Annotated in this window: 93 protein-coding genes and 1 pseudogene (2 of these 94 only partly in view); 36 read left to right on the top strand and 58 right to left on the bottom strand. The window is 70.8% G+C overall.

From position 1 onward, the window contains the following. The 3 genes in view from CW359_RS17505 to rpmG are tightly spaced (at most 16 nt apart) and all read right to left on the bottom strand, a layout consistent with a single transcriptional unit that may run on beyond the window. On the bottom strand, positions 1 to 273 hold the start of the coding sequence (locus tag CW359_RS17505) for a CobW family GTP-binding protein (RefSeq protein WP_105970990.1). Its footprint begins 1041 nt before the window's first position; only the first 273 of its 1314 coding nucleotides appear in the window; the start codon lies at positions 271 to 273; its stop codon lies off the left edge, out of view. A 16-nt stretch (positions 274 to 289) separates the two neighbouring features. After that, positions 290 to 538, bottom strand: coding sequence for a type B 50S ribosomal protein L31 (locus tag CW359_RS17510; protein ID WP_105970889.1), 249 nt, complete (start codon positions 536 to 538; stop codon positions 290 to 292). A 9-nt stretch (positions 539 to 547) separates the two neighbouring features. Continuing rightward, positions 548 to 712 (bottom strand): 50S ribosomal protein L33, encoded by a 165-nt coding sequence (gene rpmG, locus CW359_RS17515; RefSeq protein WP_046260352.1) that lies wholly within the window; start codon positions 710 to 712, stop codon positions 548 to 550. A gap of 61 nt (positions 713 to 773) precedes the next feature. Here rpmG and rpmB point away from each other — a divergent pair, with 61 nt between their 5' ends. The 3 genes from rpmB to CW359_RS17530 are packed head-to-tail and all read left to right on the top strand — an operon-like array spanning position 774 to position 1967. Beyond that, on the top strand, positions 774 to 1010 hold the full coding sequence (gene rpmB, locus CW359_RS17520) for a 50S ribosomal protein L28 (protein ID WP_105970890.1): 237 nt from the start codon (positions 774 to 776) through the stop codon (positions 1008 to 1010). A gap of 60 nt (positions 1011 to 1070) precedes the next feature. After that, positions 1071 to 1376 carry a 30S ribosomal protein S14 gene (gene rpsN / locus CW359_RS17525; RefSeq protein WP_105970891.1) on the top strand — a complete coding sequence of 102 codons (306 nt, stop codon included), beginning with the start codon at positions 1071 to 1073 and terminating at the stop codon, positions 1374 to 1376. 57 nt (positions 1377 to 1433) lie between these two features. Beyond that, complete coding sequence (locus tag CW359_RS17530; RefSeq protein WP_105970991.1) at positions 1434 to 1967, top strand: hypothetical protein; 534 nt, start codon at positions 1434 to 1436, stop codon at positions 1965 to 1967. A gap of 75 nt (positions 1968 to 2042) precedes the next feature. Here CW359_RS17530 and CW359_RS17535 read toward each other — a convergent pair whose 3' ends face one another. Further along, positions 2043 to 3233 (bottom strand): DUF2786 domain-containing protein, encoded by a 1191-nt coding sequence (locus CW359_RS17535; RefSeq protein ID WP_105970892.1) that lies wholly within the window; start codon positions 3231 to 3233, stop codon positions 2043 to 2045. Between the two features lie 92 nt (positions 3234 to 3325). On the opposite strand from CW359_RS17535, the gene CW359_RS17540 reads away from it, so the two are divergent. Both CW359_RS17540 and CW359_RS17545 read left to right on the top strand, forming a co-directional pair. After that, a complete protein-coding gene (locus tag CW359_RS17540; protein WP_105970893.1) occupies positions 3326 to 4072 on the top strand; it encodes a Clp protease N-terminal domain-containing protein in 747 nt (248 codons plus the stop codon). A gap of 48 nt (positions 4073 to 4120) precedes the next feature. Beyond that, positions 4121 to 5860, top strand: a complete 1740-nt coding sequence (locus CW359_RS17545; RefSeq protein WP_105970894.1) for a bifunctional 3'-5' exonuclease/DNA polymerase — start codon at positions 4121 to 4123, stop codon at positions 5858 to 5860. 6 nt (positions 5861 to 5866) lie between these two features. On the opposite strand, the gene CW359_RS17550 is transcribed toward CW359_RS17545, so the two are convergent. The 3 genes from CW359_RS17550 to CW359_RS17560 all read right to left on the bottom strand — a co-directional run bounded on the left by CW359_RS17550 (position 5867) and on the right by CW359_RS17560 (position 10602). After that, the gene (locus tag CW359_RS17550) at positions 5867 to 7981 is read right to left on the bottom strand and encodes an AfsR/SARP family transcriptional regulator (protein WP_105970895.1); all 2115 of its coding nucleotides are present in this window, start codon (positions 7979 to 7981) and stop codon (positions 5867 to 5869) included. Positions 7982 to 8213: 232 nt separating this feature from the next. Beyond that, on the bottom strand, positions 8214 to 9146 hold the full coding sequence (locus tag CW359_RS17555) for a glycosyltransferase family 2 protein (protein WP_198655254.1): 933 nt from the start codon (positions 9144 to 9146) through the stop codon (positions 8214 to 8216). Positions 9147 to 9261: 115 nt separating this feature from the next. Further along, positions 9262 to 10602, bottom strand: a complete 1341-nt coding sequence (locus CW359_RS17560) for a helix-turn-helix domain-containing protein (RefSeq protein ID WP_105970896.1) — start codon at positions 10600 to 10602, stop codon at positions 9262 to 9264. Positions 10603 to 10866: 264 nt separating this feature from the next. Between CW359_RS17560 and CW359_RS17565 the strand changes: the two genes are divergently transcribed. Then, the gene (locus CW359_RS17565; protein WP_105970897.1) at positions 10867 to 12642 is read left to right on the top strand and encodes an FAD-binding dehydrogenase; all 1776 of its coding nucleotides are present in this window, start codon (positions 10867 to 10869) and stop codon (positions 12640 to 12642) included. A 541-nt stretch (positions 12643 to 13183) separates the two neighbouring features. Here the strand turns inward: CW359_RS17565 and CW359_RS17570 are convergent. Further along, entirely contained in the window at positions 13184 to 14326 is a 1143-nt protein-coding gene (locus CW359_RS17570; protein WP_105970898.1) for a ScbA/BarX family gamma-butyrolactone biosynthesis protein, read from the bottom strand. Between the two features lie 396 nt (positions 14327 to 14722). Here CW359_RS17570 and CW359_RS17575 point away from each other — a divergent pair, with 396 nt between their 5' ends. Then, complete coding sequence (locus CW359_RS17575) at positions 14723 to 15454, top strand: response regulator transcription factor (protein WP_105970899.1); 732 nt, start codon at positions 14723 to 14725, stop codon at positions 15452 to 15454. Between the two features lie 155 nt (positions 15455 to 15609). Further along, positions 15610 to 16278: a ScbR family autoregulator-binding transcription factor gene (locus CW359_RS17580; protein ID WP_105970900.1), complete on the top strand. Its 669-nt coding sequence runs from the start codon at positions 15610 to 15612 to the stop codon at positions 16276 to 16278. On the opposite strand, the gene CW359_RS17585 is transcribed toward CW359_RS17580, so the two are convergent. Next, the gene (locus CW359_RS17585; RefSeq protein ID WP_105970901.1) at positions 16275 to 16676 is read right to left on the bottom strand and encodes an ArsR/SmtB family transcription factor; all 402 of its coding nucleotides are present in this window, start codon (positions 16674 to 16676) and stop codon (positions 16275 to 16277) included. The two genes, CW359_RS17580 and CW359_RS17585, sit on opposite strands and share 4 nt — an antisense overlap. A gap of 316 nt (positions 16677 to 16992) precedes the next feature. On the opposite strand from CW359_RS17585, the gene CW359_RS17590 reads away from it, so the two are divergent. The 3 genes from CW359_RS17590 to CW359_RS17600 all read left to right on the top strand — a co-directional run bounded on the left by CW359_RS17590 (position 16993) and on the right by CW359_RS17600 (position 24126). Beyond that, positions 16993 to 18201 (top strand): MFS transporter, encoded by a 1209-nt coding sequence (locus CW359_RS17590; protein ID WP_105970902.1) that lies wholly within the window; start codon positions 16993 to 16995, stop codon positions 18199 to 18201. Positions 18202 to 18517: 316 nt separating this feature from the next. Continuing rightward, positions 18518 to 22477, top strand: a complete 3960-nt coding sequence (locus CW359_RS45845) for an ACP S-malonyltransferase (protein WP_198655255.1) — start codon at positions 18518 to 18520, stop codon at positions 22475 to 22477. Between the two features lie 44 nt (positions 22478 to 22521). Next, complete coding sequence (locus CW359_RS17600) at positions 22522 to 24126, top strand: hypothetical protein (protein ID WP_105970903.1); 1605 nt, start codon at positions 22522 to 22524, stop codon at positions 24124 to 24126. Positions 24127 to 24315: 189 nt separating this feature from the next. On the opposite strand, the gene CW359_RS17605 is transcribed toward CW359_RS17600, so the two are convergent. The 4 genes from CW359_RS17605 to CW359_RS17620 form a co-directional block, all read right to left on the bottom strand. After that, positions 24316 to 25764: a YyaL domain-containing protein gene (locus CW359_RS17605; RefSeq protein WP_105970904.1), complete on the bottom strand. Its 1449-nt coding sequence runs from the start codon at positions 25762 to 25764 to the stop codon at positions 24316 to 24318. 195 nt (positions 25765 to 25959) lie between these two features. Next, positions 25960 to 27261 (bottom strand): acyltransferase family protein, encoded by a 1302-nt coding sequence (locus tag CW359_RS17610; RefSeq protein WP_332874981.1) that lies wholly within the window; start codon positions 27259 to 27261, stop codon positions 25960 to 25962. A gap of 251 nt (positions 27262 to 27512) precedes the next feature. Then, entirely contained in the window at positions 27513 to 27854 is a 342-nt protein-coding gene (locus CW359_RS17615; RefSeq protein WP_105970905.1) for a hypothetical protein, read from the bottom strand. A 133-nt stretch (positions 27855 to 27987) separates the two neighbouring features. Then, complete coding sequence (locus CW359_RS17620; protein ID WP_232838427.1) at positions 27988 to 29469, bottom strand: MFS transporter; 1482 nt, start codon at positions 29467 to 29469, stop codon at positions 27988 to 27990. 80 nt (positions 29470 to 29549) lie between these two features. On the opposite strand from CW359_RS17620, the gene CW359_RS17625 reads away from it, so the two are divergent. Further along, positions 29550 to 29960 (top strand): winged helix-turn-helix transcriptional regulator, encoded by a 411-nt coding sequence (locus CW359_RS17625; RefSeq protein WP_105970906.1) that lies wholly within the window; start codon positions 29550 to 29552, stop codon positions 29958 to 29960. A 48-nt stretch (positions 29961 to 30008) separates the two neighbouring features. On the opposite strand, the gene CW359_RS17630 is transcribed toward CW359_RS17625, so the two are convergent. Then, positions 30009 to 30329 carry a hypothetical protein gene (locus CW359_RS17630; protein ID WP_105970907.1) on the bottom strand — a complete coding sequence of 107 codons (321 nt, stop codon included), beginning with the start codon at positions 30327 to 30329 and terminating at the stop codon, positions 30009 to 30011. Then, complete coding sequence (locus tag CW359_RS17635) at positions 30317 to 30757, bottom strand: ATP-binding protein (RefSeq protein ID WP_232838428.1); 441 nt, start codon at positions 30755 to 30757, stop codon at positions 30317 to 30319. Before CW359_RS17635 ends, CW359_RS17630 begins: the two co-directional genes overlap by 13 nt. Positions 30758 to 30921: 164 nt before the next feature. Here CW359_RS17635 and CW359_RS17640 point away from each other — a divergent pair, with 164 nt between their 5' ends. From CW359_RS17640 to CW359_RS17655, 4 genes are read left to right on the top strand one after another with little or no spacing between them, the layout of a single operon-like run. Further along, entirely contained in the window at positions 30922 to 31776 is an 855-nt protein-coding gene (locus tag CW359_RS17640; protein ID WP_105970908.1) for a helix-turn-helix domain-containing protein, read from the top strand. An 11-nt stretch (positions 31777 to 31787) separates the two neighbouring features. Then, on the top strand, positions 31788 to 31982 hold the full coding sequence (locus CW359_RS17645) for a DUF397 domain-containing protein (protein WP_105970909.1): 195 nt from the start codon (positions 31788 to 31790) through the stop codon (positions 31980 to 31982). Beyond that, positions 31979 to 32173 (top strand): DUF397 domain-containing protein, encoded by a 195-nt coding sequence (locus CW359_RS17650; protein WP_105970910.1) that lies wholly within the window; start codon positions 31979 to 31981, stop codon positions 32171 to 32173. Before CW359_RS17645 ends, CW359_RS17650 begins: the two co-directional genes overlap by 4 nt. Beyond that, positions 32170 to 32550: a DUF7674 family protein gene (locus tag CW359_RS17655; RefSeq protein ID WP_105970911.1), complete on the top strand. Its 381-nt coding sequence runs from the start codon at positions 32170 to 32172 to the stop codon at positions 32548 to 32550. The genes CW359_RS17650 and CW359_RS17655 overlap by 4 nt, the downstream gene beginning before the upstream one ends. A 145-nt stretch (positions 32551 to 32695) precedes the next feature. Here the strand turns inward: CW359_RS17655 and CW359_RS46475 are convergent, their stop codons facing one another. Continuing rightward, positions 32696 to 34126 (bottom strand): fibronectin type III domain-containing protein, encoded by a 1431-nt coding sequence (locus tag CW359_RS46475; RefSeq protein ID WP_232838429.1) that lies wholly within the window; start codon positions 34124 to 34126, stop codon positions 32696 to 32698. A 122-nt stretch (positions 34127 to 34248) separates the two neighbouring features. Continuing rightward, positions 34249 to 35757 carry an ATPase gene (locus CW359_RS17670; protein WP_105970912.1) on the bottom strand — a complete coding sequence of 503 codons (1509 nt, stop codon included), beginning with the start codon at positions 35755 to 35757 and terminating at the stop codon, positions 34249 to 34251. A 79-nt stretch (positions 35758 to 35836) separates the two neighbouring features. Here CW359_RS17670 and CW359_RS17675 point away from each other — a divergent pair, with 79 nt between their 5' ends. Further along, positions 35837 to 36040, top strand: a complete 204-nt coding sequence (locus tag CW359_RS17675; protein ID WP_105970913.1) for a hypothetical protein — start codon at positions 35837 to 35839, stop codon at positions 36038 to 36040. A 67-nt stretch (positions 36041 to 36107) separates the two neighbouring features. On the opposite strand, the gene CW359_RS46480 is transcribed toward CW359_RS17675, so the two are convergent. From CW359_RS46480 to CW359_RS17695, 4 genes are all read right to left on the bottom strand, one after another. Continuing rightward, the gene (locus tag CW359_RS46480; protein WP_232838430.1) at positions 36108 to 36512 is read right to left on the bottom strand and encodes a DUF6083 domain-containing protein; all 405 of its coding nucleotides are present in this window, start codon (positions 36510 to 36512) and stop codon (positions 36108 to 36110) included. A 126-nt stretch (positions 36513 to 36638) separates the two neighbouring features. Further along, positions 36639 to 37052 (bottom strand): DUF7919 family protein, encoded by a 414-nt coding sequence (locus CW359_RS17685; protein WP_105970914.1) that lies wholly within the window; start codon positions 37050 to 37052, stop codon positions 36639 to 36641. 105 nt (positions 37053 to 37157) lie between these two features. Next, positions 37158 to 44198: a ricin-type beta-trefoil lectin domain protein gene (locus CW359_RS17690; RefSeq protein ID WP_105970915.1), complete on the bottom strand. Its 7041-nt coding sequence runs from the start codon at positions 44196 to 44198 to the stop codon at positions 37158 to 37160. A 131-nt stretch (positions 44199 to 44329) separates the two neighbouring features. Beyond that, positions 44330 to 47227 carry a LamG domain-containing protein gene (locus CW359_RS17695; RefSeq protein ID WP_157968560.1) on the bottom strand — a complete coding sequence of 966 codons (2898 nt, stop codon included), beginning with the start codon at positions 47225 to 47227 and terminating at the stop codon, positions 44330 to 44332. 304 nt (positions 47228 to 47531) lie between these two features. Between CW359_RS17695 and CW359_RS17700 the strand changes: the two genes are divergently transcribed. The 5 genes from CW359_RS17700 to CW359_RS17720 all read left to right on the top strand — a co-directional run bounded on the left by CW359_RS17700 (position 47532) and on the right by CW359_RS17720 (position 54838). Then, positions 47532 to 49304 carry a SpoIIE family protein phosphatase gene (locus CW359_RS17700; RefSeq protein ID WP_105970917.1) on the top strand — a complete coding sequence of 591 codons (1773 nt, stop codon included), beginning with the start codon at positions 47532 to 47534 and terminating at the stop codon, positions 49302 to 49304. Positions 49305 to 49352: 48 nt separating this feature from the next. Continuing rightward, positions 49353 to 49877, top strand: coding sequence for an SRPBCC family protein (locus tag CW359_RS17705; RefSeq protein WP_232838431.1), 525 nt, complete (start codon positions 49353 to 49355; stop codon positions 49875 to 49877). Positions 49878 to 49970: 93 nt separating this feature from the next. After that, positions 49971 to 53045 (top strand): FG-GAP repeat domain-containing protein, encoded by a 3075-nt coding sequence (locus tag CW359_RS17710; protein WP_105970918.1) that lies wholly within the window; start codon positions 49971 to 49973, stop codon positions 53043 to 53045. Between the two features lie 117 nt (positions 53046 to 53162). Continuing rightward, positions 53163 to 54026 (top strand): NAD(P)-dependent oxidoreductase, encoded by an 864-nt coding sequence (locus CW359_RS17715; protein ID WP_105970919.1) that lies wholly within the window; start codon positions 53163 to 53165, stop codon positions 54024 to 54026. Continuing rightward, on the top strand, positions 54023 to 54838 hold the full coding sequence (locus CW359_RS17720; RefSeq protein WP_105970920.1) for an NAD(P)-dependent oxidoreductase: 816 nt from the start codon (positions 54023 to 54025) through the stop codon (positions 54836 to 54838). Before CW359_RS17715 ends, CW359_RS17720 begins: the two co-directional genes overlap by 4 nt. Before the next feature lie 321 nt (positions 54839 to 55159). Here the strand turns inward: CW359_RS17720 and CW359_RS17725 are convergent, their stop codons facing one another. The 11 genes from CW359_RS17725 to CW359_RS17770 form a co-directional block, all read right to left on the bottom strand. Then, positions 55160 to 56461 (bottom strand): ammonium transporter, encoded by a 1302-nt coding sequence (locus CW359_RS17725; RefSeq protein WP_105970921.1) that lies wholly within the window; start codon positions 56459 to 56461, stop codon positions 55160 to 55162. Between the two features lie 115 nt (positions 56462 to 56576). Next, complete coding sequence (locus tag CW359_RS17730; protein WP_105970922.1) at positions 56577 to 57209, bottom strand: helix-turn-helix domain-containing protein; 633 nt, start codon at positions 57207 to 57209, stop codon at positions 56577 to 56579. Between the two features lie 9 nt (positions 57210 to 57218). After that, positions 57219 to 58307 carry an FAD-dependent oxidoreductase gene (locus CW359_RS17735; RefSeq protein WP_105970923.1) on the bottom strand — a complete coding sequence of 363 codons (1089 nt, stop codon included), beginning with the start codon at positions 58305 to 58307 and terminating at the stop codon, positions 57219 to 57221. Continuing rightward, positions 58304 to 59623 (bottom strand): FMN-binding glutamate synthase family protein, encoded by a 1320-nt coding sequence (locus tag CW359_RS17740; protein WP_198655256.1) that lies wholly within the window; start codon positions 59621 to 59623, stop codon positions 58304 to 58306. Before CW359_RS17740 ends, CW359_RS17735 begins: the two co-directional genes overlap by 4 nt. A gap of 93 nt (positions 59624 to 59716) precedes the next feature. Then, the gene (locus tag CW359_RS17745) at positions 59717 to 60397 is read right to left on the bottom strand and encodes a GltB/FmdC/FwdC-like GXGXG domain-containing protein (RefSeq protein ID WP_105970925.1); all 681 of its coding nucleotides are present in this window, start codon (positions 60395 to 60397) and stop codon (positions 59717 to 59719) included. Next, positions 60382 to 61230, bottom strand: a complete 849-nt coding sequence (locus tag CW359_RS17750) for a class II glutamine amidotransferase domain-containing protein (protein WP_232838432.1) — start codon at positions 61228 to 61230, stop codon at positions 60382 to 60384. Before CW359_RS17750 ends, CW359_RS17745 begins: the two co-directional genes overlap by 16 nt. Positions 61231 to 61278: 48 nt before the next feature. Then, positions 61279 to 62622 carry a type III glutamate--ammonia ligase gene (gene glnT / locus CW359_RS17755; protein ID WP_105970927.1) on the bottom strand — a complete coding sequence of 448 codons (1344 nt, stop codon included), beginning with the start codon at positions 62620 to 62622 and terminating at the stop codon, positions 61279 to 61281. A gap of 64 nt (positions 62623 to 62686) precedes the next feature. Then, positions 62687 to 63073: a hypothetical protein gene (locus CW359_RS45300; RefSeq protein WP_157968561.1), complete on the bottom strand. Its 387-nt coding sequence runs from the start codon at positions 63071 to 63073 to the stop codon at positions 62687 to 62689. A gap of 95 nt (positions 63074 to 63168) precedes the next feature. Continuing rightward, entirely contained in the window at positions 63169 to 63564 is a 396-nt protein-coding gene (locus tag CW359_RS45305; protein ID WP_157968562.1) for a hypothetical protein, read from the bottom strand. Between the two features lie 148 nt (positions 63565 to 63712). Next, the gene (locus CW359_RS17765; protein ID WP_105970928.1) at positions 63713 to 64180 is read right to left on the bottom strand and encodes a hypothetical protein; all 468 of its coding nucleotides are present in this window, start codon (positions 64178 to 64180) and stop codon (positions 63713 to 63715) included. After that, on the bottom strand, positions 64174 to 64791 hold the full coding sequence (locus CW359_RS17770; RefSeq protein ID WP_232838433.1) for a hypothetical protein: 618 nt from the start codon (positions 64789 to 64791) through the stop codon (positions 64174 to 64176). The genes CW359_RS17765 and CW359_RS17770 overlap by 7 nt, the downstream gene beginning before the upstream one ends. Positions 64792 to 64964: 173 nt before the next feature. Here CW359_RS17770 and CW359_RS17775 point away from each other — a divergent pair, with 173 nt between their 5' ends. Beyond that, on the top strand, positions 64965 to 65699 hold the full coding sequence (locus CW359_RS17775) for a hypothetical protein (RefSeq protein WP_157968563.1): 735 nt from the start codon (positions 64965 to 64967) through the stop codon (positions 65697 to 65699). Here CW359_RS17775 and CW359_RS17780 read toward each other — a convergent pair. The 8 genes from CW359_RS17780 to CW359_RS17815 form a co-directional block, all read right to left on the bottom strand. Further along, positions 65641 to 67848, bottom strand: a complete 2208-nt coding sequence (locus CW359_RS17780; RefSeq protein WP_105970999.1) for a hypothetical protein — start codon at positions 67846 to 67848, stop codon at positions 65641 to 65643. The genes CW359_RS17775 and CW359_RS17780 overlap by 59 nt on opposite strands. A gap of 32 nt (positions 67849 to 67880) precedes the next feature. Continuing rightward, positions 67881 to 71915 (bottom strand): DUF5682 family protein, encoded by a 4035-nt coding sequence (locus CW359_RS17785; RefSeq protein ID WP_198655262.1) that lies wholly within the window; start codon positions 71913 to 71915, stop codon positions 67881 to 67883. A gap of 53 nt (positions 71916 to 71968) precedes the next feature. Then, positions 71969 to 73162 carry an ATP-binding protein gene (locus CW359_RS17790; RefSeq protein WP_105970930.1) on the bottom strand — a complete coding sequence of 398 codons (1194 nt, stop codon included), beginning with the start codon at positions 73160 to 73162 and terminating at the stop codon, positions 71969 to 71971. Between the two features lie 103 nt (positions 73163 to 73265). Beyond that, entirely contained in the window at positions 73266 to 78389 is a 5124-nt protein-coding gene (locus tag CW359_RS46485; protein ID WP_232838434.1) for a DNA-binding protein, read from the bottom strand. Continuing rightward, positions 78386 to 79240 (bottom strand): DUF4132 domain-containing protein, encoded by an 855-nt coding sequence (locus CW359_RS17800; protein WP_105970931.1) that lies wholly within the window; start codon positions 79238 to 79240, stop codon positions 78386 to 78388. Before CW359_RS17800 ends, CW359_RS46485 begins: the two co-directional genes overlap by 4 nt. A 262-nt stretch (positions 79241 to 79502) precedes the next feature. Continuing rightward, the gene (locus CW359_RS17805; protein ID WP_198655257.1) at positions 79503 to 81629 is read right to left on the bottom strand and encodes a glycoside hydrolase family 97 protein; all 2127 of its coding nucleotides are present in this window, start codon (positions 81627 to 81629) and stop codon (positions 79503 to 79505) included. A gap of 176 nt (positions 81630 to 81805) precedes the next feature. Then, a complete protein-coding gene (locus CW359_RS17810; protein WP_232838435.1) occupies positions 81806 to 83800 on the bottom strand; it encodes a family 2A encapsulin nanocompartment cargo protein cysteine desulfurase in 1995 nt (664 codons plus the stop codon). Further along, the gene (locus CW359_RS17815; RefSeq protein ID WP_105970933.1) at positions 83775 to 84713 is read right to left on the bottom strand and encodes a family 2A encapsulin nanocompartment shell protein; all 939 of its coding nucleotides are present in this window, start codon (positions 84711 to 84713) and stop codon (positions 83775 to 83777) included. The genes CW359_RS17810 and CW359_RS17815 overlap by 26 nt, the downstream gene beginning before the upstream one ends. A 167-nt stretch (positions 84714 to 84880) precedes the next feature. On the opposite strand from CW359_RS17815, the gene CW359_RS17820 reads away from it, so the two are divergent. Then, the gene (locus tag CW359_RS17820) at positions 84881 to 85783 is read left to right on the top strand and encodes a LysR family transcriptional regulator (RefSeq protein WP_105970934.1); all 903 of its coding nucleotides are present in this window, start codon (positions 84881 to 84883) and stop codon (positions 85781 to 85783) included. Here the strand turns inward: CW359_RS17820 and CW359_RS17825 are convergent. After that, positions 85746 to 86138 (bottom strand): annotated as a pseudogene (locus tag CW359_RS17825) (LysR substrate-binding domain-containing protein); the annotation flags it as partial. The gene CW359_RS17820 and the pseudogene CW359_RS17825 sit on opposite strands and share 38 nt — an antisense overlap. Between CW359_RS17825 and CW359_RS17830 the strand changes: the two are divergent. The 3 genes from CW359_RS17830 to CW359_RS17840 all read left to right on the top strand — a co-directional run bounded on the left by CW359_RS17830 (position 86106) and on the right by CW359_RS17840 (position 87261). After that, positions 86106 to 86480 (top strand): M20/M25/M40 family metallo-hydrolase, encoded by a 375-nt coding sequence (locus CW359_RS17830; RefSeq protein WP_232838437.1) that lies wholly within the window; start codon positions 86106 to 86108, stop codon positions 86478 to 86480. The pseudogene CW359_RS17825 and the gene CW359_RS17830 sit on opposite strands and share 33 nt — an antisense overlap. A 171-nt stretch (positions 86481 to 86651) precedes the next feature. Further along, a complete protein-coding gene (locus CW359_RS17835; protein ID WP_232838438.1) occupies positions 86652 to 87008 on the top strand; it encodes a hypothetical protein in 357 nt (118 codons plus the stop codon). Between the two features lie 7 nt (positions 87009 to 87015). After that, a complete protein-coding gene (locus tag CW359_RS17840) occupies positions 87016 to 87261 on the top strand; it encodes a hypothetical protein (RefSeq protein WP_105971003.1) in 246 nt (81 codons plus the stop codon). Between the two features lie 68 nt (positions 87262 to 87329). Here CW359_RS17840 and CW359_RS17845 read toward each other — a convergent pair whose 3' ends face one another. The 14 genes from CW359_RS17845 to CW359_RS17910 all read right to left on the bottom strand — a co-directional run bounded on the left by CW359_RS17845 (position 87330) and on the right by CW359_RS17910 (position 105031). Beyond that, the gene (locus CW359_RS17845; protein WP_105970935.1) at positions 87330 to 88187 is read right to left on the bottom strand and encodes an endo alpha-1,4 polygalactosaminidase; all 858 of its coding nucleotides are present in this window, start codon (positions 88185 to 88187) and stop codon (positions 87330 to 87332) included. Positions 88188 to 88200: 13 nt separating this feature from the next. Continuing rightward, entirely contained in the window at positions 88201 to 88869 is a 669-nt protein-coding gene (locus tag CW359_RS17850; RefSeq protein ID WP_105971004.1) for a spherulation-specific family 4 protein, read from the bottom strand. Further along, on the bottom strand, positions 88866 to 89786 hold the full coding sequence (locus CW359_RS17855) for an NAD-dependent epimerase/dehydratase family protein (protein WP_105971005.1): 921 nt from the start codon (positions 89784 to 89786) through the stop codon (positions 88866 to 88868). The genes CW359_RS17850 and CW359_RS17855 overlap by 4 nt, the downstream gene beginning before the upstream one ends. 4 nt (positions 89787 to 89790) lie before the next feature. Next, positions 89791 to 90504, bottom strand: a complete 714-nt coding sequence (locus CW359_RS17860) for a nucleotidyltransferase family protein (protein WP_105970936.1) — start codon at positions 90502 to 90504, stop codon at positions 89791 to 89793. Between the two features lie 106 nt (positions 90505 to 90610). After that, on the bottom strand, positions 90611 to 91618 hold the full coding sequence (locus CW359_RS17865; RefSeq protein WP_105970937.1) for an SDR family NAD(P)-dependent oxidoreductase: 1008 nt from the start codon (positions 91616 to 91618) through the stop codon (positions 90611 to 90613). Between the two features lie 116 nt (positions 91619 to 91734). After that, complete coding sequence (locus CW359_RS17870) at positions 91735 to 93138, bottom strand: hypothetical protein (RefSeq protein WP_232838439.1); 1404 nt, start codon at positions 93136 to 93138, stop codon at positions 91735 to 91737. After that, positions 93135 to 94682, bottom strand: a complete 1548-nt coding sequence (pelF, locus tag CW359_RS17875; protein WP_105971006.1) for a GT4 family glycosyltransferase PelF — start codon at positions 94680 to 94682, stop codon at positions 93135 to 93137. Before pelF ends, CW359_RS17870 begins: the two co-directional genes overlap by 4 nt. Before the next feature lie 149 nt (positions 94683 to 94831). Further along, positions 94832 to 97009 (bottom strand): hypothetical protein, encoded by a 2178-nt coding sequence (locus CW359_RS17880; protein ID WP_105970939.1) that lies wholly within the window; start codon positions 97007 to 97009, stop codon positions 94832 to 94834. Between the two features lie 1512 nt (positions 97010 to 98521). Then, positions 98522 to 100111 (bottom strand): Na+/H+ antiporter, encoded by a 1590-nt coding sequence (locus CW359_RS17885; RefSeq protein WP_105970940.1) that lies wholly within the window; start codon positions 100109 to 100111, stop codon positions 98522 to 98524. Between the two features lie 50 nt (positions 100112 to 100161). Then, positions 100162 to 101160 carry a quinone oxidoreductase family protein gene (locus tag CW359_RS17890; RefSeq protein WP_198655258.1) on the bottom strand — a complete coding sequence of 333 codons (999 nt, stop codon included), beginning with the start codon at positions 101158 to 101160 and terminating at the stop codon, positions 100162 to 100164. 103 nt (positions 101161 to 101263) lie between these two features. Then, on the bottom strand, positions 101264 to 101803 hold the full coding sequence (locus tag CW359_RS17895) for a YbhB/YbcL family Raf kinase inhibitor-like protein (RefSeq protein WP_105970941.1): 540 nt from the start codon (positions 101801 to 101803) through the stop codon (positions 101264 to 101266). Positions 101804 to 101988: 185 nt separating this feature from the next. Continuing rightward, a complete protein-coding gene (locus tag CW359_RS17900; protein WP_105970942.1) occupies positions 101989 to 102924 on the bottom strand; it encodes an alpha/beta hydrolase in 936 nt (311 codons plus the stop codon). Between the two features lie 123 nt (positions 102925 to 103047). Beyond that, positions 103048 to 103932 carry an NADP-dependent oxidoreductase gene (locus CW359_RS17905; protein WP_105970943.1) on the bottom strand — a complete coding sequence of 295 codons (885 nt, stop codon included), beginning with the start codon at positions 103930 to 103932 and terminating at the stop codon, positions 103048 to 103050. Between the two features lie 196 nt (positions 103933 to 104128). Continuing rightward, positions 104129 to 105031, bottom strand: a complete 903-nt coding sequence (locus CW359_RS17910; RefSeq protein ID WP_107503111.1) for an alpha/beta hydrolase — start codon at positions 105029 to 105031, stop codon at positions 104129 to 104131. A 212-nt stretch (positions 105032 to 105243) separates the two neighbouring features. Here CW359_RS17910 and CW359_RS17915 point away from each other — a divergent pair, with 212 nt between their 5' ends. After that, complete coding sequence (locus CW359_RS17915; RefSeq protein WP_105970944.1) at positions 105244 to 106125, top strand: helix-turn-helix transcriptional regulator; 882 nt, start codon at positions 105244 to 105246, stop codon at positions 106123 to 106125. A gap of 61 nt (positions 106126 to 106186) precedes the next feature. On the opposite strand, the gene CW359_RS17920 is transcribed toward CW359_RS17915, so the two are convergent. Continuing rightward, positions 106187 to 106411: a ubiquitin family protein gene (locus CW359_RS17920; RefSeq protein WP_157968565.1), complete on the bottom strand. Its 225-nt coding sequence runs from the start codon at positions 106409 to 106411 to the stop codon at positions 106187 to 106189. A gap of 740 nt (positions 106412 to 107151) precedes the next feature. On the opposite strand from CW359_RS17920, the gene CW359_RS45310 reads away from it, so the two are divergent. Beyond that, positions 107152 to 108504 (top strand): hypothetical protein, encoded by a 1353-nt coding sequence (locus tag CW359_RS45310; protein ID WP_157968566.1) that lies wholly within the window; start codon positions 107152 to 107154, stop codon positions 108502 to 108504. A gap of 142 nt (positions 108505 to 108646) precedes the next feature. Here CW359_RS45310 and CW359_RS17925 read toward each other — a convergent pair whose 3' ends face one another. Both CW359_RS17925 and CW359_RS17930 read right to left on the bottom strand, forming a co-directional pair. Continuing rightward, a complete protein-coding gene (locus CW359_RS17925; protein ID WP_105970946.1) occupies positions 108647 to 109195 on the bottom strand; it encodes a UTRA domain-containing protein in 549 nt (182 codons plus the stop codon). 14 nt (positions 109196 to 109209) lie between these two features. Continuing rightward, the gene (locus CW359_RS17930; RefSeq protein ID WP_105970947.1) at positions 109210 to 109977 is read right to left on the bottom strand and encodes a GntR family transcriptional regulator; all 768 of its coding nucleotides are present in this window, start codon (positions 109975 to 109977) and stop codon (positions 109210 to 109212) included. A gap of 830 nt (positions 109978 to 110807) precedes the next feature. Between CW359_RS17930 and CW359_RS17935 the strand changes: the two genes are divergently transcribed. The 7 genes in view from CW359_RS17935 to traB are tightly spaced (at most 58 nt apart) and all read left to right on the top strand, a layout consistent with a single transcriptional unit that may run on beyond the window. Beyond that, entirely contained in the window at positions 110808 to 111071 is a 264-nt protein-coding gene (locus tag CW359_RS17935; protein WP_105970948.1) for a DUF6284 family protein, read from the top strand. Beyond that, a complete protein-coding gene (locus CW359_RS17940; protein ID WP_105970949.1) occupies positions 111071 to 111358 on the top strand; it encodes a DUF6303 family protein in 288 nt (95 codons plus the stop codon). The genes CW359_RS17935 and CW359_RS17940 overlap by 1 nt, the downstream gene beginning before the upstream one ends. Continuing rightward, on the top strand, positions 111355 to 112374 hold the full coding sequence (locus tag CW359_RS17945; RefSeq protein WP_105971009.1) for a DUF2637 domain-containing protein: 1020 nt from the start codon (positions 111355 to 111357) through the stop codon (positions 112372 to 112374). Before CW359_RS17940 ends, CW359_RS17945 begins: the two co-directional genes overlap by 4 nt. Next, positions 112374 to 112754 (top strand): RRQRL motif-containing zinc-binding protein, encoded by a 381-nt coding sequence (locus tag CW359_RS17950; protein ID WP_105970950.1) that lies wholly within the window; start codon positions 112374 to 112376, stop codon positions 112752 to 112754. Before CW359_RS17945 ends, CW359_RS17950 begins: the two co-directional genes overlap by 1 nt. 38 nt (positions 112755 to 112792) lie before the next feature. Further along, positions 112793 to 113293 carry a hypothetical protein gene (locus CW359_RS17955; protein ID WP_105970951.1) on the top strand — a complete coding sequence of 167 codons (501 nt, stop codon included), beginning with the start codon at positions 112793 to 112795 and terminating at the stop codon, positions 113291 to 113293. Positions 113294 to 113310: 17 nt separating this feature from the next. Continuing rightward, positions 113311 to 113907: a plasmid transfer protein TraA gene (gene traA / locus CW359_RS17960; RefSeq protein ID WP_105970952.1), complete on the top strand. Its 597-nt coding sequence runs from the start codon at positions 113311 to 113313 to the stop codon at positions 113905 to 113907. Positions 113908 to 113965: 58 nt separating this feature from the next. After that, a protein-coding gene (gene traB / locus CW359_RS17965) for a plasmid transfer protein TraB (protein ID WP_105971010.1) crosses the window boundary here: on the top strand, positions 113966 to 115343 show its 5' portion. It continues 629 nt past the right edge of the window; 1378 of the gene's 2007 nt are visible here — the first part of the coding sequence; its start codon is at positions 113966 to 113968; its stop codon lies off the right edge, out of view.

Genomic DNA, 115343 nt, shown 5'->3' on the forward strand with positions numbered 1-115343 from the left:
GACGAGATCCTCGCGCAGGGCACAGCACGCGCAGTCGTTGACCAGCGGCGCCTCTCCCGCCGAGAGGATGCCGGTGGCGTCGCTGACCGTCCGCACGACCGTGCCGGCCACGGCCGTGGCGAGGTCGTGGTGGAGTACGACGCTGCCTGGCACGTCGGCGAGCAGCTGGGCGACGGCTGCCTTACGGGCATCGGCGTGGAGTCCGCCGACGATCGCCACGGAGAGTTCGCGGGCCCCGGAGGGCCCTTCTTGCCCATGCTCATGCTTGTGCACCTGCACGTTCGGTCCCTCAGCCCTTCTTGCCGTACCGGCGCTCGAAGCGCTCCACGCGGCCGGCCGTGTCCAGGACGCGGGCCGTGCCGGTGTAGAAGGGGTGGCTGATGTTCGAGATCTCGACGTCGACGACGGGGTAGGTGTTGCCGTCCTCCCAGTCGACCGTCTTCTCGCTGGTCATCGTGGACTGGGTGAGGAAGGCGTGGTTCGCGGCCCGGTCGCGGAAGACGACGGGTCCGTACGCGGGGTGGATTCCCTTACGCATGGCGGCTGATCAGCGCTCCTCTCGGAAGTCGACGTGACGGCGGGCGACCGGGTCGTACTTGCGCAGGGTCATACGGTCCGGGTCGTTGCGGCGGTTCTTGCGGGTGACGTAGGTGAAGCCGGTCCCGGCCGTGGACCGGAGCTTGATGACCGGCCGGAGTTCGTTGCGAGCCATGCTGGTATCTTACTGAAAACGACTTCCATTTGCATAACCTGACCGAGAGAGGTGCGTCACCTTGTCCGCCCACTGCATGCTGTCCGGCGCCCAGCCGGGCTTCGGCAACAACATCAGCCACTCCCACCGGCGTACGTCGCGTCGTTTCAACCCGAACATCCAGTCGAAGCGGTACTGGCTGCCGAGCGAGGGCAGGCATGTGCGGCTGCGGCTGAGCACGAAGGGGATCAAGACCGTCGACACGATCGGGGTGGAGGCGGCGGTGGCCCGGATCCGGGCGCGTGGGGTCAGGGTCTGAGAGGCAAGGGCCGAGGGCCCAAGAGGGACAAGGGGCGAGAGCCCAGGAGGGATTGACGTCATGGCGAAGAAGAGCAAGATCGCGAAGAACGACAAGCGGCAGGAGATCGTCGCGCGGTACGCGGTACGGCGAGCCGAGCTGAAGGAGATCATCCGGCGGCCGGGGTCTACGGAGGCGGAGCGGGCGTCCGCGCGGCGCGAGCTGGAACGGCAGCCCCGGGACGCGAGCGCCACGCGCGTGCGCAACCGGGATCAGGTGGACGGGCGGCCCCGTGGGTACTTCCGGACGTTCGGGCTGTCGCGGGTGAGCCTGCGGTCACAGGCGCATGCGGGGTTCCTGCCAGGTGTTCGAAAGTCGTCCTGGTAGCTTGCTGCGGTCTTAGGGTCGTAGCGGCTACTGGTTGGGAGCTTCCCGGTGACTTCGGTGACTTCGGCGTCGTACACGCGCGTGCTGGTGCGCAGGGTTGGTGCGGCCTCGGTGGCCGGGGTGGCCGGGGTGGTGCTGCTGGCCGGGTGCAGTGGTGACGGGGGATCCGACGAGGGGTCGAAGACTCCGGGCACGGGCTCCTCGACCGCGCCGTCGTCCACATCCTCGCCCTCGTCGGGTACGGACTCCGGGAACGGGGGGACCACGGAGGTGGACAGTGCGCTGGTGGGCAGTTGGCTGACCACCAGCAAGGGCAAGGCCGTGGCGCTGGTGATCAACGGGACCAAGGCCGGGTTGTTCGCCACCGGGGGGACCGTGTGCAGTGGTACGGCGGGCAAGCAGGCGGGGATGGAGATGATCTACCTCAAGTGCTCGGACGGCAACGGCGACCGGGCCACGGGGATGGTCGGCTCCGTCGACGGGACGTCGATGAAGGTGACGTGGTCGAGCAGCCTCGGCACGGAGACGTACACGAAGGCGGAGGGCGGACAGCTTCCGTCGGGGTTGCCCACGGCGGGGCTGGGCTCCTGAGGGTCGGGCAGTGCCTTTAGGGGCGCGAGGAACTGCGCGACCAGCCCCCACCGGGCCCGCAGCCGAACCCCGTGCCTACACCCCCGGCAACCGAGGCCCCCGGTGCACCCTCGCTCGGGTTGCCGCCGCTGTGCCCTCCTCCCAGCCCGCCTCGTCCGTTATCGCGCGCAGGCGGGTTGTCGTTGTCGTGGGGAACAGGTGGGTCAGGTGGGCCGTCACCGCCACGTCCCGGGTTGCCAGGATCGGGAGCAGGGACTCCGAATCGCCCGGCGTCGGCGTCTGCGCTGCCGCCGTTGCCGTCAGGCGCTCCCCCATGTTGTGGGCGTAGGCCGCCATGAAGGACTGGCGGAAGGTCTTCGTGCGTTTGCGGCCGGCCGCCCGTTGCACCGCCTCCGCCTTTGTCATCGCCGTCGTCGCCTGCACCAGCAGCGAGGTGTACAGCAGCTCCACCGTCTCCAGGTCCGGGTCGAAGCCCACCACCGTCGAGAAGCCCAGCGCCTCGTTCCACACCGCCCTGCAGCGGTTCGCCTCCGCCACCGCGTGCAGCAGCGCCGCCTTCGACTCCTCGTAGGGCGCGTCCACGCCCAGGCGGCACGCGCGCGGGGCGTCGGGGGACGGGGCTCCCGCCGCGAGGAGGGCCTCGTCGATGCTGTGCCTGGCCATCAACTCCTGGGCCTTCGCGCTCAGCGCCTCCGCCTCCTCCGGGAACCCGGTCGCCTCCGCCTTCGCCAGCAGCGCGCGGATGCGCGGCAGTACGCGTGACTCCGGGCGGGCGTCCGATTTCGACCCCGCCTTCGATCCCGCCTTCGCCTTCGGCGGTCGCTGGTCGTCCACGGGGTCCAGGGGTTCCAGCGTCGGCAGCCTCAGCAGCAGGCGGTACAGCTCCAGGGTCGTCGTCGCGTGTGTGAAGCGGTCCCCGCGCGCGGGGGGTGCTTCCGCCGCGCTCAGGTCCGTCAGTTGGGCCGTCCAGCGGGCGCCCCTGGCGCGGTCGTTCGGTGCCTGGGTGAGGATCAGCGCCGACACCACGCGCACGTGTGCCTCGTCCAGTTCGCGCCGTACCAGGCGTACGACGTCGGCCGGCTGCCAGCCCCGGCGCCAGGCCGAGGCCACGAACTCCTCGCCTCGCCGGGCGAGTTCGGTGTCCGCCGTCGGGTCGGCGGCGAGCAGGGACGCGCCCGTGTCGAGGGCCGTGTCCGTGTCGGCGTACAGGGCCGCCTTGAAGGCTTCCTCGACGGTGCCGGGCGGGTGGGGCGTGCTGCTGGTCACCCTTCGATCGTTTCATGGCCGCCGCACCCGCCGTCGCCCTCACTGTCAACTACGGGTTGACACCCCCTCGACTGCCAACCTAGGGTTGACACATGACGACGAACGAGCCCGTCCGGGCCTCCGTACGCCTCGACGACCTCATCGAGGCCATCAAGAAAGTCCACACCGACGCACTCGACCAGCTCCAGGACGCGGTGCTCGCCGCCGATCACCTCGGGGAGGTGGCGGATCATCTGATCGGGCACTTCGTCGACCAGGCCCGGCGTTCCGGGGCCTCCTGGACCGACATCGGCCGGAGCATGGGCGTCACCCGGCAGGCCGCGCAGAAGCGGTTCGTGCCGAAGGGCGAGTCGGACCTCGACCCGAGCCAGGGCTTCAGCCGCTTCACACCACGGGCCAGGAACGTGGTGGTCCAGTCCCAGGAAGGGGCCAAGGCGGCCGGCAACGACCAGATCCGCACCGAGCACCTGGTCCTCGGCCTCCTCGCCGACCCGGAGAGCGTCGGGGCGAAGGCGATCACCGCGCAGGGCGTCTCCCTGGACAGCGTGCGCGAGGCCGCGAGCGCCGGTCTCCCGCCGCGTGGTGAGAACGACCCCGCCCTCATCCCCTTCGACGCCAACGCGAAGAAATCCCTCGAACTCACCTTCCGCGAGGCCCTGCGCCTGGGCCACAACTACGTCGGAACCGAGCACATCCTGCTCGCCCTGCTGGAGTTCGAGAACGGCGAAGGCGTCCTCTCCGGCCTCGGGCTCACCAAGGCCGCGACGGAGGAGTACGTCGTCGCGGCCCTCGCCAAGATCAAGGTGGAGTTCGAGAGCAAGGGCGAGCAGACGGGCTGAACGCGCTGGTCACAGGCGTTGTCAGACCCTGCTGCCACACTCTCGGACATGGCAGGGACGGCGGACGGCACCGAGCGGTGGGCTCTCGCTCCGGCCGAGGACGGCGGCGTGGAGATCGCCCCCCTCGGTCCGGACGGGCTGCCCGCCGGGCCGGTGCGGCGGGAGCCGGATCTCGGCGCCGCCGTCCGTGACCGGCCGGAGGTCGGCCGGTGGGTGTGGCGGTCCACCGCCGAGGTCTATCCGCGACTGCTCGCCACGGGGGTGCGAGTCGAGCGGTGCTACGACATCGAGGACGCCGAGACGCTGCTGCTCGGCCACGAGGGCCGGCTCGGCGAGCCCCGGTCCGCGGCGGCGGCCCTGGCCCGGCTGCGCGGCGGTCCCGTACCGCCGGATCCGCCGCAGCGGGCCGCCGAGCCCGGCGCGCAGTCGCCGCTCTTCGAACCGCAGAGTGTCCGCCTGCCGCTCGCGGACCTGCTGGAGGTGTACGCCGACCAGTTGCGGCGGCACGACGCGACCGCGCACCCGGAGCGGATGCGGCTGCTGACGGCCGCCGAGTCGGCCGGGATGCTGGTGGCCGCCGAGATGAACGCGGCGGGACTGCCGTGGCGCGCGGACGTCCACCGGGACCTGCTCCACGAACTGCTCGGCGAGCGGTACGCGGGCGGGGGCGAGCCCCGGCGGCTCGCCGAGCTGGCGGACGAGGTGTCGGCGGCGTTCGGGCGGCGGGTGCGGCCCGATCTGCCCGCCGATGTCGTCAAGGCCTTCGCGCAGGCCGGGATCAAGGTGCGGTCCACCCGGAGATGGGAGATCGAGGGGATTGATCATCCTGCGGTGAAGCCTCTTGTCGAGTACAAGAAGCTGTACCGGATCTGGGTCGCCCATGGGTGGTCCTGGCTGCAGGACTGGGTGCGGGACGGGCGGTTCCGGCCCGAGTTCCTCGCGGGCGGGACGGTCACCGGGCGCTGGGTCACCAACGGCGGGGGCGGGCTGCAGATCCCCAAGGTGATCCGGCGGGCCGTGGTCGCCGACCCGGGATGGCGGCTCGTGGTCGCCGACGCCGACCAGATGGAGCCGCGGGTGCTGGCCGCCATCTCGCGCGACCCCGGGCTGATGGAGGTCGCCGGGCGGGAGACGGACCTGTACCAGTCGGTCTCCGAGCGGGCCTTCTCCGGCAACCGCGAGCAGGCCAAGCTCGCGGTGCTGGGCGCGGTGTACGGCCAGACCTCCGGGGACGGCCTCAAGAACCTCGCCGCGCTCCGGCGCCGGTTCCCGAAGGCGGTGGCGTACGTCGACGAGGCCGCCCGCGCGGGAGAGGAGGGGCGGCTCGTGCGGACGTGGCTGGGGCGTACGTGTCCCCCGGCCGTCCGGGTCGGCGACGACTCGGTGGAGGAGGCCGGCATCCCGCTCTCCGAGGACGAGGGCACCGACCAGGGCGGGACGGGCGCTGGGGCGGGGTCGGGGACACAGGAGTGGGTGCCGGGGTACGCCTCCTCCAACTCCCGTGCCCGGGGGCGCTTCGCGCGCAACTTCGTCGTCCAGGGGAGCGCCGCCGACTGGACGCTGCTGCTGCTCGCCGCGCTGCGCCGGACCTGCGCCGGGATGGCGGCCGAGCTGGTCTTCTTCCAGCACGACGAGGTGATCGTGCACTGCCCGGAGGAGGAGGCGGAGACGGTCGTGGCGGCGATCCGGGAGGCGGCGGAGCTGGCGGGACGGCTGACGTTCGGCCGGACGCCGGTGCGGTTTCCGTTCAGTACGGCGGTGGTGGAGTGCTATGCCGACGCCAAGTGACGCGCGTCAACCCTGGCGGGCGCCGGTGCCCGCGCTCGACGCCTCGGCCGCCGCCAGTTCGCGGGCGAGGTCGCGGACCAGGTCGTGGGGCGCGTAGTGGCCGTACGCCGCCTCCTCCAGGAGGGCCGCCGAGACGAGACGGTTCAGGGCCGCCTCCGCGCGGTGTTCGTCGGTCGCGGTGAGACGGGCGAGGAGCGGGATGTCGTACGTGGGGAGGTCGAGGGTGCCGATACGGCGCAGGGCGAGAGCGGCGTCGCGGTCGGTCTCGTGGGCGGAGGTGCGCAGGGCGTCGTGGGCGCCGGCCAGGGAGCGGCGGACGCTGAGGTCGTCGTGCTCCAGATACGGCAACCTGCTCTCCCCTGCGGCCAGTTGAGCGGCGAGCACGTCCGGGGTGAGGGCCCGCCGGGCGGCGAGCCGGGCGGCGACCACGCGCAGGGCGAGCGGGAGGCGGGCGGTGAGTTCGACGAGAGGGTGGCCGGCGTCGAGACCGTCCCGTCCGGAGACCGCCCGCAGCAGCTCGGCGCTCTCGGCGCCGGTCAGGGGGGTGAGGGGGAAGCGGCGGGCGCCGTCGAGGGCGGTCAGCGGGGAGCGGCCGGTGACGATCACGGCGCAGCCGGGGCCCGCCGGGAGCAACGGCCGTACCTGCGCGGCGCGTTCGGCGTCGTCCAGGACCAGCAGTGTGCGGGTCGGGGCGAGGAGGGAGCGGAGTAACGCGGCTGCGGCGTCGGGGTGTTCGGGGATGCGGGGTGGCTCGACGCCGAGGTCGCGGAGGAGGGCGGTGAGGGCCTGGGTGGGGGTGAGCGGGGGTGTGGCGGCGGTCGCGGAGGCGGTGCCGGGTGAAGTGGGGGTGCCGGGCGAAGTCGGGGTGCCGTGCAGGTCGACGTAGAGCTGGCCGTCCGGGAAGCGGTGCCGGAGGGTGTGGGCGACGTGCAGTGCGAGGGCGCTCTTGCCGATGCCGGGCATGCCGTGGATCACGGCCACGGGGGTGACGGGTGGGGTCGCCTCGGGCGCGGGTCCTTCCGGGAGGAGGGTGCGGCTGAGGGTTTTGGCGACCTGGGCTCGGCCGGTGAAGTGCGGTGGGGGTGGGGGGAGTTGGGCCGGGCGGGGGACGGGGGGTGCGGGTGGCACCGGTATGGGTGCAGACGCCGGTGCGGGTGTTCGTGGTGGCCGGGTGGGCGTCGGCCTCGGGGTGGAGCCCGACGTCGGTTGTGCGGGGACGTAAGGAGCCGGGAGGTCGGCGGCGGGCGTCGTGGCGGCGCCCTGAAGTCCTGGCGCGTCCGGTGCCTGCGGTACCTCGCTCACCTCTGGTACCTGCGAACCCCCTGTCCCCCGCAGCACCTCCATATGTGCCGCCCGTACCGCCTCCCCCGGTTCCACGCCCAGTTCGTCCAGGAGGCGGTTGCGGAGGTCTCGGTGGACGGCGAGGGATTCGGCTCGGCGGTCCGTGCGGTGGAGGGCGAGCATGAGTTGGCGGTGGTAGGACTCGCGCAGGGGGTGTTCGGCCGTCAGGGCCGTCAGCTCGGGGATCAGGGCCGCCAGGCGGGGGCCGCCCGCGTGCAGTTCGGCGTCGTACTTCCATTCCAGGAGGAGGCGGTGAGCCTCCGTCAGGCGTTCGGTGAACGCGTAGCCGACGGTCTCGGGCGGGAGGCCCGTCAGGGGTGTGCCGCGCCACAGGGCGAGGGCCGACGCGCACTCGTCCAGGAGCCGGCGCCAGTCCTGGTTGGCGTGCGCCGCGCGGGCCCGTTCGACGTGGGCCTGGAAGACGTGGACGTCCAACTCGCCCGGGCCCACCCGCAGTAGATAGCCGGGCGATACCGCGCGCAGGCGGGACGGGTCGTCGAGGAGGCGGCGCAGGCGGGCGACGTGGTTGTGCAGCGAGGCCTGGGCCGAAGCCGGCGGTGCCCCGCCCCACAGCGCGTCCTTCAGGGTCTCGACCGGGACGACCCTGCCGGGCTCCAGAAGCAGGGCTGCGAGCAGGGTCCGTACCTTGCCGCTGCCTATCCGCTGAACGGGTGGAGTGGCCGGGTTCGGCCGGATTCCGTTGCCCGTACGGGCGTTGGGGATCTCGGCGTCGTAAAGGACGGGCACGCCCAGCAGTCCGAACCGCAGACCGCACCGCATGTTCTCGCCCCACCGCCATCTCGTCCGCTCACCGAACTTACATGTTAGCGATTTGTTGGCGTGGCCTGATGTGATCACCTCAACGGAGCCGGTCCGAGGGTGCGCGCGTGGAACGCGCAGCTCGGGGGAGTGTCGCCGTCGCGACCGGGTCCGGGTACGCGAGAGGGCCCCGGTCGCCAGAGGTGACGGGCGGGGCCCTCTTATCGCGCAAGCCTTCGCCGACGGGCTGTGTTCAGAGAATCGGGGGGCGGCCCAGTCGGGTCAGCTTCCATACCGTGCGCCAGCTCATCGGGCGGCGCTCGCCCGCCGGTTCGCGCAGGCCCTCCGCGAAGCCGCCGAACCAGGCGCGCAGCGCGGCCGTCGAGCGGGCACGGAGCACGGTGATCGCGATCCATACGGCGAGGTGCACCGGGATCAGCGGCAGCGGCAGCCTGCGGCGGACCAGCCAGACCCGGTTGCGGGCGGTGACCCGGTGGTAGATGGCGTGCCGGGCGGGCGAGGTGCTGGGGTGACGCAGCAGGAGACGCGGCTCGTAGAGGATCTTCCAGTCGGCGTCGACGGCCCGCCAGGCGAGGTCGGTCTCCTCGTGGGCGAAGAAGAAGGCGGCCGGCCAGTCGCCGGTCTCGTCGAGCATCTCCATGCGCAGGGCGTGGCCGCCGCCGAGGAACTGGGTGACGTAGCCGCCGAGCATCGGGTCGCCCGCGCCGGGGCGGGGGACGTGCCGGCGCTGGGTCACGCCGTTCTCGTCGGCGATGCGGAAGCCGACGATGCCGAGGCGGGGGTCGCCGGCGTAAAGGTCCCGTACGCGGCTGAGGACGTCGGGGTCGACGAGGAGGCCGTCGTCGTCGAGGTCGACCACGACGTCGATGTCGCCGAACTCACGCAGCCGGGCCAGTGCCACATTGCGGCCACCCGGACAGCCGAGGTTCTCGTCGAGTTCGATGGTGGTGACCTCGCCGGAGAGACCGGGGAGTTCGGGAAGCGGACAGCCGTTGCCGACGAGCACGATGCGGGCGGGGGCCAGGTCCTGCTTGGCGATCGACTCCAGCAGCGCGTTCAGCGCGGCGGGCCGGTTTCCCATGGTCACCACGGCCACCGCGATGCGCGGCTCCACCGTCATGCCACCCACCAGACCCACCTCGTTCCGGCCGCCGACGTACACCATCGCGGTCGGATGCTATCTGTTTACAGTAAGGATGTATTAAGTACGCATTAAGTACGTCTCTTCTGCATAACACCCTTGCACAACACCCTAACGGGGCTCAGCACCCACACGGCCGTCAGCCGGTGCCCGACTCCAGCCAGGTCCGCAGCGCCCACCACCAGTGCAACGTACCCAGTGGTCCGGAAGAGATGCCTGACAGATCGTCCGTGAGGGATTCACCGGTGAGCTGCTGGAGGCGGGAGAGGCGGTAGCGGACGGTGTTGGGGTGGGTGAACAGGGTAGCCGCCGTCCGGTCGAGGCGGCGACCATGGTCGAGGAACGTCAGTGCGGTGAACGCGATCTGACGGTGGAAGTCGTCCCGGGGGTCGAGGTCGGCGAGCAGCCGGGCGCTGAGCCAGGAGCCGAGGAGGGGCTGGTCGGCGAGGGCGATCTCGGCGGCCAGCTCGGTGAGTTCGTACACGCCGTGGCGTCCGTATCCGTACGATCCGTCGAGGTCGAGGGCGCGGACGCAGAGGCCGTACGCGGACCGCAGGTCGTCCAGCGGGACGGCCGGTGATACGACGACGAACGCGCCGCCGACGCCACCGTCCCCGGTGCCGCTCCCCTCCCCCGCCCACTCGCCCCCGCCGTCGCCGTCGTCGATGCGCTCGCCCGCCGGGAGCCGTGGGTACAGGCCGACGAGGCGGCCGTCGAGCATGCCGAAGAGGCAGCCGCGCAGGGCGGCGAGCCGGTGGGCCAGGCGCCGGGTGCGGGCGGGGTCGCCGCCCGGGTCGGCGACCAGGAGGTGGCGTACGGCATCCTGGCGCAGCCCGGCCCGCGCCAACTCCTCGGCGGCGGGGGGCGGTTCGCCCTCGACGAGGAGCCGGCGCAGCAGCCGGGCCCGGGTCTCGCCGAGCACCCGGGGGTTGTCCCACTCGGCGGCGCGGTACCCGTGCACGACATGCCGCTGCAGGGCGTCGCCGTACTCCTTGAGCCGCAGTACGGCGTCGAGCAGCACGCGGTCGGGGACCCCGGCGGAGCGACATCGGTCGACGGTGATCTCGACGGCGCGGGTGTGCGCGGCCTGAACTCCGCGCAGTACGGCGGTCATCGGCACGCCCTGGGTGGCCCGGTCGGCACCGAGCAGCAGGGCAGCGCCGAAGTTCTGGGCGTCGATGCCGTGTTCGGCGGTGTCCTCTATATGGGGTGCCGGGGCGTGGGGAGTTGTCGGGTGGGCGGCGGCGACCGTACCGAAGTCGGCGTTGCCCAGCCAGGCTCCGGCCGCGTGGATCATGGCGGTCACGTGCCAGTGGGTCTCCGCCTCGGCCAGGCGGGCCACCTCCGGGGAGTGGGTCCGGGCCGCCTGTACCAGTTCGCCCTGGACCTCCGCGTCGGCCGCCATCGCCCGCAGTACGTCGGTGACCGTCTCGTGTTCAGGGCGTTCGGGGTGTTCGGTGGCGTCGGTGAGGACCGTCATGGGCCTTCCCCTTCCGCTTCGGTGCGGTGTCGCCGGGACACAACGGAGGGTCGGACGCGTTGGCTCCCGGCTACTACCGCGCAGTAGTACCGACCTGATTCCCTGAGCGCTACCGACGGTAACCCCAGGCTCGCCATAAACACACCCTTCGCGCGGACGCCCCACGCGTCCGTGCACACGCACGCACACTCTCACTCGCATCCGCGTCTGCACCAGCACCCGCACCCGCACCCTCCGTATGCCCCTCCCCCGGAAGGCACCCTCATGGAGCACTTGACTGACCCGGTCAGCCGCCGCCGGGCACTGACCCTGGCCGGCGGCGCGGTCGCCGCCACCGCGCTGACCCAGACGTCCTTCACCGCCTCGGCGGCTGCCGCGACGGCCGACGCGATCGTCGTCGGCCACGGGCTCGCCGGGCTGGTCGCCACGGCCGAACTCGCCGCCGCGGGCCGCAAGGTGCTGCTGCTCGACCAGGAACCGGTGTCCAACCTCGGCGGCCAGGCGTACTGGTCCTTCGGCGGGCTCTTCTTCGTCGACTCCGCCGAGCAGCGCCTGATGGGCGTCAAGGACACGAAGGAACTGGCCTGGCAGGACTGGCTGGGCACCGCCGGCTTCGACCGGGGCGTCACGGACCCGCTCGGCCAGGACTACTGGGGCTACAAGTGGGCCGAGTCGTACGTCGACTTCGCGTCCGGCGAGAAGCGGGCCTGGCTGGCCGGCCTCGGTATGCAGTGGTTCCCGATGGTCGGCTGGGCGGAGCGCGGCGGCGGTCTCGCGGACGGCCACGGCAACTCCGTACCGCGCTTCCATGTCACCTGGGGCACGGGTCCGGCCGTGGTGGAGCCGTTCGTGGAGAAGGTGCAGGACGCGGTGGAGGACGGGCTGGTGACGTTCAAGCACCGCCACCGCGTGGACGAGCTGATCCGCACGAACGGCACCGTCACCGGCGTACGCGGCGCGATCCTCGAAGCGAGCACCGCCGCGCGTGGCAAGGCCAGTTCGCGCACGGTGATCGGCAGCTTCGAGCTGAGCGCCGAGGTGGTGATCGTGACGTCCGGCGGTATCGGCGCCAACCACGATCTCGTACGCGCCAACTGGCCGGCCCGGATGGGCACCGCGCCCAAGTCGATGATCACGGGCGTGCCCGCGCACGTGGACGGGCGGATGCTCGGGATCACCGAGAAGGCGGGCGGCCGGATCGTCAACCCGGACCGCATGTGGCACTACACCGAGGGCATCAAGAACTACGACCCGATCTGGGCCAACCACGGCATCCGGATCCTCCCCGGCCCGTCGTCGATGTGGTTCGACGCGACCGGCAAGCGGTTCTCCGCGCCGGACATGCCGGGTTACGACACCCTGCACACGCTGAAGTCGATCACCAGCAGCGGTTACGACTACTCGTGGTTCGTGACGACGCAGAAGATCCTGGCGAAGGAGTTCGCTCTTTCTGGGTCCGAGCAGAACCCGGACCTGACGAACAAGGACATCTGGATGCTGCTCTCGCGCATCTGGCAGACGCCGGAGCCGCTGGAGCGGTTCAAGAAGTACGGCGAGGACTTCATCGTCTCCGAGACGCTGTCCGAGCTGGTCCGGGGCATGAACAAGCTGACCGGCACGAGTCTGATCGACCTGGCCTCGCTGCAGCGGCAGATCGAGGCGCGGGACCGGGAGATCGACAACGCGTACAGCAAGGACGCGCAGGTGATGGGCATCCGCAACGCGCTGTCGTACCCCGGTGACGTCCTCAGCCGTACGGCGTCGGCGCACAAGATCCTGGACTCGTCGGCCGGCCCGCTGATCGCGGTACGCCTCAACATCCTGACCCGCAAGACGCTCGGCGGGCTCCAGACCGACCTGTCGGGACGGGTTCTCGACGCCGCCGGTGCGCCGATTCCCGGGCTGTACGCGGCTGGTGAGGTCGCGGGCTTCGGCGGTGGGGGTGTCCACGGGTACCGGTCCCTGGAGGGGACGTTCCTCGGGGGGTGCCTGTTCTCCGGGCGACAGGCGGGGAGGGCGGCGGCTGCGGCTACTGCCTGACGGGTGGGTTGAGCTGCGCTCGGCTGGGCCTGGGCTCGGGCTCGGGCTCGGGGCAGCTTCGGGAGGGGCGGTGCGGGGCGGACGAGCTTTCTTTCGCCCCCGCCGCCCCTACCCGTTCCCATCCCTGGGGGGGGCCGCCCCCCCCCCCCCCCGGGGGGGGGGGGGGGCGGGGGGGGGGGGGGGGCCCCGGGGCCTGGGGTGGGTGGGTACGGCGGGGGTTGGTGGGTGGTGGATCGGCCTGGACGGCCTCGTCCTCAAACGCCGGACGGGCTGAAAGACCCGGGCGCCGGCCGGAGCTGGAGGCTGGCAGCCGGGGCTTGCGACTGCCGAGCGGGGCTGAAGCGTGCAGGCCGGGGCTGAAGATTGCTGGCTGGTGCCAGAGGGTGCAGGCCGGGGCCGGAGGGTGCAAGCCGGGGCTTGGTCTTTGAGCACCGGTCCGCGCCCCGGCCCGTCCGGCGTCTGAGGGCGAGCGCGGCCAGCGCGAGCTTTCCCACTCAGCCCCGCCACATCCAGCCCGTCCGGCGATTGAGGACGAGCGCGTTCAGCGCGATACGCGGGGGTCTGGGGGCGCAGCCCCCAGGGATGGGACGGGTAGGGGCGGCGGGGGCGAAGGAAACTCCCCCGGCTGTCGCAGTACCAAGTCCGCCGCGAAGACCCGTTCGCCCCGCTGGGTCGCGGTCACCTGGACTCGGAGGTCCTGGGGTGGGGTCGTCGCGTAGGACGTGGGGTGGGTGACCCTGGCCTCTATCCAGCAGGGGGCGTCCAGTTCGGCGTAGCGGGTGAAGTTGGTGTTCAGGGTCAGGAGGAGGGCGTCGGGGCGGCCTGTCGCCGCTCGGGCCGCCTGGCGGGACGCCTCTATCAGCAGCATGCCGGGGATGTGGTCGACCGGGTGGTCGAAGAGGATGGGGTGGTCCGTGTCCACCCGGAGTTCCCAGCCGTTCGTCCGGTCGGTCGTCCGGTCGGTCGTCCTGCCGTTCGTCCTGCCGTTCGTCCAGTCAGTCGCCCGGTCGCTCGTCCAGGCGTTCCGGCCCTCCCCTCCCGGGCTGCCCGTCTCGCCGCTCCGCTCCGCCAGCAGTACGTTCGCCGGATCCGTGTGGCCCACCTCCGCCGGCCGCACCGGAGGCCGCAGCCCGCCGTCCGTCCTTGTCGGGCGGCCCGCACGCAGTCTGCGGTGGACCGCCGGGCTCGTCACGCCGAAGCTCGCGCCGCCCGTAGCCACCGGCACCCCGTCCCGGCGTACCGACACCTCGTAGCGCATGCCCGAGATGGTCCGGCCCCGGCGGGCTATGTCGTGGCAGGTCGTGTGGAGTTCGATGTCCGTCGGGGTCGCCGCGGTGGTGAGCGCGGCGGGGGTCGCCGCGAAGGACAGGGTCCACATCAGGAACTGGTGGCCGAACGGCACGCCGTACTCCGCGTGGGACAGCAGGGTGCCCGCCTGGCGGATCGACTCCAGCAGGAGCAGTGGGTCCTGGTGGCCGTGGGCCGGGGCGAAGAGGGCGTGGGCGCGCGGGAGTTGGGCATGGACGATGAACGAGTCGGACTCGGTCGGGGCCGATTCCCAGCCCGTGAGGAACACCTCCGCCACTGCGGCGCGGTGGACGTAGCCGCGCGGAACCGTGGTGGTGAGCAGGGAACCGGTCGGCGAGGCGGTGTCGGTCCCGGACACTCGGGTCGGACTCGGCATCCTCGGCACTCCTGTCTGTTTGTGGACAGGGGCGAGCCGGACCGCGCGTCAGGATCCCCCGTCCCTGATGACGCGTACAGCGACCAAGATACAGACAGGTCGGTCGGTTTCAATAGTAAAACCTTACTAAAGACATGCAGACGCGCTTGGTTTACGCACGCGTTACGTTCACTTTTCATATTCGTCTTCGCGGGGACGATCGGGATCCGTGCGGTCAAGCGGGGGTATAAGTCCGTTTCACCCGTCTTTTCTTGGGGCTTCCGTCCGCCTCGCGTTCCGAAGTCGACGGGTGTACCGGCCATCCATACCTCGTTGACAAACAGACCGAGTTGCCTGTTACCGTCCTTGGCGGTACCCGCTCACCAGTTCGCCGTGGCGTGTCTCAGGAGGGCATCGATGAATCAGCAGGTCGTGGATTCGGACAGGCCGCGCCAAGAGCAACCGCAGGAGCAGCAGGGCGCGTTGAGGGTGCTCGTCGTGGAGAGCGAGGCGCAGGCGGCGGACACCCTGGTGCAGGAACTGCGCCGGTACGGGCATCTGGCCCGGAGTGTGCCCACCGCCGCGCTCGCGCTGCAGGCCCATCACAGTGTCGATCTCGTCCTGCTCGACCTCGATCTGCCCGACCTCGACGGGCTGGAGGTGTGCCGCCGGATCCGGGCGGTCGCCGACGTCCCGATCATCACCGTGACCACCCGCGGCGCCGAACTGGACCGCGTACTCGGCCTCCAGGCCGGCTCCGACGACTACGTCGTGAAGCCTTACGGGCTGCGGGAGTTGCTCGCCCGGATGGAGGCGGTGATGCGCCGGGCCCGGCCGCGGCGGACGTCGGCGCCGCAGGAGGTCATCACGTACGGGCCGCTGCGCATCGACGCCCGGATCCGTGAACTCCTGCTGGAGGGAAGGCGGGTGGAGCTGACGCCCAAGGAGTTCGACCTGCTGCACCTGCTCGCCTCCCGGCCCGACACCACCCTGTCCCGGCGGCAGTTGATGAGCCAGGTCTGGGACGACGACTGGTCGCACCGGGGCCGCACCATCGACACGCACGTCAGCAGCCTTCGCGGCAAACTCGGCTCCAGCAACTGGATCGTGACGGTGCGCGGGGTCGGTTTCCGCCTCGGGCATCCGTGAGCATGCCTTTCGCATATTCGGTTGCACACTTGGTGCCCCGACGGCCGTTCGTGGCCTGGGAGTCAAACGGACTTCGGCATTCCCCACTGCAACCGGTCCGCATACAATGCAGACCGGTTTGTATTTTTTCCGAGCATGGGATGCGAGGACCGAGGATGGCCCAGCAGGAGCGAGGCATCAGGTCGAAGCGCTCGATCCTGGAGGCCGCAGCGGGCGTGTTCGGCGAGCGCGGGTTCGACGCGGCCAGTACGAACGAGATCCTCGCCCGGGCCGGCCTCACCCGGGGCGCCCTCTACCACCACTTCCCCTCCAAGGAGGCGATCGCCACCGCGCTCCTTGAGGCGCAGGGCGAGGCCCTGGTCGTGCCGGACCAGCCGATGAAGCTCCAGTCGGTCATCGACCTGACCCTCGGCTTCGCCCAGCGGCTCCAGTACGACTCGGTGCTGCGGGCGAGCGTACGGCTGGCGGTGGAGCAGTCGTCCTTCGCGCCGCCCGCGCAGACCCCGTACAACCAGGCGATCACGGTGATCGAGGATCTGCTGCGGCAGGCCGACAAGCAGGGCGAACTGCTGCCGGGGACCGACATTCCCGAGGTCGCGTCCACCGTGGTCGGCGCGTTCACCGGGCTCCAGGTGATGTCCCAGGCGTACAGCAACCGGCAGGATCTGCCCGCGCGGATAACAGCCCTGTGGCGTCTCGTCCTGTCCGGGCTCGCGGCGCCAGGGATACTGCCCCGGCTGCGTACGACTCCTCCGCCCCCGCCGCCCGAGCCCGCAGCAGCAGCGACAGCGACAGCGACCGAAGTGACGGGAACGGCGGACTAGGAGACCGTTTCCAGCAGGTCCAGGCCCTCCGCCGTATCGCCCGCGCCTCCTGCGCTTCCTACTCCGCCGCGCAACTCCTCGACCAGCCACGCGATGTGCTCCTCGTCGCGCCGGTAGTGGGTCCACTTGCCGACGCGGGTGGAGCGGACGAGGCCCGCGCGTTCGAGCGTGGCCATGTAGGCGGAGACGGTGGACTGGGCCAGTCCTGTCTTGGCCTGGATGTGGCTGACGCAGACACCGACCCGGCGCGGGTCGGTGACCTCCGGGTTGACCGGGAAGTGGTCCTCGGGGTCGCGCAGCCACTGCAGCACCTGGAGACGCACCGGGTTGGCGAGCGCCTTGAGGGGCTCAAGCAGCGCGGTGAGGTCGCCCGTCGTGGGCATGTCGTGAGTCGTCATGAGTCGTCATGAGCCTTCCGAGACGGGCGCAGGGCGGCGGGTGCGGGGCCGATACAGAGCTGACACGGGGATGACACGGGACTGATCCGGGGCCTCTCCGTGCGCACTGATTATTCATCGATGATAAGCGATACGTCACCCGATCGACGGGTACCCTCTGACCTGCGACGGGACTCCCCCGGCCCCCGCCGCACCCCTCCCACCAGCAACGGAAGCCGTTCCAGGCGGGCTTGACAGTTCATATCGAGGTTCTGCGATACTTCGATGCGTTCGAGCTTCGCTTCATCAGCGCTTCATCGCAACGGAGGGTTTTCTCATGCCTGTCGGGCTAATCGCCCTGGCTCTGGGGGGCTTCGGTATCGGCCTCACGGAGTTCGGGATCGTAGGACTGCTGCCCGAGGTGGCAGACGATTTCGGCGTCTCCGAGTCCGTGGCCGGGTACCTGGTCTCCGGCTACGCACTGAGCGTCGCGATCGGCGCGCTCGGGCTCACCGCAGCCATCGCCCGGTTCGACCGCAAGAAGGTTCTCGTCGGCCTGATGACCCTGTTCATCGTCGGCAACCTGATCTCCGCGGTCGCCCCGACCTACTCGCTGCTCATGGTCGGCCGCGTCGTCGCGGCCCTCTGCCACGGCGCCTTCTTCAGCGTCGGCGCGGTCGTCGCCTCCGACATGGTCGCCGAGAACAAGAAGGGCAGCGCCATCGCCCTGATGTTCGGCGGGCTGACGGCTGCCAATGTGCTCGGTGTGCCGCTCGGCACCTTCCTGGGCCAGCAGCTCGGCTGGCGCTCGACCTTCTGGGCGATCACGATCCTGGGCGTCGTCACCCTGACCGGCATCCAGGCCCTGGTGCCGCGCGGCACCGCGTCCGCGCCGACCGACCTGCGCACCGAACTCGCCGTCTTCCGGCGCGGTCAGGTCTGGGTCTCCATCGCGCTGAGCATCCTCGCCTTCGGTGGCGTCATCGGCGGCTACACCTACATCGCGTTCACGCTCACCGACGTCAGCGGGTTCTCCGACAGCGCGGTGCCGTGGCTGCTCGTCCTGTTCGGCGCCGGTACGTTCATCGGCAACTTCTTCGGCGGCAAGGCGGCCGACAAGTCCCTCAACACCTCGCTGATCAGCATCATGGCCGGCCTCACCGTCGTCATGGCCCTGTTCGCCCTCACCGCCGAGAACAAGATCGCCACGATCGTCGCCCTGCTGCTGATGGGCGCCATCGGCCTCTCCGCGGCGCCCGGCCTCCAGGCCCGCGCCATGAAGTACGCCTCGGACGCGCCGACCATGGCCTCCGGCGCCAACATCGCCGCCTTCAACGTCGGCAACGCCCTCGGCGCCTGGATCGGCGGCCTCACCCTCGCCGCCGGGTACGGCTTCGTCTCCCCGCTGTGGGTCGGCGCCTCACTCGCGCTCGCGGGGCTCGGGGTCGCGGTCGCCGGGTCGCTGGGCGGCGGTTCCGCGGCGAATCGGGTCGCCTCTCCGGCGGTCGCGCCTCGGGCGGAGAATGTGGAAGCAGGCGTTCAGTAGAATTCTTTTCCGCGTACGCCGGTAATAGCTCGCACTGTCTCGGAGAATCTCGCAGAATTCGGCAGGGCCGGGAGACCTTTACGGTCTTCCGGCCCTTTCTCGTGCTCCCGCAGCGCTTCGACCAGTGCACATGACACTCCTCTGACGTTCCTCTGACACTACCTGTAAAGACATGTAGAAGCCTGAACAGGAAATCGTTGAAAACGATTTGGCGGGTGGACAGAATTTCTCGGGTGAGCCGTTGACGAATTTTCCGGCCGCCTCCGCGCCCAAAGGCGAGCGCGTTTCCGACGCCCGACCAGAGAAGGCGATACTCGTGCCCCGCTCCCTGACCCCCACCGCGCCCAGCCCCGTCGAAGACGTCCGCACCAAGGACCGCGTCCGCGTCGCCGGTTTCTTCCCCGGCCTCGGCAGCCGCGCCGCCTACCAGAACCTAGGCCGGACCCTGCTCGACGCGGGCGTCCCCGAGATCACCGCTCTCTACGAGGAGGCCGCCCGCGCCCTGGGCGTGCCCGGCCACCCCGAACGGCTGCTCCCGACCGCCGAGAACCTGCCCGGCGGAGCGCTCGAACGGCAGGGGTTCATCGGCGCCGCCCTGCTGGTGCACAGCCTGGCCCTGGACGCCTTCCTGCGCGACCGCATCGACGAGCGCGGCACGCCGGTCGGCCTGGTCGCCTACACCGGCGAGAGCTTCGGCATCCTGACGGCGGCCGTGGCGAGCGGCTCCCTGTCGGTGTTCGACGGCGTCAAGATCGCACAGGCGTTCACCCCACTGATGCTGCTGGCAGCGGGCGCGGTCCCCACGGCCGACGCGAGGGACCCCGCGTACACCGGGCCTTCGCACAACGGACCCTCGTACACCGGGCCTTCGCAGACCGGACCCTCGTACGACGAGCCCCCGCACAACACCCCTTCCTACGACGACCCCTTCGCCCGCGCCATCGCCTGGTACCTCCCCGAGTCCGTCCGCCGTACGCCGCTAGTCCCGGAGCCCTCGCACGTGCTGGCGGTGCGGGCCCGGACGCCCGACGCGCTCGCGACCGTGCTCGACGAGATCCGGGGCTCGTACCCGGCCCGGGACGTCGAGCTGCACAAGGCGTACTCGCCGACACAGGCCAATCTGTACGTCCGTACCGGCGTCAAGGCCGGCTTCGACCGGTTCATGGCCGCGTATCCGCACATCGCCACCGAGGAGCTGAAGGACCCGACCGTCTTCCTGGCCCACTCCTCCCGGATGCGCCCCGCCCGGCACGCGCTGGAACGTTTCCTCGACGTCAACCGCATCCGCTTCGGGGAACCCCGGGTCCCCGTGGTCTCCAACCACGACGCGTCCCTCCTCACCACCGCCGCCGGGGTCAGGCGCGGGGTGCTGGCCATGACGGACCAGGTCATGGCGTCCCGGGACACCTGCGAGATCCTCGGCGGCCTCGACACCGACGTGGTCCTGGAACTCGGCCCGGGCGCCAAGTCCGTACAGCTGCTGAAGGACAACGACCTCGCCGCTCCGGTGCTGGCGTACACGGGCACCGAGGAGGACACCGAAACGTTCCTGCGGGCCGTGACCGTCGTGGACGGGCTGATGGCGGCGCTGGAGCGGCTGTACGCGGCGGACGGCCGGGGGACGGAGACCCGGACCGAGGCGCCGTACGACATCCTGCGGGAGCTGTTCCGGCTCGCCGAGCGGAGCGAGTTCTGCGACGACTACTTCTCGCGCACCCTCGGCCGCGTCATCACGGCGGAGATGCTGCGGCCGGTGCGGGAGGGGTCGGCGGCGTTCTACGCGTTCCTCGAAACCTTCCAGCACACGCGCAACCACCGGGAGCACATCGCCGTCGGCCGGGGCGAACTCGTCGTCAAGGCGCGGCTGAAGAAGCGGATCACGGGTGCGGTGGACGAGGATCCCGAGCTGCTGGGGCGGGCGGCCGTCGAGCTGAAGGTGCTCGACCAGGGCGGGCGGGCCACTACGCGGACGGTCGGCACCGACCGCCCCGAGGTGGTCGTCTTCCACTTCGACGGGCTCGCGGGCGTGGACGCCGAGACGATGGCCCGCCGTACCCGGCTGCTCCTCGACACCCAGCCGACGGCGTTGCAGACGTACAACCAGCTGCTCGAAGGGCTGCACCGGGACCGGCTCGGCCGGGTCGGTGGGGGCGGTGGGGGCGGTCGGCTCGACGGCTCCGACTCGGACGCGGTGCCGCGGATCGGGCATCGGGTCGTCTACCAGTACCTGCTGTTCGACGCGTTGGTGCAGCACCGGCCCGCTCTGTTCGCACAGAGCGACCACTATCTCGAAGGCGGCGACGCGCTCGGGTGGCTGGTCGCGCTGGCTGTCGCCGGGGCGATCTCGCCCGCCGACGCGGTCGTTCTGTATGAGGCGTACGAGGCCCAGCCCGCGTATGACGCCCATGCTCGGGGCGAGTTCCCGGACGGGATGCTCGACCGGCTCGGCGACGCCGAGATACCGCTCGTCTCGCCGGAGGGCGTGCCGGTGCAGTCGCGGAAGGATCTCCAGGACGCGACCCGGGCGGTCCTGCTGTCCGGCGCGCTGCGCGGCGGCGACGCCCGGCGGATCCATCTCAACGGCAACTGTCAGATCCTGGCGCTGGGTTCGGACCTTCCGACCGATCGCGCGGGCCTCGACACCGGGCGGTACGACGCCCGGCTCGTCCGGATCACGGAGCCCGCCGAGTCGTGGAAGCGGCGGCTCAACCCGGCCCTGGACGACTTCGAGTCGGCGTGCGTCCTCGCGCTCACCGAGGAGAACGAGCGCGTCCTGCACAACGCCCGCAGCCGCCGCCTCCTCTCCAGCACGGTCTACGCCTACACCCACATCGACGAGGCGATCGTCAACTTCGGCAAGGGTGGCAGCGAGTCCATGACGATCTTCGTCAGGAAGGCGGGCGAGGAGCGGATCACGGTCCGCAAGATCCTCAGCGAGGCTCTGACGACCGCGCGTTGGCACCCGGACGGCGACGGCGTGATGCTCCCGCCGTTCGCGAAGGCCGCCAAGCAGGCGGAGTTCCTCCAGTCGCTGCCCGCCCCGGTGCGCGACTACTTCCCCGAGGTCTACGACGTGTTGGAGCGCGAGGTCCCGGTCGGCGGCACGACGGGCGCGGTGAGCGCGGTGAGCGCGGTGGGTGCGGTGGGTGCGGTGGCTTCCGTCGGGCGCGAGGTCATCTACGAGATGAGTTACGTGGCCGGGGACGAGGTCAGCCGGTTCGTCGAGAAGCACACTCCCCCGCCGGCCGTCGTCGCCCGGCTCTACGAGCAGATCATCCGGGTGCTGTACGAGAACGTGCACAGCGTCGGGCGGGTCGCGGCGCCCGGCGAGACGCTCGACATCTCGTACTTCCGGAAGATCGAGGACCGGCTCGCCCTGTGCCGCCGCACGGCACCGCTCACCTTCAACTCGGCACTCCTGGACACCGATCGGATCGTCGTCAACGGCGTCTCCTACCTCAACTCCCGTGCCCTGCTCGCGCGTTTCCGGTCGGCGCCCGAGTTCCTGGAGGTCCTCGAACCGGCCTTCCACTCGCTGGTCATGGGCGACACGAACACCGAGAACATCAAGATCACCAACAGCGAACCCCTGCTGCACGCCCAGCGGTTGATCGAGACGGGAGCGGCCGAGGAGCGGGTGCGGGCGGCGCTCGACGCGATCACCGCCGAGGCGCTGGGCATCAAGTTCCTTGACCCGCGCGCGATCGGCTTCAAGGGCGAGGGCCGGGACACCCGCGACGACGCCATGTACGACAACAAGCCCTGGCACAACTCCATCGGCCACTACGACGAGATCCACTTCGAGCAGTTCACAATGGACGTGAGGATCGACGAGGGTGCTCCCCCGCGCGTCGACATCTCCTTCTTCGACGGGAATCCGTACCAACGGGCCTATCGGGTACGGGATGTGGTGGCCGGTGGTGGCACGGTCGACGCCAACTCGCCCCAGGGCATGGAGGACTGGTTCGCGCCGGTGATGACGGCCGCGCTCGGGCTGGACGATCCCGACTCCGCGTTCCTGCGCGACGACCCGTACTGGCTGGTCCGGTTCGTCTTCATGATGGGCCAGCACTTCACCGCGATGCCGCCCTTCCACTTCCAGCAGGAGCTGGACGGCACCCTCCTGGACACCTACCGGACCCAGCGCCGCCCGGTCGCCATCTACTGCGAGGGCGTCAAGTGGCTGAACTGGGCGCTGGAGATGCTGGAGGGCACGCGGACCGAGTTCCTGGGACTCCGGGTGCCGCCGCTGCCGTACCGCCCGGAGCAGCACTGACCGTCGCCGATCACCACTGACACCGGTAGGAGGGCACCCTTCTCATGACTTCAACTTCCCTTCCCCTGTTCCCTGTTCCTGTGCACGGCCTGCGTCACCTGGCCAACGAGACGCGGGTGATGGCGACCCCGTGGAGCCGGATGGTGCGCGGGATCGGGCTCGGGCAGTACCCGATCCCGTACGACGCCCAGGCCGCCGCCCAGATCCGGCAGGCGTTCGCGCTACTGGCCGCGAAGGGCGTCGAGCGGAGCGCGTACGCCCGGTTCTCGCGGCTGCTCTCGGAGTTCGTGCTCGACGCCGTCGACCCGGACCGTCCGCTGCGCCGGGCCGAACTGGAGCTGCGGCTCGGGCCGGTGCTGGACGCCGTACGGGCCGAGGAGAACCCGTACTTCCGGCTCATGGCAGGGTGCGTCCTGATGGACGCGGTCGCCAAACTCGGCCTGGACAGAAGCCTGTTGGTGAACGGAGGGAACGAGGGGAACGAGGGGATCGGGGGGATCGGGGAGAAGGTCTCTGGGACCGGTATCGACTTTCCGGCGGAGATGCTGGCCGTCGTCGACACGATCGAGCCGGACCGGATCAAGGACGAGAACGCCGGGCGGCACGGCCACTACGAGAAGCTGTCCGCGTCCACTGCCGTGTTCCTCGCGATCGGCCAACTCGGGCTCAGGGACCGGCTGGTGCTCGGGCGCCGGAACCATGTCCGGGAAGCCCTCGACCTGTTGGAGAAGATCCCGGCGCCGTTCTTCCGGGGGCGGGGCGGGGCGATGCTGCTGTCGGTGGTGGCGCTGCTCGGGCACGGGCGGGCCATTTCCGGCGAGGGTGGTGACGGGGGTCGGGAGCATGGAGATCGGGAGAAGGGTGGTCGGGAGAACAGCGGTCGGGACCATGTGAAGGAGGTGCTCGACTACCTTGACCGGGCAGGTGAGTTGAACCTGCCGCCGGCCTTTCCGCAGCCCATGTCGGAGGCCTTCACGGAGATCTATCCGCTGCTCACGATGCTCAACGCGATCTCCCTGACCGACCGTCCGGAGGAGTATCTGACGTACGGCCGGGACCGGTTGGCGCAGGCGAAGGAGCTGCTGGCCCGGATCACTCCCGTCGAGCGCACCCATATGGGCCTGTACTACATCGTCGCCCTGCACAACCTCGGGCGGCTGGATGAGCAGGTGCCGGACCTGGACGGTCTGGTCGAGGAGATCGTGGGCCAGTGGGAGCACATCGATCCCGGGGCGAACTACTTCCTCAACGGCATCTCGTACGCGTACATCATCCAGACGGCGATGCTCACGGGCCGCATGGATCTGATCGGCGCGGACACGCTGGACCGGCTGGTGGACGGCTTCCCCGACCTCGACCGCACGGACGACGACCGGGTCAACCGGCCGTATCCGTTCGCGTACACGCTGAACGTGCTGGGGGAGATCGGGGCCGCGCGGCTTCTGTTCGAGCCCCGGGAGGCGTACGGCGGGGCGGCTCCCCTGGCCTGGGTGGTCGAGCGGTTGTCGGAGGGCGGCCAGGAGGAGCATCGGCTGTACATGCTGAACCACGCCCTGGTGAGCTACGCACTGCGGATGCGCGGGACGGCTCGGGGTGAAACCCCCTTGTTCCAGGGCGCGTTCAGGTCGTTCAGGTCAGCGGGGAACTGACCCCGGACAGGCCCTAGGTCCTGTCGTCAAATTCCCGTCGTCGCCCGTAGGGCGGCTCCGCGGCGTCCGGTGCGTGCTCTCGGCGTGCCGGGTGCAAGCCCTCGTACTGGGTTGTACGTGGGCTTGTGCCCGGTGCGGCGAGAGGGCGTGCCGGGCGTCGCGGAGCAGGCGGGAATTTGACGACAGGGCCTAGGCGCTGAGGGGGTTCGTGCGGGTGGCCGCCAGCAGGTACCAGGCCGTCGCGCCCGTGTGGCGGTACGGGTAGTAGCCGAAGCCGAAGCCGGTGTCGAGGGGGCTGCTCGCCGAGACGACGCCGGCGCGTTCGGGCAGGGTGCGGCTGCCGACGGTCTGGGCGGTGCCGAGGAGTTCCTGGGCCCGTTCGATGCTGGCGATCAGGCGGTGGGCGCGGGCCTCGTCGCCGTGGCCCGCGCGGTCGCGGAGGGCGAGGGCGAGGTGCGCGGTCCCCTCGAACCAGACGCCGTTGCGGTCCGGCTTGGGCTGGAACTCGGCAATGGGCGCGTCCTCGTTGGCCACCAGGCTCGCGGAGCTGAAGGTGACTCCCTCGTACGACTGGCCTGCGGGGACCGTGCTGTTGGTGCGGTCGGCGCGGTCGAGGACGGCCAGTTCGGTGGCGGCCCAGTCCAACGAGGCCGAGTAGCGGGGGGAGTTGAGGGCGAGGTGGGTCCAGGTCTGGGTGTCCTCGGGGATCGGGGACTTGTTGACGGTGACGCCGTCGTTGGTGCCCGTGTAGAAGAAGCCGCCCTTCCGGCTCCCTGAGCCGGTGGTGGGCTGCCACATCCTCACCACGAACGCCCGTGCTGTCGCCCGCCGTTCGCGCCACGCCGGGTCACCGGTGAGCTGGGCGAGGCGTCCGAAGAGGCAGACCAGGTCGGTGTTGTGCTCGGTCGAGCTGAAGGGGAGCTTCTGGTTGGCGCCGTCGACGCCGAACTTGTAGCCGCCGAGGGGCTGTTCGGTGCTCGCGTTCGTCTCGATCCAGTTGCCGATGCGGACGGCGCCGTCGAGGAAGCGGCGCTTGCCGGTGCGGCGGGCGAGGGCGCTGAGCGCGATACCGGCCCAGGCCATGTCGCCCACGGCGGTGCCGGTGAAGCCGAACTGGGTGCCGACGTTGGCGGTGCCGTCGGCGCGTACGAAGCCGTCGGGCTGGGGGACGCCGTCGAAGAAGACGTACGGCCCGACGTTGTAGGCCTGCCGGAGCCTGCCGTCGTCGTACGCCGGGTCGTGGGCCTGGGCGTACAGGAGAGCGTCCCCGAGGGCGACGGCCCGGGTCCGGCCCGCCTCCGTACGGACGGCGAGGTGGGCGAGGATCGCGAGGGCGTTGTCGTAGGTGAACGCCGTGCTGAACAGGCCCGCCTGGTCGGTGTAGCTCTGGGTGAGCCGGATGTCGCCGTGGTCGGGGTAGGCGTCCATGGCGGCGCCGAGGAAGCTGTGGGCCCGGCGCTGGGCTGAACTCCCCGTGGGCGAGGGGGATTTGGCGTCCGCGTGGGCTACTCCGGCTCCGGCAGCCGCTGCCGTCAGCGCGGCGGCGCCGAGGAGTGTGCGGCGGCTGAGGGCGGGGTGGCGGCGGCTACTGAGGAAGGGGGGTTGGGGGTGCTGTGCACCGGAGGCGTCGTCGTTCATGGGTCTCCTCTGCCGGTTTGAGAGCGCTCTCATGAACGCGCGGGCTCATTCTGCTGGTACGCCCGGGACGGGTCAACGTCCTTGCAGTGCAGGTGGGTTGACCTGGCCGTGAACAGGGAGAAACCCCGGGACAGGAGGGTGACCCGGGGTTTCCGTACCAGGGGGAAGTGGGGGGAGGCCGACGGATGCGGCAGGTCAGGACATCGAGGAGGCGTTGCGGAGGCGGGCGAAGGAGGTGTCCAGGCCGCGTTTCATCAGGCGGGCGAGGGGGGCCTCGACGAACTTGTGGACCAGCCAGCTGAGTACGAGGAAACCGGCGATCACCGAGACGACCAGGAGCCGGGCGTCCATGGTGTCGCGCAGGCGGTTGATGATCGTCGTACCGACGAGGTAGTGCATCAGATAGAACGGGTAGGTCAGCGCACCGGCCGTGACCAGCCACTTCCAGCGGATGCGGTCGGTGTAGCCGAGCGCGATGGCGACCATGACCAGCAGGAACACGGTGAAGATCAGTACGCTGCCGCGCCAGCTGGAGACTTTTTCGACCGTGTCGATGCGATGCCCGAGTTCCAGCTGTCCCATCAGCCAGGCCATGGCGACGATGCCCCAGAGCAACAGGTCCTGGCCGAAGCGGTGCATCAGGTAGAGGGCCAGGCCCGCGATGAAGTACCAGGCACCCTCAGGGTTGACGATCAAGGTTAGGACATGGAAGCCCGCGGCCGGGGCAATCATGGCGGCGGCGCCCCAGAGGCAGCAGAACACCACGACCTTGCGGTACGTCAGCCCCGTGACGACAACCGCCATGAAGAGCAGGTAGAAACGCAGCTCCGACCAGAGGGTCCAGTACACGAGGTCGACGTTCGACACACCCGAACCCCCTTGCAGCATGGTGAAGTTGAGCAGAATCTCGCGCCCCTGCTTCCGCTCCCACACCCCGGGCAGGGCCACCACGACGGCGGTGGTGAAGATGATGGAGAACCAGTACGCCGGGTAGAGCCGGATCACGCGGGAGGTGAAGAACTGCCGCGGGGTACGGCCCCAGCACGACATACAGATCACGAAGCCACTGACCACGAAGAAGATCTCGACGCCGATCCAGCCGTACGCGGAGATCCGGAACCAGTTCGGCATGATGTCGGACACCGGCTGACCCCAGATGAGGTTGTCCGGCTGGTTGACCCGCCAGGTTCCGGCGTAGTGGTGCAGGGCGACGACGAGCGCGGCGAGCAGGCGGAGTCCGTCGACGGCGTAGAGGCGGTGGTCGCCGCGGCCTCGTATCGCGGCGTGCTTGGCGGTCGGCCGGGTGGGCTTGCGGGTCGCTCCGCCGGTACCGCCGGTACCGGTGGGGCCTGCGGAACCGGCGGAACCGGCGAGGCCGGGCAACGGCTCGGCCTTGGCGGCCGGAAGGGGTTGCCGGGGCGAGGGGATCACCTTCTGCATCCCGCCCAGTACCCGCCCCCGCAACGGCGGACCGCTGTCCGCGCCCTGCATCGACACTTCGTTCCCCCATCGGAAAGCCCGCTCGCGTATGACCGGCTGCGCCCCGAAGGCGGCAGCGGCGGCCGACTGCGGAACGGCGAGCGCTTGCCCAGCGGCAGTCACGGCAAACCCGCGAACACCGTAGAACCTCATGGTTCACGCACAGAGACTTCTGAGGGGGATCGACGGTTGTAGAGCGGAAGGGGTCTGCTTTCGACAGGATGTGGAAGGTTTTGTTCCTGTTGATCTTGGGGGTGAGGGCGGAAGGCTTACGGTTCGTCGTCCTCGTCGAAGGGCTCGTCGAAGGGCTCGTCGCTCCAGCGGAACCAGGCCTGGTCGCCCTCGATGTGCAGGAGGAACTCCGCGACGGGGCCTTCGGGGGAGACGAGGGTGAGGGCGCGGGCGATGCGGTCGTACGCGACGTCGAACCTCCCGTACTCCTCCGCCTCCATGAGCGCGAGCGACTCGACGAACCATGCCTCGACCTCGGCAAACGCCGCCTGGGGCACGAACCGGCCGCTCAGCCAGGGGAAGTCGGCGTCCTCGATCACGATCTCACCGAGCAGCCGCTCGTCGCGCTCAAGGCGCCAGGTCTGTCCGTCGAAGGCCATCCCGGTCCACTCCCCCGTCGTTGTCCTTGCCGACCGTACTCGCGTGGACGACCACTCTCATGATCCGTCGTCTCGCCCGCCCTCCACGGCCGTCCTCCCCCAGACACCGCGCTGCGCCGGGTGACGTTGCCGCTCAGGGGACCGGGGTGTTCTGTTCAGCCGACGACACGCCTTGTTGCCCCACGACCACGGACGGCGTGGTCTTGAGCAGGCAGGCACCGACGATCAAGGCCGCCAGCGTGAATCCGGCAGCGGCCAGGAAGGCCGCGTGGTAGCCGCCGACCAGTGATTCGGCCTCGGTCCTCCCTGCCGCGGTGAGGCTGTCCGTACGCGCGCTGACCAGGGCGCTCAGCACGGTCAGGCCCATGGCGCCGCCGATCTGCTGGGTGGTGTTGAACAGCCCGGAAGCGATGCCGGCGTCGGCCGGCGTGACGGCAGACATGCCCAGCCCCATGGCGGCGGGCGCGGCCAGGCCGAAGCCCAGCCCCATGACGAGACTGGCCGGCAGGAAGTCCACCGGGTAGGCACCGTCGGCGCGGGCGAACGACAGCATCACGAACGCCCCGGAGATGAGGGCGAGCCCCAGGAGGAGCATCGTGCGTTGGCCGAACCTGGTGATGAGCCGGGTCGAGAACCCGAGGGACACCACCGCGATCACCACGGCGATGGGCACGAACCCGATACCGGCCCGCAGCGAGCCGTACCTCAGCACGCGCTGCAGGTAGAGCGTGCCGAAGAACAGCAGGCCGAACATTCCGGCGATCATCAGGAACTGGACGATGTTGGCCGCGGTCAGGCTCCGCGAGCGGAAGATCCTCGGCGGCAGCAACGGCGCGGCGGCCGTGGCCTGGCGGACGACGAACCCGATCAGCAACAAGAGGGAGACCGGGCCCAGCAGCAGGGTCTGCGCCGCTGCCCAGCCGACCCGCTCGGCGTCCACCACGGTGTACACCAAGAGCATCATGCCTGCCATGACCAGCAGGGCTCCCAGGAAGTCGGTGCCCTTGCCCATCCCCTCGCCACGGTCCCCGGGGAGCGCTCGCACACCGACCAGGACGAGGGCGGCACCGATCGGTGCGTTGATGAAGAAGATCCAGTGCCAGCTGAGCAGATCGGTGAGGACGCCGCCGAGCAGTGGCCCGACCGCGCCGCCGCCCGCGGAGGCGAAGCTGTAGGCGGCGATGGCCTGGGCCTGCTTGCGGCGTTCGGAGAACACGGTCGCGACCATGCCGAGTACGCAGGCGGAGGCGACCGCCCCACCGATCCCCTGGAGGAAGCGGGACGCGATCAGCTCGGTCTCCGTGGCGGCCACACCGCACAGCACCGAGGAGGCACTGAACAGCACGATTCCGGTGAGGAAGACGGCCTTCCGTCCGATCAGGTCACCGAGCCGTCCGGCCAGCAGCAGGAGCCCGCCGAACGGGATGACGTAGGCGTTGACCACCCAGACGAGGTTCTCAGAGGAGATTCCGAGGCCGCGCTGCACTGCGGGCAACGCCACATTCACGATGTTCTGGTCGAGGACGATCATCATCTGGCCGACGCAGAGCAGGATGACGGTCAGCCACGGCGACGCACTCACCCGTGCACGGGGCAGGGGTATGGGCTTGGGCACGGTCGAACCTCCCTTGGGGAACTATTTGTTACAGCTGCCATCTTCTGTAACCATGAGGCGCCGAGGAAGGAGGCACTTTTATGTCACGCAGTCACACGGATGTGTCCCAGGAGGTCACCGCCCAGGCGTGTCCGCTCGTCGAGGTGCTCGATCACGTCGCGGGCAAGTGGAGCATCAGCATCCTGGTCGCCGCCGCGCATGGCCCCGTCAGGTTCACCGAGCTGGAACGTTCCGTCGAAGGCATCAGCCGACGGATGCTCACCCTGAACCTGCGCAGACTCGAACGCGACGGACTGTTGACGAGGACCGTCCATCCCACCGTGCCGCCGAAGGTCGAGTACAGGCTCACCCCCATGGCACGAGAGCTGCACTCCTACCTCACCGGCCTCGTGGAATGGGCGGAGCGCCACCGCGGCACCATCGCCCAGGCCCGCGCCGACTACGACTCCACGGCCACACCGACGACAGAAACGGGCCGGGCACACCAGTAGTCGGAGCGCGATGAGTGATCTCACCTGAGTACGCCTGCACCCAGGGGGTTACCAGCCCTCGCCGAAGGCCCGCAGGACGTAGGGGCGTACGACGTCGTCCGTCGTCGTCCAGTTCGCTGAGGGCGGGGGTGGGAGCGGGAGCGGGGTGATTGCGAGTGCCTGCCAGCAGTCCTCGTCGGGGAGGTGCGGGGTGGTCGGACTTCTGCGTCGGTGCCAGCGGCGCCAGCGGGCGTGGTGGGGGGTGGGGAGGGTCCAGACGTACGGGTCCGGGGTGCGGGGTGCGTGGGTGGTGAGAGTGGGTGCGGCGGGTGGATCCGGTGTTCGGCGGCGGGTGAGCACGGCTGCCAGTCGGGCCGTCAGCCGGAACATGCGGGGGCGGTTTCCGGTAGGGGGAAGGTGGCCCAGGAGCACTTGGTGTAGCGGCGGAGGTCGCATCCCCAGCGGGTGGTGAGGGCGGCGATGACCGTCAATCCGCGTCCGTCCTCGTCGTGTTGGGCGGCGGGGCGGGGTGCGGGGAGCTTCTCCTTGTCGGGGTCGGAGACCTCCAGGAGGAGGTGGGTGGTGTCGAGGGTGAGGGTGATCTCGACCAGGGAGTAGGTCACTTCGCAGTGGCGTACGGAGTTGGTGACGAACTCCGTTGCGACGAGGGCGATGTCGGCGGCGAGGTCGGGGGGCAGGCCCCAGTCGGCGAGGACCTTTCGGACCTGGACTCGGGCTTCGGGGACGTTTCTGGGGTGTTTGGGGATGCGGAAGGTGGTGGGTTCGGGCATGGCGAAGTCCCCCTGACGGTCGGTCAAGTTGGCGCTCTGTGACGGTGCTTGACGGAGAGGCTAGGCAGGCATTCGCGACCTACACAATGAGAACGACTGAATACATGCAGTCGATTACCTCTATCGTGTGAATCGGAGGCGACGGTGCTGCCCGCTATGGCACTGTGGCCGTCGATGAAGAGGGAGGGCTCATGCCCGCAGGGGGACGGCCGACCGTGCGCAGCAGGCGCCTAGGCTCGGCGCTGAAGAGGTACCGGCAGGCCGCGCAGCTCGATCAGCCGCAGGCTGCCGAGGTGATCGCCACAAGTCAGGCCAGGATCAGCCGTATTGAGAGCGGCCACACGAGTGCGCGCGTCATCGACGTCCGGCTCCTGCTGGATGCGTACGGCGTCACGGACCAGGAAGTCCAGGACCGGCTTGAGGGGTTGGCCAAGCAGTCGCACCGGCGGGGTTGGTGGCTCGAACACGCGGAGCATCTGCGGCCGGACTATCTGGATCACATCGCGCTGGAGGACGACGCGACGCACATCCGGGAATGGCAGCCGTCCCTGGTCCCCGGCCTCCTGCAGACCCCCACCTACGCGGAAGCGATCATCGCTGCGAGCCCTAACTACATCGCCCCCGAGCGGGTTGGCCAACTGGTGAAGGTTCGCGAGGGGCGCCAAGCGAAGATCGAGGACGGCGGAGCGACATACACAGCCATCCTCTGGGAGACGGTCATCGCGCACCCGTTGGTGAACGTGGAGGTTCACCGGGAACAACTGTCCGCGATCCTTGAGATCGGGAAACGGAAGAACGTCACGGTGCAGGTGCTGCCGTTCAGCGCAGGAGCGCTGGCGATCTCGACCTCTGCCTTCTCCACCTTCAGTTTCGAACCGGAGCCGACTGTGGAAGCCGTCGCGTTGGACAACCTGAGGGGCGCATCGGTCCTTGAAGGGGCAGAGGATCTCGCGGCTTACGCCAATGTGTACGACCTACTACGATCGTCAGCACTGACACCGGACGCGAGTGCGAGACTCATCCGGGGCGCACTGCAGAGCAGTTAGGGAGACGCAAAGTGACCGAAGTTGTGAGCCCCTTCCGGAAGTCGTCGTACTCCGGCGCGGAGAACAACTGCGTAGAGGTCGCTGACATCGCCACCGGCGGCCGAGCCGTGCGCGACAGCAAGAACCAGATCGGCCCCATCCTCACCTTCACGCCCGGCAGTTGGCGGACCTTCCTCGCCGGCGCCAAGGTGGAGCCGGTCAAGTGACCGAGGTTGTGGGCCCCTTCCGGAAGTCGTCGTACTCCGGGCAGGAGAACAACTGTGTAGAGGTTGCCCCCTGTTCCACCGGCGGCCGAGCCGTGCGCGACAGCAAGGACCAGGCCCGACCGATGCTCAACTTCGCCCCCGGCAGCTGGCAAGCGTTCCTCGCCGGTGCCAAGGCCGGGGCGGTGGAGTGACCGACGCCTTCTCCACGCCGGGCTGGTTCCGTGAACTCCTCGGCGTCAGTGGCGTACTGGCCGCCGAGGACGAGGACGACGAACTGCCGCTGACCTTCCGCCTGGCCGCCATGGGAACGGCGTTCGCCGCACACGACGCCCGCCTCACGCCCCGGCAGAAGCAGCGCGTGTTCGGGATCCTGGAGGAGGTCCAGGTGTCCGGCAGCGAGTACGACGGTACGGCCGTCGCGACCGGCTTCTTCGAGGCGCTGCTCAATGCCTGGGACGAGGGGTTCGATCTCCAGGGCGTCTGGGAGTACGTGGGGCCCGAGTCGCGGGCGTACTGCCTGGCCTGGAACAGGTTCACCGGAGTCGAGACGCCCGCGTGGATGCGCTGACGTTCTTCCCCGGAGGGGCGCCGTCGGCGACACCTGGCCGAACGCAGGTGGAGCAGCGCATCCCGCCCGGCTGGTGCTGACCAGTCGCTCACGAGTCAGGGTGACGCCCCGAGGCCCGCAAAGGCCCCGGGGTCCCCGAGAGCCGTCAGCCGGCCGGCAAAGTCGCCGTGCGGATCTCGCTGTACGGCGAGTAGTTGCCGGACGTGTCATAGGTGCGGGCCCGGTACTCGTAGGTGCGTCCGTCCGAGGGGAGCGGGTCGCAGACCGTCGCCGTGGCGGTGGAGGGGCGCGGGTCGAACCCCTTGTGCAGGGCCACCGACCAGGTGTTCGTCGCTGCGACGCGGCGCTCGATCTCGAAGCCGTTGAAGTCGCGGATCGGGGCCGGGGTGGTGTCGGATGCGGTCGCCTGGATGCCGCCCGTGCAGGAACCGAGGGTCAGGTCGGGGGCGCTTTCGGGGGCTATGCCGTCGGCGACGACGAGCCACAGCTCATGGGGAGCGTCGGGGTCGAGCCAGAGCGGGTTGTAGGTCGTGGTGCCACCGTCGTTGGTGACCAGGACGCGGTAGTGGCGGGTCTCGCCGTCGGCGGGGACGGGTGCCGTCGTCCAGGTGTTGCCCTTGGTCGTGCCGAGCGGGACCCAGATGTAAGCGCCGTCCACCTTGTCGTTGCTCAGGACCGTGTAGTGGTCGAAGTGCGGCTCGGTGTTGAGGGGCCACTTCAGGGTGACCTTGCCGGTCGCCTTGTCGTAGGTGCCCGTGAGGGAGGTGACGACCGGCAGCGGGCGGACGATCGTGTCCGTGCTGCCCGGCGAGGTGTTGCCCGCCCGGTCCTTGGCGCGGACCTCGTAGTAGTAGGGCGTGCGGTCGTCGGGGTTCACCGCGGGGTCGGTGTGGCTGCGGGCAGTGGTCGTACCGACCTTCGTCCAGGTGCCGGAGTCGACGGGCCGCCGGTAGAGGGTGTAACCCGCCAGGTCCATCTCCTTGTTGGCGGCCCAGGAGACGGTCGCCTTACGGGTGGTCGTGTTGTACGCGGTCTTCACGCCCGTCGGAACGAGCGGCTTCGTCCTGTCGTACGTCGCCGAAGTCCGGGGCGTGTAGGTGAACTTGACCTTCGCGGCGCCGGTCCAGTTCACGTAGTCGACGCGGACGGTGTGCCTGCCGCGCGGGACGGTGAGGTTGACGCTCTTGGCGCGTGCGGTGTCACCGGTGTTCTTCCACAGGTCGATCTTGCGTACGCCGTCCAGGTAGACGCGGACGCCGTCGGTCGCGGAGGCGGTGAACGTGAAGGGGCCGCCGGAGCCGAAGTCGCGGCTCACCGACCAGCGGACGCCGAAATTGTTCGACGGCACACCGGAGGCGGGGCTGCCGGACCAACTCCGGCTGACCGTCTTGTCGCAGTCGGTCCGCACCGGGGAACCGGACAGCGAGGTGTTCTTGTAGAACGTCCGCTTGTAGACGTTGGCCGAGCAGGTCACCTCGGCGGCAGCCGCCTGCGGGACGGCGACGAGCAGACTCCCGAGAACGACGGCGGACATGACACCACCGGTCCGGGCGGCGGCGAGACTCTTCTGGTGCACGAAAGCCTTTCGAGCTGTGCGGGCGGGACACGTACACAGGGCGTGTGACACGACGTGTGACAGGACGTACGACAGGGCGTACGGCGAAGAGACTCACGAGGCGGGGGGAAGGTTGCGTTGCGTCAGCCGCCGTAGAGGGTGGGCAGATCGACCAGGAGGAGGTCGTCCCGGCGGTCGGCCAGTTCGGTGAGGTCGGGATAGAAGCCGTGCAGGGAGTACAGGGCCAGGGTGGTGGCGGCGGTGTCGTACCCCTGCTCCGCGAGCAGGGCGCGGATGCGTTCCAGGCGCTCCAGGTCACCGGTCCCCCGGCGGGCGGCCGTCGCCTTGGCCTCGCCCAGCAGTGCGATCCGCGCACGGGGGGCCTGGGGGCGCTCGCCGGCGGCCAGGGCGATGACGTCGACCTCGTGCTTCGTCCGGCCGGTCCGGTCGGCGACCTCGGTGGTGCCGACCGGGCCGGGCAGTCCGCCGGGGAGCAGGGTGTGGGCGTAGCGGCGGGTGAAGTCGCGGGCCAGGTCCTCGAAGTGCGGTCCGAGGATCTTGGAGTTGAAGGTCGGGGCGGCCTGTTGCCAGGCCTGTTCGGCGAAGCCCTGCTCGACGGCGGCGGCCTGCGGGAGGGTGATGAGCTGGTTGAAGCGGATGACGGGGTCGGCGAGCGTGATGACGGGGTGCCGGGAGCGGAGGATGTCCTCTTCCCGTCTGATGTAGCCGGTGGATTCCAGCACTCCGAGCGGGTGGGCGACGGCGTTGCGCGGGCGCTCCAGGGCGGCGGCGATCTTGCTGGGGGTGGCGGCGCCGTTCGCGATGGCGGTGAGGATGTCGTAGTACAGCGTGTGCTGGGTGATCCTCGGGTCCTCGCGCAGCAGGTACTCGGTCTCGGTACGGGAGTAGACCGCTCGTCCCGGGTCGAGCAGGGTCCGGGCGAGCCAGGTGTCGAAGCCGTCGTCCGGATGCGGCCGGGCGGCCACCGGCCGGTAGCCGGGGGCCCCGCCCAGGACCGCGTGCACCTTCAGCGCGGTCAGCGGGTCGGTGATCTGCCAGAAGGCCCGGCTGTCGCGGTAGTCGAAGGGGCCCAGCCGTAGGTCCACCACAGCGCGTCCGCGCAGGGGCTTGGTCCCCGAGAGCAGTTCGTGCATGACGCTCATCGCGGAGCCGCACAGGATCAGCCGCGGCCCCGGCCCGGCATCCGGCCGGGCACCGCGCTGGCGTTCGTCGTAGAGCTGTTGCAGCAGCCCCGGGATCTCGGGCGAGTGCTGGAGCAGGTACGGCAGTTCGTCGATCACGAGGAGCGGGTGCGGCGACGAACGGGCGGTCACGTCAAGGGCGTTGGACAGGACGTCACGCCAGTCCGTGAGACGGAGGCTCCCCGGCCGCAGACCTGCGTGGGCGGCGACCGCGTCGCTGAACCGCCGGATCGCGGGCAGCCGCCCCTCCTCCCGGACCGCCGTGACGTACAGTCCGCCGACCTGTTCGGACAGCGCCTGCAGAAGGTACGACTTCCCGTGCCGCCGCCGCCCCGACACAATGCCGAGCCGCATCGCCGGATCCGGATCGGCGAGGAACGCGGTGAGCAGACCCCACTCCCGGTCCCGGTCGACCACGTCGTCCGGCTTGACCGGCAGGTTCTCGTCCACTAGCTCACCTGTTCATATTGACTACGACGTAATCTGTCTAAGTATACTTCGACACCTCAACAACGAAAGTCTTGTCGAAGTGGCTTCATGGGTACAGCGGACCGGCAAGCGGGGCGTGTCCGCGTACGTCGAGGCCCTCATCCAGCGTCAGCTGGAACGGGACCGGCTGCGCGAGCTGATCGAGGACGCGGAGGGCGAACACGGCCCCGTCGATCAGGCATCCGTCGAAGCCAAGCGGGCGCAGCTGCGTGGCGGCACGGCCGGCTCGGCGGACGCCACGTGACGGGCACGCTCGCCCTGGACCGCGAGGGGCTGTCCAGGCTCGTACGCCGCACACCACCCCGTACGTCCTACACCTCGCCCTCCCCGGGCACGCACATCATCCGGTGTGCCGGGACCACCGGATCGCCGGGTACCGGGTCGATGCCCCGGACGCGTACCGCCACGACATCGACCACCACCGGTGATCGGCCGCGCAGCTTCGTCAGTCGCCAGCGGTAGCGCTCGGGGACGTCCTTGGCCGGGAGTTCCAGTGTGGAGAGGCTGACCCAGCGGTCGTAGGTGGTGGGGTACACGCGGATCAGGGCCCCGCACTCCGGACAGGCGGGCGGCTCGATCCACGACACGTCGTCAGGCCCGGGATCGGGCCTCGGAGCCGACGTGGCCCCGTCGGCCTCGGCCATCTCGTTGGCGTAGATGTTCCAGCAGTGATCGCAGTACCCGACGAAGAGGTCGATCCGCCCGCGAGTACGCACGGTCGCGCCGGCCTCCCCGCAGAGATGGCATACCCCTGCGCCACGATCCCCGAATGCCCCCATGTATTCGAGTGTGAGCGAATGAGACCGTATTCCAGTAGGTCGGGATTTGGCCTCGTTCTACGGTCACTCCACCCCTGCAGGCCACCTCCGTCGCACATCCTCCCGAACCGCCTCCAGGAACTCCTCCGGCGGCAGGTAATCGTGGTCCAGGATGTAATGGATGATCAGGTTCGGCGCGATGTACAGCGTCCCCTCGTCCGACCTCACCCTGATTTCCGCGCTCCCCAGCGAGTATTTCTCCCCGAACCTCTCCGACCAGGCGTATTGGAGTTCGCGCTTTCCGCAGAACGAGCAGTAATGCCATCCCCGGCTTTGGGCCTCGGCCAAGTGGCCCAGGTCCGACAGGCTTTCGAGGTCCTCCGGTTCCACCTCTCCCGTCGGGAAATCCTGGCCCTCCTCCAACCAGCCGATCGTCATCCCTTCCGGCGGGGAGTAGTAGTCGTAGTCGTAGACGCTCAGGTCCGGGTAGTACGTCATCCTGCTGCCGTGCTCCGTTCTGGAGTTATGGAGTTATGGAGTTCTGGAACCGGCGCGGCCGGCCATCCCCTGGGGAGATGGCCGGCCGTGTCGGGGTCCTGTTGCTCAGAGGGTGAATTCGAAGGGGTCGAACTGTCTGCAGATCGCCATATGGACATCCCCCATGCCCTGGCTGATCACCTTGCTGATATTCACCGCCTCCGTCACCGTCCGGCTCCCGCCCATGATGTTGAGGTTTGTCGGCGGGGAGATGATGTAGTCGGGCAGAATCGATCCGGGGCCGAATGATTCTACAACGTCGGGTGCGCCCGCGCCGCCCCGCTCCACCGCCGTGCCGACCGAATCCGGCAGCGTCCGCTTGTGCGGAATGTAGAAATGCAGGGTGGTGCCCTGGGGAACCATCATCTGCTTGGTGTTCTTGCCGAAGGTGCCGTGGCCCGCGTACACCGTGTCGCCGCCCGCGCGCTTGCCCGTCGTGACGCTCTCCGGGCCCTTGTCCTTGACGCCCACGTTCTTCTGGTCGCGGCCCTTCACCACCGTGGGCTGGTCGTTCGCGTCCTTGCGGGTCGTCTTCTTCGACGACGCGCCGGAGCCTCGCTCGCCCGCCTCGTCCTTCGGCTTCGCCGGTTTCTCCGGCTTCGGGGCCTCCTTCGGCTTCGGGGCCGGAGGCGGCACCACCTCGTCCGCCGCCTTCGTCGCCGCCTTCGCGTCCGACGCCGCGTCGACCGTCTTGTCGACGGCCTTCGCCGCGTCGATCGCCTCGTCCGCGTACTTCGCGCCCTTCGCCGCCGTCGCCGCGTAGCCCGCCAGCGGGATCGCCGAGGAGAAGGAGAGGGCCGCGTCTACGTAGTTGCCCTCCGCCAAGTACCACGCGCCGTTGATCACGTCCGCCGCCTCGCCGAACACCGGCACCAGGCCCACCACGTCGAGCGCCGCGTGGCCGATGTCGGACCAGCCCCACCACAGGCCCGTGGGGTCCGGGAACGCGATCGGGTTGTTGCGGCCGTACGCGTACGCGTTGAGATGCTGCGGGTCCGTCAGGTCCAGCACCGGGTCCACCGTCAGGAAACGTCCCGTCGCCGGGTCGTACTGCCGCGCACCCATGTGGACCAGGCCCGAGCCCGGGTCGTTCGTCGAGCCTACGAAGCCCTTCTGGCCCGGGATCGCGCCCGCCGGGCCTCTGATCTGGCCGAAGGGCGTCGTCCTGCGCTGAGTTACCGCCTGCGTGGTCGCGTCCACCGAGATCTCGGCGGTGCCGTTGTAGCCGCCGCCCAGCCAGTGCACCTGGGTCGGTGACGTGCGGATCGCGACCGTCGCGCCGCCGAACGTGTAGTAGCGGACCGCCGCCTTCACGTCGTCCGTCGTCGCCGGGGTGTTCTTGGTGTCGACCGTGAGTTCCGTGTCGCCCAGGTACAGGGTCGACTTGCCGTACTCGCGTCGGATCAGCCGCTGGCCCGACACGTCGTACACGTACGACGTGTGCTTGGCGAACACCCAGCGCTGTGCGGTCGTGCCGTTGCAGTCGTAGAGCTTCAGGTCCGTGCCGTCGGTCGTGACCGACGACGGGATGTCCAGGCAGCGGCCGGAGGCCGTGTGGCGCAGGCCTCCGTCGTCGCGGACGGTCCACTTCTGCGCCGCGTCCGCCGCGTCGCAGGGCTGCACCTGCACCGCCGCCGACTGCGCCGAACTCGCCGGTTCCGCACAGACGTTGAGCGCCTTGAGCTGGCCCTCCCTGGTCAACTCCCAGTTCTGCGCGTCCGTCGTCCCGCACGTGTAGACCTGGATGGGGGTTCCGGCCGCGGTCGCGCTGCCTTGCACGTCAACGCACTTGCCCGCGAGGCCAGTTACCTGGCCCTTCTCGCCCACCTTCGACGTCGAGGCCAGTCTGCCCTGCGAGTTGTAGCGCAGGACCTGGTCGGCGGCTGCGCCGAGCGCCGACGCCTGCTTCGTGCGCGCGACCGTGTTGCCCGCCGCGTCGTAGCCGTAGCCGTCGGTGGTGTTGGTCGTCGCCGTCACCGCGCCCGCGGTGTTCAGCGTCTCCGTCTTCACGGCCGTGCTGCGGAGAGCGTGGACGGGGAAGGTACCGGCCGTGTTCGGGGTGTACGTGCTCGTCACCCGCTGGGCCGACGTGCCGCCCGCCGCCGGGTTGACCGGGTTGCGGGTCTCCTGGGTGCGGTTGCCCGCCGCGTCGTAGGCGTACTGGTGCCAGTAGGGGGCCGGGCCGCCGATCGTGCTGCCCGCCGTCGGCTTCGCGCACGTCGTCGACGTCTGTGTCCACGCGTCCGTCAGTCTGCGCAGGTAGTCGTACTGGAAGCACTGGACGTCGGCCGTCTTGCCCTCGGGGGTGTCCGCGAGCTTGGTGACGTTGCCGGAGGCGTCGTAGACGTAGTTGAGGTCGGCGTCGGGAGTGGTGACCGACTCGCGGTCCAGGCGGGTCCGGGCGAGCCGGCGGGTGCCCTCCTCGTAGAAGTTGGTGAGCCAGGTCTGCTTGGCCGCGCTGCTCGTGCCGAGCGTGTGCTGGAGCGGCTCACCGAAGTTGGAGTACGTGGTGTCCCGTACGTAGTCCGTCGTGCCGTACGAGTAGACCGGCTGTCCGGCGAGGTTGTAGCCGTAACTGAGCTTCTCGGAGGCGAGGTTGGCCGCCGCCGGGAGGGTCATCGACTTCGGGGTGCCGTCCGTGCGGTACTCGGCGGTGGTGGTGTAGGAACCGGCGAGGCCCGTCTCGGCGGTGGGGACGGTGACCGTGGTCTTCGTCGGGCGGCCGTTCGCGTCGTACGACTCGACCGTCGACTTGTACTCGTTGCCCCCGCTGAAGGAGCTGGTGGAGGTGAGTCGGCCGATGCCGTTCGGTGAAACGGTGTCGTAGAGCCAGGAGTTGAGGACCGTCGTGCCGTTGGCGATCTTCGTCGTGCGGCCGAGGTTGTCGTAGGTGTAGGTGAGGGTCTGGGCGAGTGCGTCCGTGGTCGTCTTGACCTGGTCGAACTCGTCGTAGGTCATCGACGTGGTGCCCTTGTCGGGGTCCACGGCGGTCTTCTGCCGGCCCAGCAGGTCGTACGTCCACTTCCAGACGTTCTTGCCGGTCGTGTCGGTGACCTGTTCGAGGCGACCGGCCTTGTCGTAGTCGTAGTTCGTGGTGCGTGCGACGCCGGAGGTGTCGGCCGACTCGTACTCGACGAGCTTCGTGGTGCGGCCCTGGGCGTCGTTCCAGGTGGTGCTTGGGGTGCTGCCCGGCGGCGGGATCGTGGTCGTGTGGTCGCCGTGGTACTGGCGGTCGCCGCGCCACTTCGTCGTCCCCGCGACCTTGAACAGCGTCGCCGTCGAGCGGCCCGAACCGTCGTACACCGTCTCCGTGGCGGGCGGGGTGCCGCCCACCGCCGCCGACGAGTCGACGAGCGTCGTGCTCGGGTCGTCCAGGTTGTAGAACGGCCCGTGCTGGACGATCGCCAACCCGCGCGAGTCGTACTCGGTCAGGTTCAGGACCCGGCCCGTGTTCGGCGTCGGCGACTGGGTCTGGCGTTCGCGCAGCAGGCCGTCGTACAGGGCGTGGGCGACCGTCACGTTGCCGTTCGCGCGCAGGGTCTTCGTCGTGACGTAGGTCGGGGCGTCGGCTCGGATGCCGTAGACGTACTCCGTGTCGGGTACGTCCGTCGCCTTCGCGTGGCCCGGCAGCCAGACCTTCGTCAGGCGGCCCAGGGCGTCGTAACTCAGGTCCGTGCGCTGGGAGTTGGCGTCGATCGTGCTGGTGACGAGGCCGAACGCCGGGTCCACCACCGATGCCGTGCTCTGGCCCGTGCCGCCGGTCGCCGCCGGTGGCGTCGTGACCTTCATGCCCGTGACCGGGCCGCCCGTCGCCGGGGTGTAGGAGGTGACGGTCTTGTTGTCCTTGGTGTCGTAACTCGCCGTCACCCGGCCGTGGATGTCGTACTCGGTGCGGCCGACCGTCTGCAGCGTCGGCGTCCCGTCCGTGCCGTAGCCGGTGACCCGGCGCGACGACGACACCTCGCCCTGCGTGGGCTCGGCGCCGTACGCCAGACCGTCGTACACCGTGCGTACGTCGGAGATCGCGTCGCCGGGAAGGGACGCGGCCGTGTCGCAGTTGACCGCAACCGTCGAGACCCGCTTCACCAGCGTGAGCAGGGTCTTCGCGTCGTTACGGGCGTACTCGTAGCGCGTGCAGGAGTCGTCGGACGCGTCCGTGTTGGCCTTGTCAGCACCCACGTCACCCAGGTCCGAGGACTTCAGCAGCATGCCGTAGGAGTCGTAGTCGTGGACTATCGCCGTGCGCCGGACCGCCGAACCGTCCAGTGCCGTACGGGTGTCCACCCTTGCGGTGCCGGTCAGTTGGGCCTTGTCCGAGCCCTCCGTCGCCGTCGCGGCCGACAGCCAGGGTGTGTTGACCGAGCCGCTGATCTCCTTGGCCGTGCGGTCGGCCGCCGTGTCCGCCGGGACCGAGGAGTAGGTGCGCGTTTCGAGCAGGTAGCTCTGGAGGCGGTCGGCGTCCTCGACTCGCGTTCCGTCGGAGGCCGTTGTCCAGACGTCCTCCGTGCCGCCGTCCTCGTTCGCGCGGTCGCCGTCCATGCCGCGCAGGAAGGTGCTCTCGGCGCTGAGTTGCTGGGTGGTGGAGTCACCGGTGACCGTGCGGACCGTGCGGAAGCCCCGGAACTGCGACCAGGTCTTCTTCTTGGCCTTGGCGATCTCGCTGTCGTCGTAGCGCCAGGCCGCGCCGCCGTAGTAGCTGTACCTGGTGACCGTGTCGACGCCGGGGACCGTCGCGTCGTCCTCCGTGACCGTGTCCACCACGTACTTGTGGAACCAGTCCTCGTCCTCCCCGATCGTGCCCTCCTCCGACCAGAAGGACGGGAAGCACAACTTCGTGTTGCTGGAGGGGGTGCGGGTCTCGCCCGCCTTGCACTCGGTGTCCTTGTACGTCACCGAGGTGACGCCGCCGGTCTCCGAACGGATCGCCCTGATACGCCACTTGCCCATCGGGAGGCGGCCGTCGGTGTTGGCGTAGACGCGGTTGTTGTTCTTGACGCCGTAGAAGACCGTCTTGAGGCCCTCGCTGGTGGCGCCGTTCGCCTTGCCGGTGTGGGTGATCGACTGGAGCCACAGGGAGGCGGTCGAACCGTCGCCCGTGTCGGGGTAACTCTGGTCCAGGGTCCAGGTGTCGACGGGCGCGTAGGTGCCCGCCGACTTGCGGATCTCCGTCGTCACCGACGTCAGGCGCTTGCGGGAGAAGAAGGACGGCGACCACTGCTCCTCGCAGGAGTCCTCGTCCTTGCAGATCTGGTCGAAGGGCACGTCCGGCCAGGAGGCGGCCGTGTCCTCCTTCAGGTCGCCGGGTTCGCAGTCGGCGGCAGCCGCCTTGCAGCGTTCGGCCGTGCCGAAGACGACCCGGGCCGGGGCCTCGGAGGTCTGGTCGGTGCCCTTGCGCTCGCCGTACTCGATGCGCTTCAGGTAGCCGCCCCGGTCGTAGGCGACGGAGACGTCGTCACGGTTGGCGCCGTAGCGGTTGGTCTCCTTCTCCCAGTACAGGGTCATCGAGTTGTCGTGCGTGTCGAGGACGTAGTCCAGGTTCCAGCGCCAGGTCTGGTTGCAGCGCGACTCCTTGAAGGTGTCGCCGTGGCAGGGCTCGCCGGAGTCGTCGCCGTAGACGGGGGTCTGCCAGGCGGAGTCCTGGACGCCCTCGCCGTCGTCGGCGGTGCGCTTGTTGCGGCCGAAGTAGTAGCGGGTGCCGTCGGTCGTGGTGACGAGCCAGAACTCCTTGCTGTCACCGGAGTTGAAGCCGCCGGACCAGCGCTCGATCTTCGTCCCGTCGTCCGTCTTCAGACGCCAGGTGCCTTCGAGCTTCATGTCCGGGTTGCCGTCGAGGGTCTTCGACGAGTCCGCGCCGGACTTCTTCACCAGCTCGCCGTTGCGGCCACCGAACGACATGGTGGCGTTGTCGGAGTGCCAGCACTGGTCGTACTTCTCCTCGCCCTCCTCGTCGTGACCGTCGTCCTTGCAGGAGCGGTAGGAGCGCTCGATGTAGCCCTGGGAGAGGTCGAAGCCCTCGCCGACCCAGCTGGTCTGACCGCTGGTGGAGGACGTACGGCCGTCCACCGAGCCGGAGTTGTAGGAGAGGCTCAGCTGCGGGGAGGGGCCGGCGACAGCGGGCGGCACCCGGAGCGGGTACTGCCAGGAGAACGAACCCGAGTTGCCTGCCATCTGCCAGGTGCCCGCCGGTGTCAACGGGGTCGCCGCGAAGCTGCCGTTGGGGCCCGAGGAGCCCGCCGAGACGGCAAGTACCGTCGCTGCGGCGGCCGTTGCGCGTACACCCTTGACGGTGCCGGGTACGGTCACCTCCGCCGTCAGCGTGCCCGACTTGGCGTCGTTGGTCGTCGGGAGCGCCTTGCCGGGGGCGCAGTTGGCGGCGGCAGGGTTGGTGAGCGCACACGCCGGGAGCTGGACGAGGCGGAGCCGGGAGGCCCAGTCGCCGCCGTACGCCCGCGCGAACTTGCTGTAGTCGACCTCGACGGCGACCTTGCCCGCCGAAGCAGCCGGGCCGACCGGGTTCGCGCTGTCGGCCCTGGTCAGCGTCAGTACCGGGCCGTCCATGCCCGCCCGTCGCGCCGACGCGCGGTCCAGGACGCGTACCGAGACCTTGCCGGGGACCTTGGACGCGAGGGTCCGGGCTGCCTCGGTGCGGGTGGCCTTCCTGGTGGAGACGAGGCCGGAGCGGACCGACGCGGGCGCGGACACGCGCACCGGGAGCGAGCCCGCGGCGCCCTCGACTGCCGCCTGGGACCTGGTCAGTCGGCCGGTCAGGGCCTGCTTCCGCAGGGTGGCCAGGGGCAGTTGGGCCACCGCGGTACCGGCCGTCGGCCACACCCCCTTGGGCGTCGCCGTGCGGGACGCCTTCGTCGCGTCGTCCGACGGTACGGCGAAGGTGTCCCAGAGGATCGGCGCGACCGGGACCGACTCCATGGTCTGCGTCTTGGGCCGGCGCTGCTCCCGCGCCTGTTCGTCCACCTCGGCCCACGCGGGCGTCTGGAGGAGGGTGATGCCGAGGACGCCGACGAGTCCGGCGGCGACGGCACGTCCGGCGGCCCGGACCCGTCTTCTCGGCTCGGGTGGGGTGGGGGGTGCCCCCGTGCGAATGCGCATGACAAGCCTCTCTGCTGGTGCTCTTGATGCGAAGGCGTGATGAGTGCGAAGGCGTGAAAGGCGGCGCCCGCAGGCCGGTCGTGCCGTGCGGGCGCCGTAGGAGAACTGGCTGTAGGTGAACTGCCGCCGGGTCAGTCGGAGTTGGCGGCCTTGTCGATGTCACGGGCGCCGAGGACCGTCGGGTACACCCGGATGTCGTCGATGTCGCCCTTGAACGGGTTGGCGAACGCCCCGCTCCAGCGGGCCCGGCCGACCTGGAAGCCGCCGTCGGCGTGCCAGACCTTCGTCGGGTCGTACGTCGTACCGTCGTCACCGGACGGGATGACCTGGTCGGAGCCCTGCTCGATCCCGTTGACGTACAGCGTCACCGAGTTCCTCGACGGGTCGAACACCCCTGCCAGATGGACCCACTTGCCGACCGGCGAGGCGCCCGGCACGGAGGCCTTCGCCCGTGCCGCGTCCGTCCCGGTGGCGGCGTCGCGGTGGCGGCCGAAGACCCAGCCGAGGCTGGTGGACCAGTACAGGGCGAAGCCGTTGCCGTTGGCGCCGGTCTGGCTGACGACCGCCCGGTTCTCGCTCACGTCGGAGACCTTGGCGCGGGCCATGACGGTGAAGCCCTGCCGGGTGTCCACCAGGTTCGCGGCGGTGCCGAAGCCGGTCGCCGTGCCGTCGAAGCGGATCGCCCTGTCGGTGGCGACGCCGGAGTTGCTGCCCGCGACCCAGCTGCCGCCGCTGAGCGTCAGCGGGTCCAGGTCGGTGCCGGTCCCGGACGCGGAGTCGGCGCCGGTGGTGCCGGTCGTCTCGTCCAGCCGGTACGAGGCCACCGCGCACTGCTCGGCGGGCGGGTCGTCACAGGCACGCCCGGACTGGAAGACGTAGTCCTCGACCGGACCGACGTTGCCCGCGTCGTCCACGCTGGCGACCGAGAGCACGTTGAGCCCGAACCTCGGTACCGCGACCCCGACCCCGGTGGCGGCGGCGCCGCGCGTGGCCGGGTCGGTCGAGGCGGCCAGGGTGTCGGTGTTGAGGCCGTAGACGTAGCGGTCCACGTCGTTGCCGTAGGCCGGGTCGACCGAGCCGTTGGGCGCGAAGGAGAAGGTCGGCGTGGTGCCCGACAGGATGTCGCCGGTCGTCTCCAGGGTCACCTTCGGCTTCGTGGAGGGCCGGGTGTTGTCGTACGAGAACTCGCACCAGTCGGACCAGGGGCCCGGATCGATGCCGTCGGTGGCCTGGGCGTGCCAGTGGTAGGTGTGCCCGTGCTTGAGGTTCCCGGCCGGGATGGCCTTCTCCATCACGCCGTCCGCCTTGTACGCCGTCCACAGGTCGCCGTACACCTGCACGTCGTCCGCGTTGGGGAGCATGTCCCAAACCCGGTACAGGGAACGGACGTTGTGCGGGTCGGGGTCGGTGACGTCGACCGTCAGGACGGGGGTGTCGTCCCGGATGAAGGGGCGGGCGGCGCCGGTGACACAGCCCGTGGTCGGGCTGGTGGTGCGCTCGTTGGCCGGTTTGCTCGGGATCGTGTTGTAGAAGATCTGGAGGGTGCCGGAGCTGCCCTTGAACCGCTTCCAGCTGCCCGTCGCGTCCTCGTCGGCGGCGCGCAGCGAGAAGGCGATCAGCGAACCGGTGCCCGCCTTGGAGCGGACGGTGGCGGTCAGGTTCTCGTTCGTCTCGTCGGGGTTGTCGTTGAAGGCGACGTCGGCGTTCTCACAGCCGTGTTCCTCGTTGCCGAAGGCCACCTTGCGGTCGCCCATCAGGTTGCCGTCGGCGGGCTTGTTGTTCCAGTTGGTGGCCTTGGAGAGCTTCGCCGCGTCGACGAGGTGCAGATTCACCCAGCTCGGGGTGCAGTTGTAGGCGAAGGTCTCGTAGACGTGGAAGGTCGCGTCGTAGATCTTGCGGTTCTCCCAGCCGTCCAGGTTGTACTCGAAGTACATGCGGCCCACGTACGGGGAGCCGCAACCGGCGCCCACACAGCGGCCGATGCCCTTGTCGTCCTCGAAGTTGGGGTATTCGGTGGCCGGGGAGGCCGAGTTGGCCCAGGTGTAGAAGGAACGGGACGCGGACTTGTCGGGCTTGTCGACGGCCAGCGGCGGGTCGATGTACAGCGGCAGCGAGGCCGCGTCCACCGAGGCGAGCAGCGCCGGGTCCGGGGTGAGGGTGACCGAGTCGGCGTCGATGTCCAGGGCGACCTGGGCGTGGCTGTCACCGGGCATGGGCGCCTCGGCGGGGTCCTCGCGCAGGGCGTCCTTGTCGGCGTCGGCCGAGGCGTTGGCGCGCGCCTCGCTGCCGGAGTCCCACATCAGGGGCGTACCGCCGGAGAAGACGGAGTCGCCGGTCACCGCGTCGACGACGGAGATGCCGCCGGCCGCGTTCTCCTCGATCCGCAGGCCCTCGCTGGTCTGCGTCAGCTCGATCTCGGCCAGTTCGGGGTCGTCGGCGGCGTCCTCGGTGCGGACGACGAGGATCTGCCGGAACCCCTCGGCGCCGGCGGTCATGTGGAGGTCGACGCCGGGGAGTACGGAGCGGTACTCGGCGGTGTCGCCGTTCAGGACCGGCGGCGGCAGCGGGGTCGGCCAATTGAGGGCGGCGGAGCGGCCGGAGTCCTCGACGGCGACGAGCGGGTCGGTACCGCCGCCGGAGAACTCGACGTCGATCAGGGCGGTACGGGGGCCGACCGAGCCGTCCGGCTTGACCTCAAGGTCGGTGTCGATGTCCTTCCAGGAACCGTCCGGCTGCGGCGCCCAGCGCGGGGCGGCGGACAGCTCGCTGCGGAATCGCCCGTCGGGCTGGGCGAACACCCGCTCGTTCACGTCCCGTTCGGCGATCACCTCGACGGGTTCGCCGGTCTCGCGGGCCAGTTGGGAAGCCGTCTCGGACGGTGTGGCCGAGGCGTCCGTCTCCGTCGAGGCGGCCTGCGGCCGGTCCTCGGCGGTGGCGCCTGCGGCCAACGCCCCCACCAGCAGCGCCGGTGTGAGCACCAGCGCCATGGCGCGGGCCCCGACCCGTCTTCGGGCACGACTGATCGTCATCTACCACTCCCCCCGTTCCGGCGGTCGACCGGATCACGTGAACTTCTGTGAACACCATGTGTGGCGTATGTGGAGGTGAGCGTAAATGGCCAACTCCCCTTTGTCTGGCGGGATTTAGGCGGGCGAATCTCCTACGGCCGGGCCAAGCAGGGCAATTGAACGGGTGATTTACCTCACCGAAATTCCGTGCAACGGATCAGGGCCGTCACGGACCGTGTCGGCCCCGGCGACCGGATCTCCTCAACCGGAGGAACCCTCCGAATTTCCGCGTGCGCTCGTCGCCGCGCCGTGATCGGATGCTGTCGTGGGCCGTCAGCGGGCCGGCGACAAGGGCGCGGGCAAGAGTGGGAGCGAGAGCCGGGGCGTGCGGCCGGGCACGCCGCCGCAGGAGGGCGATCCGGGGTTCTGGCACGCCTGGTCGGCCCGGGTGAGCGAGCTGCTGGGCCAGACCCTCGACGAGACGCCCGCCGCGATCGGCGTACTCGACACCGGGCTGCGCTACCGCTACGTCAACGCCACCCTGGCCCGGCTGCACGGCATACCCGCCGACGAGCACCTCGGCCGTACCGTCGCCGAGGTGGTGCCCGGGGTCGACGCGCGCGAGGAAGTACTGCGTGCCGTGATGGCCGACGGCATCCCGCGCGAGACCCTCTCCAGCGGCCACACCCGAGCCGCCGCCCCGCCGGAACGCCGCTACTGGCACGGCGCCTACCACCGGCTGCGGCACGAGGGCCGGACCGTCGGGATCGTCGGCATCCTGCTGGACGTCTCCGCCGCCCGCCAGGAGCAGCGCGAGCTGGAGCGGGCCCGGGAGCGGCTGACCCTGCTGGACGAGGCCGCCACCCGGGTCGGCACCACCCTGGACATGGACACCACCTGCCAGGAACTGGCCGAGTTCCTGGTCGCGAAGCTCGCCGACGCCGCCACCGTGAAGGTCCTCCCCGAGCACGGCACCAGCCGGGCACCCCGGGACGGCTCGCTGCGGCTGCGCCGGGCGGCGCTCGCGGCGACCCCCGAGCTGGAACCGGCGATGCGGGCGCTGGGCCGGCCCGGCGAGTACGTCGACCACGGGCCCGGCTCGTCCCTCGTGCGCTGTCTCGCGGACGGCCGCCCGGTGATCGACAACCTGCTGGACGAGCAGGACCCCGACTGCGCCGAGGCGCACACCGGGGACGTCGGCGCCTACCGGGCCGCCGGTATCCACTCCGCGCTGATCGTGCCGCTGACCGCGCGCGGCCACGACGTGGGCACGGTCACCATGATCCGGGCGCACGACTCGGCCCTCTTCGACGAGACCGACGCCGTGATCGCCCAGGACCTGGCCGGCCGGGCCGCGATCAGCCTCGACAACGCCCGCCGCTACACCGCCGAGCACAACGCCGTCGTCCAGCTCCAGCGCGCCCTGCTGGCCGAGCCGGGCCGCCCGCACCCGGACGTCGACGTCGCCTACCGCTACCGGCCCGCCGGACGGGGCGTCCTGGTCGGCGGCGACTGGTACGAGACGGTCGCGCTCGGTGACGGCCGGACGCTGCTCGCCCTGGGCGACGTGATGGGCCACGGGCTGGAGGCGGCCGTCGCGATGAGCCGCTACCAGGCGATGCTGCGCGTGATCGCGGCCCGCGAACCCGCCCCCGACCGCATCCTCCTCGAACTCGACGACCTCCTGCACACCACCGCCGCCGACCGCCCCGCGACCTGCGTGATCGCCGTCGCCGACCCGCGCCGGGGCATCTGCACCTTCGCCAACGCCGGACACCTCCCCCCGGTCCTCTTCGGCCCCGACGGACGCGCCGCCCTCCTCCCGGTCCCGCCGGGCCCGCCCCTGGGCACGGGCGACAGCCGGTACGTCTCCTACACGGCCCCCTGCCGCCCGGACCACACCCTGCTCCTCTACACCGACGGCCTGGTCGAACGCCGCCACGAGGACATCGACGCGTCCTTGCGCCGCCTGACGCGGGTACGGGGCCGCCCGGGCCCGGAGGAACTCCTCGACCTGGTCCTGGACGAGGTCGCGCCCGAGGACCCGGAGGACGACATCGCGCTGGTCGCCGCGAGGTACACGCGGAGCGGAGGCTAGGGTTCCGATCGACCGGGCCCATCGGCCGGGTCTACGGAAAGGAACCCTGTGGCGGAGCACGTGGAACGGGTGGAGCACGTGGAACGGGTGGAGCACGTGGAACAGGTGGAACGGTTCGAGGTAGTACGTGAGATAGCGGCGCCCGCGTCCCGGATCTTCGGCCTCCTCTGCGACCCCGACGGGCATGTGGCGATCGACAGTTCGGGCATGCTCCAGGCCGCCGACGGGGAGCGGGTGCGAGCGGCCGGTGACTCCTTCGTCGTACACATGGACCGCGAGGCGCTGAACGACCTGCCGATGGGCCGGTACGACGTCACCGTGGAGATCACCCGGTTCGAGCAGGACACGCTCATCGAGTGGACGCCGACGTCCCCGCGCCTCCAGCCCTCCATCAACCACCACTTCGGCTACCGGCTCCGCCCGACGGCGAACGGCACCGAGGTGACCTCGTACTACGACTGGAGCCGCATCCACGAGCGGTACCGGGCGGCCGGGATATTCCCGATCCTCCAGGAGTCGGCGCTGCGGGCGACGCTGGGGATTCTCGCGCGGACCGTCGAACGGGCCGCCTGACTCATCGGGCCCGCGCGGCTGCTGCTAGCCTCGTCACGCTTGTCGGGGGACAGCCAACGGGGGCTGGACCATCTGCCGTCCAGGAGGCCCCAGTTGGCCAGTCGTCGCTCCACCGCCCGTGGCATCACAGCCACGCTCGCCGTTCTCGCCGTGACCGCCGGGCCCGGACCGCTCGCCGTCCCGGCCGCCGGCGCGGAGACCGCCGCCGTCGCGGCGGACACCGTCTTCCAGTCGGACCGGTACGCCCCGCGCGGGGACGACCTCCACAGCGCCGGTCCGAGCGGCTACCTCCACGCCCAGGAGGGCAGGTCGGGCTACCTCTGGACGTCGTACGACACCGGTACGACCACCGAGTTGGGCTCCCTCCCCCGGGTCGGCCTCCCGGCGTACCTCGGCTCGTCGTCCGACACCGTGACCGACGTCGTCTCGCGGAACGAGAAGGTCGTCCTGCGGGACATGGCCGCCGGTACCTCGACCGAGGTCGCCCTCACCCACGGCACGTACTGGGCCACGTACGGCAGGCATGTGCTGAGCCAGGCCCGTACCGCCGCCGGCGACCGGGTGCTGTGGCTGTACGGCGACGGGGCGCCCGCCGAGGGCACGACGGTCGACGGCTGGCCGACCGGGATCACCACCAACTTCACCACCGTGGGCGGCGACAGCGGCACCGCCGTCATCAGCTACGCGCTCGGCGCCACCCAGCACCTGGCGCTGGTGGACCTGGCCGCCGCGAAGGTCACCGGCGACGTGGTGGTGTCCGCCGCTCCGACGGCCGTCGCGCTGAGCGCGGACCGGCTGGTCTGGTACGCGTCCGGCAACACCGCGCACGTGCTGAACCGCGCCGACCTCTCGGCCGCCGAGACGACGGTGCCCCTCCCCGGCACCGGAGGCAACCCCTATCTGGGCATCGCCGGCCGCTGGCTGGTTGTCGCCCGTTCCGCGCCGGCCTCCAGCGACCTGGGTGACGTGTCCGGCCGACCGCTCATGGCCGTCCCGCTGGCGGGCGGCGACGCGCTCACCCTCCTCCGGCACGCGAACACGTCGGTCACCCCGGCACCCGACGGCGGCCTCCTGGTCGCGGGCGGCACCGACTCCGCGCACTGGGCGGTACGGAAGCTCGCCGACACGGGGGCGGGGACTCCGACGCTTACGGAGGTGACCGCCGTTCCGCCGGTGGCCGCGAAGATCGACCGGCTGTCGCTGCAGAACGGCAACCTGGCCACCGACGAGGCCGACAGCAGCGCCTACCCGGGCTTCTTCACCCGGCGGATCTCGACGACGGATACGTCCTACTCGGCGGGCACTCGGACCTGGCACATGTTCAGCACCTACGGGAGGACGGGCCCGTACTCCACCGGGGACGGGCGCACGGTGATGGTCTACCCCGACTCCGCCCCCGACGGGCAGGGCTCGTCGGTCCAGTCGCTCGACGACACCGACAGCGCGGGATTCTTCTTCCCCTCGGCCGCCGGCACCGTCCTCGACGTCACCGGCCGCTACGCGATCGTCAACGGCTCCTCGCCCACCAAGCAGTACGTCGGCGACCTGGGCGTCTACACCGACCTCAAGCCCATCCTCACCCGCTCCGTCACCGCCGCCTCCGTCTGGGGGCCCAAGCTGTGGACCCCGGGCACCGCCAAGGGTGTCGTCAACGCGCGGGACGTGCGGACCAACAGGACGACCGACACCGTGCACACGGGCGCCCCCTGCGTGCCCAAGGAGCTGCAGGCAGTGGGCCGTTGGCTCTACTGGTCCTGCGGCCCGACCGCCGCCGCCGGTGTCTGGGACCGTACGGCGAGGAAGAGCGTCCCCGTCCCGTCCGGCGAGGCGCTGCTCGGCGACGGCTACCTCGTACGCCACGACACCTCGGCCGGGGCCCTGCTCCTCACCGACTTCGCCGACGGCAGCGCGGCCACCCGCAAGATCGGCGACCTGGCGGCGGGCAACTCCAGCCTGCGCGGGGTGACTTGGACGGTGGACAAGTTCGGCGGCCCGGCGGCCTATGTCGACGCCGACCGGCGGATCCACCTGGTGCCCAGCGGGGTCGCGCCCCAGCCGCTCGGCCTCGTCGAGTCCGAGGCGACCGACAACAAGCACAGCGGCGACGGGGACACCAACCCGTGGTGGCAGTGGCGCGGGTTGCTGAGCAGACCCGCCGCCTCCTGGCAGGCCACGATCACCAGCAAGGCCACCGGCGCCCTGATCCGGACGTACACCGGCGGCGAGGCGGACAGCGCGCCCACGGTCCGCTGGAACCTGCGCGACAGCGCGGGCGTGCTGGTCCCCAACGGCTCGTACACGCTCAAGCTGACGGCCCCGCCCGCCGACGGCACCGGACCGGCGCTGACGATGTCGCGCACGTTCAACATCTCCACGGCGGCCCCCGTCCGCCACGACTACATCAACAACTCCTGGGAGCCGGACGGCATCGGCGACGTCGTCGGCCTCAAGTCGTCCGGTGTCATCAGCTACATCCCGGGCAACGGCAGGGGCGGTTTCGGTACGACGATGTCGGCCTCGGGCTGGCCCTCGACGGTGAACCTCCTGGTCCCGTTCGGCGACCTGAACGGCGACCGCGACAACGACATCCTCGTGCGCTACACCAACGGCGAACTGCGGGCGTACCGCACCGGGCACGCGCAGACCTTCACCACCAGCACCTCGTACACCTCGTTCGGCAAGGGCTGGAACCAGTACGACGTCCTGACCCACCCCGGCGACCTCACGGGCGACGGCCGCCCCGACCTGATCGCCCGCAAGGCGTCCACGGGCGAGGTGTTCCTCTACAAGGGGACGACCGGGAACAGGCTCGCGGCACGGGTCCGGATCGCCGCCAACTGGTCGGGCTACAAGAGGATCGTGGGCGTCGGCGACTTCAACGGCGACGGCCGGGGCGACCTGTTGGCGCAGGACAAGGCCAACACCCTCTGGCGGTACGACGGCACGGGCACCGGCACCTTCGAGGCGCGGGTGAAGGTCGCCACCAACTGGGGCTCGAACTACAACGCCGTCATCGGCATCGGCGACCTCACCGGCGACGCGAAGGCGGACCTCGTCTCGCGCGACACGGCGGGCAACGTGTGGCGCAACTCCGGTAACGGCAAGGGGTCGTTGGGGCCGCGCACGAGGATCGCGACGGGCTGGCAGTCGTACAAGGGTCTGTACTGAGCCGCGCGGCCCCGCTACTGTCCTGAGCCAGAGAAGAGAATCAGCTTCTCACTCGGGAGAACCTGAGAATCCGTTCCCTGAGGACTGGTCCTGCGCGCGGCCGACACCGGAGGAGCAGTGAGGCTCGGATTCATCGGGGCGGGCCGGATGGGCCGCCCGATCGTCGACCGGCTGCGGGCCGCGGGACATGAGGTGACGGTCCTCGTACGCCGCCCGGAGTCCCGCGCGTCAGCGGCGGCGGCCGGTTTGACCTGCGCCGGGACGGTCGCGGAGACCGTCCGGGACGCGGACGCGGTGTTCGTCACCGTGCTGACCGACGAGCAGGTCCGCTCGGTGTGCCTGGGCCCGGCCGGCGCGGTCGCGGCCATGCGCCCCGGGGCGACCCTCGTCCAGCACACCACCTCCGCCCCGGCCACAGCCCGACTCCTCGCACAGGCCGGGGCAGAACAGGGGATCGGAGTCCTCGACGCGGCCCTCTCGGGCAGCCCGCCCGACATCGCCGAGGGGCGGCTGACGCTGTGGGTCGGCGGGGAGGAGACGGTTCTGGAGGCCGTACGACCGCTGCTGTCGACGTACGCCTCGCCGGTCCTGTGGGTCGGGGCGGCGGCGGGGGACGGGCAGCGGGTGAAGCTCGTGAACAACGCGCTGTTCGTGGCCCAGGTCGGGCTCGCGGTCGACGCCGTACGGCTGGCGGGGTCGCTCGGGATCGACGAGCGGACCCTGCTGGCCGTCCTGCCGCACGGCAGCGGGGCCAGTCGTGCCCTGTCCGTCGTGGCCGGTGGTGGTTCGGTGGACGCGGTCGCGGGGCGACTGGCGGCGCTGATGCGCAAGGACGTCGCCGTGGTGCGCGAGGTCGCGCGGAGCGCGGGGGCCGACCTCGGGATCATCGGGGCGGTGCTGGCGTCGGAGGCGGTGGAGAGCAAGGTGCTGGGGGCGGCCCGCGCACCGGACGACCAGGACTCGCGGAGGGCGGCATCGTGAAGGTGGGTTTCATCGGGCTCGGCAGCATGGGGTTGCCGATGGCGCGGCGCATCCGGGCGGAGGGGCACGATCTCACCCTGTACGCCCGGCGGCAGGCGTCGCTTGAGCCCTTCGCGGGCGCGGACGGGGTGACGTTCGCGGCGACCCCCGCCGAACTGGGCGCGGCGGTCGAGTCGGTCGGCGTGTGCGTCTTCGACGCGGCGGGCGTCGAGGAGGTCGTGTTCGGGCCGAACGGGCTGGCGGGGGCGATGGAACCGGGGAGCGTGGTGCTCGTGCACAGCACGCTGTCGCCCCGGCAGATACAGGCGATCGCCGAGCGGGCGACGCCGTACGGTCTGCGTGTCCTCGACGCGCCGGTGAGCGGGGGCAGCGCGCGGGCGCTCGCGGGCGAGCTGACGGTCATGGTGGGCGGGGAGGCGGAAGCGCTGGCCGACGTCTCCGGGCTGCTGGCCGCGCTCTCGGGGCATGTCGTGCATCTTGGCGGGGTCGGGGCCGGGTCGTACGCGAAGCTCGTCAACAACACCCTGTTCGCCGCGCAGATCGCCCTCGCGGACGACGCGATGCGGGCGGGCGAGGCGCTGGGCGTCGACCCGGCGGCCCTGGCGGACATCCTGACGACGAGCAGTTCGGCGTGTGTCGCGTCGGGGGTGCGACTGCGGGCGGGCTCCCTGGCGGGGATCGCCGGCACACCGGCCGACGCGGCCCTGACGAAGGACGTGACACTGACGGCGGAGCTGCTGGGCGAGGGCGCCCCCGGCGGCGAACTCGTGGTGGCGGCACGGCGGTTCGTGACGGGCATGCGACAGGGGTGACCGAACCCGGCCCCGTGGTCGGCTGCTTGGACTCCACCCGCCCGAACGGGTCGCGGGCGTCATCGCGCTCCGTCCCGACGCCTGACGCTCGGTTCGAACGGATCCGGCGGGGACTTCCGTCGGTCTCGGTCCGGCGGAGCCAAGCGGGGTGATTGCCAAGTGGCTCCGGACTCGGCCATCAGCCCGGCCTACCGGCTACCGGGCGTCATGGCCCCAGTGACCGCCGACCCGCCAGTTCCCCGTCTCCGATCTCCGGTCTCCGATCTCCGAGTTCGGTGACGCGCCCCTGACGGGCCCACGACGACAGGGCCTGACCCGGGCCTAGCCCGCGGCGGCCGGCTCCGGCACCGGGGACGACGCCGTGGCCGGCGGATGCGCGAGGTCGTAGGCGCTCTCCGCGTGCAAGTGGACGTCGACGCCCTCCTGTTCGACCTCGGGGCGGACCCGTAGGCCCATCGTCTTGTCGAGGGCCTTGGCGATCAGCCAGGTCACGGCGAAGGAGTACGCGAGGACGGCGAAGGCGCCGACCGCCTGCTTGCCGACGAGGGAGAGGCCGCCGCCGTAGAGGAGGCCGTCCACGCCGTTGGGGGCGTCCGAGGTGGCGAGGATGCCGACCAGCAGGGTGCCGGTGAGGCCGCCGACCAGGTGGATGCCGACGACGTCCAGGGAGTCGTCGTACCCGAACTTGTACTTGAGCCCGACCGCCAGCGCGCACACCGCGCCGCCGATCGCGCCCAGGGCCAGCGCGCCCAGCGGGGAGACCGCGCCGCAGGACGGGGTGATCGCGACCAGGCCCGCGATGGCGCCGGAGGCGGCGCCGAGGGTCGTGGGGTGGCCGTCGCGGAGCTTCTCCACGAGGAGCCAGCCGAGCATCGCGGAGCAGGTGGCGGTGAAGGTGTTCAGTACGACGACGGAGGCGGCGTTCGAAGAGGTCAGCGCGGAGCCGCCGTTGAAGCCGAACCAGCCGAACCAGAGCAGGCCCGCGCCGAGCATCACCAGGGGGAGGTTGTGCGGGCGTTCCTGGCCGCCCGCCTTCTGCCAGCCGATGCGTCTGCCGAGGACGAGGATCACGGCGAGGGCGGCGGCGCCGGAGTTGATGTGGACGGCCGTACCGCCCGCGTAGTCGATGGCGCCGAGCTTGTTGACGATCCAGCCGCCGACCACGTCCTTGCCGTCGAAGGCGAACACCCAGTGGGCGACCGGGAGATAGACCAGCGTGACCCAGATGCCGGTGAAGGCCATCCAGGCGCCGAACTTGATGCGGTCCGAGATCGCGCCGCAGATCAGGGCGGCGGTGAGCGCCGCGAAGAGGGCCTGGAAGGCGGCGAAGACGGAGAGCGGGATGACCGCCTTCGGGTCGTCCGCGATGACGCCCTTCATGCCGAAGAACTCGGTGACGTCACCGAGCAGTCCGGCGCCGCCGATGGAGTCGCCGAAGGCGGCCGAGAAGCCGTAGACGATCCAGATGCAGCCGACCAGGGCGACTGAGCCGAAGGTCATCATGATCATGTTCAGGACGCTCTTGGCGGCGACCATGCCGCCGTAGAAGAGGGCCAGGCCCGGCACCATCAGACAGACGAGGGCCGTGCTCGCGAGCATCCAAGCGGTACTTCCGGTGTCCATGCGCACACTCCGCGGAGAAGTCCAGCCGAAGGAAACAATGTTTCACCGCAGTAGACAGGTGGCGCGTTACGGGACATCGCCGTGGCTGATTAAAGCCCGGTTTCGATGCCGACTCTCAGTGCTGCGGGCTGTCGCCGAAGGCCGTCACCGTCAGGAACTGGATGGGGAGTTCGAGCAGGCGCTCGGGGCCGTGCGGGGCCTCGCCGTCGAACTGGAGGGCGTCGCCGGGGCGCAGGGTGTAGCTGGACTTGCCGTGGCCGTACGCCATCACGCCCTCCAGCATGTAGATGATCTCGGTGCCCGCGTGCTGGAACAGCGGGAAGACCTCGCTCTGTTCGGTGAGCGTGACGAGCAGGGCGTCCATGCGTTTGTGGGTGCCTCTCAGCGAGCCGAGCTGGGCGTACTCGTGGCCGACCTTCGTCCCGCGCCGCACGATCCGGGCGCCATGGCCCGCCGGGACGAAGACGGCCTCGCGTTCGTCGTCCATGCCCCGGAACAGGGCGGTCACCGGGACGTCGAGACCGCGCGCGAGCCGGGAGAGGGTGGTGAGGCTGCACGCGGTCTGGGCGTTCTCGATCTTTGACAGCATCGCCTTCGAGATGCCGACCCGTTGTGCCATCTCCCCGACCGACAGTCCGGCCGCCTGACGGTACTCACGCGCCCGGACCGCGATGACGCGCTCCAGCGCCTTGTCGTCGGAGTCGTGAGTTTCGTCGGAGCCGTCGGCGTGTTCAGGGTGGTCGGTCATCGGCGCATCTTAACCAGCGCGTTCCAGACGGAAACGGGGGTGGGGTTCGGTGCGGCCGAGGGCGAGGTCTGCGGCCAGCGCGCCGATGAGCGGGGCGAACTTGGCGCCGTGGCCCGAGCACGGGGAGACGATGACGAAGGGGCCGTGGCGGTCGAGGACGAAGTCCTCGTCGGGGGTGGTGGTGTAGAGGCAGGTCGTCTCGGCGACCGGGTCGGGGTCGAGGCCGAGGAGGCGGTCGCGTACGAAGCCGCCGACCCGGGTGCGCGAGGTCGGGTCGACGACTCCGTCGCGGGTACGGGCGGAGGTGGGCGTGCCCCGGTCGTGCTCGGCGACCTTCATCGCGGGGAGCGGACCGCCGTCGCTGCCCGAGGGCAGGCCGTAGAGGTGCAGTTCCCCGTCCCAGATCAGGGTGGGCCAGCGGACGGCCGGGTCCCGCTGCCGGAAGTGGAAGACCTGCTGCTGGGTCACCTTCAAGGGGGGTAGGGGGACGGGCAGTTGGAGGTCGGGCAGCCAGGCTCCGGCCGCGATCACCACCGTGTCGGCGACGATCTCGTGACCGTCGTGGGTGCGCAGCCGTGCCTTCCCGTCCGCCCGGACCTCGATGCCGGTGACCCGGCTGCCGATGAGCGCCCGCGCCCCGTGCTCGATCGCCCGCCGGACGCAGGCGGCGACGGTCTGGTCGGCGTCGACCGTGCCCGCGTCCGGGTGGTACAGCACCGGGCCGGTGATACGGATGTACGGCCAGCGTTCGGATGCGGCTTCCGGGCGGAGGAGTTCATGGGGCACTCCGGCCGCGGCGAGGAGGCCGGCGATCGCCCCGGGGTCGCGGTCCTCCCCCATGTCGAGCCCACCGGTCTTGCGCAGCAAGGGAGTTGAGCTGTCCTGCTCCAACTCCCGCCACTGCTCGTACGCCTGGCCGGTCAGCCGTACGTAGAAGGGGTCGGCGTACGCCCGCCGGAAGATCCGCGAGCTGCCGTGCGAGCTGCCGTTCCGGTGGCCGATGTCGTACGCCTCGATCAGCGTGACCTCGTGACCGGCGCGGGCCAGCTGCCAGGCGGTGGCGGCGCCCATGAGCCCGGCGCCGACGACCGCGATCACAGGCCTGCTCCGGGGATCCAGTTCGTGCCGGCGAGGGGGACACGGGCCATCGCGGCGGACTCGATGGTGAGCGCGACCAGGTCCTCGGGCTCCAGGTGGAGGAGGTGGGCCTTGCCGCAGGCGCGGGCGAGGGTCTGGGCCTCCATCGTCATCACGCGCAGGAAGTTGGCGAGGCGGCGGCCGGCGTCCACCGGGTCGAGGCGGGCGGCGAGTTCCTCGTCCTGGGTGGAGATGCCTGCCGGGTCGCGGCCGTCCTGGTAGTCGTCGAAGTAGCCCGCCGCTGAGCCGAGTTGGCGGTACTCGGCGTCGTACTTGGGGTGGTTGTCGCCGAGCGCGATGAGGGCGGCGGTGCCGATGGCGACGGCGTCCGCACCGAGGGCGAGGGCCTTGGCCATGTCGGCGCCGGAGCGGATTCCGCCGGAGACGACGAGCTGGACCTCCCGATGCACGCCCAACTCCTGGAGTGCCTGGACGGCTTGGGGCAGCGCGGCGAGGGTGGGGATGCCGACGTGCTCGATGAAGACGTCCTGGGTGGCGGCGGTACCGCCCTGCATACCGTCGACCACGACCACGTCCGCGCCCGCGTGCACGGCGAGCTTCACGTCGTAATAGGTGCGGGTGGCGCCGACCTTGACATAGATCGGCTTCTCCCAGTCGGTGATCTCGCGCAGTTCGAGGATCTTGATGGCGAGGTCGTCGGGGCCGGTCCAGTCGGGGTGGCGGCAGGCGCTGCGCTGGTCGACGCCGACGGGCAACGTCCGCATCCCGGCGACCCGTTCGGTGACCTTCTGCCCGAGCAGCATGCCTCCGCCGCCGGGCTTGGCGCCCTGCCCGAGGACCACCTCGATGGCGTCGGCGGCACGGAGGTCGTCGGGGTTCATGCCGTAGCGGGACGGCAGGTACTGGTAGACGAGATGCTTGGAGTGCCCTCGCTCCTCCGGCGTCATCCCGCCGTCCCCGGTGGTGGTGGAGGTCCCGGCCTCGGACGCACCCCGGCCCAGAGCCTCCTTCGCCTGCGCGGAGAGGGCCCCGAAGCTCATCCCGGCGATGGTGACCGGGGTGGCGAGGTGAAGGGGGTTCTTGGCGTGCCGGGCCCCGAGGACGACGTCGGTGTCACAGCGCTCCCGGTAACCCTCAAGGGGATAGCGGGACATGGAGGCACCGAGCAGCAACAGGTCGTCGAAGTGCGGCAACTTGCGCTTGGCGCCCCACCCCCGGATGTCATAGATACCGGTCTCGGCGGCACGCTGAATGGCGTGGATGGTGGCACGGTCAAAGGTGGCCGACTCGCGAAGGCCGTGGGTTGCGGGTTCCAAGGTCAACTCCTTGAATTGGGCTGAGGAGGGCGCCCCTTTAGGGGCGCGGGGAACTGCGCGACCAGCCACATACGGCCCGCAGCCGAAAAATCGCTAATAAGCCGCCGAGTTGTCCACCTTGAAGTGATAAAGCGCCCTGGCGGAGCCATACCGCCGAAACTCCGAGGGGTCCTCGTCGCGCTCGGCCGCCTTGAGCAACTCCCCCAACTCCGAAAGATGTTCCGCCCGCATCTCCTTCTCAACACAGTCCGCACCGAGCGACTTGACCGTGCCGAGGACATAGATCCGTGCCTCGTAAAGAGAGTCCCCGAGCGCCTCCCCCGCGTCCCCGCACACGACCAACCTCCCCGCCTGCCCCATGAACGCACTCATGTGGCCGACGTTCCCGCCGACCACGATGTCGACCCCCTTCATGGAGATCCCACACCGCGCCGACGCGTCCCCGTCGATCACCAACAGCCCCCCGTGCGCGGTGGCCCCGGCCGACTGCGACGCGTTCCCCCGGACCCGAACCGTCCCGGACATCATGTTCTCGGCGACACCGGTACCCGCATTGCCATGAACAGTGACCGTCGCCCGCTGGTTCATCCCGGCGCAGTAATAGCCGACGTGCCCCTCGATATCGACGGCGAGATCCTCCCGCACGCCGCAGGCAACCGCATGCGCCCCGCGCGGATTCAACACCCGCCAGACATCCGCACCCCCAGGCGCGTGCAGCGCCCGATTCAGCTCCCGAACCGGCGTCTCCGCCAGGTCGATCAACGTCGCCGCCATACGTACACCTCTTCCGGTTCGGGTTCGAAGATGCGGGCGTTCTCGATGCCAGGGAGGACGTCGAGGGCCCGGTACTCGGAGGCCATCGCCACCCACGCGTCGGTCTCGGCGACGAGGGCCGGCTTGCAGGCGATCGCGTCGCGGACGACCGCGAAGGAGTCGCCGGTGGAGACCAGCAACGTATAGAAGCCGTCGAAGCGTTCGCAGAGCAGCTTCAGCGCCTTCTCCAGGTCGGCGCCCTGTTCCAGTTGGTGGGCGACGAAGCGCGCGCCGACCTCGGAGTCGTTCTCGCTGTCGAACTGGACGCCCTGGGCGCGGAGTTCGCGCCGGATGGTGGCGTGATTGGCGAACGAGCCGTTGTGGACCAGGCATTGGCCGGGGCCGACCGAGAAGGGGTGGGCGCCCTCCGGCGTCACGGCGGACTCGGTGGCCATCCGGGTGTGGCCGACGCCCTGCCAGCCGGTGACGTCGGCGAGCCCGAAGGCGTCCGCCAACTCCACCGGATTTCCAGTGCCCTTGAGCACGGCGAACCCCTCGCCGGAGCCGATGACCCGGGCGTGGGGCAATGCGGTCGCGAGCTGGTCGATGTCCGCGTGGACGACAGTCGTGGCGTCGGCGTCGTAGGCCCGAACGCCTGGCATGACCGCCTCGACCTCGGCCTTCGAGGTGCCCAGCAGCGAGACGACGGTCCGTCCCGGCGGGGACAGGCGCGGGTCGCCGTAGACCGCGACGCCCGCCGAGTCGGGGCCGCGTTCGACGACCTGGCCGAGCATCGCGGTGAGCAGCTCGCCGAGCCGGGGTTCGAGTGAGGGCTCCCTCAGATGGAGCCCCACGATTCCGCACATCTCGTCAAGTCCCTTCAGGCGGAGGTCGGACAGAGATCAGAAGGCAGTCAGATAGCGGTCCAGCTCCCAGGGGCCGACCGTCGCGTGCCAGTCGAAGAACTCCTCGCGTTTGAGGTCGGCGAAGTACCCGCTCACGCCGGTACCGACCGCGTCCAGCGCGCCGCTGATCACCTCGTCGGCCTGGAGCGCCTCGACGGCGTGCAGCAGGGTCGGCGGGAGTTCAGGGCCCTTGCCGGCCGCGCCGGGCTCGCCCGGGTCGAGGCCGCGTTCGATGCCGTCGAGGCCCGCTGCGAGGGCGACGGCAGCGGCCAGGTACGGATTGGCGGCGCCGTCTCCGCCGCGCAGTTCGACGCGGTTGCCGTCGGGGACGCGGACGAAGTGGGTGCGGTCGTTGCCGCCGTAGCTCGCGACGCGCGGTGTCCAGGTGGCGCCCGAGCGGGTCGAGATCGCGCCCGTGCGCTTGTAGGAGTTGACGGTCGGGGCGATGACCGCCTGCAACGCCCGCGCGTGCTCGACGATCCCGGCGACGAAGGAGTAGGCGAGCGGGGAGAGTCCGAGGCCACGCTCGTCGGTGGCGTCGGGGAAGGCTGGCTCCTCCCCCCGCCACAGGGACATGTGCATGTGCATGCCCGTGCCGGTGCGGTCGGTGAACGGCTTCGGCATGAACGTGGCCGTCATGCCCCGCTGTTCGGCCAGCATCGACACCAGGTACCGCATGGTGATGACCCGGTCGGCGGTCGTGAGGGCGTCGGCGTGCTTGAAGTTCTGCTCGAACTGGCCGTTGCCGTCCTCGTGGTCGTTGGCGTAGTTGCCCCAGCCGAGGGAGTTCATGGCAGTGGAGACGGCGGTGAGGTGGTCGTACATCCGGGTCAACCCGCGTGCGTCGTAACAGGGTTGGGCGGCGGTGTCCCGGGAGTCGGCGACGCGCAGCACACCGTGCTCGTCCCGGTTGACGAGGAAGTACTCGACCTCGGCGCCCACGGACAGCGACAGCCCCGAGGCGGCGGCCCGCTCCAGCTGTCGGCGCAGGATGACGCGCGGGGCGTAGGGCCAGGGCTCGCCCTCGACGTACGGGTCGCAGTGGACGAGGGCGAGGCCGGGCTTGACGAAGGGGACGGGGGTGTACGAGGACGCGTCGGGGCGGGCGATCACATCGGGGTCGCTGGGCTGCTGGCCGAGCGCACCGGCCGCGTACCCGGCGAACCCGACGCCCTCGTCCCGGAGTTCCTCGACGGCCTGGGCCGGGACGAGCTTGGCGCACGGTTTGCCGGTCAGGTCGACGAAGACGGCGAGGACGAACTCGATGCCGTCGGCGCGAACCAGTTCGGCGAGATCCGGAACATCGGGAAGACCGGCGAGATCGGGGGCGGCGGTCACCATGGGCCCCTCCTTAGGGTGTCCACTGTGGTGAATCGTTGTTGCATACGAGTAGACTCCCGGGGCGTTACGCGGAGATTTCCGCGGTGGAAGCTCCCCGTAAGACTCGACGACCCCGCACTTCGTCGCGGCACAGAACGGACGGTCGTCGATCCGCGTCCTGGACGCCCGCACCGAGCCGAACGACCCGCGCGTCCGCGACTGGTTCGCGGTGCTGTACGCCTTCCAGGGCAGGCACGACTGCTCGTTCACGCACTTCCGCGTGCTGGACATCCTGCTGCGCCGCCGACACACGTACCGCTTCCCGCTCGACCGTCACCCCGACCACGCCGAACGCTGCGCGTACCTCGCCGGGTTGACCGCGTTCACCGGACTGCGCACGTTCGACGAGGAGTCCCCCGAGATCGACGTGGTCCGTGAGGTGGCGCTCGCCGCCGAGCCGGAGGGCGATCACCAACTCATCGGCGAGTGGTACGCGTTCGGCTGCGAAACCCTGCTGGGCGGCCCCAGGCGCAGGGGCCGGCCAGGGAGGGAGGGGACGGGCGGGGCTCAGTCCACCCCGCCGATCACGGCCTCCCCCTCGGCGGCAGCGGCGGCGAAGAACGGGTCCAAGTCCTCGAACGCACCGGCCCAGCCCTCGGCGCGCAGGCCGTCGGCGACCTGCCGGACCTCGTCCGGGGTGAGCACGAAGGCGGGCCCGTACCCGAACTCGTACCCCTCGACGGTCGCACAGCCATGCCCTGTCGCCCTGGCCAGCCAGGGGTACGCCGTCCGCCAGTCCGCCGTGCCCTCCTCCGCCTCCGCACGGCCCTCGGCGACGGCGTCGAGTACGCGGTAGTCGTAGCCGTGGAAGGAGAGATCCCCGACAAGTCCGGGCGTCGGCCGAACCGCCTCCCGCATCGCCTCCAGCAGCGCCGGTCCGATCCTCGCGAGCTTCAGTCGCATGGACACGGGCTCCCTCTCACCTGCTTCCGGCACGGATCAGCAGCAGGTCACGGCCGTCGGCGAGTGCCGCGTCGACCCAGGCCGGGAAGGACTCCCCGAGCAGACCCACCACTTCCTCCACGTCGTCGTCGCCGTCCGGCAGCAGCTCTTACTCCTCGTACACCCGGTCGTTGTCGAACGCGGTCAGCTCGTCCCGGACGCGTCGCAGGTCGGCGAGCGGCACGAGCATCGGGAAGGGCCAAGGCTCCGACGGCGGTTCGCCGTCGGGCCAGGGGAACGGCCGGCAGCGGCCCCGGAGTTCGGCGAGCGCGGTCAGCCCCCAGGCCCGGAACGCCCCCTCCAGGACATGCCGGCGCCGCCCTGGCCCCTCGTGGTCCGGGTCGTCGTACACCTCGGGGACGAAGAACTCGCGGGCCGCCCGGAGTTGCGCCTCCGTCGGGTCGTACGCGTCGATCTCCGCCTCCAGCGCGCCCCTGCGGTGGTCGCCGAACCTGTCGTCGAGGATCAGCGCGGGCGTGCACCTCGCCGCGCACCTCGAAGGTGAAGTCGTTGTAGCAGCCGTGGACCAGGCCACGCGCCCGGAGGTCGCCGTCCTCCAGGCGGACAACGTCAGCACGAGCCCCCACCCCGTCCGACGACCTCGCCCTTCCCCGGGTGCAGCTCCTCGTACACGGGCGCGAACTCGAAGGGGTACTCCACGCAGTCCGCCCCCGCGAAGCACCGGGCCGCGTGCCGGCGCATCCGGGGCCCGTACGTCGGATGACCGATCAGGTCGGTGTAGGTCTCCCGTTCGGGCAGGCCCAGGAGGTCGGCCGTGTCGGCGAGGTAGACGTCGAAACCGGGGTACATGAGGCCCAGGTACGGCATGTCGTCCAGGTCGAGGGCGAACACCGGGTACTCGCCCTCCTCGTCCGGCTCGGTGACGGCGAGGACGCGTCGCGAGTCGGAACCGCCGGGCAGGAGGAAGCACTCGGAGAAGCGCCCGGCCAGCCACGCGAACTCCGCACCCCAGAAGTCGCCCATCTCCTCCCCGACCAGCCGGTCGATCGGCCGAGGCGCGAACTCCCCACCGTCCGGACCGTCCGGGGTGAACCACCCGTGCCGCACCAGCAGACTCGTGTCGTACGCCAGCCACGCCCGCAGGCTCGGCGGCAACGGCCGCCCGGAGGGGAACGCGGCCCGCGCGAGCACGTCCTCGGCCATCGGCTCGGGAACGCCGTCCGTCACCTAGGGGACGTTCACGTACGGCAGCAGATACGGCAGCGCACTGGCCGCCGGATCGCGCCGGACCACCTCGATAACCTGCCGTGTCAACGGCACTCCGTGCACAGGACTCACCTCATGTCCAAATATCCAGGTGCCCAGTATCGAGGTGCCCAGATATCCAAGGGAGCGAAAACATGTCGGACAGTTTTATGGTGGCCGCCCGTATTCCCATGTCGCGGGACGGGTTCGCGGCCTGGCTGGACACTCCGGTGGCTGCTCCGGGCAGGATAGTGAACCCGGCCGACATGTTCACCGGCTGGCTCTGGGACGGCCGCCGTGCGGAAACGGAATGGAATTCGGTCGGCCTGGGCACGACGCCCCGGGAGCACTTCGCCGAACGCGTCGAGGATTCCTGCGCCGAGAATTCCGCGGACGGTGTCCTGCTGTACCGGGACGGCGCCCTGGAGGCATATCTGTTCCACCTCGGGTACGACGAGTGGAGGGTCCACACCGCCCTGCTGATGTTCGCCGCCGCCGGGGAGTTCAAGTCCGGGCCGGACGACGACACCGTGCTGTTCTGGGCGGAGACCGGCGCCAACCTCTGGTCCGCCGACGACACCGGCTGGCTGGCGGCCCTGTCCGTCGGCAAGGGCGAGGCCCGGTTCGTCGCGACGCGGGACCTCACGGACACGGTGGTCGGCCTGCGCCCGGTCGAGGCCCGCTTCTTCGAGATGATCGAGCGGCTGGCCGATGAGGAGGAGTCCTGGGACTGGGACTCCGGGGACGGGTTCCGTACGACCACACCCCGCGACCCGGCCTTCACGAACCCCGCGTTCCTGACCACCCCGCAGCCCCCCAGCCGAACGGCCCTCACCACGTGGCCCTCACCAACGCCCGCTCCGCGCCCGCGAGATGGACGACGGCGGTGAGCCACACCAGGGCGTAACGGTCGGTGTCGCCCTCGCTCAGCCGCCCGAAGACATCACGGCCACGACGGTCTGCCTCGGCGGTGAGGGCATCGGCCAGCCCCGCCATGACACCGCACCCGCTGCGCCGCAGTACGGCACTGCCGCCCTGTCTGTCGTCGCCCCGAGCGGGCTCGGCGACGGCCCGACGGCCCCCGAGGACGGCGAGTTCGACGAGCCGACGCATCCGCCAGAGCGGGGAGTCGGCGAGCGGATCGGGCAGGGACTCCCCGACCACCGGCACGGCGGCGGAGACACCGCCCGCCGGAAAGTGCGTCCCCTGAAGCCGGTCGTACCCCAGATCGACCCGCCCCAGCCACTCGGCGGGCAACCGCAAGGTCCCCTCGCCCCCCGGCACGGGCCCGACGGCGAGCGGCCGAAGCGTGGCGGCACGATCGGGATCGAGCCGCCCGACGACCCGAATCCGCACGCCGGGACGGGCGGCGAGCTGAGCGAAGTTGACGGTGTGGGCGAGATCGGGGTGGGAACTGGCAGGCAGAAGCCGGATCAACGGCCCTTCGCCGGGGGCGTCGTCGGCCGATGTCCCAGACCCCGACACCGACACCTCAGATCCCGACACCCCAGATCCCGACGCCCCGGACCCTGGCGCCCCAGACCCCAACGCCCCGGACTCCGACGCCCCGGACTCCGACAGCCCGTCGCCACCCGGGCCGTCGGCACCCGGGCCATCGGCACCCGGGCCGTCGCCACCCGGGCCGTCGCCAACTGGGCCGTCGGCGGACGGAGTTCGCGTGCCCGGAGGCAGTTCGCGGGCCAACAGCCCCTCGCCCACCGCCCCTACGACGACCAGGTCGCACCCGATCAGCTCGCCGCCCTCCGCCCCCGTCCCGTCGTCCGGGGTCGACCCCGGTGTCGAGGCGAGGCGGTCGGTGACGGACTCGGTCAGGGGTCGGCCGAACAGGGCGTCGGCCAGGGGCCCTTCGGTCCAGGAGAAGCCGGTCACCGGCGTGGCCTTGACGCCCTTGCCCGCGCCGAGGCGGCCCTCGGGGGAGATCGTGGCGCCGGAGATCAGCAGACCGCCACGGGCGAGCCCGGCATGGTCGAGGGTGCCGGAGCCCAGGGCGACGCTGGCCTTCGCGGCGGCTCTGGCCCGGCCCGGACCACCGGGCTTGACATCGGCGACGGAGAACCAGCGGCCGTCCTCCGCGACCAGGTGGGTCACGACTCCGGCGTAACCCGTGGCGCTGATCACCGGCTCCCGGCACACACCGAGGACCCGCAGGGCACCGGCCGGACGGTAGCTGCGGCGGGCGGTGCCGATGAGGGCCGGGGCGGGGTCGGCGGCTGCCAACAGGTGGGCGGTGAGCAGGAGTTCGCGCAGGGCGACGACCAGGTTGGCCAGCCGGTGACCGTCCCTGCGGTCCCGGGCGCCGCGCAGTTCCCGTACGACGCGCAGGGCCGCCGCCTCGGCGCGGTGCAGCCCCGCCAGCCGTGCCGTGTGCGCGGCCCGGAGCAACTCCGCCTGCGGCACCGCTCCGGCGGCGGGCACCCCGGCGGCGAGCACGGCCGCCGCAGCGGCCCAGAGCTTGGTCGCGGCGGTCACTTGAGCGGGGGTGGGGCCGGAGGGTTCCGGGGAAATGGAGGGCTCCGTGGGCCCGGAGGGTTCGAAGGGGCTGGAGGGGTCAGAGGGACTGAAGGGGGCAAAGGGACTGGAGGGGTTCGTGGTACCGCCGGCGGCCGAACCACCCTCGCCGCCCGACCCACCCCCCGAGGCGACCTCGGAAGCCGCAACCAGCCCCCCGTCCACCTCCACCTCCACCACCTCCCCTGTTGCCTGCCCTGGCTCCTCCCCCACCCCCGGTTCCGCCACCGGACAAGCACTCAGTACCGCCGCCCGATGCAGGCACCGAGGTGCCAACAGGCAAGTGCAGACGGCCTGGTCGGCGTCGGTGAGGGTGCCCGAGGGGCCGGGGGTGAGGTGCACCTCGGCGTCCTCGCCGCAGCGGATGCGGACACCGGTGCCGTCGGCCGTGACCGGCGTGGTCGCGTACAGCGCGACCGTGGCGTCCAGCTTCTTCCGCAGCCGCGAGGTGAGACTCTCGACGGCGGTGGCGACCAACTCGGGCGCGACCGGGGGCAGTTCGGCGTTCAGAGAGGTCATCGGAGTCACCGGGGTCATTGAGGTCATCGGGGTTCTCCGCGGAGGCGGTCGCCCACCCAGCGGGCGAGGGCGAGAGGGCTGAGCGCGGCGACGGGCATACCGGCGGCGACGAGTTGCTGAGCGACGGGCACCGAGTAGCGCGGGGCGCCGGAGTCGTCCAGGGCGGCGCAGCCCATCAGATGCACCCCGGAGGCGGCGAGCGCCCGTACCTCCCCGAGGAGCCCGCCCAGCGGATACCCCTCCTCGAAGTCGCTGACCACCGCCACGATCGTCCGGCTCGGAACCGTCACCAGCGAACGGGCGTGCGCGAGCCCGGCCGCGATGTGCGTACCGCCGCCGACCTGGACCTCCAGGAGCAGCGACAGCGGATCGTCCACCTTGTCGGTCAGGTCGATCACGCTGGTCGAGAAGGCGAGGAAGTGGGTGGAGAGCGTGGGCACCCCGCCCAGGACCGCCGCCGTGAGCGCGGACCAGATGACGGACGCCTCCATCGACCCGGACACGTCCACCACGAGGATCAGCCGCCAGTCCGCCTCCCGCCGCGAACGCGTGCTGAACACCGGCCGCTCGGGCACGACGACGGTACGTCCGTCGTCCAGGCGCCGCGTGTGTACGAGGTTGGCCCGCAGCGTGCGGGGCAGGTCGAGCCGTCCGCCGGGGCGCCGGGTCGGACGCGGGGTGGCCAGCCCGGTCAGCGCGGGACGCAACCGGGTGGCCAGCTCCTTGGCCAACTCGTCCACCAGCCGCCGTACGAGCGGACGCAGCCGGGCCAGCTGCCGCTCCGGCATGCCCCCGGCGAGGGAGAGCACGGACGTCAGCAGCTCGACCGACGGGCGTACGGCGGCGGGGTCCAGCTCCGCGAGGACGTCGGTACGGCCGTGCTCGGCGGCCCGCGCCAGCACCTCCTCGCGGACCTCCGCACCGAACAGGGCGTCGAGTTCCGCGCCCCACTCCCGGGCGGAGGGAAAGGAAGCCTCCTGTCCACCTCCACCGCCACTGCCACTGCCGCCACCGTCGCGGCCGAGGTCGACGGAGCCCTCGCCCCGGCCCGCGCCGTACAACTCGTCGAGGGCGTGGGCGTAGCGGCGGGCGAAGCCGGGAAGGCGGTCGGTCTCCCGGCCGAGGAGGAGCCGCCAGCGGTCGGCGGGTGCGAGGCGCGCTGCGGGCACCGCGTCCCGCACCACCGAACTGGCCCCACCGGGCGCCACACCGGCACCGGCTACCGCCCCAGCCCCAAGGGCCACCACGGCACTGGCCACTGCCACTTCCGCTCCCACTACCGCTGCCTCCGGCTCCGGCTCCGGCTCCGGCTCCGCCACGGAAGCGGCGGCCCCGGTGAGGGCCTCCGGCACCGGGAGCCGCAGGGCGTTGAGCGCCGCGAGGCCCGCCGCGTCCGCCTCCGTCCACAGGGCGAGGAGTTCGGGCGGGGCGTCGAGGGTGAGGTCGAGTCGGTCGCCGAGGCGTTCGGTGACCGTGTCGAGGAGTCGGCCTCGTCCGGCCGGGGTGAGGGTGTCGAAACCGCCGCGGAGGGCGGGCAGCCGGTCCAGGAAGTCCCGGTCGGCGAGCGCCTCGATCCGGTCGAGGAGGGGGTCCAGTGCGGCCGGCGCGGACTGCAGGAGCGGTGCCGCCGCGCCGAGGAGCCCGACGAGCAGCCGGGTCAGCCGACGGCGCCCGTCCGGGTCGGTGGCGAGGTCGATCCAGCCGGCGGCCCGGGTCCCGAGGGTGTCGGTGTCGTCGAGGTCGAGCAGGACCCGGGCGGCGAGGGCGGCGCCCTGGACGAGCGGGGAGCCGGTGCGGGCGAGGGTGCCGAGGGCATCGTCCATGCGCAGACCGAGGCGGTGTTCACCGGCCCGGGCGGCGAGGGCGATCAGTGCGGCGGCGTCCTCGGCCTTGTCGCTGCCCGCGAGGCCGGGCAGGGCGCGGACGGCCGCTTCGAGCAGGGTGTCGCCCAGCTCGGTGGCCTGTTCGCGGCCCCCGGCGGTGGTGCCGGGCAGGTGTCCGAGCCGCAGCGCCTCCAACAGGTCCAGGGCGTCGAGGAGTTCGGGGAGCGTGGCGGCCGAGGGCAGCAGTACGGCGGCGTCGGCGAGGTACTCGGCGACCAGTGCGGGCAGGTCGCAGCGGGCGGCGGCCCTGAGTCCGTCGATGACCTGGGCGCAGGTGGCGGCGTCCTCGTGCCGGTGGGCCGCGCGGAGGGTCCCCTCGGCGGCGAGGGCGACGGTGACCCCGCGAACCCCGGCGAGGTCGAGCCGTACGGGAACCGCCGGGGTCCACGCCAGCTTCCACCGGGTGGTGAGCGCGGCCCCGTCGCCCGTACCGGCGACCTCGACGGCCTCGCCGTAGCCCACCTGGCACACCGCGAGGCGCTGCAGCAGCACTTCGCGGCGCCGGTCGAGCTTGGACCGGTGCGGGTCGAGCCGGACCTCACGCGGCCCGGGGTCTCCAGGCCCCGGCAGCCGCAGCGCGTCCAGCTCGGCCTCGACAGCGGGCCCGAGCCCGGAACGCGGCGTGCCCGGGGCGACCCGCCCCCAGCCGCTGCCGACCAGCACCCCTTCCACGGCCCGGGCAAGCGCCCGCCCCCGCCCCAGCGGCTCCCCCTGCCCCAGGACAGTGGTCAACGCCTCGATCAGCTCACCCCGCCCGGGAGCGGGCAGCCCCCGCAACCGGGCCAGATCACCGGCCAGCCGCAAGGCTTCAGCGGCCTCGCCGGTCCCGGCGGTGTGCCCGGCCACCCGAAGCCGCCGACAGACATCGGTGACTGCGCGGGCGGCGGCGTCCACCACCCGCCCGGCATCCCCCGCAGCCAGGAACACGGCCTGCTGCCACTGGGGATCACGAATCCCGGCGGGATACCCGGACCGCGAGTCCAGCAGATCAAAGGCATAGGGCACGAAGGAGGTGACGACACCAGAGCCGCCGTCGGCAGACCCCCCGGCCCCCACACCACCACTCGGCCCACCGACACCCGGCGCCCCGAAGCGAGCACCCTCCGGCCCGTACGGCACGAGGCCCCCGACACCGGCCGAGGCACCGTCGCCTGGGGACACACCATCCCCGCCACCGCCCACCCCGAAGGAGCCAGAGCCCGGCAACTCCCCCGAACCGCCAGCCGAATCACCACCGGCCAGGGACGCCCCCTCGCCACCACCGGCCACCCCGAAGGCGCCGGAACCCGGCGACTCCCTCGTGCCCGGCACAACCAACCCACCACCCGACGACGCGCCACCAGCCGGGGACGCACTCTCGCCGCCCCCCGCCACCCCGAAGCCACCGGAGCCCGGCACCTCCCCCACGCCCGACACCACCAACGCACCACCGGACGACGCACCACCGGCCAGGGACGCCCCCTCACCGAAGCCCGCCCCCGCCCCTACCCCCACCAACGCGGGCGCGTGAAACGCCCCAACCACCGCCGCCACGCGTCGCCCACTCATCGCGGCGGACGTCAGGACGCGCCGCATGTGGGCCTCCCGGGCGAGGTCCGTCTCCGCCACGCCGCCGGAGGCACCCGCGTCCTGGCGCAGGGCCCAGCCCACGCCGAGGGCCGCGCGGCGGATCGCCTCCGGGGTGGAACCGGGGGCGTGGACCTCGACCGCGCGGTCCCACAGGTCGTCGCCGTCGCGGCCGGTACCGGCGGCGGCGAGGGCGTCGGCGAAGGCGGTCAGCGGGGCGCCGGCCTGGCCGGAGTCACCCGCGCCCCAGCCGGGGTCTGCCAACGGCAGGTCGCAGCACAGGACTTCGACCCCGTGGTCGCGGGCCCAGCGGACTGCGGCCAGCTCGGGCGAGAAGTCCGCGAACGGGTAGAACCCGAGCCGCCCGTCCACCCGCGCCCCGGCGAGCGCGACGGGCGCGACCGTGCCGGGGGCGGCGAGGTGGACGAGCCAGGGCTGGAAGTCGGCGGGCAGCTCCACGCAGACGACCTCGGCACCGAAGGCGTCCAGCAGTGCCGGTACGGCGGCGGCCAGCGCGGGGCTGTGATGACGTACCCCGAGCAGGAACGGCCGTACGGAGTCCGTGAGAGCGGCGACGGCGGCCCGGGGTTCCTCCCGGGTGCCGTACAAGGCGGCGACAGCGGCCCGGGGTTCATCCCCGGCGCCGTACAGGGTGTCGGTGCTCACCGGAGGTTCTCCCTCAGGTCCCACAGGCGGCGCCACATCGCGGAGCCGTCCTCGGCGCGGCGGCGGACCGGGCCGTCCCAGTAGCCGAGGAGACGGGCGTGGTCGGCGGGGTCGTCCTTGCGGACCACGCCGAGCAGATGGCCGGGCACGAGGTCGAGGGTGTCCCCGGCCGGGAGGTACGCCGTGGCGACCCCGAGGGAGGTCGCGACCTGGACGGCCTCGGCGGTGGACATCACCGTGCCGGGCCGGTCCACGTCCCAGCCCTCGGCCGAACGCCCGGTGCGCAGATCGCGGAAGACGGTGACCAGGACGTCGAGGACCGCGTCGTCCACCCCGAAGGCCGCGCCCGCCCGCTGCACGGCGGCGGTGGCCTGCCCCCGCACGAGCGCCGTCTCGGCGTCGGCGTCGGCGATCGGCTGCACCGTCTCGAAGTTGAAGCGCCGCTTGAGCGCGGCCGACATCTCGGAGACCCCCCGGTCCCGGAGGTTGGCGGTGGCGACGACGGTGAACCCCTGCGCCGCCGCGACCTGCCCCTCGTCCGTCCCGGACAGCTCGGGCACGCTCACCCGCCGGTCGGACAGGATCGACACCAGCGCGTCCTGCACCTCGGGCAGACAGCGGGTGATCTCCTCGACCCGGGCCACCCGCCCCGTACGCATCGCGCTGAGCACCGGCGAGTCGACCAGCGCCTCCCTGGTCGGGCCCTGGGCGAGCAGCAGGGCGTAGTTCCAGCCGTAGCGGAAGGCGTCCTCGGTGGTGCCCGCCGTGCCCTGCACGGTGAGCGCGCTGGTGCCGGACACTGCGGCCGACAGCAGCTCGGACAGCATCGACTTGGCTGTACCGGGCTCCCCGACCAGCAGCAGCCCGCGCTCACCGGCGAGGGTCACCACGCAACGCTCCACCAGAGCGCGCTCCCCCACGAACTTGGGCGCTATGACGAGGCGTTCGGGCAGGTTCGCGGGCGGCTCGGACAGCTTCAGCGGCTCCCCGCCGCTGCCGCACACGAAGGTGACGACGGCACGCGGGGTCAGCGCCCAGCCGGGCGGGCGCGGCCCGTCGTCGTGGGCGGCGAGGAAGGCGAGTTCGGCGGCGTACCGCTCCTCGGCCGGCAGCACCTGCCGGGCCGGGACGACGGTCGCCGTGGATGTGGCTGTCGCTGTGGTCGTGATCGTGGTTGTGGTCGTGCTCATGGGTGTCCTCGGTGGTTCGGTACGGGGAAGGCGGCGCGCGTCTTCTCGATCGGCGGCGTACGCCTGGTCAGCCGGGTCGGCCGGGTAAGCCGTGTCGGCCGGGTCAGCGGCGTCGGCCGCGCTTGGGCCTGGTCAGCTCCTCGAAGCGCGGGGTGTCGCCCTCCTGTATCCGCTGCCAGGCCCTGCGGTACAGGTCGGCGGCGGGTTCGGTCGGCACGAGCACGCCCAGCGGGGCGTCCTGCCCCTGGACGAGGTCGCCGTACAGCGGCACCTTCCACTGCTCCATCGGCACCCGCGGGGACTTGAGGGCCACCCAGCCGCCCGGCAGGAACAGGGAGCGTCCGGCCCGGGCCCGGCTGGCCTCCACGACCAGGTCGGTGGCGGCCAGTTCGGCACGGGCCGCCTTCAGCCGCGCGGGCCGCCAGCCCGTCCACCGGGCCGTGTCCCGGTCGGTGGGCGCGGGCATCGCGAGCAGCATCAGATAGAGCGCGGCGGCATCCTCACCGATACCGGCCCCCGCAGCCCCCGCAGTCCCCGAACCGCCCACCCTGGAAGCCCCGGAAGCCCTGGAAGCCCCGGAAGCCCCGGAAGTCCCGGCATCTCCGAATGCCCCGAACTCGCCGTACGTCTTGGCGACTTCGGCCACCAGCTCCGGTACGGACCGGGTGGGGTCCTGCGGATACCAGGTGCCGTCCGCGCCGCGCCCGCCCGCCACCGGCTCGCCCGGGTCGGCGAGGAAGGCCGCGAAGCGCGGATCACGCGCGAGGCGCAGCGCCACCTCGGCCGGAAACGCGGCGCCGTCGCCACCGCCGTCGACACGCAGCGCGGGCAGATAAGGGTCCTGCCCGGCCTCGTCGAGCAGCTCCACGCGCAGGGCGGGGGCGGGCTGGTCGTCGTGGGTGGCCATGACGATCGCGCCGTACCGCTCGAAGCCGGTCCCGACCTCGGTGGGAGCGCCGGCCACCTTGCGGAAGGCGGTCAGGCCGACGTACCGGTCGAGGTCGAGCAGGAGCCCGGGGTGGGCCAGCCGTTCCCGGACCGCGTCGAGGGCGGCGGGCAGGCCCGCGCGGACCGGGTCGCCTGCGGGCAGCCGGTGCGCGAGCCAGGCGGCCAGGGCGACCGCGCCGATCAGCGTGTCCGCGGTGAACCCCGTGGCGTTCTCGTCGACCGGGCGGACCCGGTCACCGTTGACCGCCCACTTCAGGTCCTGGCGGAGGCGGGGCTCGGCCGCCGGGTCCAGCAGTGCGGCCAGTGCCTGGTCCACCTCCCAGGGCGTCGGCCTCACCGCGCGGCGGGCCTCACCGAGGAGTGCCTCGGGCAGGGGCGTGCGCCGGCCGACCTTGCTGTTCCAGACCTCCGCCGCTGCGGCCACGTCGGGGCCGTCCGTCCACAGCCGGGCCGGGTCCCGGGGCAGCAGGGCGGCTACGACGGCCTGCCTGGTCCCGACGGCGAGTTCCCGGAGTTCGTCCTTGGCCGTGGCGGCGTCGGACACCCGCACCCCGAGCAGGGTCCGCGCCTCGGTGCTCAGGAACGACCGCTCGTACGAGTCCACCCGGGGCATACCCGCCACGACCAGCCGGGCGACGGTCGTGGTGACCCCGGTGAGCCGGGCGAACTCCTCGGCCGCCTCCGGGAACCAGGGGGCGGGCCCCTGTTCCGCCAGTTCGGCCAGGAACCCCTGCACCCACCCGGCGTCCCGGTCCTCACCGACCGGGAACAGGTGCTCGACGGTGTAGGGCGCGGGGACCTCGAAGCGGCCCGCCGGGTCGTGCAGGAGCCCCATGAAGGCGCACTCGGTGCCAGCGTCGAGCGAGCGGTTGAGTACCGCGGTGACCGCGAGGACGGCGCCGCCGTCCAGGGGCAGCACCCCGGTCCAGTCGCCCTCGCGCCACTCGCCGTCCGGGCCGATCAGGTGCTGGTTCCCGACATGGACGATCACCTGACGCCAGGGGGAGGGCTCGGCGGCCGAGACCAGCCCCAGCCCGTCCAGTTCCCGCAGCAGCGCCACGAGCACCTCACGGTGCTCCGGTTCGGTGGTCGGCGCGGCGGTCCGGAACGCGGTCGTCGCACAGGTCAGGGCGTACGGAACCGAGTCCTGCGACCCGGCCTCCGGCAACGCGGGCCCATCGAGATGCAGCCGCACGACGGCCTGCTCCGGCACAACCCCGTGCCCATCGGCCACCGACACAGCCCCGTGCGCCCCGGACACCGGCACGTCACCCTGGACCCCGCCCACGGGCACAGCCCCAGGAACCGCACCCGCCACCGCCCGCCCAATGGTCCGCAGCCTGCGGAAGGCGTCGTCCCGGTTCGCGGAGTGGTAGTACCAGTTGTCGTTGTCCAGGCCCCGCAGCGCTTCGCGCAGCGCCCCGTCCGTCGGTCCCGCCGGCAGCTCGTCCTCGCGGTCCCCGGCGAGCACCCGGTCGAGCCGGGCGATCACCCCGTCGAGCACCGCCTGCTGCTCGGCGGCGTACCGCAGCACCCCGGCGATGCCCTTGACGAGCGCGTCATGGGTGACCTGCGGCAGCACCTCCCGTACGACGGCCGTGAGGTCCGGGTCGGTCGCGGCCCGGGCCGCGACGAGCAGTGCCCGCGCGGTGTCGTGGTCGATGGCGCGCAGGGCGGCCGAGCCCTGGGGGTCGCGGGGGGTCAGGCAGTGCCAGTAGGGCGGCGGCGGGAGGATGGGGGTGCCCTCGCCGAACGGGCTCGGGGCGCCGTCCACGCGCGCGGTGGCCGTGACGGCGCCGTCCGCGTCGACGAGCTGGATCTGCCAGCCGTCCCGGACGGCGGCCACGAGCCGGTCGGCGCCCGGGAACAGCACCGCGGCGTACGGGGTCCCGGTGCCCTTCGGCACGGTGACCCGGCGTCCGGCCAGGTCCTCGCCGCGCAGGGAGCCGTCGGGCAGCTGGACCACCCGCCAGCCGAGCAGCCCGTCGACGGGCGCCCCGGCGGGGGTGGCGTCGGCCGAGGGGGCGGGCAGCAGCCGGCCGTACCCGGGCCAGTGCCCACTGCCCTCGGGGGCGTCGAGCAGGGCGTCGGTGAGGAAAGCGGGCATGCTCTGCCTGCCGGACTCCCCGGTGGCCGGGTCGTGCTCGTGCCAGCCGCCCTCGGTCGGCCACCAGGCCCAGTACGAGGTGCCGTCGCCGATCAGCCGCCCCTCCGGGGGGACGGTGGTGTCGCCGCGGTGGACGACGCCGCCGCCGGTGGCCCGCCCGCCGCCGGGCAGGGGCAGGCTGGGCGCGAGGGTGTCGTCGCGCAGCCAGTCCATCTCGGCGCCCCGGCTGTGGGAGCCCTCCAGCGACAGGATGCGGTCGGCCTGGTGGTGCCAGTAGCCGCGCGCTCCTTGGCCGTGGTCCCGCCAGTGGACGAGCAGTTCGCCGTCCACGAAGTGGAAGCTGGGGCGGCTGTACCCGGCCAGGTCGGCCGGCACCCGCAGATCGTGGGTGAGCACGGTGCCCTCGGCGCCGATCACCCGGACCTGTGTGCGCCCCGCGGTGACGAGGTGCGGCCAGGCCTCCGCGACGAACAGCCGCTCGACCTTCTCGCCGCGTACGAGTTCGGTGGCCGCCTCGTCCCAGGCGGGCCAGCCCAGTTCGTCGAAGACGCCGGACCTGAGAGTGCGGGCCAGCAGCGGGGCGAGGTCGGTCCCGGCCGCCGCGCGCATCTCGTCCTCGGCGAGGTCGAGCGCGTCCCCGGGGAGCCACTTCAGCCGCGTCAGCGCCTCGGGGAGGTCGGGCAGCCCGGTGGCGGTGGACCGGCGGGCGACCTCACCCACCCAGTCGGCCAGCATCAGCCGGCCGCCGGGCGAGCCGGCGAGGACCCGGATCGCGTGCAGGTCGTCCTCGTCGCCGCCGCCGAAGGAGTCGGCGCCCTGGTGGAAGGCGGCCCGGAAGCGTTCGTCGGCCGCGACGGCGAGCAGGTCGCGCAGGTCGTCGCTCTCGTCGCCGCGCGCCCAGTCGTCCAGGAAGAGCCGCTCGGGGACGGCGACGGGCACACCCAGGGTGAGCAGCAGGTCGATCAGGTCCAGATCGCGGCCCGCCTCCAACTCCCGCCCGGAGTCGACGAGTTCGGTCCGCAGCCGGTCGTGGACGCCCTCCACGAGCCGGTACAGGGCGGGCTGTTGCGTGGCCCGCCCCCATCCCTGGGCCCGCGCGCGCAGGCCCAGGAAGCGGACGAACCAGCCCGCGACCCCGTCCTGGGACCGCTCCTCCTCGGGCGGCGAGTCGTCCCGGAGCCCCACGAGGGCCCCGGACTCCGCCAGCAGGTCCAGCCACAGCGCCGGCATGTCGGAGTCGCTCGACACGGGCATCGTGTTCAGCAGCGTGCCGCGCACCTCGGGCCGGCGCCGGGCCAGCTCGACGATCGCCGCGCGCTGCGCCTTCCACCAGCCCTCCGCCGCCCTCGCGGTGGCGGGCAGCCCGAGCAGTTCGGCGAGGAACGCCTCCTCGGCGGCGGCCCCGTCCGGCCCGGCCGCGCGGGCCAGCCTGCGGACGTCGGCCGCCAGCTGGGCGGACGGCACGAGCCCGCCCGTGGTGCGCCGCAGACACAGCCGGACGAAGCGCTCCAGCGCCTCGGCCGCGGGCACCCGGGCGGCCAGATCCCGCGCGTACGCCGACAGCGCCTTCACCGTCAGCGCCCCGGCCAGGGCGAACTCCAGGAAGACGGCGTCGAGCCGCTCCTCGTCCACCACCAGCCCGTACTCGTCCTCGGCCTGCCGCGCGCGGCTGAACATCTGGGCCGCGTACGTCGGGTTCTCCACCGACAGGAAGACCCGTCCCGCCTGTTCGTAGAACGTCGGCAGGAAGTGGGGGACGGCCGTGGCCAGCCGGTCGGCGATCTCCCGGAAGGCGTCCAGCGCGGTCTTCGCCCTGGTCTTGGCCTGGCGGGCGATCCGCTCCAGCTCCGGCACGACGTCCAGTGCGTGGTGGCCGTCCTCCGGGTGGTGCACCAGCACCCACTCCGGGAAGCCGAGCGACCGGCGCAGCCCGAGCCCGACCTCGGCCGGTTCGGCGGCCGTCTCCAGCCCCAGATACCCGGCGGCCAGGTCCTCCGCCACGCCCAGTTCCCCGGCGACCAGCCGCACGACCACCCGGTCGTCGAGCCCCGGATGCCGGTACGCGCGTGCCGTCAGCGGCACCGCCCGCTCCCCCGCGTCCTTCGTGCCGCGCGGCAGCACCCCACCGGCCGCCAGCAGTTCCTCGTACGACACCTGCGTCCCCCCGCTCATGCGTTCGCCCCCTCTTCGATCTCGCGCCCGGCGTACAGCGCCGCCGCCATCCGCATCCCCTCGGACCAGGCCACCGGTCCGACCTCCGGCAGTTTCAGCGAGCCGGAGCCGTCGCTGAAGGACAGGGCTCCGGTCTCCGCCTCGTAGTCCCAGGGCTCCCCGATCCACACCCAGGCCTCGACGGTGCTCGCGCCCTCGCGCACCCGGCGGGTGACATAGCCGCCCGAGACGCGGTAGCCGAGCGAGGTGGCCCGGGCCGCCATGGAGGAGCGGTAGAGCCTGCCCCCGGCGAAGTCCGTCACCGCCGTCGCCTTCGCGTCCAGCTCAGCGGGCTTGTGCCAGGTGGCCCGGTGTATCTGCTCGACGCGCTGGGTTATCCCCAGTTCGGCCGCGAACTCCCGCAGGTCCTCCAGGTCGGGCAGCAGCACCGGGTGCGGCAGGGTGACCGTGCGGGGCGCCAGCCGGACCGTCTCGCCGTCCAGGTTCACCACCCGCAGTTCGCCCGACGAGGTGGCGTCGCGCAGGAAACCGACCTCGTGGTCGTCGCCGACGACCACGAGGTCGCGCAGCGCCGACTGCCAGGCCTCGTCGGGCCATACGCGGGCGAGCAGTTCCGTGGGCACGGGCAGTGACGACACCATCCAGGTGTCCACCTGCGCCTCGCACGCCGAGGCATGCCTTTCCAGCCACTCGGCGAACCGGCGCAGCCGGTCGACCTCCGGATGGTCCTTGAGCGCCTTCGGCAGCGACTTCAACTGCCGCCCCGCCGCCCGGCCCGCGGTGGCCCTGGCCGCCACGCGCCCCTCCACCAGGGCGACTTCGTACCCGTCTCCCGCAGCCAGCCAGCCCATGGGCCCCACCTTCCGCATCCGGACAACTCGAAATCCGCACAGCCCGGCCCTGATCCGGCACGCTGTGTGACGACGAGGAGAACGCTACGGGCACCCACTGACAATCGGCCGGGCGCACCCCCCGCCGACGTACGGAGAGTCAAGTCCCGGGCCCTCACCGGCACATCCGGGGAACCACGTACAAGCCCTACGTACTACCGCCCGGAAACCCCCCGCCCGCCGGACCCGGGGAATCCCGTACCCGGCGAGCGGCGAGCGGCGCTCAGACGACGGCGACGAACCCCCCGAAGGGTGCGGTGTCCACGGCGAACCCGTGCCCCCGCAGCACGGTGTGCCGCAGACCGGGGTCGGTCGCCGACGCGTCGGCGAACAGCCGTACGGCGCGCGGGCGCCGGATGCCGAGTTCGCGCAGGTCGACGGTGAGCCGCCGCGCCTGCCCGGTGGGCGGGGCGTAGTCGGCGGCGGCGGAGTCGAGGCCGGGCGAGATGGTCAGCGTCCTGCCGTTCACCCCGGCGACGTACCAGGTACGGCCCTTGCGGCGGGCGACGACGACATGGCTGCCGGGGTCGGCGTCCAGGAAGCGGGTCTCGTCCCAGGCGACCGGGACGGTGCCGAGCAGTTCGCGCACCTCGGGCGACTGGCCGAGATAGGCCTCGGGGCTGTCGGCGAAGCCGTTGAAGCCGGACTGGTAGACCACGGTCAGGGCCAGTTCGTGGGCGTCGCTGGTGCGGCGCGGGCTCTGCGGGAGGGCGTACGGGGAGAGCAGGGTGGTGCCGTAGTCGAAGCAGCCGACGATGTTGCGGGTGACGGCCGCGATGGTGGTCTGCTCGGGCAACTGGTCGGTGTACGCCTTGGTGTTGGAGTAGTTCTCGCTGGCCATGCCCGCCTCGACGCCCAGCAGATGCGGGTAGGTGCGGTCCCAGCCGCGCGGGACGGTGGTGTTGTGCAGCACGATGTGCAGCCGGTGGCGGCCCGCGTCCTCGACGACCTCCCGCTGCCAGGCGAGGAGTCGCTGCTTGTCGGCCTCCCACATGTCGACCTTGACGCCCGCGACCCCGGCGTCGCGCAGCAGCCTGAACCGGGCGCGGCGGGTGACGGCGTCCACCATCAGGTCGCGCGGGGTGCTCGCGCCGTTGTTGTTGCCGCCGCCGGAGTTGTGCCAGAGGAAGACCTTCAGCCCGCGCGCGGCGGCCTCGGCGACGATGCGCTCCAGCGGTACGGCGTTGCCGTCGGCGTCGGTCATCCGGTCCCACTTGGCGTCGACGAGCGCGTACGGCCATCCCATGGCCCGGCCCAGCTCGAACCACTTGAGCGTGGCCTCCAGACTGGTCGGGCTGGTGTGGTCCATCAGCCAGCTGAACGTCGCCGCGCCGGGCCGCACCCACGAGGTGTCGTCCAGCGCGCAGGGCACCCCGAGGTCGGTGGCGAGGGTGGTGTCGGCGACCCGCGCGGCGCTGCGGCCCACCGCGAGGAACCGCCACGGCGTCTGCCAGGCCCCGCCGACCTGCGGCGTCCCGGGCCCGAGGGTGCCGAGCGCCTCGTCGTCGTGGGGGAAGGCGACGGTGTACGTCACCGTGCCGGCCGCCGGGTCCCGTACGGGCTGGGCGAGATGGCAGGCGGCGTACGTCCCGTCCATGCCGGACTCGCTGACCAGCACCCACCACTCGCGGCCCCCGCGCGCGGCGGTGCGGGCGAGCAGCGGGAAGGAGGCGCCGCGCGGCGAGACGGTGGCGTCGCCGAGGGCGGGAACCGCGTGTCCCGCGCGCGGGATGTACCACTCCTGGTACTTGGGCTTCTGCACGGTGTACGGCTGGGTGAACTGGGCGCCGCCGTCGGCCGGTACGCGCAGCGTCAGCCCGGTGGCCTCGCTGACGACGGTGTGCGTGAGGCCGTCGCCGCGATCGGGGAAGCGGTAGCGGAAGGCGACGCCCTCGTTGTCGGCCCGCAGCACGACCTCCATGAGCAAACCTTTGCCATTGCGCAGCGAGACCACGTGTTCGGTCATCCGCTTGCGCACCCGGGACACCTTGCCCTGGAGCAGTTCGTAGTCGACGGCGACCGTCCGCGAGCGCCCCCGGTCGGCGAGGGCGAGCCGTGAGGTGAAGTCGGCGTCGTCCAGGGTGAGTCCGAGCGGACCGGCCGGCACGACCTCGGTGCCGTCGACGGCGACGGCGTACGTCGCGACCCCCGTGTCCAGCCGGAACAGCAGCTCGACGCGGCCGTCGGGAGAGGTGACGGTCACCGTGCCGCTGTCCGGGGCGGTCCGCGCGGGGACCCGCTCGGCGGCCTGCGCGGAGGTCGCCGGCAGGGACCCGGCGACGGTCGCGACCGCGGCCCCGGAGATGATGACGGTTCGCCTGGACGGTTTGCCGGAGCGATCGCTGCCCACTGGGTTTCTCCCTGTTGATGACGGTTGGTACGGCGTCATCGTGCGCGCCGGTACCGAACCCAGGGCGGTCACCCAAGTGAAGAGTTGCTGAATGCCGATCAGCGGACAACCGGTACGGCCCCGCCACCGACGGGCCGAGGGGCCGAAGGTGGCGGGGCCGTACCGGGACGTGCGGGCTACCGGAGCCCGTGCCGCCGTCCGCCGCGCTGGTCCGCGAGCCGGTGGACCGCCGAGATCAGCGTGTCCACCTCCTCGTGCGTGTTGTAGAAGGCGAACGACGGCCGGACCGTCGCCTCCAGGCCGTACCGCCGCAGGATCGGCTGCGCGCAGTGGTGGCCCGAACGCACCGCGATCCCGACCTCGTTGAGCGCGGTGCCCACCTCGCTCGGCTCGTAGCCGTCCAGGACGAACGACACGATGCTCGCCTTGTTCGGCGCCGTGCCGACCAGCCGCAGTCCGGGCACACCACGCAGACCTTCCGTGGCGTGCTCGACCAGCGTGTGCTCGTAGGCACCGATGTTCGGCAGACCGATGCGCTCGACGTAGTCGATGGCCGCCGCCAGCCCCACCGCGTCGGCGATGTTGCCCGTACCGGCCTCGAACCGGCCGGGCGGCGGCTGGTAGCTGGACTTCTCGAAGGTGACGTCGGTGATCATGTTCCCGCCGCCCTCCCACGGGGGCATGTCCTCCAGCACCTCCCGCTTGCCGTAGAGCACGCCGATCCCGGTCGGCCCGAACAGCTTGTGCCCGGAGAACACCAGGAAGTCGGCGTCCAGCGCCCGTACGTCGATCGGCAGATGCGGCACCGACTGCGCCGCGTCGACGAGGACCCGGGCCCCGGCCCGATGCCCGATCTCGATGATCTGTTCGACCGGGACGATGGTGCCGAGCGCGTTGGACATCTGGGTGACCGCGACCAGCTTCGTCCGGTCGGACAGCAGCGAGGTGTACCTGTCGAGCAGCAACTGCCCGTCGTCGTCGACCGGGATCACCTTGATCACGGCGCCGGTCTGCTCCGCCAGCATCTGCCAGGGCACGATGTTGGCGTGGTGCTCCAGGTGGGAGACGACGATCTCGTCACCCGCGCCGATGTTCCGGACGCCCCACGTCTTGGCGACCAGGTTGATCGCCTCGGTGGTGCCCCGCACGAACACGATCTCCTCGGCGGAGCCCGCCCCGATGAACCGCGCGACGGTCTTCCTGGCACCCTCGTACGCGTCCGTCGCCCGCGCGGCCAGCTCGTGCGCCGCCCGGTGGATGTTGGAGTTCTCCCGCGAGTAGAACTCGACCAGCCGGTCGAGCACCGCCTGCGGCTTCTGCGTGGTCGCCGCGTTGTCCAGCCAGATCAGCGGACGCCCGTTGACCAGCTCGGACAGGATCGGGAAGTCCCGGCGCACGGCCCGCACGTCGAAGCCGGGATGCGCGTCGACCGGCAGTCCCGCGAGAGCGGCGGGTACGTCCGGTGCGCCGGGCTCCTCGACGAAGTAGTACGGCGATGCCGTGGCCGTCGGCGCCGCCGGGTCGGGCAGCGGCGGCAGCCCCAGATGCCCGAAGCCCGGCAGCGCCGGTGCCTGTGCGGGGAATCCGGGCGCCTCGTCGAGGAAGTAGAACTGCCCGGCGCCGGACAGCTGGGCCGGCGCGGACACCGGCGCGGCCGTCGGTACGGCGGTCAGGGGAACGGCGGCCGACGGCGGTCCCGGCGTCACCGGCAGGGCCGACGGCTCCGGCACGCTGCCGGCGACGCCGGGCGCGCTCGCCGCGTAGGTGGCGGGCGCGCTGGTCGGCGGCGGTCCGGCGGGCGTGCTGGTCCCGGCGGTCGGCAGGACGGGGCGGGGGCCCGCCGAGGGGCCGGCCCCGCCGGTGGGCACCGACATGCTCGTACCGGTCGCGGGCAGCGAGGAGGGCAGGTCCGCCTGCGGGACCGACCCGGCCGCGGTCGCCGGCGAGGGCGGGTCCATGGCCGGCAGCCCGACGGGCGCCGGCCACTGCACGGGCCCGTCGGAGACCGGACCGGGGACCGCGGCCGGAGCCGCTCCGGAAACCGGCGAAGGAGTTGCCGCCTCCTGCCCGGGGAGCGCTCGGAAGAACTCCCCGGCCAGCCGGTTCAGCGTCTCCTCGTCCGGCAGCCACGCCGGGACGGCTTCGTTACCGGTAGCTGGGGGCGTAGTCATGGAACTTGTCCACCTCGACGTCGTCGAGCACGGCGAGCGCGTCCTCGGTGAGCACCGCGAGCGAGCAGTACAGGGAGACCAGGTAGGAGGCGATGGCGCTGCGGTCGATCTGCATGAACCGCACCGACAGGCCCATCCCCTGCTCCCCCGAGAGCCCGGGCTGGAACAGTCCGACCACGCCCTGGCGGGACTCGCCGGTGCGCATGAGCAGGAACTTGGTCCTGCCGTTCTCCACGGGGACCTTGTCCGAGGGGATGATCGGCAGCCCGCGCCAGGTCAGGAACTGCGAGCCGAACATGCTCACCGTGGCCGGCGGCACACCGCGCCGGGTGCACTCCCTGCCGAAGGCGGCGATGCCCTCCGGGTGGGTGAGGAAGAAGGCGGGCTGCTTCCACACCTTCGTGATCAGGGCGTCCAGGTCGTCGGGCGTGGGCGGCCCCGCCAGCGTGGAGATGCGCTGTGTGTCGGCGACGCTGGCCAGCATCCCGTACTCCGGGCTGTTGATCAGCTCACCCTCCTGGTGCTCCTTCACCGCCTCGATGGTCAGCCGCAGCTGCTGCGCGGTCTGGTCGTGCGGGCTGGAGTACAGGTCGGTGATGCGGGTGTGCAGGTCCAGGACCGTCTGGACGGCCTTGAGCCGGTACTCCCGGGGCTCCTGCGAGTAGTCGACGAAGGTGTCGGGCAGCGGCGACTCGTCGTAGTTGTCGCACTCGATGCGCACCGACTCGGGGTGGACGACCTTGTTCACCCGGTAGATACCGGCCTCGACCGGCACCCAGGACATCAGGTGCACCAGCCAGCGAGGCGTGATGGACACCATCTGAGGGACGGTCTTGGTGGCGTTCGCCAGGGTCCGCGCCGCGCGGTCGCTCACCGACATGGAACGTGACGGTGGATTCACAGCCGTGGTCATGCAACGTCTCCTTTCCGCGCCCGAGGGCCCAGGCACGTGCAAGTCGAAATATCCATCAATGTCCAGCAATGTCTCGCACGAACTTTCCCACTCACCCTCCCAGCGGGCGTGGTAGCGGTCCAATGCGTGTTTTCGAGGCCGTCATCGAAGCTGGCTATGATTCGCGAATGATCGACTTGAGTCGGTTGCGTGTGCTGGTCGCCGTCGCCCGCGAGGGCTCGATCACGGCAGCCGCCGAGGCGCTGCACTACGCCCAGCCGTCGGTGAGCCACCAGCTCGCCAAGCTGGAGGCCGAGGTCGGCGTGCCGCTGCTGCAGCGGATGGGGCGGGGCATCAGGCTCACCGAGGCCGGCCGCCTCCTGGTGGACCGCGCGGAGTCGATCCTCGCGCAGGTCGAGTCGGTGCACGCGGAGCTGGACGAGCTGGCGGGCCTGCGCACCGGCCGGGTCCGGCTGGCCGCCTTCCCCTCGGCGCTGGCCACCCTGGTCCCGCTCGCGGCGGCCCGCGTCTCCGTCGAACACCCCGGCGTCGAACTGACGCTCGTCGAGGCCGAACCGCCGGACGCACTCGACGCCCTGCGCAACAACGACGTGGACGTGGCACTGATCTTCGAACACGGCGACCCGCCCCAGCGCGACCGCCGCGACACCACCATGACCCCGCTGCTCGACGAGCCGCTGTACGTGGTCACCCCGGCGGACCGCGCCTGGGACGGCCCCCGCGCGGAGCTGGCCACCTACGCCGAAACCCGCTGGATCGCGGGCTGCGAACGCTGCCGCGAACACCTCGTCGCGGCCTGCGGCCAGGCCGGCTTCTCCCCGGTCGTCGAGTTCGAGACCGACGACTACGTCGCCGTCCAGGCCCTGGTCGCGGCCGGCCTGGGCGTCAGCCTCCTCCCCGGCCTCACCCTCCTCGCCAACCGGCACCCGGGCGTCCGGCTCGACCGGATCCCCGGCATGCGCAGACAGGTCGTGGCGGCGGTGTACGGCAAACCCCCCGCGTCCCAGCCCGCCCAGGTGCTCCTCGACGCCCTCAAGGCAACCCTGTCCGAACCGAAATGGCCGTCCTGACACCCCCGACCTCGGCAACGGCCCGCCTGAGCGCGTGCCGACAGGCCCGGATCCCCGGGTGCGCACTGCGCCCACGCCGCACCGCCGTGAAGATCCTGCGCGTCCCCTGCCCCTGAGGCAGCTCCCCCAGTACGACGGTGGGGGCCCGGCCGCTCCACACCAGACCGGGCAGCAGGGCGACGGCATGCCCCTGCTCGACGAGCCGCAGATGCAGCAGCACATCGGTGGACTCGAACCGGACGTCGGGTTCGAACCCGGCGTTGCGGCACAGGGTCATGGCCCAGTGCCGGGCGTTGGCACCCTCGGGCTCCATGACCCAGGGGTGACCGGCGAGGGAGCGCAGCGCGGCGACGGGGTCACCGTGGTGCTGCGCTCCCTCCGGCGCGCGGGCCGACGCCAGGTGTCCCTGACGACCCGCCGCCTGGCCAGAACGGCGTACGTCCCCTTCTCCGAGACCGTCCAAGACACCATCGCGAGGGCCGCCGAAGCCCACGCCCTGGACCACATCTCCCTGCTCTCGGGCGCGGGCCACGACGCCCAGGAGATCGCCGCGCTCTGCCCGACGGCCATGATCTTCGTACGGGGCGAGTACGACGGAATCAGCCACAGCCCACGCGAGTACTCGACCCCGGAGGCGTGCGCCGCGGGCATCAGCGTCCTGGCGACGACACTGCTCCGGCTGGCCGCACAGGACTGACCGGGGGCCTGGGGATCCAGCGACGCCATGAACGTTTCTCCTGGTCAGCGGGCTGTTCGCTGATCACACATGGCAGTGAATCGATCGGCGCTGCTGTAACCGGCCGACGCAGGAGCACTCGTCCTCGGCACGGCCACGGGCGCGCACGCCGGCGCGATCGGATCGGCTCCTGTGCGCACCTTCGAGTACAGCGTGGGCGGTGTCACGATGAAGATTCCGACCGGCTGTATGTTCACGCACGTCATCCGGGGCAGCGGCAAGAAGATCACGTATCAGAATGCCGGCGTCGACTGTGCCTTCGTCGGAGCGCTGAGCAGCGGTTTCTGCAACTGGCGTATCGACTTCACCTATTCCGACACCGAAAACCGCCTCTACCGCACCTCGCGCGGCAGGACGCACACCGAGTGCAAGATCGACCCGATGCGGAACAACTCTCCTCAGACACTGCCTCGTTATGGCAAGGCATGCGCCCACCTCTCCGTCAGCGGAGCTCGGCGCGTGACGCAGTGCCACCACATCACGAAGTGAGTTGTTCATGATCGCGCATCAGCAGGGGCCGGATTCAGGCCAGGCATGGAAAACACGGCGCCGCCGAACCGGTATCACCGCGTTCCTCACCGGCCTCGTCGTCACACTCGCCTTCTTCGCCTTCTTCCCGGGCCTGCCGCACGTCATCGACTGGGGAGCAATTCTCGTGTCCCTCGCAGTGGGCGGACTCGCCCAATGGGCCTGCCGGTCGTGGATCACGAGAACGGCGAAGGAGAAACCCGAACACATGTGACCACCTCGGTGGAGCCGACTACGGGGCTCCACCGAGACCGGCACCGCAGGTGACAAGGTCAGCGGGGTTCAGCAGGGGCTGCGCCAGCGGCCCAGGTCGAGTCGTTTGCGCATCGAGTCGAGGCCGAGGCGCTTGGCGATCGGGCAGAACGAGCGCTTCGGCTCGCTGTACTCCACGTGGAAGACGGCCTTGTCCGCCTTGATGAAGGGACTCAGCGACGCGCATTCGTCGTACTCCGCGCACTGCTCGTTGACCGCGAAATCGAAGTCACCGACCAGTTCGGGGATCTGCTCCAGGTCGTTCTTGAGGCCCACCGCCAGGCCCCGTTCGTGTGCGAGGGCCGCGATCATGCGGTTGTACGCGAGCTGGTGGGCGGCGGTCAGCGGGAAGCCGGTGTTGTTGGTGTAGCCGTCGAGGAGGTCGGGCTCGACGGCGTCGAAGCCCTTCGCCCGGCACATGTCGAAACGTGCGGCCATGATGGGGCGGAGCACCGAGCGGCGGCGGATGTCGAGCCAGCGCTCGCCGTGCCAGCCGTCGGAGCGGCCCAGGACGGAGGCCGGGAAGGCGCCCCGGTCGGGGCGGAAGGACTCCCAGGCACCGGCGTTGATGTAGCAGATGACCTTGCGACCGCTCTTGTGCAGGCGCCGCACGACGGCGGCGCTGTTCTCGAAGCCGTCGATGTCGTAGACGGGGACGGCTACGCGGGTGTCGACGGTGCCACTGAGCTGCCACTGCCAGGCCGTGCCGGGGCGCGGTTGCCAGCGCCCGGCCGACAGGTGTTCGTCGGGAGCGCGGTCCGGGGTACGGTCCGGGGTGCCGTCCGGGGTGGTGACGCACCCGGTGAGCAGTCCCGCGAGCGCTCCCGTGAACAGCAGGTACACGACGGACAGCAGGAGCGGCGGGCGGCGGCGGGTCGCGAACCTCATGTGGTTCCCCTCCTCATGTGGTTCCCCTTCTCAGGGCGGGGGGCAGGGCGGCCCAGGGGTTCGCGCCCGCACCCGGTACCGCGCAGTGGACGCCGGCCCGTCGGTTCCGTGCGGTGCGGGCGGCGAGGTCGCACAGGCCGTCGGGGATGCCGTGGATCAGATGACAGAAGCGGGTCGGCGGGTACGCCTCGGTCCAGGGCGGCGTGGCCGAGGCGAGGTAGGTCTGCCAGTCCCCTTCGAAGGTGACCAGCAGATCGGCGACGGAGGCGTAGCCGGGGTCAGGGTGGATTCCCGGGTTGAGCACGACGGTGCCGGCGCCGAGGTCGCGGGCCTCGTCGGCCAGCGCGCGGTAGTACGGCAGCTGGCCGGCCTCGGCACCGGCCTGGTCGAGGAAGACGCCGTCGGTCCCGTACCAGCTGATGTGCCAGCGCAGCTCGTCGAGCACCGTCTGCCGGGGACGGGTGCCGTAGGCGGTGTCGAGGTATCCGAGCACGCGGATGCCCGCCGTACGCAGCGCCCCGGCGGCTGCGGTGAAGGCCGGGTCGCGGGTCGCGCCGGGGCCGTCGGCGACGTTGAGGACGACGCCGTACAGCCGCGACGGGACCCGCGTCAGGGCCTGCCATGCCGCTGGGTCCACGGCGGGGTGGACGTACAACGGAACGAGCAGTCGGCCGTGTGTCATACGGGAGCCGGGGCCGGGGTCGGTGCCGGGGGTGTGCCGGTGCGCGAGTTCCACAGGTCGGCGAGGGAGGTGGCGAGGGTACGTTCGGGGTGCCAGCCCAGCGCCGTGGCGGCGGCGGTGATGTCCGCCTGCTGCCAGGAGACGGCCGACGAGCGCTGGGAACCGGTGCCCTTCTCGTCGATCCGGCCGTGGAATCCGCTGATCCGGGCCAGGCCTTCCGCGACCTCGCGGACCCGGGTGGCGCTGCCACCCGCGATGTTGAGGACGCGCGGCAGCGGACCGGGCGTGGTGGTGGCGAGGGCGGCGGCACTGGCCACGTCCCGTGCGTCGACGAAGTCGCGATACGCGGACAGGTCACCGACCCGCACTGTGCCGTCCGGCCCGGCGCGCAGCAGTTCGTCGGCGAGCCGCCCGGGCAGGCTGGTGCCGGGCGAGCCCGGGCCGAGGGGGTTGAACACCCGCAGGACGACGGCGTCCAGCGCGGCCTCGGCGACGGTCAGCGAACCCGCCAGTTTGGTGGCCCCGTACGCGCCCTGCGGACAGGTGGCGGAGTCCTCGCCGAGCGGCTGCCGCCCGGCGTTCGTCCCGTACTCGCCGGCGGATCCGAGATGGACCAGCCGTACCGGGATGTCGGCCGCGGTCAGGGCCTCGCACAGCACGGCGGGGCCTCGGGCGTTGGTCTCCGCCAGCAGCAGCGGGCCGCCGCCGACGGCACCGGCGCAGTTGACGACGGCGTCCGGGGCCAGCGCGCGCAGGTCGGCGGCGAGGGCGGGGACGGTGGATGTGGTGAGGTCGACCCGCAGGTCGGCGCCCGGAGAGCGGCCGGCCCGGAGCACCTGGACGCCGGACAGGGCGCGCAGGTGCTCCGTGATGTGCCGGCCGAGGAACCCGGTGGAGCCCAGGACGAGGACGCGCATCAGGTCACGCACCCTTCAGCAGCAGGTCGCGGTAGGTGGTGAACTCGGCGTTCGCCCGGTCGTAGTCGTCCGGGCGGCCGATGTCCAGCCAGTAGCCGTCGAACTCGTGGGCGGTCGGGGGCGTGCCGTCACGGAGCAGGTCGAGCACGAGTTCGTCGAAGCCGAGCGGCAGACCGGGGGTGTAGCCGTCGAGGGTGGAGCGGGAGAGTCCGTAGACGCCCATGGAGACCCGGTAGTCCAGGGTCGGCTTCTCGGTGAAGGCGACGACCTGCTTGCTGTCGGTGGTGAGGACGCCGAAGTCGATCCTGACCTTGCGGCAGTACGTGGCGATGGTCAGCGGCGCACCGCCGACCTGGTGACCGCGCAGGACGGCGCGGAAGTCCAGGTCGGTGAGGATGTCGCCGTTCATGACGAGGAAGTGCTCGGGCAGCCGGTCGAGCATGGTCAGCAGCGGGCCCATGGTGCCCAGCGGGCTGTCCTCGGTCGAGTAGTCGACGCGCATGCCCCATTGGGAGCCGTCGCCGACGTAGGCCCGGATGATGTGGCCGAGGTGGCCGATGGCGATGGTGCAGGTGGTGAAGCCGGCGCCGGCGAGCTGCCGCATCACGATCTCCAGGATGGCGTGCTGGTCGCCGATGGGGACGAGCGGCTTGGGCAGGGCGGTGGTGTACGGCCGCAGCCGGACACCCTTGCCTCCGGCCAGAATGACTGCGTGCATGGCGGACTCCCCTGTAGGTAGGCAGGTAGGTCGATCGGTGGTCGATGGCCTGGGGCGAGTCGTCAGACGTCGCGGGCCTAGTCGTCAGACGTTGCAGGCCGATGCGTCAGACGTTGTAGATGGCGGTCTTGTAGCGGGCCAGGTTCGCCGGGTCGGAGAAGAACCGGACGGTCTGCTCCAGCCCCTCCTGGAGGCTGTGGGCCGGTGCCCAGCCGGTCGCGGCGCGCAGCCGGGAGGCGTCGCAGACCAGCCTCATCACCTCGGACGCGGCGGGCCGGATGCGCTGCGCGTCCTCGCGGACCTCCAGCTCGGCCCCCATGAGCTTGCCGACCAGCGCCACCAGGTCGCCGACCGAGATCTCGCCGCCGGTACCGGCGTTGAAGGTGCGGCCGACGACGGCCTCGGCGGGTGCGGTGCCCACCGTGAGGAACGCCTGGGCGGTGTCCTTGACGAACATGAAGTCCCGGGTGGGCCGCAGGTCGCCCAGCGCGATGGTCCGCTCCCCCGCCGCGACCTGCCCGATGACGGTCGGGATCACGGCCCGCATGGACTGGCGCGGCCCGAAGGTGTTGAACGGCCGCAGCGTGACCACCTGGGTGCCGAAGCTCGCGTGGTAGCTGTCGGCCAGCCGGTCACCGCCCGCCTTGGAAGCGGCGTACGGGGACTGGGAGTTGATGGGGTGGTCCTCGGTGATGGGGACCGTCTGCGCGGTGCCGTACGTCTCGCTGGTGGAGGTGTGCACCATCCTGGGGATGCCGAGCCGGCGTACGGCTTCCAGCACGTTGAGCGTCCCGGTGACATTCGTGGCCACGTAACTGTGCGGTGCCTGGTAGGAGTACGGGATCGCGATCAGCGCGGCCAGGTGGTAGACGGCGTCGGTGCCGGTGAGCAGCTGCTGCACCGACCCGGCGTCGCGTACGTCGCCGAGTACGACCTCCACGTTGTCCATCACGTCCTGCGGCAGGGTCTCCAGCCAGCCGTAGGAGGAGAAGGAGTTGTACTGGGCCATGGCGCGTACCCGGTGTCCTGTCGCGACGAGCGCCTCCACCAGGTGCGAGCCGATGAATCCCTCGGCACCGGTCACTGCGACGGTTACGGAAGCGGACGAGGTCACGGATCTGTCTCCTCTGAAGGTGAGTCTGAATCTGAATCTGAATCTGGGTCTGAGATCTGGGTCTGAATCTGGGGCCGAATCTGGGGCTGAAAGAGCTGCGGGATACGGGGATCCGGTCAGCGGTGGGCCGTGGTCCGGCCCATCCGGGTGCACGCGACCGCCAGCAGTACGGCCGCCGCGCAGCCGCAGGCCACCAGCTCGGCGGCGGCCGGGCTGAGCGGAGCGGGTCCCCCGTGGGCCGCGCCCGACAGGGCCAGCTCCGCTGCGGCGGCGGCGAGGCAGACCACGGCGGACGGCCAGGCGATCCCGGCCGCCTGGAGCAGCAGGGCGACCCAGAGCGCCGCGCCGAGGGCGAGCAGCGGGAGCGGCGGCACCCCGGTGACCAGCGCCGGGGCGGCGAGCACCGCGAGGTACCCGGCCAGGCACAGGGCGAGCACACCGGCCGCCCGGAGCCGGAAACCCCGGGGGGTCCGGCTGCGCCGCAGAGCGGTGAGGGTCAGGCTCCGGTAGCGGTAGAGCAACCACTCGGCCACGCCCATGCTCAGCGTCAGCACCACGGCGGCCGACCTGCCCGCCGCCGGGGCCATCAGCGTCAGCGCCCCGCCGGCCAGGCCGAACAGCCCGTACGGGACGGAGGCGGCGAGCCGGGCGGTGCCCGGTGCCGTGGCGCTCGTGGTGCGCAGCGACCGTACGACCTCCCGTACCGCCGACAGCACCGCCGCCGCGACGGTGGCCAGCAGCAGCACGACGACCGGCACCGGGCCGGGGCGCCACAGCGGTATGCAGGCCGCCCCGGCCGCCGTCGGTACGAGCGCGATCAGCAGGTGCTGTTCGCGTCCCAGCACGAGCAGCACCGTGGCCGCCGCCAGATAGAGCGCCTCTCCCGCCGCGAAGGCGGCGACGGCGCCCGTCCCCGAGACGGCCAGTGCGGCGGCAGCCGCTGCCGTCACCCCGGCCGGGGCCCCGAACAGCAGGCAGCGCGCGGCTGCCCGCCGGCCGCCCGTGGCGAGCCGTACGTAGGCGCGGTGCGCCAGCGCCTGGTTCCAGGCCCAGGCCACGAGCGCCGAGGCGGCGAGCCCGGTGACGCGGCCGGGCAGCAGCCCCGCGCCCAGCAGGTAGGCCAGCCCCGGCAGGCCGAACAGCATCCCCCGCAGCAGGCACTGCCGTGGGTCGGCCCGCCAGGGGTCGGGCACCGGTCCGGGTTCCGGGAAACGGCGCGGCACCCGGGCGTACAGCTCCTCCGCGACGGCGAACAGGTCCCGTCGCCCGTAGCGGGTGGTGATCTGTTCGTGCGTCAGCCCGTCGGACTCCAGCACCGCGGCGATCTCGTCCGGGTGGACGGCGGCCCCGCACACGTCCGCCATCCGTTCGGCGAGCGCGTCGAGTGGGTCGTCGGCCCGAGCCGGCCGCTGTGGCGCGGTCGGGGTCGGGGTCGGGATAGAGATCGGGGCCGGGGTCGGGGTCGGGATAGGGGTCGGCAGGCGCAGTACCAGGGTTGTCTCGTCGACCAGTCGGTTCACCACTCGCCTCCGGCCCGTCGGGCGCGCGGCGCCTGGTCCTCGGCCGGGTACGCCCGGCCTCCGCCCGCCGCCAGCGCGCCGTAGATCTCCCGGAAGGAGTCGATGGTGTGCCGGAGCGTGAACTGGTCGATCACCCTCAGCCGTGCGGCCTCCCCCATCCAGGCCCGGCGGGCGGGCGCGCGCAGCAGTTCCAGGGCTGCCCGTGCCATCGCCTCCGGTTCACGCGGCGGTACGACGATTCCGGCGTCGCCCACTGCTTCGCGGACCCCGCCGACGTCGGTGGAGATGGTGGCCCGGCCGCACGACATGGCCTCGATGAGGGTGAAGGGAAAGCCCTCGCTGATGCTGGAGAGCATGACCACGGTGCCCGCCGCGTAGGCGTCACGGATGTCCTCCACCCGGCCCTCGAAGGCCACCGCCTCCGCGATGCCCAGGTCCCGGGCGAGCGCCTGGCAGCGTTCCCGGTAGGCCTGGCCGCCGCTGGGCGTGCCGCCGAACAGCCGCAACCGCACCTCGGGCATCTCCCGGCGTACCAGGGCGAAGGCCCGGATCAGCGTCTCCAGGTCCTTGATGGGATCGACCCGCCCCGCCCAGGCCAGCGTGGGGATCTCCGGTTCCGGACCGGCGTGGGGAAAGGCCCCGGGATCCACACCGTTGTAGACGGTACGGATCTTGTCGGGTGCGGTGCCGCCACGCTCCTCCCAGCGCCGGTTGTAGTGGTTTCCCGGCGTGACGAGCGCGGCGCGGGCGTAGGTCTCCTGTGCCAGCAGCCGGAAGAAGCCGAGCAGCAGTGCCTTCACCGGCCAGCGGGAACCGCCGGTGCCGTAGCCGATGTACCGCTCCCGCAGGTAGACGCCGTGTTCGGTGAGCAGCAGGGGCGTGCCGTGCAGGTGCCGAGCCAGCAGCCCGGGGAGGGCGGCCAGTCCGCCGCTGACGGCGTGGGTGATCCCGTCCCTGGGCGGTGCGGTCGCCAGTGGGCGCAGGGCGTGTTCCAGCAGGTCGGTCGCGGCCAGTGCGTCGTGCATGGTCGGCCGGGCCGCGTGGGTGGGCAGGTGCGGCCGGTTCCAGACGGCGGCCAGGGTGCGTAACGCCGCCTCGGTGCGCAGCGACGCCGTCAGCTCCCCGTACCGGGCCCGTGCCGCGAGGCCGTAGAGCCCTTCGGCGAAGCGCTCCAGGGTGCTGGACCCGGCCTGCGAGCCGGCACCAGGACCATTGCCGGGGCCGGGATCGAGAAGGGCCAGCAGGAACATCTCGTAGATGTCGAGGAAGGCCCGCAGCCGCCGGCCGCGCGGTGCGCGGCCGGTCGGTGTCGGTCCCCAGGTGGGTATGGAGACCACCTTGCTGACGTGCGCGGGTGTCTCCCAGGTGACGGGCTCGCGGCCGTCGGCGGTGACCGCGAGTATCTGGAAGTCCACGTCGGGTATCCCACGGACGAGCTGGTCGCACCAGACACTCACTCCGCCCTGGCTGTGCGGGTAGGTGCCCTCGGTGAGCATCGTGACGCGGGTCGCGCCGGTGTTGACGGCCGCGATGGCCCTGCCCATGCCGGAGGGGAGCGTGTCCCCGAATGCCGGCATGGTGCGGTCGGTCCTTGCCAAGGTCCCCGTATCCCTGTGTCCCCGTGTCCCACGGTGCCTGTCGGTCCCGCCGGGACGGTTGCGCCCGTCGTGCCGGCCGTGCCTGTTGATCACGGTCAGCGCTTACGACGGACGGTGTCGCCGGGGCCTGCCGGGACGGGGTTGGCCACACCACTGGGCACACGCGTCGCGGGCGCCGGTGCCTCTGCCGTGGCGGTGCCGGTGGCGGCGGGGGCCGCGGGCGTGGCGGGTGCGGTCAGTTGCAGGGTGATCGAGGACTGCAGCGTGCCGGGCGTGGTCCAGCCGGACAGCTGCCCGGCGTAGGCGGTGCCGAAGGCGGTGCTGCCGAGCAGCTGCTTCTGGACGGTGCCGGCGGGCATGGTCGCGCTGGTCTGGGTGCCGTTCGGCGAGGTGACGGTGACCGTGTTGCCGATCCGGTAGGCGGTGACCTGGTTGTTCTTCACGGCGGCGGCCCAGGCGGCGCGGTACTTCAGCTCCGTCCCGATGTCCTTCAACCGCAGGTTGACCAGCGGGGTGTTGGCCGCGTAGAGGCCGCTGTAGTCGCCCAGGATCTTGTCCAGCACCGGGTAGGCGATGCGGTCCTCGGCGAGGTTCGACTGGTGGATGTACACCGGCCGGGGGTCGTTGGAGAGCGCGTGCCCGAGGGCGATACGGCTCTCCAGCGGGACGATGTACGAGGTGTAGCCGGTCTGGGGGTCCAGCGGGGCGCTCAGGCAGGTGGTGGTCGAGGAGCCCTCGCAGATGCCGCTGCCGCCGTTGGCCTTGCTGGTGTAGATGAAGTTGTACTCGTCCACCTGCTCGGCCGCGCGGCCGACGTTGTAGTAGACGTTCATGGGGAAGCGCGGCGCGGTGAGGGCGGAGCCGATCTGGCGCTGCTGCGGGTCCCGGGAGTTGTCGCTGGCCAGCCACTTCACCCCGGTGGAGGTCAGGGACGGGGCCAGGTTGGGGTTGTCGGTGGGCTGCTGCGGCAGCACCTTCATCCCGGAGTGCTCACCGGTGACCAGTTCCGTGTTGTCGAGGGCGAGGCCCTTACCATTGGCCCAGGTACGGTTCTGGGTGATCTGCGAGGTGATGTCGGCCTGGCTGACCCACTGGATCTTGCCGCTCGCGTCGGTGGAGCACTTCCACGGCACCACGCTGACGTCCTGGACACAGCCCAGGAACGGGTGCTTGTAGGTGTGGTTGACCCAGCGGAAGGCGCTCTTGTCGGCGACGAGCTGATTCGCCGTCGGGTCGGCGCCGCCGTTTTCCGCCTTGTAGTCCTCGCTGCCGCCGCCGTTGAACACCATGTCCAGGGTGAACCTGCGGCCGGCCGACCACTGCTTGGCGTACTGGGCGTCGGCGGCCGTCATCCGGATCGGGTCGGGGGTGGCGCCCTCGCCCGGGGCGCAGTCGACGTCTCCGGGGGTGCAGTTGAGCGTGGTGTTCCACCGGTCGTCGCCGAGGAAGACGTCGTCGACGTGGACCGCGAAGTAGTTGCGGTCGGCGCCGAGGTGGATGCCCTGGGTCAGCCACTCGACGATGCCCCGGCTGAGCAGCCGGTACTGCTGCTGGTACTGGTTGTAGACGAAGTTGACGACCAGTTCCCGGCGCCCGTCGTGGGCGTACTCGCCGACGAGCGAGCCACGCGCGGAGCTGCCCGGGATCGGGGCGTCCACATAGCTGGTGAACGTGGCCCCGGCCTCCTGCTGCGCGAGCGGCACGGCCAGATAGCCGTAACTCTCGGTCACGCCGGGCGCGTTGTCCTCGAAGGGGACGTTCCCGCCGAGGTAGCCGAAGGGGCCGGCCTTCCCGGCGGACGTCACCTGGGCGGTGGCGCCGTCGAGCGAGCCGATGTACCCGGGCGCCTGCGCGTAGTTCAGCCCGACCTCGGGCCTGGCGTAGGTGTAGGCGTCGGCCTGCCGGATGCCGAAGGTCCGCTCGAAGGCCACGAGGGCCGCCATCTCGGCGGAGCCGGCTCCGAACGGGTTGTCGTTCGGCAGGACGACGGCCTGGTACTTGGCCCGGGCACGGCCGCTGACCGTGTCGCTGAGGAAACCGGCGTTGATCTGCGGTCGCCCGCTGTCGGCCAGGTTGACCCTGGTGTACGGGGTACCCGCCGAGTCGAGCTCGGCGGTGATGGCCCCGGTGGCCGGACCTCCGTCATCGACGACGAGCACCTTCAGGTCGATCCTCGGCTCCAGCGCGGCTGCTTTCGAGGCTATGGGCAACGTGACGAGCGTGAGCACGGCAGCGCCACCGCACACCCCGGCTTTCAACAGCATGCGACGCATGATGAACTCCCCCCAGCGCCGCAGGTCGAGTGCGGCACGGTATAACAGTGGATCAGATATCGATCAGATAGTGATAGGAATTGCGCAGACACGCCTGCGCACGGGCACGCCCGCACGAGAGGTGAATACAACCGCTACAACCGCTACAACCGCGCACACGTGAATCCCTCGATCCCCGCGTTCTCATGCCCCCGCGATCCCCGCGCCCCCATCGCCCAGAGGTATATCACCCCCTGACCTACCGCCGAGGATCGAAACTTGGTGCGCAAGAGGCTGCTGTGAGCCCATCCATGGAATCGAAAGCGCGCGACGAAACCCCACCACCTGAATGAACGATCAAGAAGACGCGCAGCCCAGAGCACATGCACGAGACAGACGAGACGGACGAGACACCGGGGAGAACACCGGAACCCCGCCCGCCACTTCACCGACCGACCGCTAATCGGATCACCCGATGGTGCGATTCCAACGAGATGACCGTACGAATTACCCCCACGTCCGCTAAACGACCCTGCACCCTGGATCCGGGCCGGGATCAGGCTCGGCCAGCGCCTCGATGACTGAGTCTGATCGGTTCTGACCGAGGGATGAAATCTGCGACTGGAGCACGGGGCCGGAAGGGACTGGAAAGGAATGGCGAACAGTATTTCGTCGACAACGACGACAGACCGCCAACTACGACAGCCCGCCGGCAACGAGTAAATCGCAAATGTCGCAAATTATGAATCGCCCAAGATTTCCGCGAAACCGGTCGGCAGACCGTCGGCGAAGCCGCAGCGGCCGATGGCGGCGCCTGAGCGGGCTTCTTACTCACTCTGCGTAATACGTGCAGCTCAAGGTGCGTCTGCGCGCTCGGTCCTTCTCGGTCTTTCTCGATCGTTCTTAATCCTCATGTTCCCACCACGTTCCCATCCAGCCCTGGGAACGGCCTCCCGACACCCCACCGGGAAAGGGCAGGAGCCGTTGAGCGGCCAGTTCCGCCAACGGGCCAAGGGATTTCGAAGCGGGGGGCTACACACCCGCATTGGGATGAGAAAGGCATCCTGCCCCCTTCACCCGGGGCGGAGCCGATGACCGTTCTCGCAGGTCAGCCGCGTGGAAATAGCGTAGCGCATCGGCTTTGACCGGACCCTGCGTCACGACCGGGCCCCATTCGGAGCACCACAGTCCTGACGCATCAACTCGTTCCAACGGGCCGGGTTGTGGCATCAGCCTGGGTGTCGACTGCGGCCGAGGTGCTACTGGCCGTGCCAGGCAGTGGGCAGCGAGGTCGCGACCAGTCCCCTGCCCCGGTTGCGGTCTCGCGCAGGATGCGGGGATGGCAGCAAACCTCAGCCGACTGCGGCACGAGAACGTTGATCTGTGCCGGACCCTCGCCTTGTACGAGGTGGTAATCCGGCAACTTGCCCTCGAAATTGAGGCCCTGCGAAAGAGCGCCACCGTCGTTCCGCTCCCTACCTCAAGTCCCATTTCGCGTCGGGACCTTGGCCGAGTCCGGACGGCGGACCTCCATCAGTCCACTGTCTCCTGCTGGGTCAGCCGGACCTCGTCGAGGTCGAGGCGGGCCTGGACCTGGCGCAGGACGCTGTCGTCGATGTGGTTGTCGTCACGGAGGCGGACGACGGTGGCGCGTTTGTGGGCCAGGAGGGCGAGGCGCAGGGCGGCGTCCTGCTCCGCGTGGCGCACCGCTTGCCGGTCGTCCGTCTCGTCCTCCCCGGCATGGGCGGCCTGGAGGTGGGTCTCGTACTCGCGGCGGATCCGCTCGGCGATCTCGGGGTCGGTGCCGAGGCCGGCGACGATGTCTGGGAGGGCCTCGTATGCCTCCTCGGCAGCGGTGCTCTCGGCGAGGAGACGTTCTTCGTCCGCCACGGTGTCCCGGGGCAGCCCGGCCCAGCGGACTACGGCGGGCAGCAGGAGGCCCTGCACCAGGAGGGTGACGACGATGACGCCGGAGGTGACGAAGACGATGGTGTCGCGGTTGGGGAAGGGATCGCCGCTGTCCAGCGTGATGGGCACGGACAGGGCCAGTGCGAGCGAGACCGCGCCGCGGAAGCCCGCCAGCGACATGACCGCCCGGGGGCGGTTGCCCATGCGGCGCAGCCGTTGCTGGGGGCGGCGGTCGAGCAGGCGGATCAGGTACGGGAAGCTGTGGAGGAAGGCGAAGCGCGCCGCGATCAGCGTCGCGGAGACGGTGGCGACAGCGATGAGGGCGTCGGTGAGGTCGGAGCCGCTCAGAGTGCGGGCGGCTGACTGAGCCTGGAGCCCGACGAGGACGAACAGGGCGCCGTTGAGGACGAAGGTCGCCAGCGACCAGAACGCCTCGGCCTGCCGTCGCATCGCGGCGACTCCGGCGAAGCGCGGGCCGGCCTGGCTCATGACGAGCCCGGCGACCACCACGGCCAGGACACCGGAGGCTTCGATCTCCTCGGCGAGCAGATAGGCGGTGAAGGGGATCACGATCAGGGCGACGTTGCCCAGTATCGGGTCGGTGAACAGGCGGCGCAGCCGCAGGCCGAGCCAGGCGGTGACCGCGCCGGCCGCCGCTCCGCCGACGTAGGAGATCAGGAACAGCCAGGTGACGTGGGGCAGGGTGAAGTGCTCCTCGCCGACCGTGATGCCGACGGCGAGTCCGTAGATCACCAGGGCGGTGCCGTCGTTGATGAGGCTCTCGGCGCGCAGGAGGGTGACGTTGCGGCGGGGCAGTGCCCGGGCCAGCACGCCGACCGCGGTCGCGTCGGTCGGGGCGAGGGCCGCGCCGAGTACCCAGGCCGGTCCCCAGGGCAGGCCGAGGGCGTGGGCGACGGCGGCCACGGCCCAGGCGGTGAGGACGACCAGCAGGGTGCTCATCAGCACGATGGCGCGCAGGTCCCGGCGGATCTCGCGCAGGGAGGTGGTCAGGCTCTCCCAGAAGAGCAGGGCGGGGAGGAACAGCAGCAGCACGGCCTCCGGGGGCATCCGTACCTCGCGCAGGGCGGGGATGAAGCCGAGGACGGCTCCGGTGAGCAGCAGGAGGATGGGCGGGGCGATGCGCAGGTGGGGGCCGACGGCGTTGCACAGCAGCACGGCCAGGCCGAGGACCACGACGAGTTCGAGAGCGAGCACGGCAGTCCTCCGTGGTCGAGTGCGGGGCAGGGGCTGTGGGGGAGGCGGGGTCAGGGCACCGTCAGAACGATCTTTCCTCGGGCCTGGTGGGTGCGCACGCGCCCGGCCGCCGCGTGCGCCTGGTGGAAGCCGTGGACGCTGTCGATGACGGGGCGGATCCGGCCGTCGGCGACGGCGGGAAGCACTTGGTGGGGCAGGGCGGTGATGACCCGGCCGAGGTCGGCCGGGCGGCCGAAGCCGTAGGAGACGCCGTGGACGGTCAGGTTGCGGTAGGAAAGGGTGTCGAGGTCGACGGTGGACGCGGGTCCGTCGAGGCGGCCGATGTTGACGACATGGCCGCCGGTACGGGTGGCGGGCAGGCAGGCGGCGAAGGTGGGGCCGCCGACATGGTCGAGGACGATGTCCGCGCCGTCGCCGTCGGTCGCCTTCAGGACGGCCTGGGTGAGGTCCTGGTGTGCGGTGACGATGACGGTGTCGGCTCCGGCCTCGGTGAGCAGTCCGGCCCTGCCGGGCGACCGGGTGGTGGCCAGCACACCGGATGCGCCGAGGGCCCTGGCGATCTGGATGCCAAGCAGGCCGATGGCGGAGGTGGCCCCGGTGATGAGAACCCGGTGGCCGGGCCTGAATCCGGCCACCGTGAGGGCGCCGTGTTCGGTGAGCAGGCCGGTGGGCAGGGCTGCTGCCTCTTCGTAGCCGATGCCTTCGGGAATGCTGGTCACGTGCCGGTGGTCGGCCGGCACGTACTGGGCGAAGGCACGCGGGGTGGTGCCCATGACAGGGCGGCCCACCGCGGGGCTGTCGACACCGTCGCCGAGCGCGACGACCTCTCCCGCGAACTCGTAGCCCGCCAGGTACTCCTCGCCCTGCCCTGTGGCCGGGTCGTAGGACTGCCTGAGGAGCGGTACATCGGCGTGGTTGAGGGCGACCGCCCGCACCCGCACCAGCACCTGGCCGGGGCCCGGCTCGGGCACAGACACCTCCCGCGCCTGCCAGTCGGGTCCGAGACCGCCGAAGAGAGCGGTCATGGTCGTCGGGCGCCTCGTGGTCATGGAGTCTCCCGGTGTCCGTGCGCCGTGCCGCAGCGTGGTGCCGTGTCAGGTACGGGGCGGGGCCGGGGAGGGGACTGCCTCGGCCGCTGTCTGGATGATGGGTTCAGGCGGGTGTCTGTGAGGTGGGGGTGAGGGTGGCGCGGGCCAGCGTGTGGCCGTACAGCTGGAAGCCCAGCCAGGCCGGGGTGGCGCTGTCGTCGATGTCGAGGCGCGGGGTGTCGAGTGCGTGGACGACGAAGTAGTAGCGGTGCGGGCCGTGGCCGGGCGGCGGCGCGGCGCCCAGGAACCGCCGCTGTCCGGCGTCGTTGGCCAGCGTCCTCGCGCCGTCGGGCAGACCGGCTCCGCTCCCGTCACCGGCGCCCGAGGCCAGCTCGGTGACGGTGGCGGGGATGTCGAGGACCGCCCAGTGCCAGAACCCGCTCGCGGTCGGGGCGTCCGCGTCGTAGCAGGTCACCGCGTAACTCTGCGTCGCTGTGGGCTGTCCCTCCCAGGCCAGGTATGGCGAGCGGTCCTGACCCGGACCGCCGAAGATCCCGCTGCGCTGCGCGACACCGAGGGCCTGGCCGTCGGCAATGTCGTCACTGCGCAGCCGGAAGGCCCGCACCGGGGGCAGGAAGCTGTAGGGATCGGGTGTCTGGGGCATCGCTCGTTCTCCAGATGGAGGGGGTGGGGTGCATCTCCGCGCCCCGCCTGGGCGGGGTGCGGGCCAGGGTCCGTGGTGGTCCGGGCCTGGGACGCCTGGCTGTGGGGGGGTGCGAGGGGGTGGCCGACGCCGGTGTTCTGGCGCCGGCCGGGGGATTCAGTGGACCGGTCGGTGGGGCCGACTGGTCAGAGGTGCTTGTTGTAGAAGGGGATCAGGGCGGCCAGGGCCTGCTCGGTGGCCTCGGGCTTCCAGTACATGTCGTAGTGGGACTGGCCGGGCACGACGAGGAGGTCCTTCTCCTGCGAGCGCGCCCGGTTGAGGAGGTCGAACCCGTCGCGGTAGGCGCCGAACTCGCCCGGGACGCCGCCGACCACGATCTGGAGCGGCTGCGTGAGGAGCTTCTCGGCCAGGTGGTAGGCGTCCCAGCCGAGGGTCGCTCCCATGTGGGAGAACAGGGACTTGTTCACGCCGTTGGGCTGCTGCCCGCGGTCGGTGCGGTAGTACTTGGTGGCCTCCAGCACGTCGAGCGCGGTGATACCGAGCTCGGCGGCCTGCTCCGGCGATTCGGGCAGGGCGACGTCGACGCGAAGTTCCGCGCCGCGGGCTTCGGCGGTGCGCTGCCTGGCGACGGCCTCCAGGGCCGTGATCGCCTTGTCGGAGCCGGTGTCGGCGCTGAGGGCGCCCTCGCGCATGAGGCGGCCGAAGTTGACGGCGGTGACAGTGCCGACGGCCTTGAAGCGGCGTTCAGTCATCGCGGCGTTCACGGCGTAGCCGCCACCGCCGCAGATGCCCAGGACGCCGATGCGGTCCTCGTCGACGTAGCCGAGGGTGACCAGGTGGTCCACGGCGCAGCGGAAGTCCTCCACCCGCAGGCCCGGGTCCTCGATCCAGCGGGGCTCGCCGCCGCTGGCGCCCTGGTGGGTGGCGTCGAAGGCGAGGACGACGTAGCCGGCTTCGGCGAGCTTGGCGCCGTAGATGTTGCCGGAGGTCTGCTCCTTGCAGCTGCCGATCGGGTGGGCGCTGACGATCGCCGGATACGTCCGGTCCGGGTCGAAGCCGGGCGGGAAGTAGATGTCGGCGGCGACGTCCAGGTTCTTGTTCTTGAAGGTCACGGATTCCACGGGGAAACACCTCGTTGCTGTGCGATGGATGATCTGGATCGGTTGGCTCCGGTCGCCGCGAGGCGGGGCGGGGCGCGATGCCCTGCCGGCTGCCGGAAGCAGTCCGGTGGGCCCTTGCAGGGGTCAGGGGGTGAGGACGACGCGTCCTCGTAGCCCGGGCGCGGACGCGTGGGCGTAGGCGGTGGCGGCGTGGTCGAACGTCTGCCGTTCTGCCAATCTGACGCGTAGCTCGCCCCGGTCGACGTGCGCGGCCAGAGCGGTCAGCTGGCTCGCGTCGGGATGGGCGTTGAGGAACCCGCCCTCGACTTCGGGGAGCGACTGCCCGACGGTGCTCAGGAATCGGCCGCCGGGACGGATCACGTGACGCCACGCGTCGTCGATGCGCGCGGTGGCGAGCATCTTGTCCACCCCCAGGGGGCGGGCGGCCCGCACTTCGGCGACGGCGGTGTGACCGCGAGCGACGAAGCGGGCTCCGAGCCCGGCCACGACATCGGCGTCCGCCGGTGATGCGACGCCCCACACCTCGGCCCCCTGGGCGACGGCGAGGTCGATCGCGAACCCTCCGATCGAACCGGCGGCGCCGACGACCAGCAGCGATTCACCGGCCGTGATGCCCAGCCCGGCCAGCGCCTGCCAGGCCGTCGTGCCGTTGAGCGGCAGCGTCGCGGCGTGTGCGGCGTCGACGGTGCGGGGCGCCTTGGCTGTCGCCGACGCGTCGAGGGCCACGTATTCCGCCTGGGTCCCACGGCCGCTGGACAGCCAGTAGGTCCACCCGATGACGGCGTCTCCCGGACGGAACTCGTGGACACCCTGGCCGACGGCGTCCACGACGCCGGCGGCCTCCCAGCCAAGGGTTCGGTTCCACGGGCCGGACCGGGAGGTGTCCACGTCGATGGGGTTGATCCCGGCTGCGGCGACCCGTACCAGAACCTGCCCTGCCGACGGCTGCGGCTGGGGGACGTCGACCACCGACACCGCTGTGCTCGGGGATGACGTCACTGCCTTCATGACTCCTCCTTGGTAGGACAAGCCCCCACGTTCGTCTTCATTTCCTTCGCCTCTCCTTTCGCAGGAGAGGCGAGCGGCACCATCAGCCGGATCCGTGCGCCCCGGCGTTCCGGAGCGGCTTCGGATTTGCGGACCTCATGTGCGACGCGGCCCTCACCGGGTTCCCAGGCCCCGACCGACGGGTCGCCGCTGGGGCTCAGAGGTACTTCGTGAAGAACGGCGACAGGTGGGCCGTCACCTGGTCGACGTACTCGGGCACGTCGTAGAGGGAGACATGTCCGGCGCCCTCGACAAGGGCCAGCTCCTTGGGGGCGTTGACCCGGGGCAGCAACTGCTCGGCCTGCCACAGGGAGCCCGCCTTACTGCCGGCGACCATCAGCAGCGGCTGGGTGAGCAGGGTCTCGACCTGGTGGAAGGCGTCGAAGGCGTAGACGTTCGCGATGCTGGTGAACAGCATGCGGTTGTCGGCGTTCGGGTGCTGGGCACGGGGTGTGCGGTAGTAGTCGTGGGCCTCGGCCATGTCGGGGACGGTGGTCTCGTCCACCGTCTCGGGCACGTACGGCACGATCGCGGCGTCGGCGCCCCGGGCCTCGGCGGCGCGCTGTGCGGCGACCGCGTCGAGGGTGGCGAGCTGGGTGGCGACGGGCTCGGTACCGTCCCAGCCGAGGCGGTAGGCGGCGCCGATGTCGATGGGGCTGATGGTGCCGACGGCCTTGATACGGCGGTCGGTCATCGTGGCGTTGACGGCGTAACCGGCGCCGGCGCAGATGCCCAGTACTCCGATGCGGTCGGTGTCGACGTAGCCGAGCGTGGACAGGTAATCCACGGCGGCCCGTACGTCCTCGACCCGGGAGGCGGGGTCTTCGAGATGACGGGGCGTTCCGCCGCTCTCCCCCTGGTGGGAGGCGTCGAAGGCGAGGGTGACGAAGCCCTCGCGGGCGAGCTTGGCGGCGTAGAGGCCGGCCGTCTGCTCCTTGACGCCGCCACCGGGGTGCACGGAGACGACCGCCGGGTACGACCGGTCCTCCGAGAAGCCGTCCGGGAGGTGGAGGTTCCCAGCCATGGTGATGCCGGCGTTGTCGAAGGTGACGTTCTGCACGGTGATGTCCTTCGCTGATCTGTCCGGGAGAGCAGCCGTGAGGCCGACCGCTCACCCGATCGGGGGAAAGCCCGCGGAGCCGGTCCGAAACCATGCGGTGCGCGCGAGCCGACAACCATGCAACCGCCGCATCGCCGCATGAGGGAGTCACTGCTGAAAGGTGTCATGGCAGGGCACCCCACCCGGCCCTGCGGCTGCCTAGCCTGGAAGACATGGACCACCGCAGCGAGATCCGCGAGTTCCTGACCTCCCGACGGGCAAGGATCACCCCCGACCAGGCCGGACTGCCCAGCTACGGCACCCGGCGGGTGCCCGGCCTGCGCCGCGCGGAGGCCGCCCAGCTCGCCGGGGTCAGCGTCGAGTACTACGCCCGCCTGGAGCGCGGCAACCTCACTGGCGTGTCCGAGGCCGTCCTGGACGCGATCGCCCGCGCCCTGCGGCTGGACGACGCCGAGCGGGCCCACCTCCACGACCTGGCCCGCACCGCCGGAACGAGCCCACGTCGACGCAAACCGGCCAGGGCCCCGCAGGGCGTGCGCCCCAACGTCCAGCGCCTCCTCGACACGATGACCGACACCCCCGCAACCGTCATCAACGGCCGCACGGACGTCCTGGCGAGCAACGCACTCGGCCGGGCCCTGTTCGCACCGCTCCACGACAGTGCGTGGCAGCCTCCCAACCACGCCCGATTCATCTATCTCGACACCCGCTCCCACGATTTCTGGGACAACTGGGACCACGCCGCGGACGACGCCGTGGCCCTCCTGCACGCCCACGCCGGCCGCAACCCCTTCGACCCGGACCTGACGGCCCTGATCGGCGAACTGTCCACCCGCAGCCCGGACTTCCGCACCCGCTGGGCCCGCCACGACGTCCGCCGCCACACCACCGGCGTCAAACACCTCCACCACCCCGCCATCGGCACCCTCCACCTCACCTTCGAGGCCATGGCACTCGTCGCCGACGACGACCTGACCCTCCTCGCCTTCGGCGCCGAACCCGGCACCCCCTCCGCAGACGGCCTACGCCTGCTGACCACCTGGGCGGCCACCCACAATCAACAGCGCGCGGTCCCTACCGTCGACGAGACCTGAGCGATCGGCCTGGACCCTCCCAGCACCCCGCGAACGCCTGAGCTGTTGTCGCTGCCGCCGCTTAGCTCTGGATCGCCGGGTCCGGCCGGGAGCGAGCGGGCAGTACCAGAACGGTGGCACCTCGGCGCAGGGCGGTGTTTTCGAGGGTGAGCTGCCGAACGGCCTCCTCGTACAGCTCCAGGATGCGGCGCAGGTCGACGTTCTCCTGCCGCAACCGGTGCAGGTTCGCCTTCATCCGCTCGCCGGGCGACGGGCGGGGCGGACGCGCCCGGCTGCGCCGCATCATGACCCGCCTCGACCCGCACCTCTGCCCGGGCTCCTTCCTCACCTGCGCGCCCGACGCCGACACCGTCACGGCTGCCCTGGATAACTCCGGCTCCGACCATGACCCGCCGGACAGAACCTAACCAAGTCCGACTTGAACCCCACCATGATCACTTTTAGTGATCATGGTGATAGGGAACAATTAGGCACTTACTCACCCTGCCGCCGTTCCCAGAATGTTCCCAGCAGGACACAGAAAAGGCCCTCCATGTCACCCATGGAGGGCCATCACTCATCTGACCTGCACTTCCTTGAGCCGCCTTCGGGATTCGAACCCGAGACCTACGCATTACGAGTTGTCCGATCTTGGTCCGGGGGCGTCCACGGGTGTCCGCTACGGGACTCACATGCCTGGTCAGAGGGGCTATCGGACCTCCATGGACATCAGCGGACCGCCCTGGAACGGAAGGCCGTTGAGACCACAATTGAGACCACGGCCTCTTCGCCCCGAAGTAACTGAGGCAGAGGCTCGACCACCAGTCAGGATGCCTCTCACCTGTTGGGGACGGTCACTCGTGATCGTCCGTCTTCATCGCCGGTCGGCCTCGCACGGCCCAGGGACGACCCAAAGAGCCGAAGCGGGGCCCGTCACTGACCTTGGCCTAACCACACGGTTGTGGCACGCAGGGTTCGGCCTCTGATAGCGACATCTTTCTGTAAATCGGGTGATTGTGAGAGCCGGAACTGCCAGACTGTGCCGTCATGGACAAGATTCACACCAAAGCAACAGAACTAGTTTTGGCCGCTGTCGCCGACGCCGAATACTCGGATAATCCAAAGCCCTGGGATTATGGCTGGAGCGCCGAATCGTACCGACACTCCCAGGCTGCCGCCATCTCCTCACCGAGCGGCCCAGTCCGTCTATCGAAAACGGGCGTTGAGAAGCTGGAAGAGCTCCATGTATTACTTTCCAAACAGTCACAGGTGCGCGATCGATGGGCCCTTGAAGAGCTTTGGGGATATCTCGCGACACTCATCGCTTTCGTCTACGTATCCGAAGGAACGGAAGATCTGGCGAGGCGACTACTGGCACGCATTATCTATACAGAACCATCCATCGTGGTTTTCCCGGTTTCCAACATCGCGTGGGCTGGGGATCCAATAAGGATGGGTAAGAAGAATGTAGTCGGTCTCCTAGATGACACATTTGTTGATGCAGTTCAAAACTTGGGCGGTCGAGGGCAAGCACACAGAAGCCAGATAGCGACCTATGTGGGTGAGCTCAAACACAGGGAGCCGCGAGTCGGATTTGCCGCACTCGTTCCGGGACAACGCGGCAAGGCTCGCCGCCAAGCGGAAAGAAATTTTCAGGCCTTGGTGAACCTGACGATGATGCTCGTCACAAATAAGAGCGATCGCCGTTTGTGGTCCCTAAGGGGGGACACAAATCGCCCGGGTCTCAGAGGGATCACACTAGACAGGAAAGCCGTCGAGGACAGCCTCAGAGAGTCGGGTGACCATGTTGAACTGTACTCCAACCCGCTGGTGATAGATGCCCTTGGAGACAAGGGTGGAATCCAATGGCAAGGAGAAGATCCAATACCTCTAAAAGAACTGCTAGCGGACGACTCGCTTCATGCCGCCGTCGAGACGTGCCTCGCGCAGGAGAACAGCTTCTTGCGTCGGCTACATGTCGCCGCTCGCTGGTTCGCTGAGAGTTATTGGGCTTCAGCCCAGGACGATGCAGCGCTGGCGGCGGGCGTGGCTCTGGATGCTCTCCTGGGATCAAAATCTGCTCTACCTGGACGGGCCATGAAAGAGCGGTACGCCCTGCTTGAACCAGAGGCCAGAACGAGGTCAACGCGCGCGAGGGAGCATGAAGAATTTTATTCCGTCAGAAGTACTGTCGCCCACGGCGGTGAAGTTCGTAAGCTCAGCGAAGGAAACTTCTTGAGGGACATGCAGGACTCGGTAACCTGGGCAGCATGGAGATTGCTCGACATTCACACGACATTCTCAGTCTCCAGCGATAAGGAATTTGAATCCCTATTTGACGAAATCCGGTGGGGAACGCGCGAGTGGCCCTCGGTAGAAGGAAAGAGCTCACCAAGTTGACCCTCAGGTCAGCGGAGCGGCTTTGGGCTGGAGCCGATTTGGTGCGAGTGATCAAGCGACCGAGGCACCACCCGACGCCTTCCCCATACAAGAACGACGACGGCCCGCACTGTTAAGTGCGGGCCGTCGATGCGCTTGGGGCTCAGCTGATGGGCGGGCTGTAGCGCAGAACCCAGCCGGGGCCAGGGCGATGCACAGTGACCTCAACAGCGCGACCGGTCTTCGTGTAACCGGTGTGCGTGATCTGAAGCAGGCTACTGCCGATCTCGACACCGAACGCGTCCGATTCGACGGAAGTCGCTGCGTAAAGCGTGATCTCCTCGATAGCTTCGGTCTGCTCGAATCCCGCGTCACGCATCCGGCTGATGATGCCGCCGAGTCCGGGGTCGGGGTTTTCGATGCCTGCGGCATCTGCGACGTCCACGGGGACGTACGAGTCAGCGAGCTGGACGAGGCGCTCACCGTCGTACATGTGCCGGGCACGGATCACTGTCTGATCAGCGGTCGCGATGCCGAGAAGCTCAGCGACGTGAGAGGGCGCGGTGTCGCGACGGATCGCGGTTTCCACACGGGGCGTGCCACCGAGACGCTTGATCTCGGTCTCGAAGGCGCCGCGACTCTCGCCGGCCTCCCTGCGGGCGGTGCGGTAGCGCTCTGTGGCGTCACGGACGATGGCGGTGTTGCTGCTCACTTCGATCTTTCCTCTCAGACAGCGGGCTGGTCGATGGGCCACTCATAGCTGAGCGACCAGAGGGTGATGGGCATGACGTGCACGCAGACTTCCACGGCTCTGCCGGTCTCGGTCAGACCGACGTGGGTGATCTCGTAGACCAGCCCATCGGCTGAGATGCCGAGCAACGCCGCTTCAGCCTTGCTGGGGGTTCGTACGTCAAGGGACTCCCGGATTCGGACCTGCGGGTACCCGAGTTCGGCAAGACGAGACTTGCTACCGCCGTCCCCGGTGTCCTGCTGCTCCAACTGCGTACCGAACGCCACATCCCCCGGAAAGTACGAGGTTGCGACCTGAACCACGGTCGCGTCAGCACGCATGACCCGCGCCCTGACGAGTGCCTTGGCAGCGTGATGGAGGCCGAGAATCTGGGCAACGGGTTTCGGTGGCCGTTCCCTGCTGATCTCGGTGGTCGCGCCCGGAGTCATCCCAAGCCTGGCGACTTCCGCCGCGAAGGCGCCTCGTGCGCCGGCCTCTTCCCGGGCTGACTTGATGTAGCGGCCGGTTCCGTCTCGGTGGATCTTCCCGAGGATCGGAGAGACGAAGGTGCCCTCTCCTCTACGGGAAATGATCAGGCCTTCGTCGCGCAGAACCTCGTACACGTCACGGGCGGTCTGGTAGGAGACTCCCTCGGATTCGCTGAGGTCCCGGACCTTGGGCAGCGCTGAACCAGGGGGGTATACCCCCTGCTGGATCTTCGCCCGCAGCTCAGCGGCAAGCCTCGGAACCTTGTTCTCCTTCACGCCTGACTCCCTCGGTGTGTAACTCACGCGCCCCCAGTCTTGCAGAACTAGTCCTAGAAGGATAGCCGGGGTCACCCCGCGACCAAAGCGGCGACTCGCCACTCCCCTGAACTAGTTCGCTCGGAGATTCTGAACTAGTTCTGTTGACACCCCCTCCGCGGCGTGCCTTAATCGTCACAGCGCACCGCAGAACTAGTTCAGCGGAGCGACAGGACGGCCCTCCTTTGGGTTGCTCCGTTGCAGTGCCGGTTCGGGACGGCTCGCTTCCATATGGGGCCCTGAGCTGGTTGTTCCTTGAGAACTGAACAGTGATCGTGCGGGGCTGACGCGAGAGCGGCAGTCACGGCAGGTGCCTAGGGCGAGAGTTCGGGTGGCAAACCGTCGTGATGAACGCAGCTCTCCCCCTATGCGCCTGGCAGGCGCCACCCGGTGACGGGTGTGGGGAGGTACAGCGTGGCTCCAATGCACGTGGCGGGATGAGAAGACCGCCCCCGAGACGACCGGGTGACGTCGTCGGCGGCACGCCAACCTGCACCGTTCGTGCAAGCCGCCCTGCTGGCGTCAGAGCAGTGACGATGACGCACCCGATTTCCGGGCTCGGGACCGGTGGCCGTGACAACGGTGCTGGTGAAGCTCTCGGAATCCCACATCTACCGCCCCGGTATCCAGCCGTGAGGGCGCGGGATCGACTCCCGCCCGGGGCACTCCGGCCGCTGTTTTGCGGCCTGGCCGCGCATCCTCGCGCGGCGTTCACCACAACGGCGTGCGGCTCCCGGGGTGCCACCCGGGAGCCGCTTCGGGCCGTTCCACCCACTGAGGAGACACGACCCATGAAGCACATCGGTGCTGTTCAGACGGACGTTACGACCGACGACTTCGACAACGAGCCGGCCCCCTGGGACCTGGTCGACATCGAAGACGAGATGCCGCTCATCCAGGCGGAGATTGAGCTGCTGGACGTGCAGATCAGCCTGTTGGACCGGCCGGCCACGGAGACGGACACCCGGCGGCTGCGGCGGGCTCACCGCAAGGTGCTGGCCGCCCGCCTGGTGCTGGCCAACCGGGACGGTGTCGCGTTCTCGGACGTGGCGTGATGGCGGGGAAGTTCACCGCTCAGATGTCGGTGAGCCGGGGCCGGTGGCGCCTGTACGTGGTGCTGCTCAACACCACTGAGCGGTGGCCTGAGTTCGGCTTCGACCGGGCGCTGCCGGTGCCGACGTTCACGGAACGCACAGAGGCGCTCAGAGTGCTCGGCTTCGAACCCGTTCCGGGTTCGAAGTGGACGTGGACCGAGGACAGCGAGACCTCCGACGACCCTGCCTCGCCGGTCTGCCTGATCGCCGCGATCCGGGTGCGTTCATGGTCGGGGGTGGGCGCGTGAACGCCGTTCAGATCCGTTCAGCCGAGCGCGCGCTGTCCGTGGGCACGTGGCTGATCGTGGCGGGCGCGATGCTGTATTCGATCCTCACCGTCACCCCGCTCGCTGCCGAGCACACACCCGACCAGTGGGACTGGACGGCACCGATCCTGCCGACTGTGGTCGATGCGGCGGTGGTGATCGTGGTCCGCCTCGATGCCGTGCTCGCCTCTCTGGGGGGCCACGGTGGGAAGTGGCCGATCGTCCTGCGTTGGATGACCGGCTGCATGACCCTCGCCCTGAACATCGCAGACTCCGCACTGCGGAAAGACCTGGTCGGCGCGGCCGTTCACGCCGTCGCGCCGCTCCTGCTGATCGTCACGGCAGAGGCCGGACTCGCCTACCGCCGCGCCATCACCACCGCCGTCACCGCCCTGGAAACTCGGCAGCAGACGGAGCGGGCGGCGCGGGAACAGGCAGCGGCCGAACGGCGTGAGGCGGCGGTGCGGCTGGCCCGTGAGGAGCGCGAGCACACCGCCCTGCTGGCGCGTGAACAGCGTGAGCACGAAGCCCGCCTGATCCGTGAGCAGGCTGAGCGCGAGGAGCGGGCGCGGCGCGAGGAAGCCGAGCGCATGGAGGTCCGTGAGCGGGCCGAGCGCGAGCAGCGTGAACGCGCTGAGCGTGAGCGTGAACAGCAGCGGGCAGAGCGTGAACGCCGTGAACGCGAGGAAGCCGCACGCCGTGAACAGGCGCGACAGCAGCACGCTGAGCGTGAGCGTCGTGAACAGGTGGAGCGGGCGGCGCGTGCCGAGCGTGAACGCGCCGCGCTGCTGGCCGGCGGACCGGCTACGGAGAAGCTTTCGGAGGACCGGGCCCGCCCGATCGTCCGGGCCGCGTTCGAGTCCGGTCTGCCGACGCGGGCCGCTGCCGAGTTGTGCGGCTGGTCGGTCGGCTGGGTGTCCACCCGCTATCAGGAACTGCGCGACGCCGGCCACCTCGGCACCGCCCGCGAGGCGGTACCGGCTGAGGCGGTGGCGTGATGTCCCTCGGGTACGCCAAGTGCTTCGACCCAACCGGCGCCCGCTACGGCATCCCCACCTACCCGTGGCGGTGCGTCCCCGACGGCTACGCCACCCGCCGCCAACTGCGGGCGCGCGGTCTGCGCCCGGGTGGTCAGCAGGTGGCCGCTCAGGCACTGCGCCCGCGCTTTCGGCGCGGCCCACTGGTCGCCTACTTCTACCGCCTCGACTGCGCGAAGCCCGTGCGGCCGATGACGCCGGCGAAACGGCGGGCGCTGGAGTGCGCCAACCGCGCCCGCCGGACGTGCCCGCAGTGCCGCACGGACGCCGGATACGTCATCCCCACCTCCCTCGGAGTCTGCGTGCCCTGCGCCTACCCCGACGAACAGCGCGCCGCCTGAACCCTTCCAACTTCCTTCTTTCACCCGGGAGTTCTGCTGTGTCCAGCCGTACCCGTACCCGCCGCGTGAAGACAACCGCAGGCGTCCACACCGTCCGTCTCCCGCGTCAGCGCGGGCGCCGCACCGCTCAGCCGGTCCTGGTCGTCGTACCCGAACGCCCCTCCATCGCCCGCGAGTTGGCCGGATGGGCGGGCGGTCTGCTGTGGCGCTTCCGCCACGCGCTCGCCCCCACCGGCATCGCGCTTGCCGTGTTCGTGGTGACCGCGCTCCTGCACGCGCTGGCCTGGTGGTCGGCACTCGTGCTCGCCCCCGCGGTCGCCGCGCCGATCGGATGGCTGCTGTTCGTCCAACGCCGCCACCCCGCCCACCGCACCACCCTCGCGTGGCGTATCGCCACCGCCGCCCTCGCCACCCTCGCCCTCGCGTGGGCTGCTCTGGCCGCCGGGTTCGGGCCGTTGGCCGGTCCGTTGGAGCTGCTGTGGCTGTTGCTGCTGCTGCCCGCGCAGACCGGTTGGCTCATCGTCCGCCGCACCCACTGACCTGAGGAGATCGCCACATGGCTGACAACGGATCCGCCAACCGGGCGGCCAACCGGCAGTACCGGCAGGCACAGAGCGCGGGCCGGCCACGCGTCAACACCAGCGACGGCACCACCAACAAGTCCAACAAGTTCGCCAACGCCGGCGCCGCGGCCGGTGGGTTCGTCGGCGCGATGGGTTCCTCGTTCGTCCCGCCGATCAACGTCACCGTCAACAACAACAAGGGCATGGCCCGCGCAGGCGGTGGCCGCGGGCATGCCGAATCGCTGCTGCCCGCACCGGAGTTCACCTCGCCGGCGCAGGTCCGGAACTACTGCAACACCCTGCGTGCCGCGGCCGTGGCCCTCTCGATCGAGGTGGCCATGGGGTCGGAGATCCTCAAGGGCGTGCTGGCAGCGGTGCCGGACCCGGAGGGCCGCGCGTTCGGCTCCCGCATCCGTGCCCGGAAGGTCGCCCGCAAGATGCAGAAGTCCGCCGACGCCCTGCGCGACGCGGCCAAGAGCGCCGCCGCCACGTACGCGACGTTCCAGCAGGAGTACGAGGAAGAGATCAACCGCGTCCGTCACCGCGCCCGCAAGCCGCAACAGCCCGTCATCAACTGGGCCCAGCAGTAAGGAGGCACGGACCATGGCCCGTGACCGCAACAGCATGACCAGCCCCCTTTACGACGGCATGAGCGGCTACACCCTCGACACGCGCGGCGGTGGGGGCGGTGTCGGCGCCTACCTGCTCGACCGGGCTAAGCCCCACCTGCCCCCGTGGCTCGCCGTCGCCGGCGTCGGCATCACGGGGGCGCTGGGGAACTGGCGGTGGGGCGAGAGCGCCGCCGCCGGTGTGGGCCTCACCCTCGGCTCCGTCATCCTCACCGGCGCCACCTGGTGGATGGGCAAGTCCACCACCCAGCAGCGCCGTTTGCACTCCGCTGTCACGGTGGCGGCGGGGTCCGCGTGGCTGACGGCCGCATGCCTCGCCGGCCCTACGGCGGGGCCGATCGATGACATGTATCTGATCGGCGGGCCCGTGCTGGCCCTGTCCTGGAACGTGCGCATGGTCCTGCGCCGCAACGACGACCCCGCCGGCGAAGGCTCCGACAAGGGCCTGCTGGCCAAGGTCGGCCTGGCCCGCGCGCAGATCGGTGCGGCGAAGGTGGAACCCAACCGGGTCACCGCGTCGGTCGCGTTGGAGGCGGGCGAGCAGACCAACGAGGACGTCACCAAGAGCCTGTCCCGCCTCGCGTCCGCCCTGGATCTGTCGACGTCGGCAGTGCGCTACCTGCCCGACCCTGGCTCGGCACGGCGCGGCGAACTGGTCATCGTCCCCGAAGACATGCTCTCCGAGGTGGTGGAGTGGGAGGGCCCCTCGAACCTCGGGGGTTCGATCGCGGAACCGCTGGTCATCGGACGCTACGACGACGGCGCCCCGCTCCTGCTCTGGCTCCCGGGCGACCCCGACGCCAAGCGGAACAGCACCCACGTCCTGATCGCAGGCGGGACCGGGTCCGGCAAGGGCGACACCGCCCTCAACGTCCAGACCGAGATCCTCTCCCGCCGCGATGTCGTGCTGTGGCTGTCCGACCCGAAGTCCTTCCAGGACTTCCGCCCGCTGCTGCCCGGCATCGACTGGGCCGTAGAGGGCGGCACCGGTACCGAGATCATGGTGGAAGCCCTCAAGGCAGCCATCCCCGCCCGCACCGGATGGCTCGGTGCCCACCGCTACCGGCAGTGGACCCCGGAATGCGTGCAGGTACAGAGCGACCCCGCGCACTCCTGCCGGAAGGACGGCACGGCGTGCGGCTGCCCGGGGATGCCCTTCCTGGTCGCCTGGATGGAGGAGGCGGCCAACACGCTGCGCACGCTCGGGGACGACGTGTTCACCGGCATCGCGCAGGAGGCCCGCAGCGCGGGCATCTCGCTGGTGGTCTCGCTCCAACGGCCGTCGTACGACCAGATGTCGACCAGCACGCGCGCCTCGCTGCCGTCCGTGATCGCGCTCGGCTGCGACCCGCGCGACGAAGGGTTCAGCCTGCCGGACACGGTCATCGACGCCGGCG

The organism is Streptomyces geranii (assembly GCF_002954775.1).
Lineage (GTDB): Bacteria > Actinomycetota > Actinomycetes > Streptomycetales > Streptomycetaceae > Streptomyces > Streptomyces geranii.

Excerpts from the sequence above, each read along its gene's own strand:
- CW359_RS17905 (WP_105970943.1), bottom strand. The coding sequence starts at position 103,932 with ATGAAGGCAGTGACGTCATCCCCGAGCACAGCGGTGTCGGTGGTCGAC.
- CW359_RS17745 (WP_105970925.1), bottom strand. The coding sequence starts at position 60,397 with ATGGCGGCGACGTTGATCGACCTGGCGGAGACGCCGGTTCGGGAGCTG.
- CW359_RS17845 (WP_105970935.1), bottom strand. The coding sequence starts at position 88,187 with ATGAGGTTCGCGACCCGCCGCCGCCCGCCGCTCCTGCTGTCCGTCGTG.
- CW359_RS17630 (WP_105970907.1), bottom strand. The coding sequence starts at position 30,329 with ATGTTCCGGCTGACGGCCCGACTGGCAGCCGTGCTCACCCGCCGCCGA.
- CW359_RS17590 (WP_105970902.1), top strand. The coding sequence starts at position 16,993 with ATGCCTGTCGGGCTAATCGCCCTGGCTCTGGGGGGCTTCGGTATCGGC.
- CW359_RS17555 (WP_198655254.1), bottom strand. The coding sequence starts at position 9,146 with ATGGTGTACGTCGGCGGCCGGAACGAGGTGGGTCTGGTGGGTGGCATG.
- CW359_RS17815 (WP_105970933.1), bottom strand. The coding sequence starts at position 84,713 with ATGACCACGGCTGTGAATCCACCGTCACGTTCCATGTCGGTGAGCGAC.
- CW359_RS17585 (WP_105970901.1), bottom strand. The coding sequence starts at position 16,676 with ATGACGACTCACGACATGCCCACGACGGGCGACCTCACCGCGCTGCTT.
- CW359_RS17915 (WP_105970944.1), top strand. The coding sequence starts at position 105,244 with ATGGACCACCGCAGCGAGATCCGCGAGTTCCTGACCTCCCGACGGGCA.
- CW359_RS17605 (WP_105970904.1), bottom strand. The coding sequence starts at position 25,764 with ATGAACGACGACGCCTCCGGTGCACAGCACCCCCAACCCCCCTTCCTC.
- CW359_RS17625 (WP_105970906.1), top strand. The coding sequence starts at position 29,550 with ATGTCACGCAGTCACACGGATGTGTCCCAGGAGGTCACCGCCCAGGCG.
- glnT (WP_105970927.1), bottom strand. The coding sequence starts at position 62,622 with ATGGTGACCGCCGCCCCCGATCTCGCCGGTCTTCCCGATGTTCCGGAT.
- CW359_RS17920 (WP_157968565.1), bottom strand. The coding sequence starts at position 106,411 with ATGATGCGGCGCAGCCGGGCGCGTCCGCCCCGCCCGTCGCCCGGCGAG.
- CW359_RS17850 (WP_105971004.1), bottom strand. The coding sequence starts at position 88,869 with ATGACACACGGCCGACTGCTCGTTCCGTTGTACGTCCACCCCGCCGTG.
- CW359_RS17940 (WP_105970949.1), top strand. The coding sequence starts at position 111,071 with ATGGCGGGGAAGTTCACCGCTCAGATGTCGGTGAGCCGGGGCCGGTGG.
- rpmG (WP_046260352.1), bottom strand. The coding sequence starts at position 712 with ATGGCTCGCAACGAACTCCGGCCGGTCATCAAGCTCCGGTCCACGGCC.
- rpsN (WP_105970891.1), top strand. The coding sequence starts at position 1,071 with ATGGCGAAGAAGAGCAAGATCGCGAAGAACGACAAGCGGCAGGAGATC.
- CW359_RS17690 (WP_105970915.1), bottom strand. The coding sequence starts at position 44,198 with ATGCGCATTCGCACGGGGGCACCCCCCACCCCACCCGAGCCGAGAAGA.
- CW359_RS17550 (WP_105970895.1), bottom strand. The coding sequence starts at position 7,981 with ATGCGGTGCGGTCTGCGGTTCGGACTGCTGGGCGTGCCCGTCCTTTAC.
- CW359_RS17855 (WP_105971005.1), bottom strand. The coding sequence starts at position 89,786 with ATGCGCGTCCTCGTCCTGGGCTCCACCGGGTTCCTCGGCCGGCACATC.
- CW359_RS17790 (WP_105970930.1), bottom strand. The coding sequence starts at position 73,162 with ATGAGCACGACCACAACCACGATCACGACCACAGCGACAGCCACATCC.
- CW359_RS17860 (WP_105970936.1), bottom strand. The coding sequence starts at position 90,504 with ATGCACGCAGTCATTCTGGCCGGAGGCAAGGGTGTCCGGCTGCGGCCG.
- CW359_RS17580 (WP_105970900.1), top strand. The coding sequence starts at position 15,610 with ATGGCCCAGCAGGAGCGAGGCATCAGGTCGAAGCGCTCGATCCTGGAG.
- CW359_RS17810 (WP_232838435.1), bottom strand. The coding sequence starts at position 83,800 with ATGACTACGCCCCCAGCTACCGGTAACGAAGCCGTCCCGGCGTGGCTG.
- CW359_RS17820 (WP_105970934.1), top strand. The coding sequence starts at position 84,881 with ATGATCGACTTGAGTCGGTTGCGTGTGCTGGTCGCCGTCGCCCGCGAG.
- CW359_RS17510 (WP_105970889.1), bottom strand. The coding sequence starts at position 538 with ATGCGTAAGGGAATCCACCCCGCGTACGGACCCGTCGTCTTCCGCGAC.
- traA (WP_105970952.1), top strand. The coding sequence starts at position 113,311 with ATGGCTGACAACGGATCCGCCAACCGGGCGGCCAACCGGCAGTACCGG.
- CW359_RS17575 (WP_105970899.1), top strand. The coding sequence starts at position 14,723 with ATGAATCAGCAGGTCGTGGATTCGGACAGGCCGCGCCAAGAGCAACCG.
- CW359_RS17560 (WP_105970896.1), bottom strand. The coding sequence starts at position 10,602 with ATGACGGTCCTCACCGACGCCACCGAACACCCCGAACGCCCTGAACAC.
- CW359_RS17565 (WP_105970897.1), top strand. The coding sequence starts at position 10,867 with ATGGAGCACTTGACTGACCCGGTCAGCCGCCGCCGGGCACTGACCCTG.
- CW359_RS17570 (WP_105970898.1), bottom strand. The coding sequence starts at position 14,326 with ATGCCGAGTCCGACCCGAGTGTCCGGGACCGACACCGCCTCGCCGACC.
- CW359_RS17935 (WP_105970948.1), top strand. The coding sequence starts at position 110,808 with ATGAAGCACATCGGTGCTGTTCAGACGGACGTTACGACCGACGACTTC.
- CW359_RS46485 (WP_232838434.1), bottom strand. The coding sequence starts at position 78,389 with ATGAGCGGGGGGACGCAGGTGTCGTACGAGGAACTGCTGGCGGCCGGT.
- CW359_RS17600 (WP_105970903.1), top strand. The coding sequence starts at position 22,522 with ATGACTTCAACTTCCCTTCCCCTGTTCCCTGTTCCTGTGCACGGCCTG.
- CW359_RS45305 (WP_157968562.1), bottom strand. The coding sequence starts at position 63,564 with ATGCGACTGAAGCTCGCGAGGATCGGACCGGCGCTGCTGGAGGCGATG.
- pelF (WP_105971006.1), bottom strand. The coding sequence starts at position 94,682 with ATGGGCAGGGCCATCGCGGCCGTCAACACCGGCGCGACCCGCGTCACG.
- CW359_RS17725 (WP_105970921.1), bottom strand. The coding sequence starts at position 56,461 with ATGGACACCGGAAGTACCGCTTGGATGCTCGCGAGCACGGCCCTCGTC.
- CW359_RS17730 (WP_105970922.1), bottom strand. The coding sequence starts at position 57,209 with ATGACCGACCACCCTGAACACGCCGACGGCTCCGACGAAACTCACGAC.
- CW359_RS17615 (WP_105970905.1), bottom strand. The coding sequence starts at position 27,854 with ATGGCCTTCGACGGACAGACCTGGCGCCTTGAGCGCGACGAGCGGCTG.
- CW359_RS17640 (WP_105970908.1), top strand. The coding sequence starts at position 30,922 with ATGCCCGCAGGGGGACGGCCGACCGTGCGCAGCAGGCGCCTAGGCTCG.
- CW359_RS17880 (WP_105970939.1), bottom strand. The coding sequence starts at position 97,009 with ATGCGTCGCATGCTGTTGAAAGCCGGGGTGTGCGGTGGCGCTGCCGTG.
- CW359_RS17775 (WP_157968563.1), top strand. The coding sequence starts at position 64,965 with ATGTCGGACAGTTTTATGGTGGCCGCCCGTATTCCCATGTCGCGGGAC.
- CW359_RS17540 (WP_105970893.1), top strand. The coding sequence starts at position 3,326 with ATGACGACGAACGAGCCCGTCCGGGCCTCCGTACGCCTCGACGACCTC.
- CW359_RS17950 (WP_105970950.1), top strand. The coding sequence starts at position 112,374 with ATGTCCCTCGGGTACGCCAAGTGCTTCGACCCAACCGGCGCCCGCTAC.
- CW359_RS17890 (WP_198655258.1), bottom strand. The coding sequence starts at position 101,160 with ATGACCACGAGGCGCCCGACGACCATGACCGCTCTCTTCGGCGGTCTC.
- CW359_RS17545 (WP_105970894.1), top strand. The coding sequence starts at position 4,121 with ATGGCAGGGACGGCGGACGGCACCGAGCGGTGGGCTCTCGCTCCGGCC.
- CW359_RS17685 (WP_105970914.1), bottom strand. The coding sequence starts at position 37,052 with ATGACGTACTACCCGGACCTGAGCGTCTACGACTACGACTACTACTCC.
- CW359_RS17840 (WP_105971003.1), top strand. The coding sequence starts at position 87,016 with ATGATCGCGCATCAGCAGGGGCCGGATTCAGGCCAGGCATGGAAAACA.
- CW359_RS17800 (WP_105970931.1), bottom strand. The coding sequence starts at position 79,240 with ATGGGCTGGCTGGCTGCGGGAGACGGGTACGAAGTCGCCCTGGTGGAG.
- CW359_RS45310 (WP_157968566.1), top strand. The coding sequence starts at position 107,152 with ATGGACAAGATTCACACCAAAGCAACAGAACTAGTTTTGGCCGCTGTC.
- CW359_RS17895 (WP_105970941.1), bottom strand. The coding sequence starts at position 101,803 with ATGCCCCAGACACCCGATCCCTACAGCTTCCTGCCCCCGGTGCGGGCC.
- CW359_RS17695 (WP_157968560.1), bottom strand. The coding sequence starts at position 47,227 with ATGACGATCAGTCGTGCCCGAAGACGGGTCGGGGCCCGCGCCATGGCG.